The sequence below is a fragment of the Endozoicomonas sp. OPT23 genome (assembly GCF_009653635.1).
Lineage (GTDB): Bacteria > Pseudomonadota > Gammaproteobacteria > Pseudomonadales > Endozoicomonadaceae > Endozoicomonas_A.
In genome coordinates this window covers 519043-634385 of the sequence record NZ_PPFD01000003.1, presented here as the reverse complement: position 1 = coordinate 634385, position 115343 = coordinate 519043, and the positions used below count along the sequence as shown (strand labels likewise).

107 protein-coding genes, 4 tRNA genes and 2 riboswitches (2 of these 113 only partly in view) are annotated in these 115343 nt (G+C 47.1%); of the genes, 69 read left to right on the top strand and 42 right to left on the bottom strand.

The annotated features are described in order from the left end of the window. The 4 genes from EOPP23_RS08700 to EOPP23_RS08685 all read right to left on the bottom strand — a co-directional run. A protein-coding gene (locus tag EOPP23_RS08700; protein ID WP_153765557.1) for a DUF484 family protein crosses the window boundary here: on the bottom strand, positions 1–52 show its beginning. 680 nt of this gene lie to the left of the window's left edge; 52 of the gene's 732 nt are visible here — the first part of the coding sequence; its start codon is at positions 50–52; the stop codon falls past the left edge of the window. After that, the gene (dapF, locus tag EOPP23_RS08695) at positions 49–879 is read right to left on the bottom strand and encodes a diaminopimelate epimerase (RefSeq protein WP_153765556.1); all 831 of its coding nucleotides are present in this window, start codon (positions 877–879) and stop codon (positions 49–51) included. Before dapF ends, EOPP23_RS08700 begins: the two co-directional genes overlap by 4 nt. A gap of 9 nt (positions 880–888) precedes the next feature. After that, positions 889–2154: a diaminopimelate decarboxylase gene (lysA, locus tag EOPP23_RS08690; RefSeq protein ID WP_153765555.1), complete on the bottom strand. Its 1266-nt coding sequence runs from the start codon at positions 2152–2154 to the stop codon at positions 889–891. A 139-nt stretch (positions 2155–2293) separates the two neighbouring features. Then, positions 2294–2464 (bottom strand): lipoprotein, encoded by a 171-nt coding sequence (locus EOPP23_RS08685; RefSeq protein WP_370514720.1) that lies wholly within the window; start codon positions 2462–2464, stop codon positions 2294–2296. A gap of 44 nt (positions 2465–2508) precedes the next feature. On the opposite strand from EOPP23_RS08685, the gene cyaY reads away from it, so the two are divergent. Then, on the top strand, positions 2509–2832 hold the full coding sequence (gene cyaY, locus EOPP23_RS08680) for an iron donor protein CyaY (RefSeq protein ID WP_153765554.1): 324 nt from the start codon (positions 2509–2511) through the stop codon (positions 2830–2832). Positions 2833–2944: 112 nt separating this feature from the next. After that, positions 2945–4291 carry a hypothetical protein gene (locus EOPP23_RS08675; RefSeq protein WP_153765553.1) on the top strand — a complete coding sequence of 449 codons (1347 nt, stop codon included), beginning with the start codon at positions 2945–2947 and terminating at the stop codon, positions 4289–4291. Positions 4292–4338: 47 nt separating this feature from the next. Here the strand turns inward: EOPP23_RS08675 and EOPP23_RS08670 are convergent, their stop codons facing one another. Then, a complete protein-coding gene (locus EOPP23_RS08670) occupies positions 4339–4692 on the bottom strand; it encodes a DUF4870 domain-containing protein (protein ID WP_153765552.1) in 354 nt (117 codons plus the stop codon). A gap of 179 nt (positions 4693–4871) precedes the next feature. Here EOPP23_RS08670 and EOPP23_RS08665 point away from each other — a divergent pair, with 179 nt between their 5' ends. Beyond that, positions 4872–6434: a PP2C family serine/threonine-protein phosphatase gene (locus EOPP23_RS08665; protein ID WP_153765551.1), complete on the top strand. Its 1563-nt coding sequence runs from the start codon at positions 4872–4874 to the stop codon at positions 6432–6434. 47 nt (positions 6435–6481) lie between these two features. Here the strand turns inward: EOPP23_RS08665 and luxS are convergent, their stop codons facing one another. Beyond that, positions 6482–6991 carry an S-ribosylhomocysteine lyase gene (gene luxS / locus EOPP23_RS08660; RefSeq protein ID WP_153765550.1) on the bottom strand — a complete coding sequence of 170 codons (510 nt, stop codon included), beginning with the start codon at positions 6989–6991 and terminating at the stop codon, positions 6482–6484. Between the two features lie 227 nt (positions 6992–7218). Between luxS and mtnN the strand changes: the two genes are divergently transcribed. After that, entirely contained in the window at positions 7219–7971 is a 753-nt protein-coding gene (mtnN, locus tag EOPP23_RS08655; RefSeq protein ID WP_370514719.1) for a 5'-methylthioadenosine/S-adenosylhomocysteine nucleosidase, read from the top strand. 73 nt (positions 7972–8044) lie between these two features. On the opposite strand, the gene EOPP23_RS08650 is transcribed toward mtnN, so the two are convergent. Continuing rightward, entirely contained in the window at positions 8045–9529 is a 1485-nt protein-coding gene (locus EOPP23_RS08650; protein WP_153765549.1) for a hypothetical protein, read from the bottom strand. Positions 9530–9786: 257 nt separating this feature from the next. Here EOPP23_RS08650 and fusA (EOPP23_RS08645) point away from each other — a divergent pair, with 257 nt between their 5' ends. Continuing rightward, on the top strand, positions 9787–11820 hold the full coding sequence (fusA, locus tag EOPP23_RS08645) for an elongation factor G (RefSeq protein ID WP_153765548.1): 2034 nt from the start codon (positions 9787–9789) through the stop codon (positions 11818–11820). 50 nt (positions 11821–11870) lie between these two features. On the opposite strand, the gene tenA is transcribed toward fusA (EOPP23_RS08645), so the two are convergent. Next, positions 11871–12581 (bottom strand): thiaminase II, encoded by a 711-nt coding sequence (tenA, locus tag EOPP23_RS08640; protein ID WP_153765547.1) that lies wholly within the window; start codon positions 12579–12581, stop codon positions 11871–11873. 79 nt (positions 12582–12660) lie between these two features. Continuing rightward, on the bottom strand, positions 12661–14934 hold the full coding sequence (locus EOPP23_RS08635; protein ID WP_153765546.1) for a nitric-oxide reductase large subunit: 2274 nt from the start codon (positions 14932–14934) through the stop codon (positions 12661–12663). Positions 14935–15148: 214 nt separating this feature from the next. On the opposite strand from EOPP23_RS08635, the gene ftnA reads away from it, so the two are divergent. Further along, positions 15149–15667, top strand: a complete 519-nt coding sequence (ftnA, locus tag EOPP23_RS08630) for a non-heme ferritin (protein WP_153765545.1) — start codon at positions 15149–15151, stop codon at positions 15665–15667. A gap of 88 nt (positions 15668–15755) precedes the next feature. Here the strand turns inward: ftnA and elbB are convergent, their stop codons facing one another. Continuing rightward, a complete protein-coding gene (elbB, locus tag EOPP23_RS08625; RefSeq protein WP_153765920.1) occupies positions 15756–16409 on the bottom strand; it encodes an isoprenoid biosynthesis glyoxalase ElbB in 654 nt (217 codons plus the stop codon). 130 nt (positions 16410–16539) lie between these two features. Here elbB and EOPP23_RS08620 point away from each other — a divergent pair, with 130 nt between their 5' ends. The 6 genes from EOPP23_RS08620 (at position 16540) to pgi (ending at position 24277) form a co-directional block, all read left to right on the top strand. Next, positions 16540–17724 (top strand): retropepsin-like aspartic protease, encoded by a 1185-nt coding sequence (locus tag EOPP23_RS08620; protein WP_153765544.1) that lies wholly within the window; start codon positions 16540–16542, stop codon positions 17722–17724. 718 nt (positions 17725–18442) lie between these two features. Then, positions 18443–20020 carry a polynucleotide adenylyltransferase PcnB gene (gene pcnB, locus EOPP23_RS08615; protein ID WP_153765543.1) on the top strand — a complete coding sequence of 526 codons (1578 nt, stop codon included), beginning with the start codon at positions 18443–18445 and terminating at the stop codon, positions 20018–20020. Between the two features lie 3 nt (positions 20021–20023). Further along, entirely contained in the window at positions 20024–20521 is a 498-nt protein-coding gene (gene folK, locus EOPP23_RS08610) for a 2-amino-4-hydroxy-6-hydroxymethyldihydropteridine diphosphokinase (RefSeq protein ID WP_153765542.1), read from the top strand. 172 nt (positions 20522–20693) lie between these two features. Continuing rightward, complete coding sequence (gene panB, locus EOPP23_RS08605) at positions 20694–21488, top strand: 3-methyl-2-oxobutanoate hydroxymethyltransferase (RefSeq protein ID WP_153765541.1); 795 nt, start codon at positions 20694–20696, stop codon at positions 21486–21488. Positions 21489–21644: 156 nt separating this feature from the next. Beyond that, positions 21645–22496, top strand: a complete 852-nt coding sequence (gene panC, locus EOPP23_RS08600; protein WP_153765540.1) for a pantoate--beta-alanine ligase — start codon at positions 21645–21647, stop codon at positions 22494–22496. 137 nt (positions 22497–22633) lie between these two features. Beyond that, on the top strand, positions 22634–24277 hold the full coding sequence (pgi, locus tag EOPP23_RS08595) for a glucose-6-phosphate isomerase (RefSeq protein WP_153765539.1): 1644 nt from the start codon (positions 22634–22636) through the stop codon (positions 24275–24277). Between the two features lie 65 nt (positions 24278–24342). On the opposite strand, the gene EOPP23_RS08590 is transcribed toward pgi, so the two are convergent. Next, positions 24343–28068, bottom strand: coding sequence for a hypothetical protein (locus EOPP23_RS08590; protein ID WP_153765538.1), 3726 nt, complete (start codon positions 28066–28068; stop codon positions 24343–24345). A 164-nt stretch (positions 28069–28232) separates the two neighbouring features. On the opposite strand from EOPP23_RS08590, the gene add reads away from it, so the two are divergent. Then, positions 28233–29237, top strand: a complete 1005-nt coding sequence (gene add / locus EOPP23_RS08585) for an adenosine deaminase (RefSeq protein WP_153765537.1) — start codon at positions 28233–28235, stop codon at positions 29235–29237. Positions 29238–29286: 49 nt separating this feature from the next. On the opposite strand, the gene EOPP23_RS08580 is transcribed toward add, so the two are convergent. Further along, entirely contained in the window at positions 29287–30297 is a 1011-nt protein-coding gene (locus EOPP23_RS08580; RefSeq protein WP_153765536.1) for a 2-hydroxyacid dehydrogenase, read from the bottom strand. A 71-nt stretch (positions 30298–30368) separates the two neighbouring features. Between EOPP23_RS08580 and EOPP23_RS08575 the strand changes: the two genes are divergently transcribed. Both EOPP23_RS08575 and EOPP23_RS08570 read left to right on the top strand, forming a co-directional pair. After that, positions 30369–30743 (top strand): CidA/LrgA family protein, encoded by a 375-nt coding sequence (locus tag EOPP23_RS08575; protein WP_153765535.1) that lies wholly within the window; start codon positions 30369–30371, stop codon positions 30741–30743. Further along, positions 30740–31438 (top strand): LrgB family protein, encoded by a 699-nt coding sequence (locus EOPP23_RS08570; protein WP_194842550.1) that lies wholly within the window; start codon positions 30740–30742, stop codon positions 31436–31438. Before EOPP23_RS08575 ends, EOPP23_RS08570 begins: the two co-directional genes overlap by 4 nt. A gap of 77 nt (positions 31439–31515) precedes the next feature. Here EOPP23_RS08570 and EOPP23_RS08565 read toward each other — a convergent pair whose 3' ends face one another. From EOPP23_RS08565 to EOPP23_RS08530, 8 genes are all read right to left on the bottom strand, one after another. After that, positions 31516–33795, bottom strand: a complete 2280-nt coding sequence (locus EOPP23_RS08565; RefSeq protein WP_153765533.1) for a TonB-dependent receptor — start codon at positions 33793–33795, stop codon at positions 31516–31518. A 115-nt stretch (positions 33796–33910) separates the two neighbouring features. Further along, positions 33911–35872: an iron ABC transporter permease gene (locus EOPP23_RS08560; protein ID WP_228550670.1), complete on the bottom strand. Its 1962-nt coding sequence runs from the start codon at positions 35870–35872 to the stop codon at positions 33911–33913. A gap of 16 nt (positions 35873–35888) precedes the next feature. Continuing rightward, entirely contained in the window at positions 35889–36809 is a 921-nt protein-coding gene (locus EOPP23_RS08555; protein WP_153765531.1) for an iron-siderophore ABC transporter substrate-binding protein, read from the bottom strand. Further along, a complete protein-coding gene (locus EOPP23_RS08550; protein ID WP_153765530.1) occupies positions 36809–37642 on the bottom strand; it encodes an ABC transporter ATP-binding protein in 834 nt (277 codons plus the stop codon). The genes EOPP23_RS08555 and EOPP23_RS08550 overlap by 1 nt, the downstream gene beginning before the upstream one ends. A 92-nt stretch (positions 37643–37734) precedes the next feature. Continuing rightward, positions 37735–38136 carry a hypothetical protein gene (locus tag EOPP23_RS08545; protein ID WP_153765529.1) on the bottom strand — a complete coding sequence of 134 codons (402 nt, stop codon included), beginning with the start codon at positions 38134–38136 and terminating at the stop codon, positions 37735–37737. Then, positions 38123–39403: an MFS transporter gene (locus EOPP23_RS08540; RefSeq protein WP_153765528.1), complete on the bottom strand. Its 1281-nt coding sequence runs from the start codon at positions 39401–39403 to the stop codon at positions 38123–38125. Before EOPP23_RS08540 ends, EOPP23_RS08545 begins: the two co-directional genes overlap by 14 nt. A gap of 284 nt (positions 39404–39687) precedes the next feature. Further along, the gene (locus tag EOPP23_RS08535; RefSeq protein WP_153765527.1) at positions 39688–40203 is read right to left on the bottom strand and encodes a GDYXXLXY domain-containing protein; all 516 of its coding nucleotides are present in this window, start codon (positions 40201–40203) and stop codon (positions 39688–39690) included. Continuing rightward, positions 40196–41512, bottom strand: coding sequence for a DUF2157 domain-containing protein (locus EOPP23_RS08530; RefSeq protein WP_153765526.1), 1317 nt, complete (start codon positions 41510–41512; stop codon positions 40196–40198). Before EOPP23_RS08530 ends, EOPP23_RS08535 begins: the two co-directional genes overlap by 8 nt. 248 nt (positions 41513–41760) lie before the next feature. Here EOPP23_RS08530 and acs point away from each other — a divergent pair, with 248 nt between their 5' ends. After that, on the top strand, positions 41761–43698 hold the full coding sequence (acs, locus tag EOPP23_RS08525) for an acetate--CoA ligase (RefSeq protein WP_153765525.1): 1938 nt from the start codon (positions 41761–41763) through the stop codon (positions 43696–43698). Positions 43699–43704: 6 nt separating this feature from the next. Here acs and EOPP23_RS08520 read toward each other — a convergent pair whose 3' ends face one another. From EOPP23_RS08520 to EOPP23_RS08505, 4 genes are all read right to left on the bottom strand, one after another. After that, complete coding sequence (locus EOPP23_RS08520) at positions 43705–44157, bottom strand: YaiI/YqxD family protein (RefSeq protein WP_153765919.1); 453 nt, start codon at positions 44155–44157, stop codon at positions 43705–43707. Positions 44158–44200: 43 nt separating this feature from the next. Further along, a complete protein-coding gene (gene yciH, locus EOPP23_RS08515; RefSeq protein WP_153765524.1) occupies positions 44201–44518 on the bottom strand; it encodes a stress response translation initiation inhibitor YciH in 318 nt (105 codons plus the stop codon). Positions 44519–44534: 16 nt separating this feature from the next. Further along, complete coding sequence (locus tag EOPP23_RS08510) at positions 44535–45128, bottom strand: HD family hydrolase (protein ID WP_153765523.1); 594 nt, start codon at positions 45126–45128, stop codon at positions 44535–44537. 83 nt (positions 45129–45211) lie between these two features. Continuing rightward, positions 45212–46249, bottom strand: a complete 1038-nt coding sequence (locus tag EOPP23_RS08505; protein ID WP_153765522.1) for a DUF2333 family protein — start codon at positions 46247–46249, stop codon at positions 45212–45214. A gap of 152 nt (positions 46250–46401) precedes the next feature. Between EOPP23_RS08505 and EOPP23_RS08500 the strand changes: the two genes are divergently transcribed. Further along, the gene (locus EOPP23_RS08500) at positions 46402–46869 is read left to right on the top strand and encodes a pyrimidine dimer DNA glycosylase/endonuclease V (RefSeq protein WP_153765521.1); all 468 of its coding nucleotides are present in this window, start codon (positions 46402–46404) and stop codon (positions 46867–46869) included. Between the two features lie 150 nt (positions 46870–47019). Next, positions 47020–48537 (top strand): hypothetical protein, encoded by a 1518-nt coding sequence (locus tag EOPP23_RS08495; protein WP_153765520.1) that lies wholly within the window; start codon positions 47020–47022, stop codon positions 48535–48537. A gap of 7 nt (positions 48538–48544) precedes the next feature. Here EOPP23_RS08495 and EOPP23_RS08490 read toward each other — a convergent pair whose 3' ends face one another. The 7 genes from EOPP23_RS08490 to mutM all read right to left on the bottom strand — a co-directional run bounded on the left by EOPP23_RS08490 (position 48545) and on the right by mutM (position 54076). Continuing rightward, positions 48545–49513: an ABC transporter substrate-binding protein gene (locus EOPP23_RS08490; protein WP_153765519.1), complete on the bottom strand. Its 969-nt coding sequence runs from the start codon at positions 49511–49513 to the stop codon at positions 48545–48547. A 165-nt stretch (positions 49514–49678) separates the two neighbouring features. Continuing rightward, positions 49679–50419 carry an ABC transporter permease gene (locus EOPP23_RS08485; RefSeq protein ID WP_153765518.1) on the bottom strand — a complete coding sequence of 247 codons (741 nt, stop codon included), beginning with the start codon at positions 50417–50419 and terminating at the stop codon, positions 49679–49681. Beyond that, the gene (locus tag EOPP23_RS08480; protein WP_153765517.1) at positions 50416–51180 is read right to left on the bottom strand and encodes an ABC transporter ATP-binding protein; all 765 of its coding nucleotides are present in this window, start codon (positions 51178–51180) and stop codon (positions 50416–50418) included. The genes EOPP23_RS08485 and EOPP23_RS08480 overlap by 4 nt, the downstream gene beginning before the upstream one ends. Positions 51181–51183: 3 nt before the next feature. Next, a complete protein-coding gene (gene thiD, locus EOPP23_RS08475; protein ID WP_153765516.1) occupies positions 51184–52020 on the bottom strand; it encodes a bifunctional hydroxymethylpyrimidine kinase/phosphomethylpyrimidine kinase in 837 nt (278 codons plus the stop codon). A gap of 79 nt (positions 52021–52099) precedes the next feature. Then, positions 52100–52201, bottom strand: a riboswitch (TPP riboswitch). A 28-nt stretch (positions 52202–52229) separates the two neighbouring features. Next, the gene (locus EOPP23_RS08470; RefSeq protein WP_153765515.1) at positions 52230–52556 is read right to left on the bottom strand and encodes a hypothetical protein; all 327 of its coding nucleotides are present in this window, start codon (positions 52554–52556) and stop codon (positions 52230–52232) included. Further along, on the bottom strand, positions 52553–53182 hold the full coding sequence (locus EOPP23_RS08465) for a lysophospholipid acyltransferase family protein (RefSeq protein ID WP_153765514.1): 630 nt from the start codon (positions 53180–53182) through the stop codon (positions 52553–52555). Before EOPP23_RS08465 ends, EOPP23_RS08470 begins: the two co-directional genes overlap by 4 nt. Before the next feature lie 78 nt (positions 53183–53260). Next, positions 53261–54076, bottom strand: coding sequence for a bifunctional DNA-formamidopyrimidine glycosylase/DNA-(apurinic or apyrimidinic site) lyase (gene mutM, locus EOPP23_RS08460; RefSeq protein WP_153765513.1), 816 nt, complete (start codon positions 54074–54076; stop codon positions 53261–53263). Between the two features lie 192 nt (positions 54077–54268). Here mutM and EOPP23_RS08455 point away from each other — a divergent pair, with 192 nt between their 5' ends. Together EOPP23_RS08455 and EOPP23_RS08450 are read left to right on the top strand one after the other, a co-directional pair. After that, on the top strand, positions 54269–55681 hold the full coding sequence (locus EOPP23_RS08455) for an MATE family efflux transporter (protein ID WP_153765512.1): 1413 nt from the start codon (positions 54269–54271) through the stop codon (positions 55679–55681). 151 nt (positions 55682–55832) lie between these two features. Continuing rightward, on the top strand, positions 55833–56843 hold the full coding sequence (locus tag EOPP23_RS08450) for a tryptophan--tRNA ligase (protein ID WP_194842549.1): 1011 nt from the start codon (positions 55833–55835) through the stop codon (positions 56841–56843). A gap of 75 nt (positions 56844–56918) precedes the next feature. Here the strand turns inward: EOPP23_RS08450 and EOPP23_RS08445 are convergent, their stop codons facing one another. Further along, positions 56919–58997 carry an LTA synthase family protein gene (locus EOPP23_RS08445; RefSeq protein ID WP_153765510.1) on the bottom strand — a complete coding sequence of 693 codons (2079 nt, stop codon included), beginning with the start codon at positions 58995–58997 and terminating at the stop codon, positions 56919–56921. Between the two features lie 186 nt (positions 58998–59183). Between EOPP23_RS08445 and EOPP23_RS08440 the strand changes: the two genes are divergently transcribed. The 7 genes from EOPP23_RS08440 (at position 59184) to tal (ending at position 66036) form a co-directional block, all read left to right on the top strand. Continuing rightward, the gene (locus EOPP23_RS08440) at positions 59184–59558 is read left to right on the top strand and encodes a diacylglycerol kinase (protein ID WP_153765509.1); all 375 of its coding nucleotides are present in this window, start codon (positions 59184–59186) and stop codon (positions 59556–59558) included. Positions 59559–59589: 31 nt separating this feature from the next. Next, a complete protein-coding gene (locus EOPP23_RS08435) occupies positions 59590–60000 on the top strand; it encodes a hypothetical protein (protein ID WP_153765508.1) in 411 nt (136 codons plus the stop codon). An 18-nt stretch (positions 60001–60018) separates the two neighbouring features. Further along, complete coding sequence (locus EOPP23_RS08430) at positions 60019–60381, top strand: STAS/SEC14 domain-containing protein (RefSeq protein ID WP_153765507.1); 363 nt, start codon at positions 60019–60021, stop codon at positions 60379–60381. A gap of 119 nt (positions 60382–60500) precedes the next feature. Next, positions 60501–61175, top strand: a complete 675-nt coding sequence (locus EOPP23_RS08425) for a hypothetical protein (RefSeq protein WP_153765506.1) — start codon at positions 60501–60503, stop codon at positions 61173–61175. A gap of 63 nt (positions 61176–61238) precedes the next feature. Beyond that, the gene (locus tag EOPP23_RS21760; RefSeq protein ID WP_194842548.1) at positions 61239–64616 is read left to right on the top strand and encodes a protein-tyrosine phosphatase family protein; all 3378 of its coding nucleotides are present in this window, start codon (positions 61239–61241) and stop codon (positions 64614–64616) included. Positions 64617–64789: 173 nt separating this feature from the next. Continuing rightward, entirely contained in the window at positions 64790–64984 is a 195-nt protein-coding gene (locus EOPP23_RS08415) for a hypothetical protein (protein ID WP_153765504.1), read from the top strand. Positions 64985–65079: 95 nt separating this feature from the next. Beyond that, positions 65080–66036, top strand: coding sequence for a transaldolase (gene tal / locus EOPP23_RS08410; RefSeq protein WP_153765503.1), 957 nt, complete (start codon positions 65080–65082; stop codon positions 66034–66036). A 45-nt stretch (positions 66037–66081) separates the two neighbouring features. Here tal and EOPP23_RS08405 read toward each other — a convergent pair whose 3' ends face one another. After that, positions 66082–66501 carry a hotdog fold thioesterase gene (locus EOPP23_RS08405; protein WP_153765502.1) on the bottom strand — a complete coding sequence of 140 codons (420 nt, stop codon included), beginning with the start codon at positions 66499–66501 and terminating at the stop codon, positions 66082–66084. Positions 66502–66644: 143 nt separating this feature from the next. Beyond that, complete coding sequence (locus tag EOPP23_RS08400) at positions 66645–67976, bottom strand: PhoPQ-activated protein PqaA family protein (protein WP_194842547.1); 1332 nt, start codon at positions 67974–67976, stop codon at positions 66645–66647. 269 nt (positions 67977–68245) lie between these two features. On the opposite strand from EOPP23_RS08400, the gene EOPP23_RS08395 reads away from it, so the two are divergent. From EOPP23_RS08395 to EOPP23_RS21755, 5 genes are all read left to right on the top strand, one after another. Continuing rightward, on the top strand, positions 68246–68743 hold the full coding sequence (locus EOPP23_RS08395; RefSeq protein ID WP_194842546.1) for a GNAT family N-acetyltransferase: 498 nt from the start codon (positions 68246–68248) through the stop codon (positions 68741–68743). 15 nt (positions 68744–68758) lie between these two features. Then, a complete protein-coding gene (locus tag EOPP23_RS08390) occupies positions 68759–69598 on the top strand; it encodes a phosphodiesterase (RefSeq protein WP_153765499.1) in 840 nt (279 codons plus the stop codon). Between the two features lie 9 nt (positions 69599–69607). Continuing rightward, entirely contained in the window at positions 69608–70276 is a 669-nt protein-coding gene (locus EOPP23_RS08385; protein WP_153765498.1) for a phosphohydrolase, read from the top strand. Between the two features lie 56 nt (positions 70277–70332). Continuing rightward, positions 70333–70453: riboswitch (TPP riboswitch) on the top strand. A 78-nt stretch (positions 70454–70531) separates the two neighbouring features. Next, positions 70532–72268 carry a phosphomethylpyrimidine synthase ThiC gene (thiC, locus tag EOPP23_RS08380; protein ID WP_370514718.1) on the top strand — a complete coding sequence of 579 codons (1737 nt, stop codon included), beginning with the start codon at positions 70532–70534 and terminating at the stop codon, positions 72266–72268. A gap of 124 nt (positions 72269–72392) precedes the next feature. Beyond that, the gene (locus EOPP23_RS21755; RefSeq protein ID WP_153765497.1) at positions 72393–77681 is read left to right on the top strand and encodes a hypothetical protein; all 5289 of its coding nucleotides are present in this window, start codon (positions 72393–72395) and stop codon (positions 77679–77681) included. Between the two features lie 48 nt (positions 77682–77729). Here the strand turns inward: EOPP23_RS21755 and EOPP23_RS08370 are convergent, their stop codons facing one another. The 3 genes from EOPP23_RS08370 to EOPP23_RS08360 all read right to left on the bottom strand — a co-directional run bounded on the left by EOPP23_RS08370 (position 77730) and on the right by EOPP23_RS08360 (position 82224). Then, the gene (locus EOPP23_RS08370) at positions 77730–78782 is read right to left on the bottom strand and encodes a histidinol-phosphate transaminase (protein WP_153765496.1); all 1053 of its coding nucleotides are present in this window, start codon (positions 78780–78782) and stop codon (positions 77730–77732) included. Positions 78783–78971: 189 nt separating this feature from the next. Next, on the bottom strand, positions 78972–80369 hold the full coding sequence (locus EOPP23_RS08365) for a Fic family protein (protein ID WP_153765495.1): 1398 nt from the start codon (positions 80367–80369) through the stop codon (positions 78972–78974). Between the two features lie 121 nt (positions 80370–80490). Continuing rightward, positions 80491–82224 (bottom strand): hypothetical protein, encoded by a 1734-nt coding sequence (locus tag EOPP23_RS08360; RefSeq protein WP_153765494.1) that lies wholly within the window; start codon positions 82222–82224, stop codon positions 80491–80493. A 177-nt stretch (positions 82225–82401) separates the two neighbouring features. Here EOPP23_RS08360 and birA point away from each other — a divergent pair, with 177 nt between their 5' ends. The 16 genes from birA to EOPP23_RS08280 all read left to right on the top strand — a co-directional run bounded on the left by birA (position 82402) and on the right by EOPP23_RS08280 (position 98960). After that, positions 82402–83364, top strand: coding sequence for a bifunctional biotin--[acetyl-CoA-carboxylase] ligase/biotin operon repressor BirA (gene birA, locus EOPP23_RS08355; RefSeq protein ID WP_153765493.1), 963 nt, complete (start codon positions 82402–82404; stop codon positions 83362–83364). Further along, complete coding sequence (locus EOPP23_RS08350) at positions 83361–84110, top strand: type III pantothenate kinase (protein WP_153765492.1); 750 nt, start codon at positions 83361–83363, stop codon at positions 84108–84110. Before birA ends, EOPP23_RS08350 begins: the two co-directional genes overlap by 4 nt. A gap of 85 nt (positions 84111–84195) precedes the next feature. Continuing rightward, positions 84196–84912 carry an SPOR domain-containing protein gene (locus EOPP23_RS08345; protein ID WP_153765491.1) on the top strand — a complete coding sequence of 239 codons (717 nt, stop codon included), beginning with the start codon at positions 84196–84198 and terminating at the stop codon, positions 84910–84912. Between the two features lie 129 nt (positions 84913–85041). Next, positions 85042–85125, top strand: a tRNA-Tyr gene (locus EOPP23_RS08340). Positions 85126–85206: 81 nt separating this feature from the next. Beyond that, a tRNA-Gly gene (locus EOPP23_RS08335) sits at positions 85207–85280 on the top strand. Between the two features lie 17 nt (positions 85281–85297). Continuing rightward, positions 85298–85373 (top strand) — tRNA-Thr (locus EOPP23_RS08330). A gap of 153 nt (positions 85374–85526) precedes the next feature. Then, positions 85527–85602, top strand: a tRNA-Trp gene (locus EOPP23_RS08325). 103 nt (positions 85603–85705) lie between these two features. Continuing rightward, positions 85706–86077 (top strand): preprotein translocase subunit SecE, encoded by a 372-nt coding sequence (secE, locus tag EOPP23_RS08320; RefSeq protein ID WP_153765490.1) that lies wholly within the window; start codon positions 85706–85708, stop codon positions 86075–86077. A gap of 10 nt (positions 86078–86087) precedes the next feature. Beyond that, positions 86088–86621 carry a transcription termination/antitermination protein NusG gene (nusG, locus tag EOPP23_RS08315; protein ID WP_153765489.1) on the top strand — a complete coding sequence of 178 codons (534 nt, stop codon included), beginning with the start codon at positions 86088–86090 and terminating at the stop codon, positions 86619–86621. Positions 86622–86815: 194 nt separating this feature from the next. Continuing rightward, entirely contained in the window at positions 86816–87250 is a 435-nt protein-coding gene (rplK, locus tag EOPP23_RS08310) for a 50S ribosomal protein L11 (RefSeq protein WP_153765488.1), read from the top strand. Further along, positions 87250–87945 (top strand): 50S ribosomal protein L1, encoded by a 696-nt coding sequence (gene rplA / locus EOPP23_RS08305; protein ID WP_153765487.1) that lies wholly within the window; start codon positions 87250–87252, stop codon positions 87943–87945. Before rplK ends, rplA begins: the two co-directional genes overlap by 1 nt. A gap of 290 nt (positions 87946–88235) precedes the next feature. Further along, positions 88236–88766 (top strand): 50S ribosomal protein L10, encoded by a 531-nt coding sequence (gene rplJ / locus EOPP23_RS08300; RefSeq protein ID WP_153765486.1) that lies wholly within the window; start codon positions 88236–88238, stop codon positions 88764–88766. A 97-nt stretch (positions 88767–88863) separates the two neighbouring features. Further along, entirely contained in the window at positions 88864–89235 is a 372-nt protein-coding gene (gene rplL / locus EOPP23_RS08295) for a 50S ribosomal protein L7/L12 (RefSeq protein ID WP_153765485.1), read from the top strand. 404 nt (positions 89236–89639) lie between these two features. Further along, positions 89640–93716 carry a DNA-directed RNA polymerase subunit beta gene (gene rpoB, locus EOPP23_RS08290; protein WP_153765484.1) on the top strand — a complete coding sequence of 1359 codons (4077 nt, stop codon included), beginning with the start codon at positions 89640–89642 and terminating at the stop codon, positions 93714–93716. Positions 93717–93772: 56 nt separating this feature from the next. After that, the gene (rpoC, locus tag EOPP23_RS08285; protein ID WP_153765483.1) at positions 93773–97984 is read left to right on the top strand and encodes a DNA-directed RNA polymerase subunit beta'; all 4212 of its coding nucleotides are present in this window, start codon (positions 93773–93775) and stop codon (positions 97982–97984) included. 217 nt (positions 97985–98201) lie between these two features. Next, positions 98202–98960, top strand: coding sequence for a TlyA family RNA methyltransferase (locus EOPP23_RS08280; RefSeq protein ID WP_370514717.1), 759 nt, complete (start codon positions 98202–98204; stop codon positions 98958–98960). On the opposite strand, the gene EOPP23_RS08275 is transcribed toward EOPP23_RS08280, so the two are convergent. From EOPP23_RS08275 to EOPP23_RS08255, 5 genes are all read right to left on the bottom strand, one after another. Continuing rightward, the gene (locus EOPP23_RS08275; RefSeq protein WP_153765481.1) at positions 98961–99329 is read right to left on the bottom strand and encodes a hypothetical protein; all 369 of its coding nucleotides are present in this window, start codon (positions 99327–99329) and stop codon (positions 98961–98963) included. It abuts the gene before it with no gap. A gap of 78 nt (positions 99330–99407) precedes the next feature. Further along, positions 99408–99677: a YihD family protein gene (locus tag EOPP23_RS08270; protein ID WP_153765480.1), complete on the bottom strand. Its 270-nt coding sequence runs from the start codon at positions 99675–99677 to the stop codon at positions 99408–99410. A gap of 68 nt (positions 99678–99745) precedes the next feature. Then, on the bottom strand, positions 99746–100084 hold the full coding sequence (locus EOPP23_RS08265; RefSeq protein ID WP_153765479.1) for a GFA family protein: 339 nt from the start codon (positions 100082–100084) through the stop codon (positions 99746–99748). A 42-nt stretch (positions 100085–100126) separates the two neighbouring features. Continuing rightward, positions 100127–101137: a class II fructose-bisphosphatase gene (glpX, locus tag EOPP23_RS08260; RefSeq protein WP_153765478.1), complete on the bottom strand. Its 1011-nt coding sequence runs from the start codon at positions 101135–101137 to the stop codon at positions 100127–100129. A 120-nt stretch (positions 101138–101257) separates the two neighbouring features. Then, the gene (locus tag EOPP23_RS08255; protein ID WP_153765477.1) at positions 101258–102247 is read right to left on the bottom strand and encodes a hypothetical protein; all 990 of its coding nucleotides are present in this window, start codon (positions 102245–102247) and stop codon (positions 101258–101260) included. A gap of 389 nt (positions 102248–102636) precedes the next feature. On the opposite strand from EOPP23_RS08255, the gene rpsL reads away from it, so the two are divergent. The 21 genes from rpsL to rplF all read left to right on the top strand — a co-directional run. Then, positions 102637–103011, top strand: a complete 375-nt coding sequence (gene rpsL, locus EOPP23_RS08250) for a 30S ribosomal protein S12 (RefSeq protein WP_153765476.1) — start codon at positions 102637–102639, stop codon at positions 103009–103011. Between the two features lie 195 nt (positions 103012–103206). Then, positions 103207–103677, top strand: a complete 471-nt coding sequence (gene rpsG, locus EOPP23_RS08245; protein WP_153765475.1) for a 30S ribosomal protein S7 — start codon at positions 103207–103209, stop codon at positions 103675–103677. Positions 103678–103695: 18 nt separating this feature from the next. Further along, on the top strand, positions 103696–105798 hold the full coding sequence (gene fusA / locus EOPP23_RS08240; protein WP_370514716.1) for an elongation factor G: 2103 nt from the start codon (positions 103696–103698) through the stop codon (positions 105796–105798). Between the two features lie 152 nt (positions 105799–105950). Beyond that, positions 105951–107174, top strand: a complete 1224-nt coding sequence (gene tuf, locus EOPP23_RS08235) for an elongation factor Tu (RefSeq protein ID WP_153765474.1) — start codon at positions 105951–105953, stop codon at positions 107172–107174. Between the two features lie 480 nt (positions 107175–107654). Beyond that, positions 107655–107969, top strand: a complete 315-nt coding sequence (gene rpsJ / locus EOPP23_RS08230) for a 30S ribosomal protein S10 (RefSeq protein WP_135512217.1) — start codon at positions 107655–107657, stop codon at positions 107967–107969. Between the two features lie 102 nt (positions 107970–108071). Then, positions 108072–108710, top strand: a complete 639-nt coding sequence (gene rplC, locus EOPP23_RS08225) for a 50S ribosomal protein L3 (protein WP_153765473.1) — start codon at positions 108072–108074, stop codon at positions 108708–108710. Positions 108711–108722: 12 nt separating this feature from the next. Further along, entirely contained in the window at positions 108723–109325 is a 603-nt protein-coding gene (rplD, locus tag EOPP23_RS08220; RefSeq protein WP_153765472.1) for a 50S ribosomal protein L4, read from the top strand. Continuing rightward, the gene (gene rplW / locus EOPP23_RS08215; RefSeq protein WP_153765471.1) at positions 109322–109618 is read left to right on the top strand and encodes a 50S ribosomal protein L23; all 297 of its coding nucleotides are present in this window, start codon (positions 109322–109324) and stop codon (positions 109616–109618) included. The genes rplD and rplW overlap by 4 nt, the downstream gene beginning before the upstream one ends. Before the next feature lie 11 nt (positions 109619–109629). Continuing rightward, positions 109630–110457, top strand: a complete 828-nt coding sequence (rplB, locus tag EOPP23_RS08210; RefSeq protein ID WP_153765470.1) for a 50S ribosomal protein L2 — start codon at positions 109630–109632, stop codon at positions 110455–110457. Between the two features lie 21 nt (positions 110458–110478). Beyond that, positions 110479–110757: a 30S ribosomal protein S19 gene (rpsS, locus tag EOPP23_RS08205; RefSeq protein WP_370514715.1), complete on the top strand. Its 279-nt coding sequence runs from the start codon at positions 110479–110481 to the stop codon at positions 110755–110757. A gap of 11 nt (positions 110758–110768) precedes the next feature. Next, a complete protein-coding gene (gene rplV / locus EOPP23_RS08200) occupies positions 110769–111104 on the top strand; it encodes a 50S ribosomal protein L22 (RefSeq protein WP_153765469.1) in 336 nt (111 codons plus the stop codon). A gap of 11 nt (positions 111105–111115) precedes the next feature. Next, entirely contained in the window at positions 111116–111814 is a 699-nt protein-coding gene (rpsC, locus tag EOPP23_RS08195) for a 30S ribosomal protein S3 (RefSeq protein WP_153765468.1), read from the top strand. A gap of 11 nt (positions 111815–111825) precedes the next feature. After that, positions 111826–112239 (top strand): 50S ribosomal protein L16, encoded by a 414-nt coding sequence (rplP, locus tag EOPP23_RS08190; RefSeq protein WP_034841748.1) that lies wholly within the window; start codon positions 111826–111828, stop codon positions 112237–112239. Continuing rightward, entirely contained in the window at positions 112239–112430 is a 192-nt protein-coding gene (gene rpmC / locus EOPP23_RS08185) for a 50S ribosomal protein L29 (RefSeq protein WP_153765916.1), read from the top strand. Before rplP ends, rpmC begins: the two co-directional genes overlap by 1 nt. Positions 112431–112432: 2 nt before the next feature. Beyond that, complete coding sequence (gene rpsQ, locus EOPP23_RS08180; protein WP_153765467.1) at positions 112433–112696, top strand: 30S ribosomal protein S17; 264 nt, start codon at positions 112433–112435, stop codon at positions 112694–112696. Positions 112697–112815: 119 nt separating this feature from the next. Next, positions 112816–113184, top strand: coding sequence for a 50S ribosomal protein L14 (rplN, locus tag EOPP23_RS08175; protein WP_153765466.1), 369 nt, complete (start codon positions 112816–112818; stop codon positions 113182–113184). An 11-nt stretch (positions 113185–113195) separates the two neighbouring features. After that, positions 113196–113513, top strand: a complete 318-nt coding sequence (gene rplX / locus EOPP23_RS08170) for a 50S ribosomal protein L24 (protein WP_153765465.1) — start codon at positions 113196–113198, stop codon at positions 113511–113513. A gap of 11 nt (positions 113514–113524) precedes the next feature. Further along, on the top strand, positions 113525–114064 hold the full coding sequence (gene rplE, locus EOPP23_RS08165) for a 50S ribosomal protein L5 (RefSeq protein ID WP_153765464.1): 540 nt from the start codon (positions 113525–113527) through the stop codon (positions 114062–114064). Between the two features lie 16 nt (positions 114065–114080). Beyond that, positions 114081–114386, top strand: coding sequence for a 30S ribosomal protein S14 (gene rpsN, locus EOPP23_RS08160; protein ID WP_153765463.1), 306 nt, complete (start codon positions 114081–114083; stop codon positions 114384–114386). A 29-nt stretch (positions 114387–114415) separates the two neighbouring features. Beyond that, positions 114416–114808, top strand: a complete 393-nt coding sequence (rpsH, locus tag EOPP23_RS08155) for a 30S ribosomal protein S8 (RefSeq protein WP_153765462.1) — start codon at positions 114416–114418, stop codon at positions 114806–114808. A 12-nt stretch (positions 114809–114820) separates the two neighbouring features. Continuing rightward, positions 114821–115343, top strand: partial view of a 50S ribosomal protein L6 gene (gene rplF, locus EOPP23_RS08150; RefSeq protein ID WP_153765461.1) — the 5' portion only. Its footprint extends 11 nt past the window's final position; only the first 523 of its 534 coding nucleotides appear in the window; its start codon is at positions 114821–114823; the stop codon falls past the right edge of the window.

Sequence of the window (115343 nt, the reverse complement as noted above, 5' to 3'; positions counted from 1 at the left end):
AAGCTGGAACTGCTACAGAGGCAGAGGGGGAACCTGTGGCTGAATCGGTCATATACGCGTTTGTCCTTCAAACACTCGAGTAGCACTTCCTGTCATCATAACCGAGTGACCTTCTCCCGGCCAACGAATCTGAAGACTGCCGCCCGGCAGGTTAACTCTCACCTCTTCACTCAGCAGCCCTTCAAGGCGACCGGCTACGACAGCGGCACAGGCTCCTGTACCACAGGCGAGGGTTTCACCAACACCACGCTCGTAGACACGAAGGTTGATCTCTTCGTGATCAAGAATCTGCATAAAGCCGGCATTACAGCGTTTCGGGAAACGATTGTGGTTTTCTACCAGAGGTCCCAGTCGTTCAACAGGTGCACGGTTTACATCATCAACCTGCATCACCGCATGGGGGTTACCCATGGAAACAGCGCCGACGCTGTAGTGTTCACCTTCGATACTCAGGTCGTAGGTCTTCAGGGTTTCAGAAGCCTTGAAAGGAATCTGCTTAGGTTCCAGTACCGGAATACCCATGTCTACGGTGACATCGCCGTTGTCTTCAATGGTCAGTTCGATATTACCGCCAGCAGTCTGAACCCGAATCACTTCACGGCCAATCAGCTTCTTGTCATACACAAACTTGGCAAAACAGCGGGCACCGTTGCCGCACTGTTCTACTTCACTGCCGTCAGCATTGAAGATACGGTATTTGAAATCCATATCCGGATCAGAAGGCGGCTCAACCATTAACAGCTGGTCGAAGCCGATTCCGAAATTTCTGTCTGCCAGACTGCGGATTTTCTCCGGAGTCAGGCGAACGGACTGGGTCACCATATCGACGACCATAAAGTCATTACCCAGTCCGTGCATCTTGGTAAAGTGCAACAACATAATGTCTGCTTATTCCTCTGGGAGCAGTGACTCTGTGGCAAACTGCTCCTGAATGGTTTCCCTTCTGCGAACCTGATGGACCTTGTCGCCGTCCACCATCACTTCCGCAATTCTGTTTCGGCTGTTGTAGTTGGAACTCATGCCAAAGCCGTAGGCGCCGGAAGACATAACAGCCAGCAGGTCGCCTTCAGCAACTTTGATGTCACGATCCTTGCCAAGGAAGTCGCCGGTTTCGCAAATCGGGCCAACCACATCACAGAACAGGCTTTCTTTGCTATCATCCTGCTGAACCGGCTCAATACCGTGATAAGCACTGTAGATGGATGGGCGCAGCAGATCGTTCATGGCAGCATCAACCACCACAAAGTTTTTGTGATCGGACTTCTTGATCAGCTCCACTTCTGTCGCCAGTAAGCCAGCGTTACCGGCAATGGAGCGACCTGGTTCTACGACAATTGCCAGATGCTGATACTTCTCCTGAGCCATCAGATGACCGCGCACTTCAGACAGATATTCCGTTGGTGTCGGAGGTACTTCACCGTCGTAGGAGATACCAAGGCCACCGCCAATATCCAGATGCTTCAGCTTGATACCACGTTCAGCCAGTTGATCAACCAGGATTAACAGACGATCCAGAGCATCAATAAAAGGTTCTTTAGTGGTCAACTGGGAACCGATATGGCAATCAACACCCACGATGTCGATATTAGGCAGCTCGGCAGCACGCTGATACACCTCTGGCGCACGGCTGATATCAATACCGAACTTATTGTCTTTCAAACCAGTAGAGATGTATGGGTGAGTCTGGGCATCCACATCCGGGTTTACGCGCATGGAGATGGAAGCAACCTTGTTCATGGCTGCCGCTTCTTCCTGAATGCGTTCCAGTTCGACTTCGGACTCGACGTTAAAACAGTGAATGCCGACTTCCAGTGCACGACGAATTTCATGTCGTTGTTTGCCTACACCGGAGAACACTACTTTGGCAGGGTCACCGCCTGCAGCCAGAACACGTTCCAGCTCGCCGACAGAAACCAGATCAAAACCGGCACCCAGTTTCGCCAGCACATTGAGCACAGCCAGATTACTGTTGGCTTTGACGGCGTAACAGATCAGATGAGGATGTCCGGACAGGGCTTCTTCATAGGCTTTATAGCCTGCTTCAAAGCCTGCACGGGAATAAATATAGGTAGGTGTGCCGAACTGCTCGGCAATATTGGCTACGGACACCTGCTCTGCAAAGAGCTCTCCGTTACTGCGGGAAAACCACTCCATCTGTCTGTTCTTTCTCTTGTTGGATTCTTATTTGGTGGATCGTTATCAGTGCTTGTTTAACCGTCGCTGGGACGACTCTGTACCAACTGAATAACAGCATTCCCGGATTGAAAAGCCTGCTTAACATCGCAGCCTGCCATCAGGGCTGCTGGGTCAACTGCTGCTGGCTGCCATCCTGAGGCAGGTACAGATCCCCTTTCTGTCCGCATCCAGCGAGCAGAAGAGTGGTAAACATGAGGGCGAACACAGCTCTCATGGCAGGCTCCTTTATTTCGGTAATGGTGAATAGCTGAGTATAATCTGCATCCATTGGCTTCGATAGCCCCAACCGGATTAGAGAGTGCTGGCCCGAACATGAACGAAAGCGAATACAATGAGCAGCTTGATGAGCTGATGTACGCAATTGAAGATGCCATTGAAGACAATGAGCTGGATATTGATTACGAAACGGCCAATGGCATTCTGACCCTGACCTGTGAAAACGGTACCCAGGTGATTCTGAGTCGCCAGACAGCCATGCTGCAGCTTTGGGTAGCAGCTAAAAGCGGTGGCTTCCATCTTGAATACGACGAAGAAGCTGAAAAGTGGATGTGTGAAAGCAATGGCGAAGAGCTGTTTGTCATGCTCAATCGTTGCTTGTCTGAACAGAGCGGTGATGAGATTACTCTGGATATATAAAAATGAACTAATAAGGTACTAGTCCATCTAATAGCCACTGTTAAATTATAAATAGTGGCTTATGAACTCTCTTTTTTCTATAAGGATCAGTTACTTCATAGCTGGGTGGGTGATGATATTACTGGCTATATCTATACCGCAGGCTTCTGCTGAATCTGAGGGTGGATTAGAACTGCCTTTAGCCCTGAATACTGATCAAATTCAACAATTGAAGCACAGGGTGAATGAAATTCTCTCCGATTCAGAGAATCACCGTATACCAAAGCAGTTCGTCAATAAAACGTTTAAAGATTTTTATCTTGAAAACTTGAACAGTCGGTTGCCAAAAACAAGTATGTCGCTTCGGCAATTTATACATTTGGAAAATGAGGCCAGGAAAATAGCATTAATGCCTGAGCCTATTATTGATGAGCTGGGGAAAGCTGGTGTTTCAAATGACCTCATTGAACTTAACAATCAGTTTGATGAAGAGGGAGAAAGCTTTAAATCCAGAGTATTTCATCCTGTTGCGAGTAACATTAGAAGAATTATTAAATTTGATATAGAAAACTATAGTAGTCACTTTCCTTGGTTGAATCATAGTGAGCTTGTTGATTATCTAGCGTGGTTGGATCAAGAAATAGGAAAAGTTGCACCTGAAGAGCAGCCTGTTGAATATATGCCTTTCATGATACTGGTTGCAAAGTTTGTTTTTATTCGCTCTGCGATGGGAGTATACGAACTAGGTCAGGTAAATGAAAAGCAGGGTAATTTAGAAGTGGGCTATTCAGCATTGACTTATGATCAGTTGATACGGCTAGTAAAAGAATATTCAGGCATTACATACGATGCTATCAAAGAAGAAAAGTATTTATTAACTGGTTTGGTGAAAAAAGTACTAGGAAAAAATAGCCGCATATTGTATCAAAATGGATTGTTGGTAGAGGGGTGGACACTTTTATGGCAATTAAGAAATGGTTTTGATTTCTTAGTGATACCAACAACGTACGAGTTGAGTACTGACTTTTTCTTCCACGCTTCCAAATATCCTATTTATATTGGAGGTATTCAAATACCTGTACTGAGTATGCATGACGGAGATCTTATGTCTCGTTGTGACCTATTTGATCATGATATTAATCACGCATCGTTTATAGACCCTGGTTATCCACGAGGTATACCAACTGATGTAGAGGAAATCTATTTAAAAAATGATTTTCTGAATTATATTAGTCAAGTGCTTGATAATGTTGATGCAGAACCTAAATTGAAAGAAGCTGTCAAGCTTCTGGTATTTGCTCTTTATCATGAACACTATGATGGACTGCTGTCTATCTCTAATGGTTTTAATAAGAAAAGAGCTGGAGCATATGGGCTATCAAATATGATTCAAGATGGTTTTTTTTCATCTGATATTCAGTTTGTGCACCTCCTTGCGGCAGAAGAATTTCTGAGCACCATATTTCCCACTAAAAAATAGTCAGTCTAGTGCTTCAGATACAGGAACATATCTGAAGCACTAGTAACTTACTTAATCAATCTAATCGCCCAAGGGACTCTGAAGCTGTCGCCTTTAGAGGCACCAATGGCACCCAGAATACAGAAAATCAAATGGCAGAGGCCAATGATCGGATACAGCAGCAAACCAATACCAACAAAGGTCAGAGCTGATGCAATCAAAAAACCAATGAAGCTGGTTATGGACCAGTTCAGAGCTTCTTTGGACTGATCTCGGATATAAGCATCATCAGTTTTGATCAAATAAAGAACCAGACCGGGTATAAAGCCCAGAAAGAGGGTGCCTACCCAGTTCAGAATGGCGAGGTTTTTCGAATCCTGGCTAACGCCAGAAACCGCTTCAACAGGGGCATCGTTGTTCATACTTTGTCCTTAAAGTCGCTCACATCCGTTTTGCCTCAGATGACACAAATCATTGCCAACTGTAGCCGAAAGGACATCTTGCCATTTCGCAGGCCTATTAACCAGATTGATCAATGTTTATGCACTTTTCAGAGCGCGTCTAGATTGAATGTAAGGGTTATAGAAAGGGAACGAGGAAAATGAGTGGGATTGAGCATACCAGCAGTGCGCAAACACAGCAGGTGAGTAATGAACTGAGTCATTTGAGAGGCGTGAAAGGTTCTCGAGGACGTTCCATCAAGCTGGTAGATGGACATTTTGAACTTGGACCAAGAGGCAAGGAATTTGCCTGGGGCTGGAAGGTTGCAAGAGTGCTGGGGGGATTTATTCCAAAACTCAAAGCGAAAGCAGAGAATCGTTTGTCCTCAATAGCAGCCACAGAAATGCAACAACAAGATGCAGTCAAAAAGTTGAGATCAGTAAGACTGCTAACCAAGGGTGAGGCATCTGCATTATCCAAGTTATCACTTAAAAAAGCGCTGGCTGCTGCTTCAACACACTCATTTGAAGTAGTGCCAAACACTAAAAGGTTAACAGCTCCTTATAAGAGTCCAGACTCACTTTATCAGCAAGACTGGAAGAAAGAGCAGGAAGCCAAGACAAGTGGTAGGAAAGAGCTGCCATCTAAAGAACAGCTGGATTTGATTGAGGACTATGAATACCGGTTGGTATCTAGCCCAAAAGAAGTAAAGAAAAAGCTTGAGCAGGAACTGGAGGCAGCCAAAAAACAACAGGGAGAAGAGGTAAACAGAAAATTCAAAAACAAGGCTCAAGGGTTAGCCACAGTTTCTGTGGATTACAGTCAGTTTGATGAAAATCGTAAGAATGGTAATAGAACCATAGCTATCAAATATGAGCCGAGAAGCACACAAGAAAGCCAATATAATCTTCGCTATGACACACTCGGAGTGGGTAAGTCAGCGGTATGCCACACTCAAGGCAGAGAAACAAAAATGGAAGATGAGCATATCAGTGCAGGTTTTACAATTAAGGCTGGAGGGAAAGAAGTTACCGTTGATGTTTCAGGCATTCTTGATGGACATGGAGGTAACTCTGCTGCGAAGCAAGCGAAGAAGCTTTTGGAAGTGCATTTACAGAAAAGGCTGCAGGAATACTGCAAGGATGGAGTTGAAGGTGAGGAAGGCGATGCAGCCATCTGGAATGCTATCAAAATTGCGTTTGTTGATACCAGTCACGCTATAAAACATTCAAAGGGAGCTTTAGGGGCAGGAACAACAGCTAATATTGCCATTAAAATTGGAAATGACCTATGGGTAGCTAACTCTGGGGATAGCCGAGCCATTCTCTTGAATAAGGATGGCAGTGCAGTCCAGCTCAGTGAGGATGCAAAAGCAAAGAATGATAAATTTCGAGGCTCTGTAGAAAAACGGGGAGGTGAAGTTACCAAGAATGGCCGAGTAAATAACTCGACAGCAGTAGCAAGATCATTAGGAGAGCATGCAGAGCTAGGTGCGGTAAGTGCCAGACCTAAAATCACTAAAGTGCCTATACAGCCAGGTCAGAAACTTATCCAAACCTGTGACGGCGTTCCGGATGTTGGAAGAACTGATGAAATTGCCAAAGTTGTACATGATGGTCTGGAGTCTGGAGATACGTTGGCGATGGCAGCTACACGCTTGGTAGAAAGTGCTATGAAGGGCTACTCCTTTGATAACATCAGCGCAATGGTTACCGAATTTTAACCAGAACAGAAAGTGGCCTTGAATTGTTTCAAGGCCACTTCAAAGACTTACTGTCCTTTCAAAAACTCTTCACTCAAATCCAGTTCTTCATTGGAATTCACACCAATACCAATGGACAGAACCTTGTCAGCAATTTCCTTGGCTTCATTCAAAGAGTGCATTTCATAAGTGCCACACTGGTACTCGTTCAGCTCAGGAATGTCGTTCTCACCAGCAACTTTCAGCACATCTTCCATCGCTGCTTTCCATGCCGAAGCTACACGACCTTCGTCTGGTGTTCCAATCAGGCTCATATAGAAACCGGTGCGGCAGCCCATTGGTGAGATATCGATAATCTCTACACCATTGCCGTTCAGGTGGTCGCGCATAAAGCCAGCGAACAGGTGCTCCAGAGTGTGAATGCCGCGCTCGGAAAGGATGTCTTTGTTTGGAATGGTGAAACGCAGGTCAAAAACAGTGATGGTATCGCCACCCGGTGTCTGCATGGTTTTGGCAACACGAACGGCCGGAGCCTGCATACGGGTGTGATCAACACGGAAACTATCTAGCAACGGCATGTTTTGGCTCCACTTTTGAGTAGTGTTGTACGTTGAAAGGCTGGAATTATACGCAGCCCAACAAGGTGAACAACAGAATCTTCAGAAGCCTTCAGGCAGGCAGGTTTATTTCAATACAGACATAGAACAACTCCTGACATAAATCTGGGTTGTTCGTACTAGGTAGGTGGTAAACACTCTGGTACGATTGCTTCGATTTTTATTCAACATCAGGATGGCCTTTACCAGTGAGCAGTCAGCAGCAACCTATCGGAATTATTGGCGCAATGGATCAGGAAGTGGCCCTGCTGCGCGAACAGTTGAATTGCACAGAATCTCTGACTCTGGGCGGCATTGAATTCTATAAAGGTGAGCTGGACGGCACTCCGGTTGTGCTGCAGAAATGTGGCATTGGTAAAGTAAACGCTGCCATCGGTACAACGATTCTGGTTGATCGCTTTAAGCCTGCAGCCATTATCAACACAGGTTCTGCTGGTGGTTTTGATGCCGCTCTGAATGTGGGTGACGTAGTAATCTCCACTGAAGTTCGTCACCACGATGTAGACGTAACTGCTTTTGGTTACGAATATGGTCAGGTGCCACAGTTGCCAGCCGCTTTCACCCCTTGTGAAACTCTGGCTCAACAGGCGATGAGTGCGCTGGAACAGTTGAGAGCTACATCTGAGAGCGACTACCAGATTGACCGCGGCCTGATTATTACTGGTGACTCCTTCATGCAGTGCGCTGACCGTGTTGCCCAGACCCGTGAACGTTTCCCTACTTCCAAAGCGGTTGAAATGGAAGCGGCGGCTATTGCCCAGGTTTGTCACCAGCTGGATGTTCCTTTCCTGGTTATCCGTTCCCTGTCTGATATTGCCGGTAAAGAATCCAATGTCAGCTTTGACCAGTTCCTGGAAACTGCAGCCACTCACTCAGCAGAAATGGTTCTGGCGATTGTTCGTCAGATCACAGCGGATCAACAGGCTCCTGTTGCTGCTTAAGAGTGGAACTGGGTGAGTCAGCAAGTTTTCTGGCTCACCCATGATTCTATTCTCAGTGAAGAGTCTCTTCTTTTTACTCCTGCAGATATTGTTCATTGCCTTCTGTACAGTTGCTGCTTTCTGGCAGCTTTGGTTGATCAGAGCAGGGTTCCAAAGATTCGGCGTTAGGATCTACATCAGACAAGTCTATATAGTTTGCACTGCTCTCTGATTCAGTTCGTTCCCTATGTAGGATTTTTATTTGAAATTGATTTCTGAGATCTTGCTGTGATGGGAGGCTTAAGTAAGAAATGATTTTTTCTGGATCAAGAGTTACCAGCAGCTTTGGCAGGTATGCTGGCGAAAGAATGTTTTTCGTGGAAAATGCTGCCTGATAGAAACGTATAGTGTGATACAGAGTTGTTTCGTTACAGGCGTTCCAGGGGGAAAGTAATCTGAATATTGGAATAAAATGTCTGGCGAGAAGGTCATTGATATCGATACTGCCTGACTCTTTCTTAGTCAGGTATATTTGATCCAGAAAATAAGCATGAAGAAGGTGATAGAGAAACTCCATATTATTCAGACTGGGGATCATTGGAATCCAATACTTATCTTCCTTTACCACTGCATTGAAAAAACTGAGGTAGTGAGGTGAAAGATTATAGAGATGATTAAGCTGCTCTATTAACGTGATTAAACTAATCTGGTCATCTATGGTTTCCGGGTGGATACTATTGTTACTGTCTAGCTGTTTCAGTAAATAATCAAAAAACTGTTCACTGGCAGTGAAAGCATATTTTTCTTCTCCTTCCTGAATAGTTATTACCCCTTCTTCTGTACGAAAGTCTGAATCAAATCTTCCTGCATAGGCTCCTGCCCTTTTGAAGTGTCCTTCCAGGGCAAACCGAATTTCCATAGAGAACTCAAGTGGTACTGATTTTGATGCATCAGGAAAGTGAGAGAGAGTCAGGTAAACACCTCTTTGTTCTTTGGCTGACTTCTCTGACTGATTTAAGAGAGGGATTTTAGAAGTATAAGCTCTGCCAATCAGGCTGGCTGCCTGATTGAAAGCAACTGAATCCTTAGCTTCATGAAGCGGGAAAAATTCTTTAGATGCGTGTTGAGGGTTCATCAGGGTAGCACCACCGGTAAGGTCATCTGCCAGAGGTTTTGAATCATCTGTCAATACCGCAGAAACCTCGCTGAACCGGCTAAGACGGTCCAGGTATTTCGAGGGGTTCATCCCCAAATCATATTCCTCTGATTCTGGCTGTTTTGGGTCGAGCATATTGAGCAGAGATATGGATATAGGAGGCAAAACAGGAACACCGTTTTGTCTGGTGGACTCTCCTTGTAATGCTTCGCAAATGTTCTGGCTCTGATCAGCTCCTTTACTCGCCTCTGAAGATCGTTTTCTTGTCGATGTTGAGGTAATTTTTGGCTTCATTGAGCTCTTTGTAAGAGCAGTGACAAGTATCAACGGCATTTCGTCAGGTATGCTGACGGCTACGAAACCGGGAGTGATTTGTACCTCGCTATCCAGAGCAAATGTGTCGTTATATTCAATAGTAATCATTTGCTCTTTCAAAAAAAGCGGGTATGGCTCTGATTCTGTATCGAGATACAGTGAACCAAGACATTGGTTGGCTAGAACCAGTAGGTAACAGCAAAGAGGTCTCATAAATAGTTTCCATGGCCACTTTTCTGTACCTAAGGTAGCTCAAAGCTAAAGAAACTCCGGAAGGTTTATTGACCTTCGACAAGATAGCCTCCTTCCAGCCTCCATATACTCGAAGATGAAATAATAAAAATGCTCATCACGGGAGGTGATGTATGGCTGGTTTTGATAGTGACCATATTCGCAATCTGGCACTTATGGGGCACGCCGGTAGCGGCAAGTCTTCACTGGCTGAGGCTTTACTGATAAAAGCCGGAGTCATAGCTGATGGAGATCACCGTGGCAGGGCGAGTAGCAGTGCTGGCGGCAGTGAACAGCAGGCCAGCCATTCAATTGAATCCTCGATTCTCCACCTCGAACATCACTCAACCCGCATCAACCTTCTCGATACTCCCGGATACTCTGACCTCTTTGGTCGGGCGATGGCGGTTTTACCCGCAGTGGAATCTATTGCTCTGGTTATAAATGCCCGTCATGGCATAGAGCCGGTCACCCGAAAAGCCTATGAACAGATGTTGGAACGTAATAAGTGCGGCATGATTGTTATTAATCAGATTGATGCCGCTGACGCTGATCCGGCAAAGATTCTTGCTGAGATACAGCAGACGTTTGGAGGTCACTGTTTGCCAATTAACTTACCGTCGTCTGATAAACAGGGCGTCGTGGATTGTTACTTTCATCCAGATTATGAAGCAGCTACAGATTTGAGTTCTGTAACAGAAGCCCATGATCGTCTGGTAGAACAGGTGATAGAGGTTGATGAGCAGTTAATGGAACTCTATCTGGAGCAGGAGCAAAGTATTGAGCCACCGCAGCTCCATGATCCTTTTGAGCAGGCGCTACGTGACGGCCATTTGATTCCTGTCTGTTTCACTTCAGCAGAAACCGGAGCGGGTCTGGAGCTGCTGCTTGATGTCATTGCTGAACAGATGCCATTGCCGAAAGAGGGTAATCCTCCACTGTTTCTGAAGGGTGAAGGTGAGGCTGTTGTACCTGTACTGGTGACTTCTGATGCCAGTCAGCACGCAATAGCCCATGTGTTTAAAGTGACCATTGACCCTTTCAAAGGCAAGCTTGCAGTGTTCCGTATTCATCAGGGAACAATTAAAACCGGCAGCCAGATGTTTATTGGCGATGGCCGTAAGCCGTTCAAGGTTAACCACCTGTTCAAGTTGCTAGGGGATGAACTACGGGAGGTATCTCACGCTGGTCCGGGAGAAATCTGTGCAGTAGCAAAAGTGGATGAATTGCACTTTGATGCAGTGATTCACGACTCCCATGATGAAGATCATTACCATCTGAAAGCTCTGGCATTTCCGGCTTCTATGGCAAGTGTTGCAATCAGTCCGGCAAAACACGGTGATGAGCAGAAATTGTCTGACATTCTTCATCGAATAGTGGAAGAGGATCCCAGTCTTTTGGTTGAACATCGTGAGCGACAGAATGAAACGGTTCTCTGTGGTCTGGGAGAATTGCACCTGAATGCTGTTCTGGAAAAGATGCAGTCAGTCTATAACCTTGAAATTCATTCTGCGGCACCGAGCATTCCTTATCGGGAAACTATTCAGATAAAAGCAGAAGGGCATCATCGCCATAAAAAGCAGAGTGGCGGCTCAGGCCAGTTCGGTGAAGTGTTTCTGAGAATAGAGCCTTTGGCTCCTGGACAGAGTTTTGAGTTCACCAGTGAAGTGGTGGGTGGTGCTATTCCCGGGCAGTTTATACCTGCGGTAGAGAAGGGTGTCAGGGAAGTAATGGAATCAGGAGCTGTTGCCGGTTACCCCATGCAAGATATACGGGTAGTTGTATACGACGGTAAACATCACAGTGTGGATTCCAAGGAAATCGCTTTTGCGACAGCAGGCAAGAAGGCATTTATTCACGCTGTTCAAGCCGCTAGGCCGGTTATTCTCGAGCCTTATGCGGAAGCAAAAATAACAGCACCTGGTCAATGTACGGGTGATATTACCGGTCAGCTGTCTTCAGAAAGAGCCATGATTACCGGATCTGCAGCACTGGATAATGGGCTGGTGGAAATAACAGCGAAAGTGCCTCTGGTGAGTATGACGGAATACAGTAACCACCTGAAATCCATAACGTCTGGTGAAGGTGAGTACAGTATGAGTTTCAGTCACTATGATGCTGTGCCGTCTGAGATACAGGAACAGCTTATTCAGGCAGCCAAGTCCTGAATCAATATACCTGAGCACTCTGTGTGCTCAGGTAGCCATAAGCCTGATATTCAGAAGCTTTTATTCCAGCCCATATCCCAGAAACCAATCTCCAAACGTGTGGCTTCTTTAAATGTACGACACAGTGAATCCATGCGGCCATCATTGAAACGGCTTTCAGCTAATTGATCGAGCGTTTCTACCTGACGAATAGATCCTGAAACGAACTCTTCACCACCATAGGTTTGAATCCACTGCCAGTATGGATTGCCTTCTCGTTGGGTAGCTGGGTCGTTGATCAGTCGCAAGCCGATTTCTGCATAACCAACGGCACAAGGAGACAGTGCAACGTGTAGGTCAAGAATATCGCCGGCCATTCCGCGCTCAAGAACGTAGCGAGTATAGGCCATGGTAGCCTGCGACTCCGGCTTGCTGACCACTTCTTCTTCGCTTAAACCCCACTCGGCGCAGTAATCCAGATGCAGATTCATTTCGGCCAGAATGCCGGAAACAGAGCCAGAGGCGGTTCTCATATCTGCAATGCTGTCAGACTTGTAAACAGCCAGAGCATAGGCGCGGGCAAAGTGAATCAGGAACAAATAATCCTGCTGTAGGTAGTGTTTGAAACAGTCCAGAGGCAGGGAACCATCCTGAATACCTGTAACAAACTCATGATGGCAGTAGTCATGCCACTCAGAGGAGCAGGCTTGCTTGATTTTGAAGTACAGAGAATCTGGATTATTAAATGCTTTAAAAGCGTCGGATGTTTCTTTTTGGGACATGGTTTGTTCGCTTGAACTTCAGACTGAGGGAGCGCAGAGAATGCCCGAGATTTCCCGGACATTCAAAAGGTATGAAACGTTAAGGTTGTTTACGGTACAGCTTGAACATAAATACCAGTAGTAGCAGTGCTCCCAAGGCAAAAACAACATCTCCGGGGGCCCTTAGCCAGACCAGTGCTTCCATTAATGGAGAGTGAATAAGCTCAGGAGCTCGCGCATGCCAGTAACCATCCTTGAAAGCGACATAGCCTTGAATCATGCCCTGAGGGAACAGTGAGATAAACACCATCAGGGCCAGGCCGCCATTCATAAGCCAGAACACCCAATGTAAAAGCTTATCTGACCAGCCTTTCTCACTTAAGCCGCGCATACAGAACAGCATCATGCCAATGCCAAGCATGCCGTAAACGCCGAACAGAGCCGCGTGACCGTGAGTCGGTGTGGTCTGTAATCCCTGAAGATAATAAAGAGCCAGCGGCGTATTGATCAGAAAGCCGAGTACACCGGCACCAACCAGATTCCAGAACGCCACGGCCATGAAAAACTGCAGGGGCATCTTATATTTTTGTACCCAGGGAGAAACTTGCTTCAGTTGCCAGTGGTCGTGAGCGTCAAAGGCGATTAAAGCCAGAGGTACGACTTCGAGAGCAGAGAATACTGCTCCCAGGGCAAGAACCGACTCTGGTGTTCCAGAGAAATAGAGATGATGAAAAGTGCCGAGCACACCGCCAGCAAGGAAGACCGTTGTAGAAAATATGACGTAGATTGCTGCTGTTTTTGCCCGGATTAAGCCAATCTTAACGAAGATCCAGCTGACCCATGCAGCGGCAAAAACTTCAAACACACCTTCCACCCAGAGATGAACGACCCACCAACGCCAGTACTCTGCAATAGTCAGATGAGTCTGGCGATCATAAAAAAGACCTGTGCCGTATAAAAGGCCAACCGCTGCAGAAGAAAGGAACATCAGAACCAGTAAGTGTTTGTCACTTCTTCCTGCTTTGATGGCGGGTAGCAGGCAGCGAGCCATAAGTCCCAGCCAGATCAAAAGGCCAATAAAGATCAACCACTGCCAGAAACGTCCAAGATCAAGGTATTCATAACCCTGATGACCAAACCAGAAGTTAATGACCGGATCTTTGATATACCCCTGAATGGCCAGCCATTCACCAGCGAAGGAGCCAACAACCGCTATGACCAGTGCGCCGAGCAAGGCATAGACACCCAATGATTGATATTTGGGTTCAAAGCCTGAAATTAACGGTGCTGCGTACAGGCCAGCTCCCAACCATGCGACAGCAATCCATAGAATAGCCAGCTGAGTGTGCCAGGTTCGAGTCAGTGAGTAGGGCAGGATTTCAGATAAGGGAATGCCATAGAAATCCTGACCTTCAACGGCATAATGGGCAGTAATGCCACCCAGTATTATCTGCATGCCAATCAGAAGAACCACAACCCAGAAGTAGCCACTGCAGGCTTTCATTGAAGAGGTGATGCTGGCTGCGGCAAGAGGATCTTTTGTGGCATATCCCTCTTCCGGAACCAGGTCATGCTCCCATATGGTTCTCTGACGATTGAAGAACCAGCAGAGTGCGCCGATGGCGGCAATCAGTAAAACGATGGAAATGAAAGACCATAGAAAAGAGTGAGCACAAGGAACATTGCCAACCAGTGGTTCATGGGGCCAGTTGTTGGTGTAGCTGACACTCTCGTCAAACTCTCCTGGTCGATCGGTAACAGCAGCCCAGGCTGTCCACCACCAGAAAGATGTCAGCAGTCGTATAGCTTCATCGGGATGCAGTCCGAGAGGGTTCTCCTGAATAGCGTAAGCAATACGAAGTTTTTTATATTCGCTTGAGTTTCCTGTGCCTCCGAAGAGCCCTAAATAGTGTTGTTGTACTTGCCTGATTGCTCTGGCTCTTTCATCAGTGATACTGATGACGCCCGTAGCAGGATCATAACGATTCTCGCTCATATCCGTAGAGAGCCGGGCTTTATTGAGCGCTTTTTGAGGTTTACTCAGGTCTTTATATTCGCCTGCACGCTGCTTAATTATGTCTAGAGCCTCGCGGTGCAGAAAGTCAGCTGTCCAGTCTGGAGCAAGGTAGCCACCATGCCCCCATACTGAACCTAGTTGCATTCCCCCCAGAGTGCGCCACACGTCTTGCCCTCGTTCAATATCCTGTTTTGTGAAGATAACCTGCCCGCTGTCTGTTACGACTTTCTCCGGAACAGGTGGAGCGACTTGATACAGATGAGCGCCTACACCCAGAAGTACAATGAAAGAGCCGACAACCAGAACCCCAAGCATGAGCCAGAGCCGAGGGAGAGTGAAGACGCGTTTGTAATCCATGAGGGCACCCAGGATAAAGGCGAGAGAGAAGGAGTAGTAACAACGGAGGGGAATATAGTTTATTTTGAAACTTTTGCTGCGTTAGTGTCTTAAAGTCATTGCCGTACCGATTTATTTCATCAATATTATCAGTCGAATAAAAATTATAAATGAGCCATGTACCATGACTTCCCGCTATAATGAGCCAAATTTTTCTAGACGACAGGGTGATGTCATGCTGACTCAGAAAATGGTCGACAAGCTGAACGAACAGATCAATCTGGAGTTTTACTCTTCCAACCTTTATTTGCAGATGGCTTCCTGGTGTGAATCTCAGGGACTGGACGGCTGTAATGAGTTTCTGCGCCGCCATGCTCAAGAAGAGATGGAGCACATGCAGAAGCTGTTTAACTACGTGAATGAAACAGGCGCAATGGCTGTTCTGGGTGCTATTGAAGCGCCTCCACATAAGTTTGAATCAGTTCGTGATGTGTTCCTTCGTACTTATGAGCACGAATGCGAAATTACTCGCTGCATCAATGAACTGGCTAACACGGCGTTTGAAGAAAAAGATTTCAGTACTTTTAACTTCCTGCAGTGGTACGTTGGTGAGCAGCATGAAGAAGAGAAACTGTTCAAAGGCATCCTGGACAAGATCGATATGATCGGTGTTGATGGTAAAGGCCTGTACTTTATCGATCAGGAAGTAGCGAAAGTGGTTGCGGGTATGCCTGCGGTAACGCCGGAAGCTTGATAGCATCCATCTAAAAGATGGTTATCGAAAGACTGATGCATGCCTATCAAATGCATGACATCAGTCTTATATTCAGCTGCTGAGAGCTCTATGCCATCTCAAGTACTTTCTTAACCAGTTTTTCAATCCCGTCAGCCGCTTCACTGATCTTCTGTGCCGACATATAAGCAGGAGTCGTCACCAGTTTGTGCTCCTCATCCACAACAATGTCACTGACTTCACAGTTCACGTGTCGAACCCCTGTGGCTTCAAGTGTTGAAGCGGTTTCCTGATCAGTTCCTATTGTTGCTCTTACACCTTCGCCGAAAATTCTTCCTGCCAGAGCTGGTGCAATGCACATCAGTCCAATAGGTTTGCCCGCTTGTTTGAAATCTTTGGCGGCATTACTGACACCGATCTGAACACGCAACTCAGCACCGCTGAAGGCAAAGTCTGAGAGGTTTTTGGCTGCACCAAAACCGCCGGGCAGAATAAGAGCATCATAATCAGCGGCTTTCAGTTCTCGGACAGGTTTGATATCACCACGGGCAATACGAGCTGATTCAATCAGCACATTACGACGTTCATTCATTTCTTCTCCCGTGATGTGATTGATGACATGGTGCTGATCCATATCAGGGGCAAAGCATTGATACTCAGCTCCCTGTCTGTCGATGTTGAGCAGTGTGATCACCGCTTCGTGCAGCTCGCTACCATCATAAACTCCGGAACCGGCGAGAATTACTGCAACTTTCTTATTCATCATGGGTCTCCAGTTACTGAAAATCTGTTTTATAACAGATTACTGCCCGAGCAGTGCTCTCGTCGAGCTAGACTTATGCTTTGAATATTAACCTTTGTAATAGAAGAACAAGAAAGGAGCCCCAACCCGCTTGAAAAGGCTAATTATTGCCCGCTGGTTTGTTGTTGCAGCGATGATGTTTTGCAGTGGTTTAATCACTGGCTGGTGGCTACACCATCGTATACCTGTGCCTGTTGAACAGGCTCAGGACGTGCCGGAACTGCTATCAAGCTGGCAACCTGTTCCCTCTTCCCGTGAACTATGGTCTGACAAGTTAGAAGCAGAGCAGCCTCTTTCTGATTTCGAGTCAGCTCTGGTAGAGCAAAGGTTGGATGATGCGCTGGTGCTTTATCAGCAGCAGGAAAGAGCAGGCAGTATTACTGAGTTAAGAAGAGTGTTGATCAGAACGGTAAAAAACTGGGGAGCCAATAGTCAGCAGGATAAGGCTATCAATACTTTGGAACGATTTACCCAACATTATTATCAGGATCAGGAATTATTGTCTGAATTGGCCAGACTCTATCTTAATGAAAAGGAACTCACTAAGAGTCTGGAAACATTGCTGAACGCTCGTTCATTTCTGATTCCAGGAAAGGACTATGAACACTTGTCTGGTGAAATACTGAATCTGGCTAAACGAATCTTTAAAGAAAATGCGGTAAAGCAGAAGCTGGAAGCAAGCCTGTCACTGTTTCAGAAACTCACAATGCTTGAGCCGGAGCAAGGTTTCTATCGATATGCGCTGGTGGAGTCCTATCTGGCAATAAATGACCTGAATAGTGCAATTGCGGAGCTGGAAATTCTTCAGCTGGACCCGGAATACGAAAAGAAAGCTTCAGATATGTTATTGGCATTGTTACCTCCCCCTGTTGAAGCTGCTGAAGAAAAACAGACCGCAGGTATTACGCTGCAACATACGGGTAAGCATTATATTGCTACAGTAACACTTCAAAATAATACTAACGTGCAGCTTCTTCTCGACACCGGAGCCAGCCTGACCACGCTTCCTGATGAGCTATTGCTGGAACTGAAGCGAAGGAAAATGGCTCATAGAGTCAGCCACGCCAATATCAGCACCGCTGGTGGCACTGTATTTGCGCCTATCTATCTAGTGAAGGAAGTTACGCTGGGGCAGTTTGTTCTGAAGAATCTGGAAGTCGCTGGTATGAGTTCCGGTACTGCTCAGGCTGACGGGTTGTTGGGCATGAATGCTCTAAGGCAGTTCCATTTCCAGATTGATCAGGACCGCTCTCAGTTGTTACTCACTCCCAGGTAACAGCTTCTGAATTCGTATGTCGGCCTTAGCACCAAGGTGTTACCTCTGTGTTATTTATACTGTTACCTTTCGGTGTTACCTAATGTGTTACGTAATAGTACTTAAGCGCCAAAAGGTAACAACTCTTCGCAGGTTTCAGCTAGTCCAAACAGACTGAGAAATAATATTGTCTTATATATCAATAAGTTGAAAAAGTTGGCACACGAAGTGCCTTATACAAATCAAACAACAACAATAATAATAAAAAGAAAACTAACCCCGGTGTGTGAAAGCACACAACAATAAAAATAAAAATGGGGTGGTCGTAAGTGGATTATTTTGCTGGAAGTCATGCGTAGAACGTGACAGTCAACAAAATCATACATTTATGTCCTTGGAGTTCTTTATCACCTCAGGGTAATAAAAAACTCTTTTTGCTCAAGGCTGTTTGAGTCAGCGGTGAACAATAAAAATAATAATATTGCTACTGACACATAACCTGACGGGGGAATTTCGATTCCCCCGTTTTCTTTTCTCTGACACACTTTCCCCGTGAAATTCCTTTCAAAGCAGTGTTATCCCTATGGCCCTGAATGCTATGATGTACGCCAAACAGATGTTGTTGGCAGGATACCTATGTTGAGTGCACTGATGTGCAGCCAGAAGATCAATCCAGCCTGACAGCCCATGAGTCCCAGGACTAACCGAGCAACCACCAAGATTTCATGCAGAACACACCATGACAGGCACCATTATTACCGTATTAGTGGTGCTGGCCCTGATTACCCTGGCAGCATTCTTTTTTAAGCGCACTGGCAGCTCTAAACGCTCCAGCACTCTTAAGCACTCAAGTGATTCTCGCAACGCAGAGCATCAAGACAGTGGCGATTCAGCCAGGGAACCAATTCAGCAGAACTTTTTGAATTCTGAGACTGAATCTCAGGACCAGCCTACCGTGAACACACAGACAGAACTGGCAGAAGGCCAGACTGTAATCTCTCGAGAACAGCACCCGGTTTCTCGCCGCGAGATGAGCGAAAACGCCTTGAAGGTATTGCACCGCTTAAACAGTAATGGCTTTGACGCCTATCTGGTCGGTGGCTGTATTCGTGACCTTTACTTTGATCTGCACCCCAAGGATTTCGATGTAGCCACTAATGCTACACCCGAACAGGTTCGCAAACTGTTCCGTAACTCAAGAGTGATAGGTCGACGCTTCAAGCTGGTTCATATCCTCTTTGGCCGTGAAATGATCGAAGTAGCCACCTTCAGAGCCAGTCACGATCAGGAAGAGGCCAACCACAACAGGGACAAATCACAGCACTCCGATTCCGGACGAATCCTCAGGGATAACGTTTACGGAACCATGGAAGACGATGCCATTCGCCGCGACTTTACCGTGAATGCGCTTTACTACGATGTCCGTGATTTCTCCATCATTGATTACTGCGGTGGTGTACGAGACATTCAAAACGAGACTTTGCGTCTGATCGGCGATCCGGTTACTCGCTATCATGAAGACCCGGTTCGAATGATGCGGGCGCTGCGCTTTGTCGCCAAGCTCGACTTCAAGATCGACCCGGCAACAGCAGAACCGATTTATGATCTGGCTTACCTGTTGAAAGATATCCCTTCAGCCAGACTCTTTGATGAAATACTCAAGCTTCTGCAGTCCGGTTATGGCGTCAGAACCTTTGAATTGATGCGTGAGTATGGCCTGTTACAGTATCTGTTGCCCGCTACTCACCATTGTCTTCAAGATCAGGATGAGTTCACTGAACAGCTGATACACCGGGCTCTGAAAAGTACCGATAAACGTGTTTCCCGTGGCAAGCCTGTCACTCCGGCATTTTTATTTGCGGCCATGCTTTGGTCTCCTATGCAACGAATGACCCGAGATCTGCGTGAGCAGGGCGTTCCTCCTGTTCCGGCCATGCAGCAGGCAGCCATGACAGTGCTGGACAACCAGTGCACACATACCGCTATACCCAAGCGTTTCACTCAGGTGGTGCGTGATATCTGGGAAATGCAGTATCGTCTGGAGCGTCGTCAGCCAAAATCCATCGATACGTTGATGGAACACCCGAAGTTCCGTGCAGCCTATGACTTCCTGGTTATTCGTGAAGAATCTGGTGAAGATCTGAATGAAGCAGGCCAGTGGTGGACAGATATTCAGGACACCGCTGGGCAGGATCGTAACGCTATGATCCGCGATTTGCGTTCCAAGCCAGCAAACGGTCAGCGTCGTAGAAAACGTCGCCCTCGCAATAAAAAGCCATCTCAACCGAAGATGAATCAGAACTCAGGACAGAGCTGACCGATGATTACCGCGTATATCGCACTGGGCAGTAATCTTGATAATCCGGGGCTGCAATTGCAGCGGGCCGTGGATGATCTGGATTCTGTTTCAGGCATAGAAGTTACCGGTGTTTCAAAACTCTATATCAGCAAGCCGGTGGGTCCACAGGACCAGCCGGATTACTGCAACGCAGCCGTTGAGATTCAAACCAATCTCGAGCCGCTTGCTCTGCTGGATGCCACACAGACTATTGAGAACCATCATGGCCGTGTCCGAACCATTCGTTGGGGCGCACGAACACTGGATCTGGATATGATCCTATATGGTGATCAGGTCATTAATTCTGAACGGCTGACGGTTCCTCACTATCAAATGCACGTTCGTAACTTCGTAGTTCTTCCGCTCTTCGATATCAATCCCGAGCTTACTTTGCCTTCTGGTAGATTGCTGACCCAGCTTAAAGACGAACTGGGCAATGATGGAATTGATGTGATGGCTGAACAATACCCATGGCTCTAAGCCCAAAGCTGTTAGCCACTAAGTCAGTACGCTGACAGTCAGTGCCGGTTTGCGTATAATCCGCTGCGACGTACTCAAGGACCCACAGTTTTCGTCTTTTGTTATTAGCTCGTATGAAGTCGAGGCTCTATGACGACTGTGCTTCTTTCAATGACTATCAAGGTCTAATTCGATGGCAAAAGTCACCCTGAAAACCCTCGCCGATATGAAACTGTCGGGTGAGAAATTCACCAGCCTGACCGCCTACGATTCCACTTTTTCCAATCTTGCCAGCTCTAATGGCGTTGAAGTGATTCTGGTTGGCGACTCTCTTGGCAATGTCGTTCAGGGGCAGAACAGTACTGTTCCGGTCACCGTTGAAGATATGTGTTACCACACCCGTTGTGTAGCCAGTGCCGCTGGCGATGCCATGGTGATGGCTGATCTCCCCTTTGCCTCCTATGCAACGGAAGAACAGGCTCTGATGAACGCTGCCCAGCTGATGCGTGCTGGTGCCGAGATCATCAAGATTGAGGGTGAAGGCTGGTTGCCCCCTATTGTTACCCGTCTTAAACAACAGGGCATTCCTGTCTGTGTCCACATGGGGCTGACACCACAATTTGTAAACGTACTGGGTGGTTACCGGGTACAGGGTCGCGAAGAAGAAAAAGCCAATAACATGATCCGTGCTGCCATGGATTTGCAGGAAGCCGGAGCCGCCATGCTACTGCTGGAATGTGTACCTGCTGATCTGGCTCGTGAAATCACCAAAGCGGTTTCTATTCCTGTCATAGGTATTGGTGCTGGCGTTGATACCGATGCCCAGGTTCTGGTGGTATACGACATGCTAAACCTGACTGCTGGCCGTAAACCAAAGTTCGTTAAAAACTATATAACGGATGGTGAAACACCTCAGCAGGCAGTGGCTAATTATGTGGCTGAAGTGAAAGCAGGAACCTTCCCTGCAGAAGAACATATTTTCCAGTAGCTACTTTTCCAGTAACTATTTCTCAGTAGCTACTGAGAAATAGTGAGTATTCAGACATGCGAGCTCATGAGTTGGTTGCCCGCCGAAGGCGAGCAAACAACCACTTAATATTCGATAACGTGTGTCTACACAGTTAACAACGAAGCTATTTTGAGCATGAAAACCCTTCATTCTATTGCTGAGATCCAGTCCGTAGTTGCTGCCTGCAAAGCAGAAGGCAAAAAAGTTGGATTCGTTCCGACCATGGGCAACCTCCATGGTGGACACCTGACGCTGGTTGAGAAAGCCAAAGAGCTTTGTGATGTCGTTGTCGTCAGTATTTACGTCAACCCTCTGCAGTTCGGCCCTAACGAAGATTACGACTCCTACCCGAGAACCATGGAACAGGATCAGGAATTGCTGATCGCCCATGGTGTTGATCTGTTGTATACCGCACAAACCACCGAAATCTATCCGGAAGGCAGCGAACATCACACACACGTCAGTGTTGAAGTGCTAGATGGCATGCACTGTGGCAAGAGTCGCCCAGGCTTCTTCACCGGTATTGCGACGGTTGTGACCAAGCTGTTCAACATTGTTCGACCGGATGTCGCTGTCTTTGGTGAGAAAGACTTCCAGCAGATCACCATCATTCGCAAGATGGTTAAAGACATGTGCATGCCGGTTGAAATCATTGGTGCAGCCATTGCCCGTGAAGAGACCGGACTGGCAAAAAGCTCTCGTAATGGCTATCTGACTAATGAAGAGCGAACGGTAATTGCTCCAACCCTTTATCAGTGCCTGACTTCAGCCAGAGAGGCCATCCTTAATGGGGAACGTGATTTTGACCTGCTGCGCCGTGATGCTTTTGCCAAAATGGCTCAGGCTGGTTTCAAACCAGACTATTTCAATATTTGTTCCACCGAAACTCTTCTAACGGCTGCCGCTGATGATCAATCCCTCGTTATTCTGGCGGCAGGCTACCTTGGAAAAGCCCGTCTGATTGATAACATCACCATCGAACTCTAGGCGAGCCAAGCTATGTTTACAGTGACAGAACGCCTTCCCGCGGTTCTTGTAAAGAGACTCTTCACAAGAGACTCTTTACAAGAGAACCTGTCACTGCTTCCCCTCCCTTTTCTTAAATCATGAGGTTTAGAAGCACCATGACTCCTCTCAGTCATCTCTCGTCTTCCAGCAAACTGGTTGAACTGCAAGAACAGATGGCAGGCACACACCTGCGCGATCTTTTTGCAGCCGACGCTGGTCGTTTTGATAAATACACCATGGAAGCCGCTGGTCTGTTTCTGGATTACTCCAAAAACCTGATCAACGACGATGTAATGGCAGCTCTGGTGAAAATAGCAGAAGAAGCCAAGCTGCCGGAAGCCATCAAGTCCATGTTCAGCGGCGACAAAATCAACTACACCGAGAAGCGTGCTGTACTGCACACAGCTCTGCGCAATTTTGACGACAACCCCGTTCTCGTTGACGGCGAAGATGTAATGCCAAAGATTCGTGACACGCACAAACGTATGCGTGAGATCACTGAACAAGTGCACAGCGGCGACTGGAAGGGCTTCACTGGCAAACCTGTAAAGCACATCGTCAACATCGGTATCGGTGGTTCCTACCTGGGCCTGAAGACCGCAATTAACGCTCTGACGCCTTACCATGTGGAAGGTCTTGAGCATCATTACGTGGCCAACATCGATCCGAATGAAATCTGTGAAGTGTTCAAGAAGATTGATCCGGAAACCACTCTGTTTATCGTAGCGTCCAAATCCTTCGGCACACTGGAAACCCTTCAAAATGCTCAGGCTGCTCGTAGCTGGATGCTGGAAAAAGGCTGCGCAGAAACCGATATCCGCAAGCATTTCGTGGCTATCTCTACCAACCTGAAAGCTATTGATCAGTTCGGTATTGCTCAGGAAAACACGCTGCCGTTGTGGGACTGGGTAGGTGGTCGTTACTCGCTCTGGTCAACTATCGGTCTGATGACCAGCCTGGTAGTGGGCTTTGATAACTTTGAGCGTCTGCTTAAAGGTGCTGGCGAGATGGACAAGCACTTTGCTGAAGCGCCTCTGGAAAAGAACATGCCGGTTATTCTTGGCATGCTGGGCATCTGGTATCAGAACTACTTTGGTGCCGAGTCTCAGGCTGTAATCTCTTATGACTACTTCCTCCGTGACTTGCCAAGCCATTTGCAACAAATGGACATGGAATCTAACGGCAAGCGTACCCGTCAGGATGGCAGCACTGTTGAATACCAGACAGGTGCTGTTATCTGGGGGGGTACAGGTACCAACGATCAGCACGCTTATCATCAGCTGATTCATCAGGGTACACGACTGATTCCTGTTGATTTTATTGCCCCGACAACCAGTCATAACCCGCTGGGTGAACAGCACCCATGGTTGTTTGCTAATGCTCTGGCGCAGAGTCAGGCAATGATGCAGGGCAAGACCGAAGAAGAGGTTCGTGCAGAGCTGATTGCTGCTGGCAAGCCTGCAGAAGAAGTGGATGCTCTGGCGCCGCACAAGGTGATTCCGGGTAACCGCCCGAACAACATGATTGTTCCTGAAAAGGTAACCCCAGAAGTGGCTGGTGCGCTGCTGGCCATGTACGAACAGAAAGTGTACGTGCAGGGAACCCTGTGGCAGGTAAACCCTTTTGACCAGTGGGGTGTAGAGCTGGGCAAGGTTCTGGGTAATCAGGTTTATGACCGTCTGAAAGCGGAAGGTCAGACTGTTGATCAGGACAGTTCAACCAATGGACTGGTGAATCGGTTTAAGCAGTTTAATAGCTGATCAATACGAAAAACAGATAGGAGCGGTATGTACCGCTCCTGTTCTAATAAATAACTATTGTTGCTTTAATCGGAGTCAGAAGGTGTTTCTATATACTCTCCATCTTCCTGTCTTCTTCCCATTTGCTGCTGAATAGTTTCAAGCCAGTTGCGATCAATAAACTGGCGAGATTTTGGGTCAGTAATGTTTGCTTTAAGCAGTCCGGTAAAGTTTTCTATAAATGCTTTCAGCTGATTATTCTCTACTGCCAGAGCTACCCTTTCTTCCCTCTCAAGCTGACTTTGAGCTTCTAGCTCTCTGGTTTTACTTTCAGCCCTGGTAGCACGAGTGAGTGTTTCTAAATTTCTATTAGCTGCTTCACTTATCTCACTTTCATGTTCTTCTTTTGCATCTTGTAACTCGGACCTGAATTTCGAAGTTTCTCTTTTTAGCTTTTTGATTTCTGATTCTAGGGCTATTTGTTCGTATTGAGCTTTCTGTAAATCGCTATCAGATGTTGCGGCGTCAGCTTTTATATTTCTAATTTCTCTTTGTAACTCTGTTATTTTCATGTTGGCTTTAGCCAAATTCTCTTCCTGGTCTTCTTGTTTCCATTTAGCGTTGATCATTTTGCTTCGGTCTTCAAAGATCCCATCTCTGTCAGCTTCGACTTCTTGTAGTTTCTCGAGAAGCTCATCATACTTAGCTCGGCTAACAACATCGTTATGAGCAGAAAGTGATGGCATATAGCTTGTGTCTGGCAGGCTTTCATGACTTGGCTCATCTTCTGGGAAATCTCGAACTGCATCTGCAGTTAAACTGAAATCTTCTGCACCATAGTATTGAAATGTGGTCCTTGTTGGGGGTAAGGACGGCATGCCTCCGTCCGGACCATCCATAGCCATCACCTGATCAACAAATTGTTGGTCAAGCTTGTCATATTTCCCCTTAATGTCCTTGAGTTGAATGCGGAGCTGTTGAATTACAAGATCTTTGCCGAGCAGTTCTGTTTTATGTTGATCTTTGATTGGCTCTAATTCTATTTGATTCTCTGCTTGTTTATGTAACTCTTCTTGTACGGCAACTTTCTCTTGTTCCAGCTTATCGCGTTGAACCTGCAGCTTTTCAAGCCGATCTTGAAGCATCTGGTTTTGTGTTGTTGCTACATCTACCTTTAAAGCAGTTTCTTTTAGTTGAAAAACCTCCTCAGTTAGTTTGGAGTTCTCTGTCAGCGTTTTATTATGAGACTTTTGTAGTTCTTCAAGGTGACGCTGATGAGTTTGAAGGTGAACTTCAAGCTCTCTGAGCTTGGTTTCAACTTCAACTTGTGTACTTTCTGAAGATGCCAGTTTTTCTTTTGTTCTTTTGAGTTTACTCGATGCATTATTTTGTTTTTCTTGAAGTTGAGATTTCTCGTTAATCAGGGATGCAAGTTGCTTTTCGAGGAGGTGTTTTTCTGATTGATAAGCTCCGGCTTCTTGTTCAAGTTTGTCATTACTCTGAATGACTTCCTGCCTAAGACCAGCCACTTTTGCCTGTAGGTCTTCTATTTCTTGAGTCTTAGCCGCTACATCAGTCGACGCTTTTGATGTAAGGCTGGTGACTTGACTGCTAAGCCTACTTTCCAGCTCAGCTTTTTCTCGCTCTAATTGATTCAGTCTTGTGTTGGCTGTATGGATTTCTTCATTTGCCACTCTAAGTTTTTCGTTAACATTTTTTTCTTTACTTTCAGTGCCTCTTATTCGTGACATAAGCTCTGATATTCTGTCACGATGTGTCTCTAGCTCTACTTTTTGTTTATCAGATTTTCTCTGTTCTTCCCTTAATTGTCTCTCGGCAGATGATTTCTGTTCAGTAATATCTCTAAGCTGGGCAACAGCATGCAACTTATCTTTAGTGATGTTTTGTATGTCGGTTTTTCTTGCATCAAGCTGTTGTTGTAGCTGATCAGTACCAACTACCCTTCTTTCAAGAGTCGAAATTTCTTGTGTTTTACGATCAAATTCCACTCTTAACTGTGCATTATCTGATTTAAGTTGATCAAATTGTGATTGAACTTCAACTAGTTTTTTATCTGCAAACTGAAATTCCTCTTCAAATTTTCGTGCTTCTCTCTGTAAACGAATATTTCTACTAGCAGCCTTCTTAGAGCAACGTTGGGCTTCAATAACTTCATTTTTTAGCTTTTTAGCTTCCTCAGCCAGCTCTTTAGTAGTCTCCAGTTCGGATTCTATTCTTTCTATATTTTCCTTTTCTTTTTCAAGTTTGCTTCTAAGAAGTATGTTTGCCTCAGATATTTTTATTTTCTCTTGATCATGACCGCGTAAGTTACTGGCTATTTCTAGTTCAAGGCCTTTTAATCGTGCTTCTGATGTTGTTTTTTGTTTTTTAATATCATCCTGGTTTTTTAGAGATTCCGATAGTTTTCTTTCTGCCTCAGTAAGTTTTACTTCTAATTGGACTATTTTTTCAGTATTTGATTTTTGTTCTTTCTTGATGGCTTCTTCTACTGTTTTCTGTCCTTTGATGTAGCTACTTTTGAATCTAATCTTTTTTTCTAATCCAGCTTTTTCTTTCACTAATTCATCAAGTTGAACGTGCAGTTCAGATAGCTTACTTTCTGACATTTGAAGGCTGTACTGCAGTTGTCTTAATTTTTCAGACAGATCATTTTTTTCTTTTTCTGAGTGCGTTTGAAGACTTCGGTAGTCCAAGTCCCATTGTTCGGTGACTCTCGTAAGCTCTTTTGTTTCTGCAGAGCGGTTTTGAAACCAGTCATAATACTTTTTTGCATTGGCTGTTTCTGTAGCAAGTCGATCCTGAAGCTCGCTCTGATCCATTAGTTGTGCTTTTGATTCTTTTATTTGCTTATGTAACTCAGTTCTTTGGAGATTGACTGAACTTAATTCGGTATCCAGCCGTTGGCAAGCGGTATAGTTTTGTGCAGCTAAGTGGCGAGATTCTTCTGCTTCCTGTGAAATTCTACTGATACTGGTTCTGAGCTGATTATTATCGGTTTTAAGACGATCGTGGGCAGTATGCCATGATCCAATATCATGTTTTAATTGTGAGTTATTTTTTCTGAGATGTTCGATTTCTTTTTTTAGTTGATAAGCATCTTCCTGATTTGCACTGTAAGAATTAAGTTGCTGACTTTTATAGCTAAGAGCATTTTTTAGTTGTTCTATCTCGCCTTGTAACAAGGAAATGAAATCTCTTTCTTTTTGTCCTTTGCTAGTAAAACTCACATATAAATCGTGGTTATCTACTTTGAGTGCATTGAGATATTTTTCTCGTGCTTCGTTCAGTTTGGTTTGAATACTCAGAGCAATATCAAGAGCTGCTTGATCAGCTTTTTGCTCATCTTGTAGTTGGTGCATTTCCTTTTCAGAGGCTAAAAGAAGGTTGTTTTTCTCTTCTAAAGCTTGAAAGAGTCTTTCTCTATCCTCTTCAAGTTCAGTAATATCTTCCTGTAAATTCTCTAGATAATCCTTCAACTTCTCAGATTCTTCTTGATAATTTATTGCTGTTGAAAAACCGAGCATGGCTGGTTCAGTACATTGTTTTTCAATTTCCTCAGTATCCTGCCGTCTTACATCGATGTCTTTCCACTCAGGTTGCCTTTCTGTTGCCTCTCTGAAAATTCCAGACCTGATGCTATCGAGCCTCTCTCTATAGGCTTGAACCTTCATATCAGCGAATTGAACGGCAATTAAGGGTCTTTCACTCTCCACCACCTGCTCTCTGGTGTAATAAAGTCGACCATTGGTGACTGCAGCAGAAGTACTTCCATGAAGATTTCCCGGTTCCATTTTGATCTCCTGAGCTAGATACCTGTGTTTGCTCGCTAGCTATGTGTTGGTTTGATTCCATTCATTAACTGCCAGCCTAGCAAGCTGATGATTTTATGATCAGAGTCACGCCGCAGCCCGCGAATTGCTGTAATATTGATGGACGTAAATCAGTGAGCTGAAAGATGATCGATAAATCCCTCCCCCTCACGGATGTTCACCGTCATCTGGATGGCAATATTCGCCCCCAGACCATTCTGGACCTTGGTTTGAGTCATAATCTTGACCTGCCGGCCAGAACCCTTGAAGAACTTATCCCTCATGTAAGAATCACCCAGCTGGAGCCCGATCTGGTCAGCTTTCTGTCCAAACTGGACTGGGGTGTAAAGGTGCTGGCTGACTATGATGCAGTGCGTCGTGTTGCCTATGAAAACGTTGAAGATGCCAAAAACGCATTGATCGATTATGCAGAGCTGCGTTTCAGTCCGGGTTATATGGCCATGACTCACAACCTGAAAATTGAAGGTGTGGTTGAAGCGATTATTGACGGTGTTGCTGCCGGTAGTCGTGATTTTGGTGTCAAAACCAACCTTATCGGAATTATGAGCCGCTCATACGGTCCTGACGCCTGTCAGAAAGAACTGGACGCCTGTCTGGCCTTCAGGGATCAACTGGTTGCGATGGACCTTGCCGGAGATGAACTGGGCAAGCCGGGTGACCTGTTTGTCAGTCATTTCAAGCAAGTTCGTGATGCCGGTTTGAATGTGACCGTTCATGCAGGTGAAGCCGCTGGTGCTGAAAGTATGTGGCAGGCCATTAACGAACTTGGCGCCACTCGCATCGGACATGGTGTAAAAGCCATTCAGGATCCCAAGCTGATGGATTTTCTGGCTGAACATGGTGTCGGCATTGAGTCCTGTCTGACGTCCAATATCCAGACCAGTACAGTTGCTAACCTTGATGTTCACCCGCTGAAAACCTTCCTCGATCACGGCGTTATGGCATCACTTAATACCGATGACCCGGCCGTAGAAGGCATTGAACTTCCCCATGAATATGAAGTGGCTGCGCCAGCTGCAGGTCTTTCTCAGGATGAGATTCGCAAGTGTCAGGAAAATGGTCTGATAATTTCATTCCTGAGTGAGCAGGAGAAAGAGCAGTTAAGAGAGGAAGTGGCTAAACGCTCGTAAGTGTTAGAGTGATGCCAGTTCTCTTTCAAAAGAGAGCTGGCATTGCTTCTTAATGGTGATCAGGTGCTTCTGTCACAATTTCATTGCCAGTAGTTGTGCCTTCATTGAAAGCTCTGGCATTGTTCAGGCTGGTAGTTGCAATGGCAGTCAGAGCTTCTTCGGTCAGAAAAGCCTGATGCCCTGTAAAGATCACGTTATGGCAGGCTGACAGCCTACGAAATACGTCGTCCTGAATCACTTCATCAGACAAGTCTTCAAAGAACAGATCCTGTTCATTTTCATACACATCCAGAGCAAGTCCACCAAGCGTGCCGTTCTTTAGTGCATCTATTGCTGCGGCAGAATCCAGAAGTTGACCCCGGCTGGTGTTTACCAGAACAGTACCTTTCTGCATCCGCTGAAAAGCAGCGGAGTTGATCATATAAACATTGTCTTCTGTCAGTGGGCAATGCAGGGTGATGACCTTACTTTTGCTGAGCAGTTCATCCAGAGAAACGTATGTACCCCCCAGCTTTTCAAACTCGGGATTAGGGTAAGGGTCGTACCCTAGAAGTTCGCAGCCAAACCCTTTCAGAATTCTTGCGGCAGCAACGCCAATCTTCCCTGTACCGACAACGCCAGCAACACGGTTGTGCAGATTAAAACCGGTTAAACCTTCAAGAGAAAAGTTGGCATCGCGGGTTCGCTGATAGGCTTTATGAATACGTCGGTTCAAAGTCATAATCAGAGCAATGGCGTGCTCTGCTACGGCTTCCGGTGAATAGGCCGGAACCCTTGAGACAGTAATTCCAAGGCGATTGGCCGCTTCAAGGTCTACATTGTTAAATCCAGCGCATCGCATTAATAAAAGTTTGATATTATGTTCAGCGAACACCTCCAGTACCGACTGACTGAGCTCATCGTTTACGAAAGCGCAGACAGCATCGGCTCCTCTTGCCAGGTGTGCTGTTTTTTTATCAAGATGTATATCGAAGTACTCCAGTTCAAAACCAAAGTTGGCATTGCACTGGTTGAAGTATTCCCGATCGTATTTTTTGGCACTAAACAAACAAATTTTCATATTACTTTCTTGTTGCAACCTGCTTCATACAGCAACCAAACGACAGTTTTTAGTTTTAACCGGAGTTCAGTTTGAAAATAGCCTTTGTGTGCCAACGGGTGGCCGCCTGGCTCAGTAGCGTTCTTATTTTAATGGCCTGCCTCTGGGCTGGCGAATTTTTCAGCGTTTTATTGAATCATTTATTACCGGGTAGCATTCTGGGCATGCTTTTGCTGGCAGGGTTGCTGGCCAGTGGTGTGATTCGGCTGTCATGGGTTGAAGCCGGAGCAGGTTTTCTGGTGCGCTGGATGTCTCTTTTATTTGTGCCTGTAGGTGTGGGGGTGCTCGATCATCTTGATCTATTGGCCAACAACCTTTTTGCCATTGTGGTTACTTGTGTAGTCGGAACAACCATGATTATGGCTTTAGCCGGATGGCTGTTTCAGTGGTTGGAGAGAAAGTCATGATCTCAATTCAGGCACTTATGTTCATTGCTATGACAGTGGGTGTTTTCGGAGTCAGCCATTTTTTACAGGTGCGTTTCAGACACCCTTTATTGAATCCGGTGCTGATCAGTATTCTGACCATTTGCGGCATCCTGGTATACATGGATATACCGTTTCATGAATACCGTGAAGGTGGGGATTATCTGACGGATTTACTGGGCATTGCTGTAGTCGCACTGGGTGTACCTTTGTATCAGCAAGCGAAAGACATTCGTCGTGAGTTGCCGGGGGTGTTACTTATTATCACTCTTTCCAGCAGTTTTGCTTTGGCAAACACAATATTTCTGGCAACGATGGCTGGAGCCAGTAGTGACGTTGCACTTTCACTGGCACCTAAATCAGTGACCACTCCCATTGCGGTCATGATTACAACAAGCCTCGATGGTATTCCTGCTCTCTCTGCTATTGCCGTTATTTTTACCGGAATCATGGGTGCAGTGTTTGGTATTCCATTGCTGTCATTGATGAGAATCACCAGTCCTAAAGCGCGGGGCATTGCCATGGGGGCAGCTTCTCACGCGATAGGTACAGCGAGGATTACTCAGAGCTCTTTGCAGGAAGGTGCATACAGTGCGCTGGCTTTAGTGTTGTCAGCAAGTATGAGTGCATTACTGGCACCGATAGTGATTCCTGCCGTTCTTGGTTGGCTTGCGTAAATACGGGATAAAAATAAAGCCCCCTCGCTTTATAGGTAAGTGAGTGGGGCTTTATTCTGTCAGGTGCCTTTTGGGGCTTAGTATTCTACGCGGTAGCTCAAGCTGTATGCGCGACCTTCAGAGTTAGAAGATACAATTGCTGTTTTATAAGCCTGTGCAGCCCACTGGCTGTAAACAGATTGATACTTCTCATTAAACAGGTTGGAAACGCCTGCTTTTAACGTGCCGACTGGCAGCTCGTAGCTGGCCATCAAATCAACAGTCGTATAGCCGTCAATCTCCTGCTCGGTGACAGTACCTGTTCTGCTGCTGTAGCTTCTTCCCTTGTTGTAATCAGCAAAGTGAGTGGCCTGCAGTCGAACAGTGTAATCGTCCTGTGCAAAGGTTGTATAAGCCACAATCTTTTGTGGAGAAACTTCCTGCGCTTCCAGGTCAAGCCACTTGCCCAAATCCTTGTAATAGCTTCGACCTTCAGTAAAGGAGTAAACGCCACCAACACTAATACTGTCGTTTACAAAGTATTCTGCGGCGGCTTCCAGGCCATAAACTTTCTTTTTCTGATCCAGCAGGCTGACAATGTTGCCGTCAAAGGCAATGGTTTTGTCAGAAGAGTTGTAGAACAGAGTGATATTGGAGTTCAGGTTTTCAAATTGACCTCTCCAACCCATTTCGTAACTTTGGGTTTTGATCGCATCCAGCTGAGCATCTTCAACGCTGGTGAAGTTGACGATCTTTTTCAGGTTCTCGAACAAGGTCGGGTTGGCATTAGCCAGCAGTTTCAGCTGACTCTCGTTTGATGCAACATTACGCAGAATACGGGCAGCATCAGGTGCTTCAAAGCCTTCCGTATAATTAGCGAATAACTGGTTCTGGTCGTTCAGACTAAATACAACACCTGTATTGAACAGGGTTTCATTGTATTTCTTCTTAACGCCTGCCACCGGTGTGCTGGAAAGGCTAGTTCCAGCCATCTGGCTGACAACTGGCAAGAACCAGGTTTCTGAAACTGAGTTGTAGTCAGCAATATCCTGCTCAATTCTTTCATGACGAAGACCGAAATTCAGAGTAAATGCTTCGTTCAACATATATGAGCTTTGGAAAAAACCACCCAGAGTGTCTGTAGAGACATCAGGGCCGTACTCGTAAGAGTCACCAGTTGGTTTGTAAACAAGACCTTTGGTTGTCAGAGCTGTTGTTGTATCAAAGCGTTGCCCACGCTGTTCACCTTTGTCGTCCTTATAGTCAACACCATAGGACAGACTCAGGTTATTGATGTCTTTACTAAGGTCGAATTTGAAGCCTTTAACCTTGGCCAGAGAAGTCGACTGGTTCAGGAAGACAACTGCGGGGCTTGCAACACCAAGAGTTCTTCTGAAATCGTTAGGGAACGGGAAAAATCTGGCTTCACGCTCACGGTAGTAAGCTTGTGTAGAAAGACGATGGCCAAAGAAAGAGTCATCAGTATAAGTAAAGCCGACACTGTTTCTTTTGGTGAAGGGTTGGGTACTCAGATCCAGGCCTTTGACCGGTTCAAGGATTTCCTGGGTAGCAATGTTACTGAATAATTCACCATAATCAGGGCCGTATTCGGAGTCCATTTCGTCACGGAAAACCTGACCTGATACTTCGAATCTACGCTGCTCATCAAAGTCATACCCAAGCTTGATCAGAGCGTCTTTTGAGTCTGTATCCATACGACGATTCTGAGCAGGATCAGGGCTCATGATGTTACGATCGGCGTCGTAAAAACTGCCACGCGATTCATAGGTTGCACTCAGCAGATAATCGAAATCACCTGTACGGCCTTCGATGCTCTGGTTCAGAGTAGATGCAGAAACTTTTGAATTACCGACTCTGATGCCCGCTTCCGTGGCAAAGTTTACACCCTCATTCTTAGCATTTTTGGTGATAACGTTGATGATGCCACCGATAGCTCCTCCACCATAAATAGCACTTGCACCAGATACAATCTCAATGCGCTCAATATTCTCGGGACGAATAGTATTCATCTGGCGGCTAACCTGACGGTTATCCTGTTGGGAAATACCATCAATCAGAACCAGTACTTTACGACCACGAATAGTTTGAGTGTGGTCAGTAACTGCCTGAGTACTCGGACCCATGCCTGGAACGAGTTTTTCCAGAATATCTGCCAGTTTTTGACCTGGCTGGCTTTGTTCCTTTACCTGGTCGGCATCAATAACCTGAACAGTACCAGAAATAGAAGAAACACTGGCTTCAGAGCGGGTAGCAGTAACAACCACCTTATCCAGCTGAGTAACCTGTTCGGCAATCGCAGAAACAGAGGCAGAAGCGGCGGCAACGGCCAACGCAAGAGGGGCTAATTTAACTCTCATACTACGGAAATTCCTTATGTAGTGCTTGTCATTCTCATTTGGTCCCTGTAATTCGTCAGGGCCTGCTTCCTGCAAGCCTCATTTTTCTTCTTTGAAATTCTTTTTCAGAAGGCGTTCAGCGACGCTGAACGTATTTACCGGTCAGCAATAGAAGGATGAAGTAGATGCCGCCCGCTCCGGATACAGCCAGTCCGGCCGGTAGCTCAAAAGGAGCCATGACGGATCTGGATAACCAGTCACCCAATACCAGTAGCAATGCACCGCTTATTGCTGTGGCCGGAACGAGATGTTTATGACTGGACAGGGCAAATACACGACAAATGTGTGGTGCCATCAGGCCGACAAAAGAAATGCCGCCAACCGTAGCGACACTGGCTGAACTGAGAATGGCAACCAGTGTAAGAAGAATGACGAGGTTTGGAGTTAACCTGATCCCCAACAGCTGTGGCCACTGTTCTCCAAACTGCATAATGTCCAGCTTCTGCCATAGACTTGAGATAACGGGTAGTGACAGCAGGCAAAGTGCACAGAGTATGATGACCAGCTCTTTGCTGACGGCGTAAGTACTGCCGGAAAGCCAGAGCAATACCTCGCTGGATTGGTTACTGCCAAGCACTAGGGCGATATTGACCAGTGTTGCTGCTATTGCAGACAGACAAAGACCACCGAGAGCAAACAGCTGTGGCTGAAAGCCGGTCAAGCGACTGAGAGAAAGCAGTAGAAACAGAGCAAAGCCACTGCCTGCAAAAGAGAGAAAGACAAGCTCGGTTCGTTCCAGTCCTGGAAAAAGAACCAATCCAACAACCACAAAAAGCACGCCGCTGGTGGTCAGGCCGGAAACATCGGGGCTGGCCAGTGGGTTTCTCATCAGACTTTGCAGAACCAGACCTGATACTCCAAGAGCTGCACCGGCGGAAGCTGCGGCCAGAACTCTTGGCCAGCGCAGGGCGAACCACTCAGAACCAAGACTGCCGTAAGCAGCAAGAGCTAGCAGAGAGCCGCTGATTAATAGAAAAACCATCGGGTCGGCACGAAACAGAGCACGTATCCCTGTTTCTCTCGATACTGTGCCAGTAATGCTGCCATTAGCCTGACGTCGTGACAGCAGGTAAATCATAAAAGGAGCACCCACGACAGTGGTCATGGCTCCCGCAGGAATACTGTAATGCCCATCGGTCAAAAGCAGTGGGACCAAGCGTGCTGCAATATCGGCACTAAGCAGCAGTAAAGCGCCAATAATGCTGGCTGCCAGAATACGACTCCAGGTTTTGCGATAGCCCAGACCGGCAGCAATATGCGGTGAGATTAATCCAATAAAGCTGATCATTCCTACCTGACTGACGACAGTGGCAGAGAGCAGCAGAGCTATAAGCAGTGACAGGGTAACGGTTTGCTTTACGTTTACGCCCAGACTGCCTGCCTGCATATCGCCCAGTTCAATCAGGTCCAGTCGGTGTCCTAGAAACAGTGCCAGTAAGGTAAATACACTGATCAGCGGCCAGCTGCTGTTAAAACTACTGAAGTCATGCTGAACCAGATTGCCTGCGCCCCAGACATAAAGGCCATCTAGTTTGTTTTCCCAGAACATCAGCAGTCCGGCACTAAGGGCACCAATAGAGAGGCTGATTGCCATGCCGACCAGAACCAAATTGACCGGTGAATCACTGATACTTTTCGACAGTTTAAAGACAATAACGGTGGTCAGAACGGCACCGGTAAAGGCAACTACTACCGGCCAGCTCTGTGTAAACTCTGGAATCGCGATAGTGCCGGCAACAATGGCCAATAGTGCTCCGGCATTCACACCAAGAGTTGCCGGGCTGGCGAATGAATTTCGGGTTGCCCGCTGAATCAAAACGCCCGCGGCTCCCAGAGCTGCTCCACAAACCAGTGCCATAAGAGTTCTGGGTAGTAGCAGATATTGCACAACATATGTCTGTAACTGCTGACCAGATTCGCTGAACAGTGCAAAGAATAGGCTTGTATTCAGTCCTGCTGATCCGGACGATAGTGATAGTATGAATAGCAGGCTAAGAAGTACTGGAAAAACGACAAGATTAGACTGCTTTAAAGGCATGGAGTACGTCACTTGTTTATCCCTCTGAAACCAGTTGCTCAGTCAGAGCTTTGGTTAAACGAAGTGCCGAGTCCGGGCCACCAAAGCTCCAGAGAGACGGAATGTAATAAATACGGTTTTCCTGAACTGCAGGAAGTGACTGCCAGACGGGTGAAGCGAGCATGGAGCCAGCTTCTTCAGGCGTGTCACCAATAATAATCAGGCTTGCCTGACCGATATCAGACAGTTTCAGAAGATCAACATGGGTAAAATCGCGCCCCGGCAAAGTGGCTGTCCAGCCATTCTCCAACCCAAGCTCATTAACAAGGGCGCCAGCCATAGACAAAGGTCCATAAACCCTCAGACCCAGTCCCATCCCCACAAATTTGCCAACCACTACTTTCTGGCCTGACAGTCCGGTTTTTTTAATCTGCTCTCTTGAGAGCCTCAGTTGTTCGTGAAGGTCGTTGAGTTTTTCTCTGGCCTGTTGCTGCTTTCCAAAGATTCCGGCAACGGACGTATAAATGCCCTGCATACGAGCAAAGTAACTTCTGTCGTCTTCAGTAGAAGGGTACTGACGATAAAGTACCGTCGGTGCAATGCTGTTCAGTTCGTTATAGATTCGATTATGGCGCCATTGGTAACCAAGAATCAGGTCTGGTTTGATAGCTGCTATAGCTTCAAGCCCGGGCTCTGTTCTTTGTCCAAGCTCTGCAACGCCATCTGGCATGGGAGGGTTATTGGACTGCCACTGTTTGTAGCCTTTAATGGAAGTAACGCCCGCTGGCTCAATTCCGAGAGACAGCAGAATTTCTGCCTGTGTCCAGTTCAGGGCAACCACCTTTTCTGGAGTTTTCTCAAAGCTAACAGCCTCATCCTGCTGAGTGAGGTTGGCAAAGACGGTATTTGAGATCACAGCCAGAAAAAGAGTGGCCGTGGTTATAAGGCTCCACTTCACTAGGCCACTTCCTTGATGTTTGAGTGGGCAGATTTGTGTGAAGAGCTGCTCTGGGTATTCGGTATGAAGATAGGTTGAGTTGAACCGGGCAAAGTAACTCTGGCCATTTCTACGCTGAAGACATCTTTAATAATCTGTTCGTCCAGAACATCTTCAGAGCGCCCCTGGGCAACCAATTGTCCCTGATTCATCAGAATAATATTGTCGCTGTATTGCAGAGCCTGATTCAGGTCGTGAAGAATCCAGACGATGGTCGTCTTTTGTTCATGATTGAGGATTTTAACGATATCCAGAAGCCTGAGCTGGTGATTGATATCTAACCAGGAAGTTGGCTCGTCTAATAGCAGAATGCCAGTCTGCTGAGCCAGAACCATAGCCAGCCAGACCCGCTGCATCTCACCACCGGAAAGGTGATCAACAAGACTGTCTGCGTGATGATCCATTTCCACGCGAGCCAGAGCTTCACTGACCGCCTGATGATCTTCAGGTTTTAATCGACCAAAAGGTCCGCTGTATGGGTGACGACCGCAGGCTACCAGATCACTGACCTTCATTCCTAAAGGTACAGGCGAATGCTGCGGCAGCATGGTGAGCTGTCGGGCAAGATCGCTTCTCTTGATCTGTTTCAGCGAACTGTCGTTTAGCAGAATCTGTCCACTGGAAGGTTCAATCAGCCCAGACAGCAGTTTTAGCAGAGTACTCTTTCCTGAACCATTAGGACCCAGAATGGCTGTCACCTTTCCGGGCTCGATATCGATATTGAGTGGTTCAAGAATTTTTTTAGAACCGACAGCAAAGGATGTTTGCTGAAGGCTCAGGGATGGCTGGTCCATAGCTAGGCTCAGGTCTGATTAATTATTTTAACCTGAGTGCATTAGACGACAGGTTTATTTTTAGCGAATGATAATGATTGTTATTAGTGATCTCAAATAATTTCTTTACGAAGTTTATCTTCAGACCATTTGATAGCGTCAGTTCGAGACAGGAAAGCTTTCATTGGAAATGGCATGGCTTTCTGCATATTGTCGCTTACGACACGTTGGCCATGTTCTTCAGACTCGACGATACGCGCTGTTCCCAGACAGTATTCACCGAGCAGCGAACGGTTTCCCTTGAACCAGATACTCATCTCTTTACGTGCTTCGGGTGAAAACTGGCTGTCAGGTTGTGCTTCCATCACCATTACAAAAGGTTCTTTTCGCGCCAGCATCGCAGACATATCAGCGAACCACTGTCTTGCTTCTGCATCACTGGCCGGCGAGTTAAATTTGATGGTGACCAGTGGCCAGCCTTTCATTTCAACAGGCTTGATTTCAATAGATTGCATGTGTCTTGTTCTTTTCAGGTTCAATCAGGAAAAAGGAGATCAGGAGAATCAGAAATGCAACAAACAACGTCACCACAGTCAGTATTGGGCTATCGGGCATGCCGACTAGACCAGCCAGTAGAGCACCGAGGGTATAGCCAGCGGTATGAATCATACTGAGTGAGCCGGTGATTGTTCCCTGACGGTTGGGTAACTGTTTTGCGGCAATACTGGTGTAAACCGGAGTCAGTAAAGTAACTGCTGCAGCACAGAGACTGACACCTGTGGTCAGCAGGGTTATTGTCCCGGCAGTAATCAGAACCAGACAGCCAATCAGAATAAGTACACTGCCAACCTGTAGAGCAACCATTGGGTTATTTTTCAGCAGCTGCAATACCGTTAAGTGAGAAACAACGGTTGCAGCAGCAGCCAGCATCATGAGCAGTGATAAAAGTTCAGATGCATTCTGGGCGGTGAACTCAAAGCGCTGCTGAAGAATCGGTGCTATCAGGTATTGCAGCAGGCCGAAGAGTGTAGTTACAGATACTGCCAAAAGAAGGGCAGGCCATAGATTGTTAAGAGTATTTTTAACAACTGATAAAGACGTCGGTGTGTTGTTAGGTTGGGTAGGTTGAAAAGCCTCTTTGGAAAAGGACATTAAAAACAGCAGTAAAGCTGATAGTGCCGCTATAAAAGCAAGAGGTGTAGTACTGCCAGAAGATAAAAACAGCAGAGGAAGCAGAGGGCCAGCCAGTCTGCCAAGGCTGATAGCTGAAGTAACTTGGCTTAATTTGTTGATACTGTCTTTTGACTGACAGTTACTCAGAGTCCATGCCTGAACTGCCGGGTAAAGTCCGGATACGAGTACGCCATAAATAACTCTTGAAAGGATCAGTCCGGTCATTGCCGTGCCTGTGCTGATTATGTCTGACATCAATGCTTTTATGATCAGAACAACCATGGCGTTACTGATCATGATGCCAGCCAGCCCCGCCAGAACCACCGGCTTTCTACCGTACTTGTCGCTTAGTTTGCCCCAGACAGGCGCAAAGAAAATAAACAGGAAGGTTCCCAGAGCTACCAGCCCCGTAAAAATGTCATACCCCAGTCCGGTATCAGCGACCAGTACAGGCAGGCTGATCAAAAGAGTGACCTGCCCCATACCCAGCAGAGACACTGCTAAAGCTCTCAGCCAGCTGGACAGATTTCCTGCAGGTGCCTCAAAAACATTGTGGTTAGCTACATCATCTGCCGTGAGTTGGATCTCATTTTTCTTCAGAAGAATCATAGTTTTTTGAGCTTCATGCAAATGATAATGATTATTGTTTGTGATTCTAGAAGGAGTGATACAGAAAGGCAATAGCAGGCTTTAAAGGATGAGAGGCAGCAGTAGAGTCGAAGCGTAAAAAGCTTCTGGGAAAAAGTTGTTGAGATAGAAGCCTGTCTCAACAACTGTAAGTACTCGGACATATGAATTCATAAGCTATATTCCCGCCACCGGCGGGAATATAGCCATTTAATATTCGATTACGTGTGTCTACACACTTATGGTCAGAGTAGAGGTGGCGTGAACTAGAGTTTTGGCTCAATTCGAAGAAGTCCTGCCTGACCAGAACGGGTCACTTTAATCACAGCAATAGCTCCATCTCTCAGTTGTCTCTCAAGAGCCAGAGCTTTTTCTTTAGGTGCGAAAAAAGCCTGAATACCGTATTTAATTCGATGATGAGAGCGCGACTTGTCCAGTCTTCCTCTGATAAAAATGCCCTCTTCCGGCTGTTTAAGTACAAGAGAGCCTTTTGTATAAATACCGTCGTCGCCTTTAACCAGCTTTCTATAGACGACTTCGCCTTGTCTGAGTTGATAGGTATTCAGAGACTGTTTGATGTCGTTATCACTGACGTCATTGATGTCATAGGAAAGCCGGGCATAGTTGCCACGGAACAGTGATCGAGGATCAACGGGTTTAGTTTCCAGCCTGATCTCGGAGCCTGTCCAGAGCGGTATTCCAGCTTTAACCCACATGCCAGCGAGAATAGCGACTTGAAAAAGAGTCGCCAGAGCCAGCCATTTCAGAGAGTTTTTAGTCATGACTTACTCCCCTGCTGTTTGCCAGCTGTTGATGATGCTTCCAGTATTTTGCAGCGCCAAGCAGTAGCCCGGCAAAGACCAGAAACAGCAGGGAACCTCCAATGTAATCACCAATCAGATCGATATAGCGCAGGAAGGCGGTCAGAAGAATAGTGGTGATACCAAGATAGAAATAATGGGAAAAGCCCATTTTAATTCCCCGAAGTAACAGCCCTGTCCCGAAAGCAATCAACAGAATGTTGTCAGCGATTTGAAGTCCGACAACCTGAGAATCACTGCCGTATAAAACAGCGACCATTGTCGTTGAAATAAACGCCATTACTGCAATAGTTAAACCGAGTCGTTTTACTTTGATAGCTAAAAGGATGCCCGGCACCATCAATAGGCCGACAAATAACAGAGCTGAAGGAAGGTTCGACCAGTTCTCTTCAGCGAATGACTGCCAGACACCGTCAAAACTGAGCACCAGCAAAGTGAAGAGAGTAAAACGCAGACACCATGCCCCCAGTGCCGCTCCGTAATCTTTAGCTTTAATGGAGTCTTGCAGTGCCAGCCAGTGACCAGATAACCAGAGCAGAAGAAACAGAACGGCTGCTATCAGGAATAGCTCAGGATGCCACTCCATCTGGTATTGATCGCTCCAGAAATAGGCCAACAGAAATTCAATCCAAAGCCCAAAACTGAAAACGGTAGTAATAAAGAGAGAAAGGCTGCTTTTACCTTTATAGAGCACCCAGACTGATGCAAAAGCAAAAGGTGCGAAGCCCAGAGTCAGATAGCCTTCAGAAGCTTCAAGAAACAGCCAAATAAGCGACAAAAGCAGGCTTTGCTCCATCAGCAGGATGCTTCGAGTCAGCAAAGCAAAAGGCAAACAGCCGAGAGCCCACCAATAGACGCCGTCCGGCATATGCTCGCCAAGATGGTAGGTTTGTGCGATAAGAATGATAGCGGCACCAAAAAACAGGTTACCCAGAAAGAAGGTGCCTGTTGCTGATGAGGTGTCATGTTGCCATTTATAAATGCCGTAGGACTGAGTCACGAGTGTCAGTAGAATAAGGCCGGACATTCGGGCGAACCTTGGAATCTCCTCCCAATTGGCGCCGATAAGAACGATCAATGCCAAACCAATAAAAAGAAACCCCAGTCCAGTCAGAACACTGTATCCAAAAGAGCTGGCCTGAGCCTGATGATAATCTACGCCATAATTGTCACAGATTTTCTCAGCCTGTTGTTGTGATATCAGACCTTGCTCAACCCAGTCTGATGATTCTCTGGCGAGATCATTTTTTAGCAGCCTTATTAATCTCATTGTTCTTCCATCTCATCGCCCTTCCATCTCTTCATTGCTTTACTCGATTGACTCTTACCTTTTAAGCACGGCAGTGCTTTTCAGTCAATGAACCCAACGTATTTCTGAGAGCTTCTATACTGGTTCACTCTCCATTTATGGGTAAGAACCCGTAAATGAATTCACAAGATATTTTCCGCCTGCGGCGGAAAAAGGATTAACCATTCAGTTCGTGAGATTACACGCTCACTAAAGGCAGGTTGTAACCTATGTCGAGTCCCGGTCGTTATCCGATACCTGAATCTTTTAAAGATGCCTGGATGACAGAGCAGAAATATCAGGAGCTCTATCGTCATTCACTGGAGAACCCGGAAGTATTCTGGGCAAATAAGGCTGAACGGTATCTGGACTGGTTTCGTAAATGGGACACAGTGTATGAAGGTGACTTCAGTAAAGGCGATGTACGCTGGTTTAAAGGTGGCCAACTTAATGCCAGCTACAACTGCATTGATAGACATCTGCCAGATAAAGCAGATAAGGTAGCGATCTTCTGGGAAGGTGATTCAGCCGAGCAGCAACAGAGCATCACCTATCGACAGCTGCATCATCAAGTTTGTCAGCTGGCCAATGGATTGAAGGAAAGAGGCGTCAACAAAGGTGACCGCGTCTGTATCTATATGCCGATGATTCCCGAAGCGGTAGTTGCGATGCTGGCCTGTGCCCGCATTGGCGCGGTGCATACTGTGGTGTTTGGCGGTTTTGCCCCTCACTCCCTCAGGGATCGTATTCTTGACTGTGACTGCCGAACAGTGATTACGGCGGACCAAGGCATCCGTGGTGGTAAAATCATTCCTCTGAAACAAAATACCGATGCCGCTCTGGCTGAGTGCCCTGACGTAACTTCAGTCATTGTTGTTGAACACATGAATGCAAAGATTCAGTGGAAAGAAGGCAGAGATATCAGCTATAGAGAACTGACTGAAAGTCAGCCTGCAGAATGTGAACCTGAAGTCATGGATGCAGAAGATCCTCTGTTTATTCTTTACACGTCCGGTTCTACAGGAAAACCTAAAGGAGTGCTTCATACCACTGGCGGCTACCTGCTCTACACGACAGTTACTTTCCATTACGTCTTTGATTACCGTGAATCCGATGTTTACTGGTGTGCGGCTGATGTAGGCTGGATTACCGGTCATTCCTATATCGTTTATGGCCCGCTTGCTAACGGTGCAACCCAGTTGATGTATGAAGGCTTGCCCTTCTGGCCGGATGCTTCCCGAATCTGGCAGATAGTGGACAGGCATAAGGTCAATATTCTCTACACCGCCCCCACAGCTATTCGTGCCCTGATGGCCAAAGGCAAAGAGCATGTTGAGAGCTGTTCCAGAAAAAGCCTTCGTATTCTCGGTACCGTAGGCGAACCGATAAACCCTGAAGCCTGGCAGTGGTATCACCAGACAGTGGGAGAAAGTCGTTGCCCTGTTGTTGATACCTGGTGGCAGACTGAAACCGGCGGCATGATGATTACCGCCTGCCCTGGTGCGACAGAATTACACCCTGGTTCTGCAACCAAGCCTTTTCTGGGAATAAGGCCAGCTTTACTGGATAACGAAGGCAACGAAATTATTGGTGAAGGTGCTGGCAATCTGGTAATTACCGGATCATGGCCGAGCCAGATTCGTACGGTCTATGGTGATCATCAGCGTATGATCGATACCTACTTCACTCAATTCCCGGGCTATTACTGCACAGGTGATGGTGCCCGCAGAGATGCACAGGGTAACTACTGGATTACCGGGCGTGTAGACGACGTGCTTAGTGTTTCCGGTCACCGGTTGGGAACTGCCGAGATTGAAAGTGCGCTGGTACTTCACAAAGCTATTGCAGAAGCTGCTGTGGTAGGAGTGCCTCATGACGTTAAGGGTGAGAGTATTTATGCCTTTGTCACACCGATGGACGGTGTTGAGGTGACAGCTGTTCTGGAAGCTGAACTGGCCAGTTTTGTTGCCAGTGAAATAGGACCCATTGCCCGCCCTGAAACCATTCACTTCACCGTAGCACTTCCCAAGACAAGATCAGGGAAAATCATGAGGCGTATTCTGCGTAAATTGGCTCAGGGTGAAACCGAGGATCTGGGTGATATCACCACTCTGGCAGACCCTTCGGTTATTCCGGCGCTATTGGAGAGTCACAGGAAAGCCTCTTAGCAAGGCTTAAGACCTTTTACTCTTTGCCAGCCAGCTGTCGAGCTGGTTGGCAAATTCCTGACGGTCACTCTGACTCAAAGCAGAAGGACCACCGGATTCAATGCCGCTGGCTCTCATCGTATCCATAAAATCACGCATATTCAGCCGGGCTTTAATATTCTCTGCTGTCAGCTTTTCTCCGCGAGTGTTCAGAACCGTACAACCTTTCTCTATGACTTCTGCAGCTAGTGGAATATCTCCGGTGATAACGAGATCACCCTCTTCAGAACGCTGAACAATCTCGTCGTCAGCTACATCAAAGCCGGAAGCGACCTGTATGGAGCGAATGTACTTTGAGCCGGGAACACGAACCAGATGGTTAGCTACCAGAGTCAGTTCGGTTTGAGTTCGCTCTGCTGCTCTGAACAGAATCTCTTTAATCACTCCCGGACAAGCGTCAGCGTCTACCCATATTTTCATTGGCTTTCTTACCTTGAACAGTATTTTTTCGCCCAAGTCCGGTTTACCCGCCTGAACGTTTGGCGTCATAGCCTTCTTTTTTAAGTACATCGACCATGGTGTCTACATGGTCTCCCTGCAGTTCAACGCAGCCATCTTTTACTGCACCGCCACCACCACAACGTTTTTTCAATTTTTTGGCGTAGGCTTTCAGGTCGTTTCCAGCCAGTGGCAGACCGCTGATGACGGTAACTACCTTACCACCACGGCCTTTCTTTTCCGGACGAACACGGACATTGCCATCACCGACCACATCGTCTGTGACTTTCTCTTCTTTTACACGACCAACGTCTGTGGAATAAACCAGTTTACTGTTACTCATACTTATTGCTCGTCGTTTAACCTTTTAACCAGCCATTGGCAGTAGCCAGATCAATCTGTTCAACTGCGAACTCCCAGAGTTTGGGAGCAAGACCTTCGAGATACTGATTGCGATTGATAACCTGAGCGCGGCTGACTGTGTGTTCAGCCCAGCTGCCACCATTGTTTCGCATATTCTGCAACAGCGGCAGAATTCGGTCTATGGCTTTGGCGAAGCGGCCGTCCGTGGTTTCAGCGTCTTCGAACTCCTGCCAGAGAGTACGGTATTCTTTAGCTTGCTCTGCGGGCAGCAAACCAAACAATCGATCAGCGGCTATCTGTTCTTTTTCTTCCTGCTCGGCAAGGCCTTCGTTATCAAAGGCAAAGGTATCGCCAGCGTCGATCTCAACCACATCATGAATCAGCAGCATGGTGGTGACACGCTGAATATCGATGGGCTCTTCTGCGTAATCAGCCAGCAGCTGAGCCGTCAGGGCTATGTGCCAGCTGTGTTCGGCGCTGTTTTCATAGCGATTGTCATCGCACTTGATTCTGGCTTTGCGCTGGATAGCTTTCAGCTTGTCCAGTTCAAGAATGAAGTCCAGCTGTTGATTCAATGAATCCGGAGACATAGGTTTTTACCATGTACGGCAATAAACAAAAAACGGCCTTCGATTGAAGACCGTTATGATACTTTCACTTGCAGGTTAAATGATCAACCCTGTTCGAGCAGGCGACGCAGGTCAATAATTGCAGCGTTAGCTCTGGAAATATAATTAGCCATAACCAGTGAGTGGTTTGCCAGTAGACCGAAGCCACTGCCATTGAGAATAATCGGACTCCAAACGGTGTCCTGAGTCGATTCCAGTTCCCGGATGATCTGTTTCAGGCTAACTCTGGCATTTTTCTTTTCCAGTACATCAGCAAAATCCACTTCCACCGCTTTCATAAGATGAATCAGAGCCCAGGCAGAGCCGCGAGCTTCGTAGAAGACGTCATCAATTTGCATCCATGGTGTTTTAACTTCCACCAGGTTATCGGATTCTGTGGACTGGGTTGCTTCTGAATCACCGGCCAGGTCAGTGTTCAGGCGAGGCTTGCCAACACTGGCGCTTAGACGTTGAGAGAGACTGCCAAGACGAGTTTCTACTTCATTCAGCCAGCGGGTCAGGTTGTCAGCACGGGCATAGAACTGGGCTGGGTCTTCCTTGTTGGGAAGGCGAACCAGGTAGTTCTCAAGCTTATCGATACCACGCTGATATTCTTTTTCACTGGAAGGCAGAATCCAGCTTTTTGAATCAAAGTTAAACTGGGGTTCGGCAATTGCCAGATCACGGTCTTCCTGAGACTGTGATTGGGATCGGCTCATTTCCTTGCGGAGGGAGCGAGCCATATCACGTGTCTGAATCAATACACCCAGTTCCCAGCTTGGCATGTTGTCCATAAACAGTCCGGGAGGTGCAATATCATTTCGGATATAACCACCGGGCTTATGCAGCAGGGTGTCGGCGATGCGATAGAGAGTAGCGGTAGTGGTATAGCCTGTTACCAGCTCCTGACCGTTAGCCTGAGCTACCTTGTCGGCATTGACTCTTACCGAAAAAATATCCGGTTCATTGCTCCAGTACATTCCCAGGGCAGACAGCCCAATCACGACCACTCCGGCCGCTACCGCAATGGTCTTGCCACCAACGGTGTCGGAAATACTGCTCATTATTGATGAAACACGCTCTCTAACCATGTCCAGCGCCATATATTCCTCGTCGCCTGAATCAGCTACTGCCAGTCATTATCCTTTATTCACGTCTGCTTTACTATGATCCGAAATGCCTAGAAACCGTACTGTTTGCAAAGTAGAGCTAAAAGGTCTGTTCTTTAGGTAGGAAGTTAAGGAATAGACTACCTATGAATATCTTCATTCTCGACAGGGATATAGAAAAGTGTGTTCGTTACCACTGTGACAAACATGTGGTGAAAATGATCCTGGAAAGCGTCCAGTTACTTTGCACCGCTCTGAATAAAAAAGGCTTTAAAACACCTTATAAATCCACACATATGAAACACCCTTGTGTGCTTTGGGTCGAAGAGTCCTACGATAATTTTCTTTGGCTGGTGGAATTTACTCGCGCACTGAATAGAGAATATAAATATCGCTATAGGAAAGAGGAAGATCACAAATCGATGGCAGCGTTGGAGCAAATTGTTGATTATTCCTTTGAATCAAAAGGTTTGACCGAGTTTCCGCAAGCTATGCAAGATGAGTACAAAGTTGAAGGGGACGCTGTTGCTGCGTACAGGAACTTCTATCTGGGAGAGAAAATGGCGTTTGCAAAGTGGACTCGAAGGCAACCACCGAAGTGGTTTAATTTATGACTATAAATATATTTTTACTTTAAAGAATATTACTGCTGCGTCATTTTTTCAGAGCCTATACTTTGAGCCCTATAATAAAAGGCTGGCCCTGAAATGCAGGCAAAACAGCGAAAAATAAAGCTGCTCTATCAATGCGCCAGTGTCCGAGTCATGGCTGCTATGCTTTTACTCTTTAGTTGTGCTTCGGTCTGTTACAGCGGAAGTGAAATATCTACAATCAACTCTGATGACAGTATCACTAATATTGATTATATAGAGCAGAGGGCTTTTTCTCGGAGGGTTTCCAGTCAGACAGATCAATTTAATTTACTCTCATCAGTATGTTCAATAACTCTTGGGGTCACTGGACACTTTTTTTCATTACCAAAAGAGCGCTCATGGCTAAGAGTTTTTCTGACCAATTTAATTTGTTCAGCCGTCTCGACTTTGTCTGAACGTAGTTTTTTTTCAGATGGTCAGCCCTACATCCTTGGAAACCTACCGGGAAAATTATCAAAAAAAGTCCACCTTTCCAGTGATGAAAGCTCTGCTTCAACTGAGCCGAACAGTGCTTACTGGCAGCCAGAGCGCCTTGATGAATTTGATAATGTAGATCTGAAACCGTTTCAAGATACGCTCGATAGGCTTGCGGCACAGAGAAGGTCTGAGGGCAGTATTCTCGTACTTTCAGTTGATTTGGATAACACCATTGTTTTGAGGGGAGAGGGGCAAGTAGAAGGGTTTGAACAAAAGCAGAAGTTAATGTTTTCTCTCTTCAACTACTGGCTGCATACAGGTGAAGGAAAAGACCAATTTTTTCTGATTTATAACACAGCTAGGGACTATACCAACTATAGGGAATACAGTGATTTAGCAACAAATTTTGTCGAGCAGGGGCTAGCTCAACCTCATATGCTGATTCATGGCAACGGCAAAAACATGAGGCTTCATCATGATTTTCCTTCTCTGAAAATTCGAGAAATAAGTGACGAATTCCGAAAAAAACAAGACTCATTGATCACTACACTACAAACTCATGATGCAGTCGTAGCAGCTTCTATGGATCAGAATACACAATGGGTAGATGGGTATACAAAGGCTAAGGAAGAACTTGAGAAGAAAAAATGTATTGCTACAACTCTAACTTCAGTCAAGATAAAATGTCCTGTTGATTGGTATGAGAGTATGCAGCAAGCATTCCAGATTTTTAGTTCCAATCCTGACAGCAGGATGAGCTTCGTCGCTTTCGGTGCCCCAGTGTTTACTATTTATTATTTTGATTATTCTGTGAATAAAGGTAGTGCTTTAATACAGGCGTTGTCTGGTATTTCAACAGGCCTTAACCGATCATTTTCAATATACACTGCCGGCGATAGCCTTCTTGATGTGTCACAGCTTAATTTGCACATGATTAATCGAACTCTTGCTTCTCAGGAAGCGAGAGGTAATTCTGAGCTAATTATAGATTTGGCTGAATTGGGCCTCACTAAAGAAAATATTGAAGTAATCCAAAGTCAATGGAATAGCGGTATATTTCCAATAGACACAGGTGCTGTTGAAGTAAAGAAGTTGCTTGAAAGTGGTGACTTATCCAGAACCAATTTGATAGAGATACCAAAGGCTGGCTTGCAGGAAGTTCTACAAGCCATTCTGGATAATGAGCAGGGGCGTAAAGAAAGCCGGCTATAGCATCTTGTTAGAGATCCAGCATATATGTTTTGGCTTCAGGCACTTTTTTCAACTGACCAGTCTCTTTCAAAAACGCTGCATAGCGATTGTAACGACCAGTGTCTTTTGCAGCAGGGCGCAAAGCAAAGCGGGAAACCGTATCAAACCAGGCGCGCTTATTCAGATCGTTATCCAGTTTCTTTGGAGAAGAATCACGGAAAATCTCCCAGGCTTTCTGAGGGTTGTTCACGATAAACTGAGTACCCAGTTCGATAGCACGCAGGAACTTGCGAATCGCCTTCTTGTCATGTTTCTTCTTGTTGGCAATAAAGATCAGCTCATCGTAAGGAGGAATGCCGTTTTCTTCGTAAAAGAACATACGAGCCTTATGATCTTCAATCGCCAGCTGGTTCAGCTCAAAGTTACGATAAGCACCCATGGTGGCATCGACACGGCCACTCATCAGTGAAGATGACATATTCCAGCCAACATTCACCAGTTTCACATCTTCAGATGTAAAACCGTAAGGCTTGAACAGAGTGTCCAGCACAGCGGCTTCAGTACCATTGATATTGGTACCGATGGTTTTACCCTTCATATCTTTCAAGGATTTAATCGGACTTTCATCCAGAACAATAATTCCGTCCAGAGGAGTAGCCACCAGAGTACCGGCCCATGCCAGTGGCAGGCCTGCTGCAACACCGTGAGTCAGACTTGGCTGATAATAAACCGCCAGATCAACATCGCCCGCAGCAACCAGCTTTGGTGGTAGGTTTGGATCAGCCGGTTCCTGAATGGTGACGTCCAGACCCTGATCTTTAAAGTAACCGTTCTCCTGAGCAATGATGATAGGGCCGTGGTCCGGATTAATAAACCACTCCAGCATCAGGCTCAGTTCTTTAGGGCTTTTCTTAACGCTTTCTTTTGCCTGAACTGCACTTGTCATAGACATTAATGGCACACAGACCATTGCCAACAGGCAAATAAATTTCTTCAACAAAACAACCTCCTCCAGTTTGTTTAAGTAATACAAAACTCTTTGTTATTTAAGGAGGACTTCAGGTTTGCCTTTCAAAGGCCATGGATGGCCTGCTAGCGAATCTGACCACGGAGGGTCAGTTGAGCGGAAAGGTAAACCAGAAGTCCGGAAGAAAATGAAAAACTAAGTAGCTGGTTGCCATGGAATCAATTTCTTCAAAGCAACATCAGTTACGAAATACAGCCCCACAGAGCAGAACGCCAAAACGGCCAGAGCAGCAAACATCTGATCAACCCAGAGCCGTGCATTCGCCTGCAACATCATATAACCCAGACCAGCACTGGAGCCGACCCATTCACCGACTACTGCACCAATGGGCGCTACTACCACAGCAACTCTTAATCCAGATGCCAGCGCAGGCAGTGCTGCAGGCCAGCGAATATGACGAAGCACGGTAAAGCGATTACCGCCCATGGTGTGAGCCATATCCAGCCAGTCCTGATGAGTGTGGCGAAGACCGTCATAAGAACAGGTCGCGACAGGGAAAAAGATCACCAGTACGGTCATCACTACCTTGGAAGCCAGACCATAACCGAACCAGAGCATCAGAATAGGCGCCAGAGCAAAGACAGGAATGGCTTGAGTGACTAATAGCAGCGGCAGCAACCATGGGCGAAGGGCAACGAAATAAACCAGCACCATCGCCAGAAAAACACCTGAGATAACTCCAAGCGCCAGGCCCATAAGCATTTCGGCCATGGTCACCAAAGTATTTTCCCAGAGCATATCTGAATATTCATACATACTCTGAAAGACGGCGAGAGGGCCGGGCAATATGTAGTCAGGCATTTCCAGCAGTACGACAATGGCTTCCCAGAACAACAGCAGAGCGATCACTACCAGAAAAGGTTTTAACTGCTTCATGCGCATTCCTCTTCCTGACGCAAGCGCTCAAGAAGCTCGCCCTGTAAAGTCATCAGTTCCCGGTCTTCCAGAGACCGTGGTGTTTTCCCTGGAGGCATGATCGCTTCGGTCAGTGTCGCCGGATTTCCCTGAAGGTGATAAATATGATGCCCCAGTCTTAAAGCTTCCAGCGGGTCGTGAGTAATCAGGAACACGGTTCTGTCTTGTAATAACTCACAGGCCAGGTCCTGAAGATTCAGTCGTGTAATGGCATCCAGTGCACCGAAAGGTTCGTCCATCAATACCAGTGGTTTGTCTTCCATTAACGTGCGAGCCAGAGCCACTCTCTGACGCTGACCTCCGGAAAGGTTTTGAGGAAGTTCGTTCGTTTTTTTCGCCAGACCTACTTTTGCCAGAATATCTTCAGCGCGATCTCTGTCTTCTGGTGACAGTTTGTTTCTTCTGAAAATGCTCTTTCTTAATCGACTGCCCAGCGTCACGTTTTCCAGCACATTGAACCAGGGAAGAAGTGAATCCTGTTGTGCCATCCAGGCAAAGCGATGCTCTAAAACCTTGTGGTTTTCACAGAGAACCGTTCCCGATGTTTTCAACCCTTTGGCTGTGGACAACCCTGCAATAAAGCGCAGCAAGCTGGTTTTACCCACGCCACTGCCGCCCAGCAGACAAGTCCACTGGCCGCCTTCAAGAGTCAGGTTGAGGTTTTGGAAAACGACCCTGTCACCATAGGACAGGGAGGCGTCTTTTAGATTCACATCAAACATGAATCACCAGTTCCTGAAGAAATGGTGAACAGGGCCATTGCCCTGGCCAATGTTAAGTTGGTCAGAATGAGCAATGGCACCGGCAATGTATTTTTTGGCTTCCGGAATGGCTTCAGCCAATGTGAAACCACGAGACAGGAGCGCAGTGATAGCAGACGACAGAGTACAACCAGTGCCATGGGTGTTTCTGGTTTTTACCCATGCAGATTCAAGGCGGTGCAGTGTTTCACCGTCATGATAAAAATCGACGGCTTTATCTCCACTTAAATGACCACCTTTCAGCAGAACACCTTTAGAGCCAAACTGCAGCAGAGGTGTCACCATATCAATCATCTGGCTCATGGATTCAGGCACATCACAGTTCAGCAATACGGCGGCTTCATGGAGGTTGGGAGTAATCAGGCTGGCTTTTGACAGCAGTTCATCTTTAAGCGTTTCAATAGCAGCTTGTTGTAACAGCACATCACCACTGGTAGCGACCATCACCGGATCAACCACCAGATGCTGAACATTGTATTTTTCTACGGCTCGGGCAACCGTACGAATCACCTCAGGCTGCGACAGCATGCCAACCTTAACGGCTTTAATATTGAGATCAGAAAATACAGAATCCAGTTGTTGTTCAATAAAGGCAGGGTCGACATCAAAGATACCTTGCACACCAACGGTATTTTGAGCGGTCAGGGCGGTGATGACACTGCAGCCATAGGCGCCGAGTGCAGAAAAAGCTTTCAGGTCTGCCTGAATACCAGCACCACCGCCACTGTCTGATCCGGCAATGGTCAATGCTATAGGGCTGGAAAGACTGTTAGGTTCCGGGTTGGATTCCATCTGTGTCATGATTCGGTGTACTCCTGCCGAACTGACGTGGAAAAGCCTTCTGGTAAACGGTTCCCGGAATATTAGGAGAGTGAAGATTGCCGTTTCACCGTCGGTTTCCTACGCCAGAATTAACTGGTTCAGGTTCAATGGGTATTTCTCAGTCCAAAAGCCTGTCTTCCGGACACCCCAACCAACGCAGCGAGTCTATGTGGTTTATACGCTTATGTCTATGAGTCCACTTTTCTTATGCCGCCTGCACACCATGAAGCCGCAAGGCTGAACAGCATAACACCGGCCATAATAGCCGCCATTCTTAGCCATGGCTGTCCCGTTGCTATTCTCATCTGACCAATTTCATAGGCCGTGGGTAGCCAGACAAGAAAGACACCGCAAACAAGAACCACCTGCAGAAAACGTATTACCAGGGTTTTAAGAGTTAATGCGAATAGAGGCAAAATGGCCAAAGGCACAGCTGCTGCCCACTCTCCCATTCTGAGAAAGTGTGCGGCCAGAGGCAGGTAAGCAGCGAGTAGAAGACTAAAGCGCCAGATCATGGTTTCACATCACCTTTCTCAAAAGGTCCATTACATCCCAGTTCAGGATGTTTTGGTGTATAGGGAAGAAAGAATTCGTGCATGTCTCGGAAGTCTTTTTCCTGATCGCCGGACATCATCATTGGCTCACCAAAAATAACCTGTCTGTTTTTAAAGTCGAAGGAGCAGGGAACGATAGGGACATCCGCTTTGCGGGCAATATGATAAAAACCGGTTTTCCAGCGGTCGACTTTTGAACGGGTACCTTCAGGAGCGATGACCAGTACGAAGTTATCAGCGTCACGTATGGCTTCAGCTTGCTGCTCAACTCGATTAATAGACTTGTCCCGCTTGATTGAAATGCCTCCAAGCCCTTTCATCAACCACCCAAGCGGTGGAGCAAAGAGTGAATGTTTGGCGAAGAACCGGATTTTCAATCGAAGAATCAGCTTGGTCGCAACACCGACAATAAAGTCCCAGTTGGACGTATGGTGAGCGACGATGATCACGCACTTATTGATTTTGGGAATCTCGCCAACCAGTTTCCAGCCGCCAAGCAGCCAGAAAACGAATCGGCCAAGGGCTTCTTTAAAGCGGTTTTCTGGGACAAAGTTCTTATGAAAGTGTTTTGAGTTTGTTTTTGACATTAATCAGGCGCTATAGGTCTTATGGAAATGTCGTTATTCCGACATCTCCTTTAATCAAAAGTAATTCGCTTATTGTGTCTATCTCTGACACTTTTTGCAGTAGCAGGTACTACGGTTACCAATGCGAGTTTCGACAATCGTTGTGTTGCACTTGATACAAGGTTCGCCTTTACGACCATAAACGGCCAGCTCCTGTTTAAAGTAGCCGGGTTTGCCATCACCACCGACAAAGTCTTTTAGAGTGGTTCCACCCTGCTCAATGGCTTTGGCAAGAGTTTCCTTGATTGCTATGGTCAGTCGTTCGTATCTCTCTTTCGATATCTTTCCACAGGCGCGATCTGGGCGAATACCTGATTTAAACAAAGCTTCGTTGGCGTAGATATTTCCAACACCGACCACCACATGGTTATCCATGATAAAGGTTTTTACCGGCTGCCTTTTGTTCCGTGACAATTGAAACAGCCTTTGTGCCGTAAAACCCTCTGTGAGAGGTTCGGGTCCCAGTTTACTTAACAGGTCGTGCTGGTGGATATCATCGCTGCTCCAGAGAACGGCTCCAAACCGTCTGGGATCTGTGTATCTGAGAGATACACCATTGCTGAAAACGATATCAACATGGTCGTGTTTTTGAGGCGCTTGAGGTTGCTTGAGTACTCGAAGGCTACCTGACATGCCCAGATGAATGATCAGCGTTCCGGAATCCGTTCGAATTAACAGGTATTTAGCTCGGCGCTCAACAGAGCGAACCGTCTGCTGGTCAAGAATCTGTTTCAGGTCATCAGGAACTGGCCAGCGCAGTCTGGCATTTCTAACCACTGTTTCTGAAACAGTCTGACCAATAATATGAGGCTCTATACCACGGCGGGTGGTTTCTACTTCGGGTAATTCAGGCATCGAATAACACTAGCAAATTTGCCAGTAAAAGACATGATCAAATAGAACGCTCTCTAGGTAAAAATACTGTGAACTTTTTCGAATAATAACGACTTTGGTTATATATCAAATCATATGAATGACAGGTTAAAATAATTGCGGCTTTCGGCACCAATTCTGTATGGCAGAAAGCACATTCACCTGTGAGAAAAAATGACAATAACTCCGTCCTTGAACCCTTCTCTGGGTTCGCGCTTTATTAAGGAACTGAAAGAACTTATCTATCTGGCTGGACCCATTCTTGGTGCGCAATTGGCAAGTACTGGTATGGGCTTTATTGATACCAGTATGTCGGGCCAATATTCAGCCATGGATCTTGCAGCTGTAGCTCTTGGAACCAGTATCTGGATTCCCGCTTATCTGCTGGTGAAAGGTGCTTTGATGGCTGTGACACCTACAGTAGCTCAACTGTTTGGTGCTCGAAAAAGCGATCAGATTGCATCACCGGTCAGGCAGGCCATGTGGATGTCGCTTCTGCTAAGTGCAGCCATTGTGCTGTTTATGCTGACCCCCGAACCATTGATGAATTTTTTGCAGCTTGACCCGTCAATGACCGGTATTACTGCAGATTACCTTCAGGCTGTCAGCTGGGGTATACCGGCTTATTGTTTGTATAACGTACTGACCAGTTATTGCGAAGGCAGGTCGATCACCAAACCGGCCATGCTTATCAGCATTGCCGGACTGCTTATTAATATCCCGCTTAATTATGTGCTGATATACGGCAAGTTTGGTTTCCCTGAGTTGGGTGGTGTCGGTTGTGGTTATGCGACAGCTGTCTGCTTTATAGTCATGACGATAATGATGTTCTGTTATGTACATTTTGATGAACGTCATAAGGCCATTGGCATGTTCAGAACACTCGAACTGCCAGACCTGAATGCCATCAAAGACTTACTGAGACTGGGCATTCCAATGGGGTTGGGTATCTTCTTTGAAGCCAGTATCTTCTCTGCAGTAGCTTTGGTGATTGGTAAATTAGGTGCTATCACAGTTGCAGGTCATCAAATCGCTCTGAACTTTGCCAGCATGGCTTTTATGGTGCCGCTTAGTCTCTCAATAGGTATAACCATTCGTGTGGGACAGGCTATTGGTGCAGGTGACATGAAAGCCGCTCGCTTCTCCAGTTTTTCAGGTATTGCTGCAACCCTGATTACAGCGACGGTTTCTGCTGCTGGAATGTTGATGTTTGCTGAACAGATTGCTTCTATTTATACCAGCGATACGGCAGTGCTGACTCTGGCGGCGGAACTCCTGTTTTTTGCGGCTGTGTTCCAGTATGCCGATGGTGTTCAGGTGGCTGCCAATGGCGCTTTGAGAGGTTATAAAGACACCAAGATTCCAATGGTCATTATCTTTATCGCCTGTTGGGGGATTGCGTTGCCTCTGGGCTATACGCTGGGTCTGACAGATTTGATCACTGAGCCTATGGGACCTCATGGTTTGTGGATAGGCCTGGTCATCGCTCTGACAATCTCTGCGGTCTTCCTGACTCTAAGACTTAAAATACTTAGTGAACGAAAAATTGTTCATCAAAACGAAGAGTTAGTGCAGACCACTGCTTAAAACTGCGTGTTAAATGGAGAGTCGATAAACCTTATCGGCTCTTATAACCTCTCTAAGGGTTGTTGAGCTTATGTAACAGGCTCTTCTATAATGCCCGTTTCCAGTTTTTGAGGGCATTTCCAATGAATGCCCGCACGCCCATGAGTTGACCATGACCAAGACCAAAGTTTTAACAGGTATTACCACGACCGGAACGCCTCATCTGGGTAACTATGTAGGGGCTATCAGACCTGCAATTGAAGAAAGTCTCAGTGACAATATTGAGTCCTACCTGTTTCTGGCGGATTACCATGCCCTGATTAAAGGTCGTGACCCTAAACGTATCCATCAGTCCGGACTGGAGATTGCGGCAACCTGGCTGGCTTTGGGTCTTGATACCGACAGAGTGACTTTCTACCGTCAGTCTGACGTTCCTGAAATCATGGAGCTGAACTGGATTGTAGGTTGTATGACCGCCAAAGGTCTGATGAACCGTGCTCATGCCTATAAAGCAGCGGTTCAGGGTAATCTTGATGCCGGTGAAGCGGACCCTGATAAGGGTGTGTTGATGGGATTGTTTAACTACCCAATCCTGATGGCTGCCGACATTTTAATGTTCAATGCCAATCGCGTACCTGTTGGCCGTGATCAGATTCAACACATCGAAATGACCCGTGATATTGCCGGGCGTATGAATCATCACTACAAAACAAAGTTTGTGATGCCGGAAGCGGTTGTGGGTGAGAACACTGCGGTACTCAATGGTCTCGATGGTCGTAAGATGAGCAAGAGCTACGACAACACGATTCCATTGTTCGTGGGTGAAAAGAAACTGCTCAAGCTGATTCGTAAGATTAAGACCAACTCTCTGGAGCCGGGTGAACCTAAAGATCCGGACACCTGTACTTTGTTCCAGATCTTTTCTGCTTTTGCGGGTGAAGCCGAGATTGCTGCCAAACGCCAACAGTACGCTGAAGGTGCAGGTTGGGGGGAACTGAAAAATGAACTGTTTGAATACATCAATAACGTGCTGAAAGAGCCCCGTGAGCGTTACAACGCTCTGATGGAAGACCCGGCCTTTATTGAAGCAGAACTGAGAAAAGGGGCTGAAAAGGCCAGAGCTCAAGCCGCGCCTTTCTTGAAAGACATTCGTAAGAAAGTAGGCATTAGCCCTTTCGCCTGAGTGCTGAAGTTATCTCCACCTGAGTAAATCAGGTAATAAAAAGCCGGTCATGTGAACCGGCTTTTTTAATGGCGTTTATTTATTATCTTCTTCGATTGGTCTTAAGCCTGGCTTATCACCAACAGCCTTGTTATTCAGGCTACGAAGAGCTGTCTGAATATACGCAGACATTCTCTCTTTCATGGATTTATAGGTTTCAGGATCGGCTGATTTCTCAACTCTGGTTACAGAAGGCTGGCTTCCCAGATCAAGGTTTTTGAACAGCTCAGGTTTGAGATTGGGTTCCTTGATCATCACTTTATCGCCTTCAATCATAGCAACCAGCGGGTCGTTACCAGAAGGTTTTACAATCGCGAACCCAGGGTCATTCTCAGGCAGGGCCAGAGTATTCCTACCCCAACAGTGCTGTGGAAAAGATTTACCCAGAAGGCTGATTGCGGTCGGCACAACGTCTACCTGAGACATGGTCTTAGAATTGGTTGTGCCTACGGATTCACGAATTTTCGGTGCAATCATCAGCACAGGCACGTGGTAACGCATCAGGTCCATTGTGGTAACCAGATTATTGGTACCAAAACCATGGTCGCCTAACAAAACAAACAGGGTATCTTTGTACCAGCCTTTCTCTTTAGCCTGTTCAAAGAACTTACCCAGCGCCCAGTCAGAATATTTCATAACCGTCAGACGTTCGTTAACAGAGCCATCCTTGTTCTTAACAGGTTCAACAGGCAGTGGTTCCGGAAGCGTGTAAGGTAAGTGGTTAGACAGTGTTTGCAGCATGGCAAAGAAAGGCTTGCCAGTGTCAGACATTTTGTCCAGCTCGATCAGTGACTGGTCAAACATATCCTGATCAGAAACGCCCCAGGTTGGGTCGATAAACTTGGCATTCTTGATTTGATCTCGACCAAAGAAATTAGTAATGCCCTGCTTGCGGAAGAAACCTTCCTGGTTATCCCAGTTGAATGCGCCGTTGTAGACATAAGCATTCTCGGTATAACCCAGCTTGCTCATCACATCAGGGTAACCACTGAAGTGCGTATCACCTTCTTCCTTCTGCATCAGGTATTCATTCCCCGGTGTATTGGGGAAACAGGCAAAGGTGGCGAACATGCCCTGATGGGTGTGAGTGCCGTTTGAGAAAGCACGGTCGAACAGTAAACCTTCTTCTCTCAACTGATCAAAATAAGGTGTGATGTTATAACTGTTGTCGGTAAAGCCGGTGTAACGAGCGGTGAAGCTCTCCATCAGTACGATAACAACGTTCTTAACGTTTTCCGGAAGCTTACGCTGCTCTGGAGAGGTTTCCCGGAACAGAGCCAGCTCTTTTGAGTTCAGCAGTTTATCTTGCGGCTGAACGATCATCTGGCGAGTGATATCCAGAGCTTTCTGGTTCTCCATGGCTGTGAGCCAATGGGTATTAGCTTCTTTCTTGTCAGCTCGTCTTTCCAGTGCTTTGGTCAGAGTATAAAGACCATTCAATGCCAGATGGTTAGCAAAAATATGCTGACTGTGAATAGCATCACCCCAGCGCAGAGGAGCACCGCTTCTCAGTGTGCCACCACGGAAGGTAACAGTAAGAATGACGGCAACCAGCAGAAATACGGGAATACGAACCAGCCAGCCTTTGAGGTTGCTCTTGCCCTGAGGACTGGTCGCCTTGTTGAGTGCCTTGAATAACCAGACGACAATAACAATGGAAAGTGCCCAGGCGAACAGAAGAGTAAACGCTGGTGTACCGTTCACAATCATACTGACGACAGTGGTTGGGTCTTCGTTCAGATACTCCACAGCGATACTGCTTAAACGACTATGAAACTCATAATAGAACGTTGGTTCAGTAAGAGCGGTAAAAGTGATAACTGAACCCATGATGATCAACCATGCCATCCAGATCTTCCGTTGACGAAGACCGGAAGGCAGGAGTAAACCCAGCACCATGGGTAGCATGATCACCGAACAGATGATCATGTCGAATCGCATGCCTACAATAAAGGCATTCAATGTATCTGCTGTGGGAATATCCTGAGCCAGCTCAAAGTTCCAGGTTAAAAGAATGGCCCTGGCAATAGAGCTGAGAAGCATGACAATAAGGAAGGACCCTGCCAGAAAGGCCAGGTCATACCTTAGAAGGTATTTGTTTGAGGAGTTCTTCATATAATTATTTAAAAAGTTAACGGTTCAGGGGCAAGACCTATAGGGTAGTTGGTTCTTGGCCAGTAAGTAAGAGTGTATTAGCGGTATTTTCGTAGATTGAGTGATGATGCACTAGGGTGCTGTTTTTTCTATTGATATGAACGACTGACGATTACAATAATCTTTCATTTTTATCGAGCTATCGGCATGAAACCAGGCAAGAAAGGTATTCAAAGAGTTATTGATGCTACCGGGTACAGTTGGAAAGGCATTCAGGCGGCCTGGAAAAATGAAGCAGCGTTTCGGCAGGAAATGTTTCTTCTATTGGTTGGTGTTGTTGTTTCCAGTTTCCTTCCTGTGTCTGTTCTGGAACAGGCGGCACTGATCGGGAGCATCATCCTGATCATTATTGTCGAGTTATTGAACTCAGCAGTGGAAGCTGCAGTTGACCGTATTGGCGATGAATACCATGAACTCAGTGGCAGAGCTAAGGACATGGGTTCAGCAGCCGTTTTTTTTGCACTGGTGCTTGCGACAGTAGTCTGGGTAGGTGTTATATATAATGCAGTCGTTGCCAGTTAACTGATTATTTTTCAAACAGCCTCTAAACATAATGAGTGGTGAACCAATGCGGGTGCGTACCGTTCTGCTTCTTTCTCTGGTTATATTGCTTCAAGGGTGTGCTTCAAGTAATTGGCGGGCTGCTCATTGGTTCAGCAACAAATCAGATAAAATACAGTTTGATTTGAATCAGCTGAACAGTGACGGTTTACAAGGACCTTCTGATGGTTTGAGAACGCTTTCCTATGAATTCTGCATCCCGGATGACATTAATGCGGTTGATCAGGTAATGGCAATTGACCCGACTTTAGTCGTGTATAAGCACTCACGTGGGCGGGTACAATGTAGTGAAAAAGAGTATCTGGCCATTGGTCACACTGGTCAGAGAAATTATCAAGATATACTGAATAAGCTGGCTAACCTGAACTATGTGAAAAGTATTCAGGAAGCTCTGTTTGAGTAGATTCCCAAGGGGGCAATAATGATCGAAATACTGAACATGCCTGCAGACCACATTATTGGAATGAAGGTAGAAGGGAAGATCGAAAAGGATGACATTATTCCGGTCATCAGTGCTATTGAGCCCAAGTTTGACCAGCATGAGAAACTGGCGGTTTATGTTGAGATGGCTGCCTGGGAGGGTATCTCGCTCTCAGCGCTTTGGGAAGACCTTAAATTTGGATTGCCACACCTGAAAGCTATTAGCAAAAAAGCAGTTGTGACTGACAAAGCCTGGGTCACACATGCTGTTGAGTGGGCTGATATGCTGTTTCCGGGTATTGAAGCCAGAACATTTGAACTGAATGAAAAAGAAGCCGCTCTGGAATGGCTGGCTGAAAGCTAATAATGTTTTTTTAGCTTTAGCGGACTATTTTACCGACTGGCACACCGAGTTTCCCTGCAATCTATACAATGCTTTCATCTGACTATATTGGGTGAAACGCAGGAAACAGGGAACTCAATATGAAAACGCTCCTCTCACTGGCTGTTGCCATCTTTGCAATGGCTGCCATGACAACTCAGGCAAAACCTATCTATAAGTGCCAGAAAAATGGCACGACTCAATATTCCGAATCTCCCTGTGACTCCAACGCGACCGAAGTCATTCTGAAAGAACTATCGGCACCACTCAAACCTATGGATACAAGTGCTTTGAAAGGTCTGGATGCCAGAGCCAAAGTACGCAAAATCGAACAGCGTCTTTCCCTACGACAAAAAAGAATCAAAACACTCCAGAAGAAAATGGATAAAGAGCTGAGAGCGGTAGAAATCAGAACGGCCCAGATGAAAGCGAGTAAAACCGTTAAGGCGATGGCCTATGGCCACAATGATGACAAAGATGTGGTAGTAGAGACAGGCAAGTATAAAAAGGGTGACCACTGGGTTAAGAAGACAGTAAAAGAAAACAGGCACAAGAAGAAATCTGACCTTGGTGGTCTTACCGATTCTTTCGATAACATTGGCAAAAGCGCGTCTAGCATTGCAGATAACATTGGCAAGGAATCAGTTTCCGAGCAAAAGGCCGTCATCATCAGTCGCTACACAGTGCTGATTCAACAGGAGCAGTTTCAGGTCAATATCCTTCTGCAAGAGTTGTTTGCGGCACAGCAGGAAGAAAAAGTTACTCTTGAACGTTGAGGCTGAATTATGTCATCAGGTGGTGTAAAGGGGTCATCATTTCCAGAGAGGCAGCAGCCAGGTGTGGACTGGTCTACAGGTCAGCTTGGTCACTTTGCAGATAAAACCGTCAAGAGTGAGGATGACTCGACTAGATATCTACCAGAAAAAGATACTGAATTCTTCGAGGTATCTCACCCTATCAGCGACCGAAATGCTGATTTGCTTGATGATAAAAGTGGTATCCAGCAAATAGCTCAGAGATGGGGCGAGTTAAAATCAGGTTTTTTAGAAGAAGCACCTTCTATGGAATGCGGTGATCTTGATCTTGCCTATTTTGAATTAATGGGTAAAGCGGAAAAAATTGTTAATGAGCTTTCAGCTTTCTCAGTTGTTGGCCAGCGATTATCGGAACAAGAGCTGGATTTTTATTCTGAACTCCTGAACACAATGGCGAACGATCTTAAAGTTAGAGTTGGAAATATTGGTAAATTTTCTCCAATAAGCACGTTTGATTCCCTTACCCTTCTTGAAAAAAAACTACGATCGAGACATAAACTAATCTTTTGCATGCAGCACTCCAAAGAAGCTGCTGAAGAAATATCGAACAAGGCTAAAGCTCTGGAATCCGTGCTTATCTCTACCGACCAGAGTATGGAGCAGCATGCAAGAATAAAACCTAGAAAGGGTTCAGAGGCAAAGCCGGTTTCAGAAATACCGACTATTTTTGTAAAAATTAATACAGAGCTTGAAGGTATTAGTGAGCATGTCAAAGAGTTGCAATCAATGGACCCAGGTGCAGATCTATTCTGGCAAGCTTCATATTATAAGCATGCTTTAGAAACGGTTTCAGAAAGAATAGTAATGGATCGCAGATGGCCTGAATCAATCAGCGCAGTGATTGCTGGTATTCAGGAAGAGTTGGACAAACTCAGTAAAACTGGCAGCTATCGCGAATCCGAAAGGTTATACAACGTTGACGTTTCAATCCCTGCGCGCCGAGATACAGTAGAGACTGATGGAGTATCTTCCGAGGGCGTTTTTAAAAGCCTTTCCCAGGAGAATATCTCAAGACTGGATTCTATGCAGGAGCTTGCTCCAGACAGTTTGAGCAGTTCTACGGCATCAGTTCAAAAACCTGCGACAGTTGAACAGTACCATTTCATTAATCAAGAGAAAACGGTTGGCCCCTTCAAACTCAAGCCTGTTCCGGAAGAGAGGGTCGTCAAATTTTTTAAGGACGCTCCTGAATTGAAAGGAATGCCTGCTTTTCTGCTGTATCAGTTTCGAAATTTGTGTGAAGACTGTTTAAAGGAATCCATGGATGAGAGGGAGCTGTCAGGTATATTTGCTAGTGGATTTAACAGCCAGCTAGCTGATGATGTCTATGATATGAGTGCAGCTAAATCTCCGATGATGCCCCTGAAACATTCTCAGGTAACACTGCCCAGAGTAAATGCAGCTCCAGTCGCACTACCCGCTAACCGAATCAGCTACAACGGTCGGGAGATGGGTATCGCTATGAACAGTATGCCGGGTGAATCCTACGATGAGAAACTGGCCAATACTCTGGAAATGGTTTGCAGGGAAAATACTCCGGTCATGGTTGATCTGGTTTCAGATAGTGACCGTAAAGACAACAGTTGGAAAGGAAAACCAGTCTTTGATTGGGGTACTATTTCTGAAAATCTGGGTGACAAGTATGGTGGTTACACGGTATCGAAAAAAAGTGATGAAACGTTCGACCTTAAAACAACTGTTCTATTTCAAGGGAAGTCTGTTTTTGCAAAAGCCACTCTGCGAGAGTTTGAAATAATCCAGCCTGATGGCGAGGTGAAAACAGTACGACAGATTGCGTTCAAAAACTGGCCTGATGGCAGTATGCCGTCACCTGAACTGCTGGATGAGCTGCATGAGCTTATAGATAAAGAGCAGGCTGCTATAGGAGACCCGCAGGCCAAGTTACTGGTGAACTGCCATGCCGGTGTCGGTAGAACAGGATCGTTGTTCGCAACACGCTATCTCAGGGAAAAAGCTCAGGCAGGGCAGCTTGATCCAGAACATCTTGATGCAGAAGTGTTTGATGTCATAGTACAAGGCAAGCTTCACCGGAATCATGATTTTGTTCAATATCCTGAGCAGGCACAAGGGGTTCGTGAGGCGGCTGTACGTTATGTAGCAACTAGTCCGGCAAAGGCAAAGCCAGAAATTAAGAGTCAAAATATAACTATTGGTGGTATAGATCTTAAGCCAGTGACGGTTGCTATGGGCCAAGCTTTTTCGGAAGAGGTCACGGAATACAGAAGTGTATATTCTGGAAAGAAAAAAGAACTAAATGATCTTACTGCAAAGATTAATAGCATGACCTACGGCACATCTGAATATCACTCAGCCTGCCGACAGGAAACAGCTCTTGGTCATGAATTACACGACATAATGGTTCGGTTTAATGAGAACTTTTTTCCTCATATGCAGACGAGAATGTCTGATGTTATGGGAGATAAAACAGCGGAAGCCATAATGTGGACTCCGATGCTGAGAGAAAAGCCAGAGTCACCTGTATCAGGGCGTGGGCCTTATGCTGAAGGTGAGGTGTTTGAACCTTATACTCCTGTATATGGAGGTTATGGAAACTATGGCAGTCTGGATAGTTTTAACAGTCTTGATGTATCTGAGCCGCAATCCATCGAGCTGAAAGATATCGAACACAGAGGGGCAGGTACGACTCCATTGGCTTATAATCAGGTAAAAGTTAAGTTACCAGGTCAAAAGCCCATCAAAATGAGTGCCAGCCATATTCAGATTGCAGGAGTGCATAAGGGTATTGCCATGCAGGCTCCGAGACCTGAAGAACTTGATTGTGTTCTCCAGACTATTATGGAAAACCAGACAGGTGTTGTTGTTGATCTTCTGGGCAGCAATGACAGGCGCAGGTCAGAGGGTGATCCAATGCTGGATTGGAATGATCCTAATATTGCCCGGAACAGCAATTATTTTGAAGTAAGTAGCTCTGAGCCTCAGGAACAAACTATCAGGGATGGAGAAGACTCATACTCATTCACTACCAGAACATTCACCATCAAACCCAAGGTGGGTGGCGATGGTAAAGAAAGGACATTTTCCCAGATCTCATTCCCGGACTGGCCAGATGGTCAAGCCGTGCCTCACCCTGTTTTGAAGCAGCTTCTGGCGCATGTTGACAAAGAACAGTCCAAATATACTACTGACAATGACCAGGGGAATCTTATGATGAATTGCCGTGCAGGACTTGGCAGAACCGGGGTCAGCTTTGTAGGAATGCACATAATGGAACAGGCTGTTAAAAACAAACCTACTGAAGAGACTCTGGGGCAGCTTACCCTGGAAGGCATAATCCATGGTCGGGTTTCCCGCTCTGGTGACTTTGTTCAGTTCATTCAGCAGGCCAGCGAACTGATAGAGCTTGAAAGGTCATACATCTAGCAACTATTTCCATTCTTAATCCCCCCCTCTCATGCGACTATCTTTATCAGGCCGTCCATGGCAATAAACTTTCTACGGTAAATGGCAATAGCGCCCTGGTTGTTTTTCGGGCAATACTCTCTCCGTGTTGCCAGCAGAGCCCTGGTGCATAAGGTGGTTTAGCAAGATGCTGAATGAATATTGAACTATTCTGCGGCAAAAATGATCTTGCTCACCAGAGCAGTCCGGCTACAATGGCGCATTTCTCAGCCACAGCTATAACTGTTTATAGAAAAATCATCAGTAAAGTTGTGATATTGCTGAAATTGACAGTGCTGAAATTAAAAGCGCTGCAAGTGACAGAATTTATGTCGGTGAAGGGTAAGTGATCTTTTCCGTTATCGACTTAGGCTCTGAGTTCAGGGCCATGACGACAGTCGTCGTTAAAATCCCCTTTACGAATCCTTAGAGGAAAGGTAGTTACATGAATCAGTTAGATCAACTGAAAGGCATGACCAAAGTGGTCGCGGATACCGGTGATATCGAAGCTATCCGTCGTTACCAGCCTGTCGACGCTACCACCAACCCATCCCTGATCCTGAAAGCTGCTGAGCTGCCTACCTACAACCAGCTGTTTGAAGATGCGCTGGCTTACGGTCGCAAGAAGTCCGACAACAAGGACGAGCAGGCTGCTCACGCTTGCGATTACCTGGCAGTAGGTATTGGTAAAGAAATTCAGGGCGTGGTTCCAGGCCTGGTTTCTACTGAAGTAGACGCTCGTCTGTCTTTCGACACCGAAGCCACTCTGAAGAAAGCCCGTGAACTGGTTGCTCTGTACAACGAACAGGGTGCTGACACCAGCCGTCTGCTGATCAAGGTTGCTTCCACCTGGGAAGGTATTCAGGCTGCCAAGGTTCTGGAACAGGAAGGTGTTCGCTGCAATCTGACTCTGCTGTTCAACTTTGCTCAGGCTCAGGCGTGTGCAGAAGCAGGTGTTTACCTGATCTCTCCTTTCGTTGGCCGTATTCTGGACTGGTACAAGAAAGCGGAAGGTCGTGACTACACTGCATCTGAAGATCCAGGCGTTGTTTCCGTTACCCGTATCTACAACTACTACAAGCAACACGGTTACAAGACTGTTGTTATGGGCGCAAGCTTCCGTAACACCGGTGAAATCACCGAGTTGGCTGGTTGTGATTGTCTGACCATTGGCCCGGCTCTACTGGACGATCTGGAAAAGGCTGAAGCGACTATCGAACAGAAACTGTCTGCTGAAAATGCAGCGGCTGCGCCTGCTGAAGCGAAAGTTGTTCTGAACGAAACTGCTTTCCGCTGGGATATGAACGAAGACCCAATGGCTAACGAAAAGCTGGCTGAAGGTATTCGTAACTTTGCTATTGACCAGGTGAAGCTGGAAAATATGGTTAAGTCCCGCCTGTAATTTCTCAGGTTTAACTTTACTCCCGCATAGCGGGAGTAAAGTGTATTACTTGCTGACTGCCGCCATGGTCAGTCGTGAAATACACGTCAATTGTCCTTTCTCGTTTTCCAGTCTTATCTCCCACACCTGAGTACTACGACCAACGTGTACGGCTTTTGCTGTGCCTGTTACCAGACCACTGGTTACTGACTTGATATGGTTGGCATTCACTTCCAGCCCAACCCAGTATTTGTCTTCGTCAGAGCAAAGATTCGCAGCAACACTTCCCAGAGTTTCTGCTAAAACTACAGACGAACCACCATGAAGAATACCTGCGGGCTGAATGGTTCGCTGATCCACAGGCATAGTTCCGGTCAGGCTATCTCCACCAACAGCAGTCACTGTGATTCCGATATGATCGCAGATGGTGCCTTCCAGTCTTTGGTTGATGGCATCCAGAGAAGGTTCTTTTTTCCATATAGACATTAAAGCGATTCCTGTTCCGGTACTGATGTATCCGGATTCTAACAGTGAACTATTCAGTGTGTAGACATACGTCATCGATTTTTAGATAGCTATATCCCCGCTATTGGCGGGGATATAGCTTATGAATTCGTATGTCCGGGTACTTAAGGCTGGGGATAAACGTCAGGTAATACTCTGATGCCAGAAGTTAAAACCAGATCGGGGTAACGGCCATTGGCGAAAGTCAGCTCAATGAAAAAGGCTATCCAGCCACTGTCTTGAATATCCGGAGCATACCGATAGACCCACGGAAGACTTGAACTTGCTTCAATATTAAGTTGCTCAAAACAGATGTTTTGCTCAAGAAGAGTAGGGTTTCGAAAATCTCGGGATAACGGATTATGGCACTGCCATACAGAAGCAGATTTGGGTTGTGTATCAGTGAGCAGTTCCAGCCCACCATCATCGAGATAATGCCAGCGCATTTCCGGAATCGAGCTTTCGTTCAGCAAGGCTCCAAAAACAGAAGCCATAACCTCATTGGTGTTTACCTTGTGATCTCGCCCAAGGTAATGGCTGGCATTGGGCAGATACCTTAACCAACAGGGTTCGGAAAGCTGGTGGTAATAGAAACGGGCAGAATCAGCCGGGAAAAACTCATCACAACTGCTGTTGATGATAAACTTGGGCAGAAACAGGTTTTCTCGATAACTGTACGGATCAATATCCGCCATCAATTGCTGCATTTCCGGTGAGTCGAGATGCTTGAGAATATCCTGCTCCGCATAGTCATCAATGGCTGGTGAGTGTTTGCCATAAACATTCAGGTGGTGATGAATACAGGCTTCAACATTCAGGACATCGATAACCATGGGAACAACGGCCATGACTCGATAGTCATGAGCCGCAGTCAGCCAGGCAACCCAACCGCGCTTGGAAGCTCCTGAGAGATAGAAGTCGTCAATACTCCTTTGTTCCTGTGCAGCAAATCCAGTAACAGCATCCATTGCCCGTATTACACTGCGCACCATCGGCCATTGCAGTGGAGTTAGTCGTTGTCCTTCAGGGTCATTAAGGTATTGCTGCCAGCTCCATGCTACAAGATCATCTTCTGACCTTGGCTTTCCATCACCAAATTCCAGCGTCTGATTGGGAATGTCTTTTAAGGTTACGACGGGGGCATGAGTCAGGTTGCACAGTCTGGCTGCATCCACCGAACTGGAGGGGCTGGTTTCCATCGTTTGATTATGGCGAACACCTCCCATCAACATAAGCAGGCAGGTGGCTGTCTGTTGCTGATCTGGCAGGTAAACCGTCAAACGGTGTTTCCACACAGGTTGATTAACACCAAGGGCTTCCCCTTCTCTCCACAGCTGGGAAGTCAGCTCCAGTTCTGCAATAGCGACATCAGGAAGACTGCTGGAACGACTGAAGCTCACACATTTCCAGTGAAAGTGTGAGGTGTCATCAAAATAGCTCTGTAGTTCCTGATTCAAAAGCATCTCTCCTGCCTGTAAGAGGTTTCATCGGCAAATCAGGGGTGGCTCTTCACCCGGAAAGAGCGGTCAGTAATGAAAACAACCCCTGACGAACTTTTGCCCTGATCGAGTGTCGAACCCTGTAGCTATTTATCAAAGAGCTGCCATCAAGTGAACCATTCACAGCGTTCTGGTGAGAGTCGCTTTTTCATCCGGCGATTCTCTTAACGACAAGCTTAACGACAAGTGCGTTACCGGAACCATTTTTCTTTTTACTGGAGTCACCTGTGCTGATTATTGCCGAAACACCCCGTCTGGTTATCAGAACCTGGCAGGAGAGTGACCTGAAGCCATACGCTGACTTGGTGGGCGCTCAACATGCGACCACAGAGTTTGGCAGGCATCGTCCACTGTCCAAAGCTGAAACAGACCTGTGGCGTTATCAGGTAGAGCTGGATCAGCAGGGCTGGTCTCGCTGGGCTGTCGTGTTAAAAGAGTCCAACCAGCTGATTGGTTACTGTGGTTTTTCAAATTATGGCAACTCTGTTGAAATGAGCTGGCGCTTTCGTCAGGAGTTTCGCGGTAAAGGCATGGTGATGGAAGCGGCTGAAGCAGTAACGGATCTGGGCTTTAAACGACTCGGGTTCAATGAAATTATTTCCTTCGCATCCACCGAAAACGAGTTCGCCAAAGATGTGATGGAAGGTTTGGGAATGGACCTTCAAGGTTTTGAAGGCTGGAGTAACAGAACGGTTGCCCGTTATAGTCTTACCCAGAGCCACTGATAAGAACCCATAACAATGCCCACTCGCATTATTCACTTCTCTGATCCCCAGATAGTGCCTGCCGGTGAAATGAATTACGACATTGACCCTCAGGCACGGCTGAAGCTTTGTATTGACGCTATTCTTTCCCACACTTCTGATGTTGACGCCTGTTTTATCACAGGTGATCTCACTCACTGGGGGGAAACGAAAGCCTATACGGTGTTAAAGCAGGAGCTGGACCGCTTACCTTTCCCTGTTTATATGATGATGGGGAACCATGATCATCGTCAGAGTTTTCTCTCTGTATTCAACGATCATCCCGTTTGCGATCAGGGCTTTATTCAATACGCTCTGGATATGCCCTGTGGCCGTTTCATCTGCCTGGATACGTTAGACAAAGGCAAACGTGGTGGCATTCTCTGTGAACAGAGGTTGGTATGGCTTGAGGGAGAACTGAACAGCACCAGTGAACCTGTTTACCTGTTTATGCATCACCCACCATTTGATGTTGGATTACCAAATATGGATAAGGACAAACTGGCCAACAGTGATGAGTTCCTTAAAGTGATTAAGCCTCATAAACATCGTATTCGACATATATTCTTTGGACACCTTCATCGCTCTGTCAGCGGCAGCTGGCAGGGAGTCAGTTATTCCTGCCCGCCATCCCCAGTACATCAGACTCCTCTTGAACTTGAAAATGCCAAACCAGGTTATGTGTCACCAGAACCTCCGGTGTATCAGCTGGTGGACATTCATAATGACAGTGATGGCGACAGAGTTGTTGTTCACTCACATCATTTTCTGCATGATGCGCCAGCCATTAACAGCCGCACCTGTTACCGATATCAGAAGCCGGCCAAGCCTGAGTAATTGCTGACTATGAATTTTAATGACTCTGAACTGCTGAAAGAGTGGGAAGATCGGTTTGATGCTTTTCTTCGAACCCGTGAGTCTGATGATGCTTCTCACGATATTTCTCATTTCCAGCGCGTCTGGAAGACAGCCCGGCAATTGATCGAAAACGGCAGTCTGGAACTCAACAAGCTGGTGGTTCTAACTGCCTGCTATTTTCACGACATTATTGTTCTGCCCAAGAACCATCCCGAGCGTTCCAAAGCATCAACACTGGCCGCTGAAGAAACGGCTGTTTGCCTGAAGCAGCTGGATTTCCCTGAAGAACTGATTGAAGCGGTTTGTCACGCAGTCAAAACACACAGTTACTCTGCCAATATCACGCCGGAAACGCTGGAAGCAGAAGTCGTTCAGGATGCTGACCGTATGGAAGCCATTGGTGCAATTGGTCTGGCTCGTTGTTTTTATACCGGCGGTAAGCTGGGACAGAAACTCTTTGATGCTGAAGACCCAATGGGTGAAAACCGTGAGCTGAATGATCGTCAGTTTTCACTGGATCATTTTGAACTCAAGTTACTGCGTATTCAGGAAACCATGAAGACCGAACCAGGCAGAAAAATGGCTGAAAAGCACAGTCGTTTTCTTGAAGACTTCCGTACGCAGGTTTGCAAGGAATTGGCAGGAGACTATTCATAGTTTCTCAATCTGTCTGATCGACTCTGTTCAGACTGCGTATTTATACATATAATTTCGTCATCTTGTCGGAGCGCCAAGTGCTGAGACCATAAAGCCATCAGTTTTACTGACTGCTTTGTGGAATCCGTCGAACCTGATCAGGCTAATACCTGCGAAGGGAACAAGAAGATGAAAGACTGTTTATACCTCTAATACAACATAACCGTTTTTTATCAGGCCTATCCGGCAAGCCATCTCAATAAAAGGAAAAACCTTGTGGCTTGCGAGAAAAGTAATTCCGAGTTTGACCAGCAGTTACTGCTGGATGCCTGTCGACCTTTTCCCAACTCTAAAAAGATCTATGTCACTGGTAGTCGTGAAGATATCCGCGTGGGGATGCGTGAAATTCACCTTGCCGATACGTCTGAGAAGTTCGGTGGTGGCCAGAATAAACCGGTCAGAATTTATGATACGTCCGGCAGTTATACCGAGACAGGCATTCCCCATGACCTCACTAAAGGTTTGTCTGGTTTAAGGTCTGCATGGATTGAAGAGCGAAGCGATACTGAGCTACTCGCGGGCAGGTCATCAGAGTTTGCCAAGACTCGTGAGCAGGATGTGCGATTGGAAGATGTCCGTTTCAAATCCCTTAAGAAACCGAGAAAAGCCAAAGCAGGTAAAAACGTTACTCAAATTCACTATGCCAGACAGGGCATTATTACTCCTGAAATGGAGTACATAGCGATTCGTGAAAACATGGCCAGAAATGACAATGAAGAGTTGTCGCATATCACGCCTGAGTTTGTGCGCAAGGAAATCGCTGAAGGCCGCGCCATTATTCCAGCCAATATCAACCACCCTGAATCCGAACCTATGATCATAGGCCGAAACTTTCTGGTGAAGATCAACGCCAATATTGGTAACTCACCTATTTCTTCAACCATCGAAGAAGAAGTAGAGAAGATGCTCTGGTCGGCTCGCTGGGGTGGCGACACCATTATGGACTTATCCACAGGCGATAATATTCATGAAACCCGCGAGTGGATTATTCGCAACTCGCCTGTTCCCATCGGTACTGTACCTATTTATCAGGTGCTGGAAAAAGTAAAAGGCAAGGTTGCCGACCTGAACTGGGAGATCTTCAAAGACACGTTGGTTGAGCAGGCAGAACAGGGTGTGGATTACTTTACTATCCATGCTGGCACGCTTAGAGATCATGCTGCTAAAACTAAAGACAGAGTTACCGGTATTGTGTCTCGCGGTGGTGGCATTCTTGCTCAGTGGTGTGAAATTCACGATTCCGAAAACTTTCTTTATGAAAACTTCCGTGACTTGTGTGAGCTTTGTCGTCAGTACGATGTCAGCCTGTCTCTTGGTGATGGCCTGCGTCCGGGTTCTATTGCGGATGCTAACGATGAAGCTCAATTCGGTGAACTGAAAACGCTGGGTGAACTGACAAAGATTGCCTGGGAATACGGTGTTCAGGTGATGATTGAAGGTCCGGGTCATATCCCAATGCACCTCATTAAGGAAAACATGGACATGCAACTGGAGCATTGCCATGAAGCGCCTTTCTACACTCTTGGGCCTTTGACGACCGATGTTGCTCCGGGTTACGACCATATTACCTCCGGTATCGGCGCTGCCATGATCGGTTGGTATGGCTGTGCAATGCTCTGCTATGTCACACCGAAAGAGCACCTTGGCTTGCCTAATCGTGATGACGTTAAGAAAGGGCTGATCACCTACAAGATCGCCGCTCATGCGGCGGATATTGCCAAAGGTCATCCGGGCACTCGAATCAGGGATAACGCTCTATCTAAAGCTCGCTATGAATTCCGCTGGAATGACCAGTTTAATCTGGCGTTGGATCCTGAAACGGCTAAGGCTTACCACGACGAGACTCTGCCTCAGGATGGTGCCAAAGACTCAGAGTTTTGCTCAATGTGTGGCCCTAACTTCTGCCCGATGCGAATGACTCAGGACGTCCGTGAAATGGAAGAAGCTGTCTGATATCGATTCGGGCTCTGACCTTTCTGGTCAGAGCCCCCCTTTGCTGTCGAAAAAGTGACACTCTGTTGCTTGGCTAAGCTTTCGAGTAATTCTCTACAGCTATGCCATCGACAGGGAGGTCGCTGTGCTTACTCCATTTAATCCGATCAGGTTCCAACAGGAAGGTCGCGCATCACGTGCAAATCTTGATAGAAGCTACCCAGTTCTCAATGAGAAGGGAGAGGTGGAAGCCGAGGCATTTGGTTGGGTCAAAGGTCCGACAGCAGAAAAACATGGAGCTTTTCTTCGCTCAGTAAAAGTCTGGCTGAAAAGAGATAAGGAGCTACAACAATCGCCACTGCTTAAAGGTGCCGCACCTGTTGATAAGAAGCTGTCTGAAAGAGACGTTACTCTTGTGGAAGGCAAAGAGAAAAATTTTCAGACATGGATGACCCTCGCTGAAGATTGGAGTGCCAGTCCTTACACTCCTGTCCACAATGCGGAGTCAGCTTTGGTGACAGAGCTACTTTCTATTCCCTCTGATGATGAACTGATTAAGCGCGGAAAAGAGTCGTATAAATTGGTGTGTAACGATGCTGGGCTGAATTATAAGGATGAGGTAAAAAGAATCCCTGATGAAGATTTTATCAAGCAGGGGTTTGAGGAATACTGGAAAGAAAATGAACCGAAAATTCAGGGGCTTATTAATAGCATTGTTGACGAGGTAGCAAAAGCAACGAGTCAGCATGATTTCGAGTGGGAGAAGAGCCTTAAAGTATTTCTGAAAGAAGAAGAGACGACTGTTCGTGAACAGTGTCGAGAGCATCTAGTCGCTAAAACAGAGCTGTTTACTCCGCAGTTCGATGTTCGGGGTGAAGGAGCTCCTGAATATCCTGATTCTCTGAAGATGGCTTTTGACAAGATAGACGAGATGATGACTCAGGCCGTTGTCGACATTGATGCTCGCCCGACAGAAACCGTTAAAAGACTCAGGGATGAGAAGCTTTCTGAGATTCCTGCTGTAGGAAAAAGACTTTACAAAACATTTGATGGGTTTATTGCATCCAAATTTAACTACGGACAGTGGAAAACAGACGATATCCATGGCCTGGAAAACAATAAAACACACTTTTTGACTGAAGATATAGTGCATGCATGGGAGTCAGGTGATGAGGAAAGGGTTCGAATAAAGTTTGAGAAGCTTAATAGAAAACTTGTAGAAAAGCTGGAACATGCCCGACTCAAACCTGTTTATCAAGCTGATACTAAGTTGAAAGTGGCTAAGACCAAAGCATTTCTGGAAGAAAGAGGTAACCAGCGCAGCGGATACGGAAGCCCGAAAGGTGCAATATCAGTCGTAAATAATAAAAGTAAAGAAAGTATTATTAAGCGGGCGATAAAAGCATTTAAAAGTTTTTGTGTCAGTAGATTTAATATTAAAAAATGGAAAGAAAGTCAGGCAAATGATGTAGTCGCGAAAGGGATTATAAATAGTGGTGTTCTTGAGGCTGTTGAAAGTGATGACCCTGACATAAGGAGAGCTGGTTATTTATCCATCCAGGATGGGTTAATGAACCATGGCATAGAAGGTGATTTCAACCCAGTAATACATAGACAGGAGGCAAAGAGAGCTGTTGAAGTCTACACCAAGTCAAAATATAACGTAGCAGGGTGGGAAGCGGATCAGATTTTTGAGCAGGCTTTAAATTGTGAGCTTTGTAGCGATGAATTTATAAATGCTGCAAGGACAGGCAGGGATCAGGAAACTCAATTTAACCACTTCAGTACAATGCTTGGATATATAGCCGCATACCCTCAACAACAAGTGGTGGTTGATGAGGATGCGGACACTGTTCCATTAGTTCCAGCAAGCAAGCATTCTCACCCATTACCGATAGAGCCAATGAGTGCAGTTGTTGATAGTCCAATGGTTAGACCTCTATTGAATGCTGATCAGCAGCGGGCATTTAATACGCTACTGGAATTCCAGATGTCTGAAGTAAAAGAGAATAAGATTCCAGCTAGCCAGAAAGCATATTTGTTCACAGAAAAAGATGCACAGCATGTACTGGCTGTTTTAGGGGGCAACTCTCGTGATGTGGATGCTATTAATGATGACGCCTGGGTTGCTAAAAAAAGGTGCTCGGCCCTAATCAGAAAGAAAATGGCGGCTGCAAGTTCTCCTCAGCAAGCTCATGAGTCGACTAAAAAGAGTAAAGAAGAATCTCAGCTTGAGCGTCAAAAGATTGAAGCATACAAAACTTTGGTTGCCGGAATAGGGTATTTGTATGAACTGGACGACAGTAGAAAGGCTCTGGAGGTGGCATCAAGAGAACTGACCGATGATGACCTCAGGATAATAGATACAAGTACTGACCTTGCTACTGACTACAGGGTGGAGCCTATTCTCTTAAGGTTGCAGAAGGTAATGCCGTCAGGCAGGCAGGGGCCAACAACGCCTCCATTAGAACGCAGGCCTACAGATTCTATATTGACCAGACGAAGAAGTGATCCTGGTAGTATTAGCCTTCAGGAAGTGGAACAAGCCAGGCGGGTGACTCAAGATAAGAAGGCAGGCTCAAAGGATCAGCGAGACGCATTCACTTATTTAGCTAGAAAAAAGGGCTACATCAAGGATACCGAAGAAGATTTTCAATTGGCTATGGATAATGATGTTCTAAATGAAGAAGCGGTAGCGGGTTTATTAGGACGGTCACAAACACTGGGTATATCTTCTGGAGCTTTTGCTGATGCCATAGGTTCTGACTTTAAAAGGTTGAAGGAAAAAGCTGGCTTGAAAATAAGTGAAAAAACGTTTGAAGGCCCTGAGTATGATCCGAACATTCCATATGGTGAGTCAGCTGCAGCCAATCAAGATTTTTATCAATATACAAGAGGGGGTCAACCTCCTCTTGTGGCCAGTGATGAAGAATACTATGCATTATTTTCAAAAATAAAAGCAAACCACTTCCAGCCAGACAAGTTGGCTGAGGCTCTTGGTTTTTTCCGAAATATACAAAGAGACCAGCGGCTCCTGCATGTCCAGTTTCCTCCGGAAGTTTTTAAACATCTACTTTATTCCGGAAGCCTGCAATGGGATAAAACCCAAAGTAGTCCGATAGTAGGCGTTACTGAAGCGTTTAAGGAAATGTCCAAACATATGGATGTTGTTCCCGGAAGAACCCGGCTTGATGACGTCCTTGATGCGAGGTTGCATCCGGTCAGTGACGGCCTTCTCAACTGGTTCAATATGTGTTTTATGAACAGCTCTCTTCAACAACTGGCTTTCTCCGCGGGTAAGTCCGGGGCGCTTGAAGATTTGGAACGAGGAGTTCCGCTGGCAGCAGCCAAGGATATTATCCAGAAGCAGTACCCTTCATGCCCAACTAATGCTGATGCACCAGCGAGCTGTACAACAGTTGACCAAAAAAATGAGTGGGTATCGCAACAAGCAAGAGTACGAGCTGCAAGTATTGAGAGGTTGGCAAAACTGGTAGTGACAGATCCAGCCAGGGCCATCCGGGATGGTCTTGTTGATGCGAAGGGGAGTTATCATGTCGGTCAGCAGCTTAATAACTACTTCAAGCTCAGAAACAGCTTCCTCAATCTTTGCTATGCATTAAACGATAGAAGGCCGGCTGGTTCCAAAACTCTGACTGACTACCAGCGTTCCTTTTTAAGAGATTATCTGGAGTTTGGGCGCACAGTCAAAAGGGCAGCATCTGTTGCTGTGTTGGGTGCCAAAGAAGGACAGCCCCTGCTACCAGCGACTATTCAGCAGCAGGACCCTGAAGAATTTACGCGAGATATAATGGATGTTTTCGGTCTGACAGAGAGGCCTGATAATTGTCTGTTAACGGTAGATCATAAGGAAATGCTGGTTAATGGCATAGCAAGAGATTCTTCCGATGCGGCTGCTCCTGATCCGGTGGCCATTCTTCCGATTCCATTGGAAGGTAATCACAATACAATCCAGGGCTTTGTTCAGCAGTTCACCGAGCCGGGTATTTTAGGTGAAGACAACAAATTCAATTGGGGTGAAAGGGCGAAAGGTCTGGGTGCTCAGGGTCAGATCACAACCAGGAAGCAGTTGTTGCTGCGACCATTGGGTGAAAGAGCACCGGAAACACTCAGAATACAGTTGAAACTTTTTGATAATCAGGCACAAAAACCTCAAATAGATATACCTGATCCTCAGAAGCCTGGCAGTATGAAAAAGTCCGACTCTGGTAATGAGATACTGAAAAACCTTGGTAAGGGGGATGGACTAATTGTAAAGGTCCCAATACTTCCTGCAGAAGGCAATAGAGCGACACTGAATACAGCTGAACCGATAATGCAGGACTACGTTATCGATAGTATTGTCTGTCATAAAGGTGCTACTTCAACATCAGGGCACTATATTACGATTCGATTTGAGAATAATTCCATTACTGTTTGTGATGATGATGTTGTTCTGGGCTGGCAAGAATATGCGAGCTTTAAAGGACTTCCAGGGTATACAAGTTGGGAAGATTTTTGTGAACGTGAAGGTTTGAGTGGATACGTATTTTCGATGCAAAAAATGGAGCAGCCAATTGTTGAGCCTTATCAGGAAGATCAGCAGCAAGAATATATGTCTATTTCTCAGGCCAGCTTACAGGCAGCCTCTTTACAACCTCTCTCTATGGCACAGCCTGTACCAGTTCAATCAGGCAGAACAGAACCTTGCCTGAACCTTGAAGAGATGCTTAATCACATCAAATCAGGGGTAGAAACCACTGTATTTCTAGATTTAGATGAGACTTTGATAACGCTAGGCTCACAATTCAAGAGAGTACAGATCAACCCTGAAACAAAGTCCCTTCTTCAACGCATGCGTGATAAAGCGAAACCGGCAAAAGCAGAAGTTGTATTGTTGAGTAAGAATGGTTCGAGGAGACTTGATGAAAAACTCGAAGAGTCAGGACTTGGCAGAGATCTATTTGATCAGGTAATTATCACTGGTCAGGAAATTAGAGAAGAAAACCTGACGGCTGAAGTGTACCAAAAAGAACTGAAAGCAGCGACTCAAGAGGAAATGAAATCACCGGGCGATAAAGGGCTAGCTGTAAGGCAATATCTGGAAAAAAATCCACAGGTTCAGCACATAATATTTGCTGACGATACTGTTTCTCACCTTAAGCTGGTCGAAGATGTTTGTACTCAAAAAGGAAAGGCGTATACAACTGTTCCATTCACAGGAGCAAGATTAATAGAAAGACAAGCCAGCTATGAGACCTACAGGCAGCAAGGTTTTTCTAGAATGACATTAGCCAGGTTCTGTGAGTTATCTGACGATTGCGAAAAGTATGGCTGGAGCTTACTTGATCTGGAGCGAGTTATGAGAAGAGAGTTTCTTGGTAAAACTGATGAGGCTATACCTGAAACATATACTCCACCTCGCAGGCGATAGATCTGGAAGAGGCTGATGATCAGCCTCTTTCTTGGTTGTACTACTGATTCAGAGGAAAAGCGATATGAGTTTGATAAGGTTTTCAGTCTGATATTTACTGCCAAAATTAATCCGTAGTCCCACCCTGCTACTTTCATCTGTTTTAGGTCTGACTAGTACTCCGTTTCTGCGAAGGTACTGCTCCAGCTCTTCCGGCTTCTCCGGAAACATCCACACAAAATTAGCGACACTGGGCCAATATTCAATCCCCTGCTGATCAAGAAATTCCTCGAACATAGGTTTAGATACTTCCATTACTTCCTTTACATACTGCTCCGTATAACCCGGATTCGCCAGAGCTGCTTCAATAGCAACCACGGCTAGCTGGTTAATATCGTAAGGCCCACGAACATTGAGCAGGGTATTGATGTTTTCTGCGTTACTGATCACATAACCGAAGCGAACCGAAGGCAGGCCCCAGGTTTTTGAAAAAGTTCTTGTAACCAGTAAGTTCGGGTATTGATCAACAACATCAGCGACTGTTTGCTGTGTGTACTCGAAGTAACACTCGTCGACGAGAATCGCGGCTTCAGGCGCCGCTTTGGCTATGGCCAGAATATCTTCTCTAGGAACTTCCGTTCCGCTCGGATTGTTTGGGTTCGCTATAACAATTAAACGAGTCTTGTCGGTTATAGCTGCCAGAACTTCACTTTTCGGGAAGCCTTTATCTTTGCTGTACGACGGCTCAATGATGTTTAGGTTTTCAACTTTAGCCACCTGATGGTACATGGCAAAAGTCGGGCCTGGAATAATAGCTTCATTACCTTCACGGCAGGCAGAACGAATGATCAGGTCAATACCCTGATCAGAGCCATTGGTGATCATTACCTGTGAGGTCTGGACATTACAGTAGTCAGCAATACGGCTGGTAATGTTGCCATAGGACGGGTAGCACTGAAGGCGGTCATCCTGAATGTAGTCAATCATTGCCTGTTTTACCGTAGGGCAGACAGGCAAAGTTCTTTCATTGAAATCCAGCAGCAAATGTTCATGAGGGTCCCGTCCATCAAGAGGTGGTTTATAGGCACCCATTTCGGCGATGTGGGATTTGAATATACTCATGATGGCTACCGCTTTGTTTTCTATTGTTGAGTGGCACTGTGAGTATATGCAGTGGAGCTACTGTCAGCCAAGTGGTTTCTACGCGAAGCTGTTCAGAAGAAATAGGCTTAAGGTGGCTGTTTAACAGTGTTTTCTATGCGGCTGACATTGCCGAGTGTTTATCTATAGGGGATAAATGTCTGGGGTCGTTCAATCTGGAGAGTAAGGCCAGAGACCGCGAGTGGTGTAATTCCAGGCTGATTTCACGGATGAAAGAGGTTGTCTCCACCATGAATTATTGGATTTCTTTATCTCATTCAAAGTATCGAGCAGTGGGTGTATGAACTCTGCGCACTCCTGCTTTTCATAGTCTGAGAGTAAATCAAAGTCGTAATCATGTAGCTTTGTAAACTTCAGGAGAGATAACGTATTTTCGCTGCCTTTAATCAGCTCCTGTTTGATACGTTCACAATCATATAATAAAACGATATTAGGGTCATGCATCATTAATGGAGGTAGTCCAAAATGCATTAAAGTATGATTACAGGCAAGCATGACGGTTCTTAAGTTGCCATCGGTAAAAGGATGAATGTAAAAATAATATTGTAAAAAATAAGCCAGATTTTCGTAAATTTCTTCGTTTGATTTAGCACGCTCTAGTCTGCCATCCAATACCGCACAGCACCTTTCAAGCACTTCTTCTCTATTAAAGTTTTCATGCATTGTCTCGCAGAAAATACCGTTAAGTTTTTCTTTATCGTAGATCAACTTTAAGTCATTCAGAAATTCCTCAGAATATTCAAGAGGGCTGAGGGCTGATATTCTTCTTCCAATTTCTGCTTCAATTTCAGCTTTGTCTAAGTGTGTAAGTTCATCAAAGAGATAAACAGCTAGCTCTTTAGGTAGATAAGCGCTCTTTAGCAGATCATTAGAATGAAGTAGAAAAGGTGGTCTGGTCGACTGTGTGCTTGGAGACAGCCCTGTTAGAACATTCATAACGTCATATAGCTCCACAAGACCTTGTGTTGTATATATTTTCTGAGAGATAAATTTATAAGCAATATGGCGGGCATTGATTAGTCCGGCATCAAGCTCTTTTGTTGAATCGTAATTCATAGCGAATTTGTCACCAAGAGCCTGTTTGTGAAGCTCTTTTAGCCATTCCGCACTGATGGCTTTCCTTCCATTACTAAGGTCTTTAGTAACAGCTGCAAAGCCTTTTGCCATTTTTTGGATACACCCAGGATCTCTCTGCTCAAACTGATAACAACCGTTTTCCTGATCAAGTAACTTGCCTTCTACAATCAGGCGCACCAGATCCAGAGGTGATAGGGAGGCCAGATCTGTTAAAACCCTGATGCTTTTATCGGGGTTTGGTTGGGGGGGAGCAGAGAGATTTATAGAGGAAGAATGCATCTTTACCGTACGTTCTTGATCAGATGCTAAGGTCTTCCCTCTGTTACTCTGTACCAATGCTGAATCGGTTCTGGTTGCTTTTCTTCCTCTGTAACTCCCTTCTTCATTTGATCTGATTAATTTCTCAAGTTTTTTCGATGAAGAGAATGAAGGCTGTGACTCTGCTGGAGGTTTTCGTGGAACCCTGTCCATAAGACTGAAGTTTGGCTGACCTTAGTAATTAAGGTTATCGTTTGGATCAAAAGAAAATGAAGGTCCTCCGAGTAGTAAAGATGCACGCAATTCATGCATCTTTAGGCGCTCATTTTTATTATCACTTAAAGTAGCTGTAGATAAACAGGTTGGCTCTGGACACCCAGGCATTGTGTGGTTCTGATTTGAATACCGGGTAGACAGCTGTCTTTCCTGTTATATACCAGCCTGATGAGGCTTTTAGCCCTACAGGACTTAAAGCCAGCAAGGGAATCCTGTCATCAGTCGTCATGTTTCCATGCTCGATAGCATCCTGCGCAGCTTTTGAGTCCAGAGTATTTAGCTGTTCCCAGGTGATACTCCCGAGGCAGGCTGCATGGCTGCCTGCTCCAAAAGAAGTGAAGTATCCAGGATTGCAGTGATCAACCAGAGCCTGATGGAAGTCATTGAGCTTGTCTTCGATGAGAGTGCTACCTGTTACAAACTTAGTGAAACCATCCAGGGTTCCATAAACAGGGTTAGTCGTAAGTCCTTCAATAATCTGGTCTCCGGAATAGCGCGGGAGATTAATACCAAATTGCAGAAGCACTTTACGAATGAAATTTGAGACATCCTGCCCGTTGTAATTGTCCGGGCCTACAGGTGCTTCACCCCAGGCAAAAGGCTTATTTTCATTCGGCCTTACGTACCAGGGATTATCAAAAGTATTGAGATGCAGCTGTCTCTGATATTCAGCGACAGTGAATGGATGTGATACAGGCCTGATATGATCGGCCAGCTCTTGTTCCGAGTCTTTTACTGCCAGGTGAGTGTTGGTGAGGTAGGCATGATAAAGCTTTAACCCGTGGGGTGTGGTTGGCAGCTGATTATCATAGAGAGAAATCGCTGTAAGGAATTGATCGTTATTTCTCAGTATGGGTGTGCCTGGGCGTAGAAAACGGCGACGGTCAGTAAAATAGGTAGCACTCAACCTGGTTGAAGCAACCAGTTCGACACTGTCTTTTGCCGCCGTTTTATATATCTCAATGTCTTCAGCAGAGAGCAAAGCCACATGTTCTGAGCGAACAAATTTAATGCCAAACTCCGGTCTCCATACGATGAGCCATGAGCTGTCTTCCGGCGTCATCTTTTCATCATCATTCAATTGTCCAAGGACATAAAGTGGGGTGTTAGCTGGAATAAAGGATGATGAGGTTTTCTGATCCGAGCCTGTATTGGCAGTACCGGCAAGGTCATTAGTAATAGCTTCTTTGCTTGGAAGGAATGATGCATGAGCGTCCGTAACGGTTATTGCTCTGGCGTCGTGAGAGAAGGTTGAGAAGGTATCAAGGCTGAGTATCTTCCTGGCAAATTGTAATTGTTTTTCTCGAGTGATTTTAGTACCGGAAAGGAAGTAGCGATCGAGTCTGGCTATCGTCAGAATATTGTCTAGCAAGTGGATGATGAGATTTGGTTCATCATTATCCAAAGCATGAAAAAGGTTCTGAGGTCTGTTTGCGATAAAGGCCTGACTAGAGCTTACGTCGTTAGTGCTGCCAGCTAACTCTTTTTGATAAGTAGTAAAGACATCCTTAATGAGTAACTGAATTTTGGAGCTATCTTTTGGGGCTGGTATGTTCGTCAAAACCTGATTGAGCCAGGTTTCATTCCATGGCGCCAGCAGTTCTTCTTCATAGTTCTTATTTTTAATCTCTCCCAACACTGTATCTGGCTCGAAGCCTTGCAGAGAAAAAATTTGATCGTAGTCCTGCAGTCCTGGATATATATCCAAGGAGTGGTCGTTAGGGGAGTGTGCATAAGCTACAAAAGAAAGCCCTACGGCAAAAGCAGCGGATAGATTCTTATAAACGTTCATTAATTTCTCTCTGCTTTGGTGTAGAAATAATATAGCTACACATTTACTTCTAAGACTCGGCATCTGACAGAAAGTTCGTTACTGATTTGAGGCAGCAGCCAACAGCGCATATCATTTGCCATTCCAATGGAAGAGCACTAACGGTTTTGTACCGGCCAGACTTACTTTAGGCAGAGAATGCAGAAATTATTAGCACTGTTATCCGATGGTCAGTTTCACTCCGGTGAAGAGTTGGGAGAAAAGCTGGGTATCAGTCGTGCAGCTATATGGAAAAAGCTGAAATCGCTCGAAGAACTCGGATTGACGCTGGATTCTGTTCGTGGCAGGGGTTATCGACTCGGCTCAGGGATTGAACTGCTTGATGAACAGCAGATCCTTCCTGTTATTGAACCGGATATAACTGAACGCGTAGAACTTCATACTACTTTGTCTACGGGTTCAACCAACGACTGGGTTCGTGAGTTGGGTAAACTGCCTGGTGACAAAGTGCGCTATTGTCTGGCAGAGCATCAATCGGGTGGTCGCGGACGAAGAGGGCGAGTCTGGCAAAGTCCATTAGGTTCAACCATCAGTCTCTCTGCTCTGTGGAACAGTGGAGAAGGCACTGCTTCTCTGGAAGGTTTGAGTCTGGCCGTTGGCCTGGCGGTCGTAAAAGCACTTGAATCGGTGGGTGTCAGAGATCTGAAACTGAAGTGGCCCAACGATATTCTCTGGCAGGGGAAAAAGCTAAGCGGCATTCTGCTGGAAGTTAGTGGTGATCCAACAGGTGAATGTCAGGTCATTATTGGTATAGGTATAAATATACGATTATCTGATGAACATCTGGTGAGTATCGATCAACCAGCAACGGATCTTCATAGAATCTGCGGTAAAGCGGTAAGCCGTAATCAAGTGGTTGGTGAGCTGGTTAACAGTTTGAGCCATTTATTGAAAGGTTTCAGTCAGGGAGGTTTTGCCCTGTTCCGTGATCAATGGTGTGAGTACGATGCTTTTAAAGGTGATCCGGTGAAACTGGTTGCAGCGACCAGAACGGTGCATGGCCGTTGCATGGGTGTTAATGAGCTGGGTGGCTTGATGCTGGAAACGGATTCAGGCGTTATGGTGTTTAACGGTGGCGAGGTCTCCTTGAGAAAATCATGACAGATGCTCAGAAACACCTGCAGCTGGATGCGGGCAATACCTGCTTGAAATGGCGACTGGTGAGTGGGTCTCAAACCATTGATTCCGGACGTATTGATAATAAAAAGAACTGGCAGGACGAACTTTCTGCCATTGTGACAACGGCTGGTGGTATTTCTGCAGCGGCTATCTCGATGGTTTCCGGTGCTGACCGGCTGGAGCGACTTCAGCAGATACTAAGAGATATTGCAGGTATTGAACCGATTGTTGCCAGAACACAGAAACAGTGTGCAGGTGTAACGGTTATATATAAGAAGGTAGAGATGCTGGGTGTCGATCGCTGGCTCGCTATGCTGGCAGCGCACAACAGTCATCCTGACAATATAAAAGTGGTTGTTGATTGCGGCACGGCTATGACTATTGATGTAGTTGATTCAGAAGGGCTGCATCTGGGTGGTTACATAGTGCCTGGACTGAGACTGATGAAAGAATCTCTGGCCATTAACACTGCTGAGCTGGAGACGGTTGAGCACCCTGCTCATGCAACAGAGTTGGGTGATATAACCATGGATTGCATCAATCATGGTGTTCTTGCCATGAGTGTGGCTATGGTAGATGAAGTATGTGCTCGGTACCGGAACGCGGTACTCTATATTACCGGAGGCGATGCTCCGCAGCTGCTAGACCATTTGAAAAGCCAGCATCAGCGAGTCTATGTTCCTGATCTTGTGATGGACGGTCTGGGTATTATCAGTCAGCATCGTTAATGTTCTTTCCTCTATATGAGAAGAAAGAAACAATAAGTAATAAATTCAGGCCTGAAGGCATCAGGCATTCGAAACAGGCTTGGTTATGCGCTGGATCTTTCTTGTTCTTCTTTTTGCAAACGCCTGCTACTTTGTCTGGGGCTATTATCAGCAGTCTCATCAGAATTATCCTGAAGTTGCGCCTGTAACAAATGCAGTGCCGCTGCAGGGCAAGCGTATCGTCCTTCTCTCTGAAATTGCGGCCAAGCCAAAGAGTATCGTATCTGTTACTGCCTCTAAGAAAGAACAAACAGAAACAAAGGTTCATAATGCCAGACAATGCCTTGTGCTGGGTCCATTCAGGACAGCAAAGAAAGCTGACCAGTTGCAACAACGGCTATTCTCTCTCGGGCTAAGCAGTCGAGAACGTTCTGATAACGAAGCCGCCGGAGAAGATTACTGGGTTCATATTCCACCTCTGGCAAACAGGCAGGCAGCCATTCGATTACTGCGTGAGCTCCAGGGGCAGGGGATCGACAGTTTTGTTATCACTCAGGGAGAGCTGGCCAACGGTATTTCACTGGGACTGTTCACTAAACAGAAATCTGCAAACCAAGTCAGCCGTCGTTTATTAGAAGCAGGGTATGAAACAGCTATTAAGAAACTGAAAAGAAATCCAAAAGTATTCTGGCTGGAAATGGAGGCAGGTAAAGCCGGTGATCTGGGTGGAAAAATATGGGCTGATATCAGTAAAGAATACAAAGGGCTGAAAATGCTGGAAAAAAGCTGCAAAGGGATTGCAACTGACGATTCGTTTCACTAATATACGCCTGCGCTTCGGGGGCAGCCATTCAAAACAAGAGATGGCGGCGAAGCAACAAGCTTTCTACTCAGCCAGTAGAAACAACAGCTTGACTTTGAAAAGCTCCTGAATAAAATAGCGCAGCACTGAGGTGGGGTTCCCGAGTGGCCAAAGGGATCAGACTGTAAATCTGACGCGAAAGCTTCGCTGGTTCGAATCCAGCCCCCACCACCACTTTTCTTTAGTCTTCTTTTTTGAGAAGGTTAATGAAGCGGGATTCGCAAGAAGCGATGCTTGCTTGGCGAATTTAGCTCTGCGGGTATAGTTCAATGGTAGAACCTCAGCCTTCCAAGCTGATGATGCGGGTTCGATCCCCGCTACCCGCTCCAATATTCTGAATTAGAGTGCTCTCGTAGCTCAGTTGGTAGAGCGCACCCTTGGTAAGGGTGAGGTCGGCAGTTCAAATCTGCTCGAGAGCTCCAGAATATATAAGGGAAGCGAAATGCTTCCCTTATTTTTAACCTCAAGGTTTGGGTTGAGGTTTAATAGAATAAGACTTTTCAGTTTGATCGGGGTCGATTATAATTTATCGGTCCTCGTATCAAGAGAAGGTAGTCGATCGACTACTCAGATACAGGCCAGTAGTTCAATTGGTAGAGCACCGGTCTCCAAAACCGGGGGTTGGGGGTTCGATTCCCTCCTGGCCTGCCATATCTTGATTCAAGCCAACTTTGTATTAAGTGCTCTTGATTGTAAAAGTTCTTAGTAATTGAAGTTATTAGGCAAAGCTTTTCCGAATAGAGAAAGTCAACTGATGAGTGGAAAACCTGAAGTAGCGACTGAGGGTCGTCTGGATGGGCTTAAATGGGCCTTGGTAGCGATTCTGGTAGCGGCTGGCGTAGCTGGAAATACATATTTTACTGAAGAGTCTGTTCTGTATAGAGCATTGGCTCTTGTTGCGTTGGCGGTTGCTGCGGGCTTTATTGGTCTGCAGACCGTGAAAGGCGGCGCCTTCTGGAACCTGGTTAAAGAAGCCAAGGTTGAGATTCGAAAGGTTGTCTGGCCGACTCGTCAGGAGACAGTACAAACCACTCTGGTAGTTGTTGCAGTAGTGGTTATTATGGGCCTCATTTTATGGGCGCTCGATTCTCTGCTAGGCTGGATGATCAGTAGCCTGATTGGATAGGGATAGGACAATGGCGAAACGTTGGTATGTAGTTCATGCCTATTCAGGCTATGAAAAGCAGGTGATGCGTTCGCTGACTGAGCGCGTCAAGCTTCACAGTATGGAAGATCACTTTGGTGAGATTTTAGTTCCAACTGAAGAAGTGGTTGAAATTCGTAACGGCCAGAAGCGCAAAAGTGAGCGTAAGTTCTTCCCTGGTTACGTGTTAGTCCAGATGGAAATGAACGAAGATAGCTGGCATCTTATTAAAGATACGCCGCGAGTGATGGGCTTTATTGGTGGCACAGCCTCCAAGCCAGCACCGATCACCGAGAAAGAGGCAGACGCTATTCTTCAGCGTGTTCAGGATGGTGTTGAGAAGCCTCGTCCGAAGACGTTGTTCGAACCTGGTGAAATGGTTCGAGTTATTGATGGTCCATTTGCGGACTTCAATGGTGTGGTAGAAGAAGTTAACTACGAAAAGAGTCGCCTGCATGTGGCGGTTATGATTTTCGGACGCTCTACACCAGTCGAGCTGGAATTTATTCAGGTCGAAAAAGTCTGACAACCATGACCGTTTCATGGTAAAAAGGTCGGCTTAGATTGCAAAACCCTGCATGGTTGCGAACGATGCAGGGTTTTTATATGAAGGACGTAAGTCCAAAAGCGGGTAGCCGGATGTTGGGGCGACTCTTCTATAGTGATTTCGCTATAAAGAGTTCTCTGTATATAAGGCAGTGACCCAATATTGAGGTTATCATGGCTAAGAAAGTCGAAGCTTACATTAAGCTGCAGGTACCTGCGGCTAAAGCTAATCCTTCACCACCAGTTGGTCCAGCTTTGGGTCAGCACGGCGTGAATATCATGGAGTTTTGTAAAGCGTTTAACGCCAAAACTCAGGATATGGATGCTGGTATGCCAATTCCGGTAATCATTACCGTATACGGCGACCGTAGCTTTACCTTCGAAACAAAAACTCCGCCTGCATCTGTTCTGCTGAAGAAAGTTCTGAAGCTGAAGAGTGGTTCTGGTCGTCCTAACACTGAAAAAGTGGGCACTGCTACTCGCGAGCAACTGCTGGAAATCGCCAAGATCAAAGAACCAGACCTGACAGCAGCTGACGAAGATGCGGCTATCCGCACCATCGCTGGTTCCGCTCGTTCCATGGGTATCAACGTGGAGGGCGTAGAATAATGGCTAAGCTGACTAAGCGTGCAAAGATGATTGCTGAGAAGGTTGTAGCTGAAAAAGCTTACTCCTTCGAAGAAGCTGCAAACGTCCTGAAGGAAGTTTCCAGCGTTAAATTTAAAGAATCTGTAGAAGTTGCTATCAATCTGGGTGTGGATCCTCGTAAATCCGACCAGGTTGTTCGTGGCTCTACTGTAATGCCTGCTGGTACTGGTAAAGACGTTCGCGTTGCTGTGTTTACACAGGGCGCTAACGCTGAAGCTGCTAAGGCAGCTGGCGCCGAGATCGTTGGTATGGACGATCTGGCTGCACAAGTTAAAGCTGGCGAGATGAACTTCGACGTAGTTATCGCTTCTCCTGATGCGATGCGTGTTGTTGGTCAGCTGGGTCAGATCCTGGGCCCACGTGGTCTGATGCCTAACCCTAAGGTTGGTACTGTAACTCCTAACGTTGCTGAAGCAGTTAAGAACGCTAAAGCTGGTCAGGTTCGTTTCCGTACTGACAAGAACGGTATCATCCACGCTGGTATCGGCAAGATCGATTTTGAAGCCGCATCGCTGAAGCAAAACGTTGAAGCGCTGATGGCTGAGCTGAAGAAGCTGAAGCCTTCTACCAGCAAAGGTGTTTACGTGAAGAAAGTTACCCTGTCCTCTACTATGGGTCCAGGTCTGACTGTCGACATGAGCACTCTGGAATACTGATTAAAGAGTTATAGATAGTCCGACTTTTGTCTGACTGTCTGTGATTCAAACAGACTTTGGGGTCTCCATTTTTATGGAGACCGTCAAAGATCGCAGGTGTGAAGAGTTGTTCTCGCGAAAGTGGGGTTGGATTTTAGATCTGACAAAAAACTCGACACTTAATGCCCTGCGTAGACGGTGAAGAAAATCCTTTCATTTGAATTGGTTTTTACCCATCACCGTATTGTAAGTGTCTGATGCACTGCTTTGCAGATGTATCGGATTTAACTTCATAAATTGGAGTAAGCCAAATGGCGTTAGGACTCGAAGACAAGAAGGCGATTGTCGCCGAAGTCAGCGAGGCTGCACAAAGCGCTCTGTCGGCTGTTATCGCGGATTACCGTGGTCTCTCTGTTGGTCAAATGACCGAACTGCGTAAGCAGGCTCGTGATGGTGGCGTATACCTGAAGGTTGTACGTAACACACTGGCTCGCCGCGCTGTTGAAGGTACTGATTTTGAGTGCCTGCAGAGTGAACTGGTTGGTCCTACCGTGCTGGCATTCTCTCAGGAAGATCCAGGCGCCGCTGCGCGTCTGATTAAAGACTTCGCTAAAGAGAATGCAGAACTGGAAGTTAAGGCTCTGTCCATCTCTGGGCAGGTTCTGGGTGCAGAACAAATCGATGTTCTGGCCAAGATGCCTACTCTGGATCAAGCTCGCGCGATGCTGATGAGTGTAATGATTGCACCTGTAACCAAGCTGACAAGAACTCTGAACGAGTTCCCACTAAGCATTACACGTGTAATGGCAGCTGTTGCCGACGAGAAGAAAGAAGCCGCTTAATCTCTTTGAAGAGAAAGCCCTTTTGGGTTTGGTTTTTTGATTCTTATTTAAACGAATTTTTGGGGTTCGCCCCACACTAAGATTTTGGAGGCCTACAATGGCTCTGTCTAAAGAAGATATCCTGAATGCAATCGCTGAAATGTCCGTAATGGACGTTGTTGAGCTGGTTGAAGCTATGGAAGAAAAGTTCGGCGTTTCTGCTGCTGCTGCTGTTGCTGCTGCTCCAGCTGCTGCTGAAGCTGCTGCTGTTGAAGAACAGACTGAATTCGACGTAATTCTGACTGGCGCTGGCGACAAGAAAGTAAACGTAATCAAGGTTGTACGTGCTGCAACTGGCCTGGGTCTGAAAGAAGCTAAGGGCGTTGTAGACGGCGCTCCTGCTCCTGTTAAAGAAGGCGCAAGCAAAGAAGAAGCTGAAGAGCTGAAGAAGCAGCTGGAAGAAGCTGGCGCTTCCGTAGAAGTTAAGTAATTCTACACAGCTTTGAAATATCCAGAGTCTATTGCATAATAGTCTCAGGTGGCTGGTGCCTATAGGGTACCGGCCTTTTTCCGTTGTATGAGCTGTATCGTTCCGGACCGTTTCGGTTGAGAACGTTCGCTCCACTGAAATTACTTTCGTTTTAGCGGTTGAAGCTCGGAAGCAAGCTATTCACCGTACATTAAAGCGCAGGTAATAAGCGAAAGTTGCAGTGTGATACAGGTCTGTCACCAAGGGAAACCTTTGACGGACGCTAGAGCTCATGCAACGGTTAACGGTTGAAATCACCGTTTTTTAATTGGGTATCAAAGGGGGCCACCCGCCCTCAATAAACCTAGATGGCCAGACCATGAGGTCTGAACGCCAGAACCAGGTGACCAAGCTGGGGAACGCTGATGGCATACTCGTATACAGAGAAAAAACGCATCCGCAAAGACTTCGGCAAATTGCCGCATGTCATGAATGTGCCCTATCTTCTGGCGATTCAGCTTGATTCTTATCATAAGCTGCTGCAGTCCGGAAAAGAGCCGTCCGCACGTGAAGACATTGGTCTGCACGCTGCATTTAAATCCGTATTTCCTATCGTAAGTTATTCAGGTAATGCGGCGCTGGAATATGTGAGCTACAGGCTCGGCAATCCAGCGTTTGATGTCAAGGAATGTCAACTCCGTGGTGTAACCTACGCAGTACCTCTGCGTGTGAAGGTGCGCCTGATCATTTATGATAAGGAGTCTTCCAACAAAGCGATTAAGGACATCAAGGAACAAGAGGTCTACATGGGCGAAATGCCGCTCATGACCGACAACGGTACCTTTGTTATCAATGGTACTGAGCGAGTAATCGTATCTCAGCTTCACCGTTCTCCGGGTGTATTCTTCGACCACGACCGTGGTAAGACACACTCCTCCGGTAAACTGTTGTACTCCGCTCGTGTAATTCCTTACCGTGGTTCATGGCTCGACTTCGAGTACGATCCGAAGGATCTGCTGTTTGTCCGTATCGACCGTCGCCGCAAGCTGCCTGCGACAATCCTGATGCGTGCGCTGGGCATGAACAACGAAGAAATTCTGGATTACTTCTTTGATAACATTCACTTCACTATTGGTGCCGAGTCAGTAAGTACTGAATTCGCACCTGAGCGTCTGCGCGGTGAAGCGGCAAGTTTTGATATTAAGGATGCTGAAGGCAATGTTCTTGTAGAACAAGGTCGTCGTGTAACTGCGCGTCATATTCGTCAGTTGCAGAAATCCAAGCTTGAACGTCTAGAGGCCCCTATTGAGTACCTCTACGGCAAGAAATTGGCCAAAACTGTAATTCACTCCGCTACTGGCGAAATCATTGTTGACTGCAACACTGAAATTACGCCTGAAGTGTATGAGCAGCTAATGTCTGCTGGTATCAAGCAGATTGAAACCATCTACACGAACGAGCTGGATTGTGGTTCCTATATTTCCGACACCCTGCGTGCGGATTCCACAACCAACCGTCTGGAAGCATTGGTAGAAATCTACCGTATGATGCGCCCGGGCGAGCCACCAACTCAGGATGCGGCAGAGACTCTGTTCGGTAACCTGTTCTTCTCTCCAGAGCGTTATGACCTTTCTGCGGTAGGCCGTATGAAGTTCAACCGTCGTCTGGGTCGTGCAGAAGACACAGGCTCCGGTGTGCTGGATAACTCCGATATTCTGGAAACTCTGAAGACACTGGTAGACATCCGCAACGGTAAAGGTATCTGTGATGATATCGATCACCTGGGTAACCGCCGTGTTCGTTCTGTTGGTGAAATGGCTGAAAACCAGTTCCGCGTAGGTCTGGTTCGTGTTGAACGTGCCGTTAAGGAACGTTTGAGCCTGGCAGAATCCGAAGGCCTGATGCCTCAGGATCTGATTAATGCCAAGCCAGTTGCTGCTGCCGTTAAAGAATTCTTTGGCTCCAGCCAGCTGTCCCAGTTCATGGACCAGAACAACCCGCTGTCTGAGGTAACTCACAAGCGTCGTGTTTCTGCGTTGGGCCCAGGTGGTCTGACCCGTGAACGTGCAGGCTTCGAAGTTCGAGACGTACACCCAACCCACTACGGTCGTGTATGTCCAATCGAGACCCCTGAAGGTCCGAACATCGGTCTGATCAACTCTCTGGCTACTTATGCCCGCACCAACGACTACGGTTTCCTGGAATCTCCATACCGTCGTGTTGTTGATGGCAAGGTAACAGAAGAAATCGATTACCTGTCCGCTATCGAAGAAGGACAGTATGTAATCGCGCAGGCTTCTGCGAAAATGGACGACGCTAAACAGCTGACTGAAGAGCTGGTTAACGTTCGTCACCGCAACGAATTTACCCTGATGGGTCCTGAGAAAGTCCAGTACATGGACGTCTCCACCAAACAGGTAGTATCCGTAGCGGCATCTTTGATTCCATTCCTCGAGCACGACGATGCTAACCGAGCTTTGATGGGATCGAACATGCAGCGTCAGGCTGTACCGACTCTTCGTGCCGACAAGCCTCTGGTAGGTACCGGTATGGAGAAGAACGTAGCTTCTGACTCCGGTGTTTGTGTTGTTGCCCGCCGTGGTGGTGTGGTTGATACCGTAGACGCAGCCAAGATTGTTGTTCGTGTCAACAGTGACGAACTGCAGCCAGGCGAAGCCGGTGTAGACATCTACAACCTGACCAAGTACACCCGTTCTAACCAGAACACCTGTATTAACCAGCGTTCTCTGGTTCGTGCCGGTGAGCAGATTGCTCGCGGCGACATCATGGCTGACGGTCCTTCCGTAGACATGGGTGAGCTGGCTCTGGGTCAGAACATGCGCGTGGCATTCATGCCATGGAACGGTTACAACTTTGAGGATTCTATCCTCATCTCTGAGCGTGTTGTTCAGGAAGACCGTTTCACCACGATTCACATTCAGGAACTGACCTGTGTGGCTCGTGACACCAAACTGGGTTCAGAAGAAATTACTTCTGATATTCCAAACGTTGGTGAATCCGCGCTGAACAAGCTGGACGAAGCCGGTATTGTTTACGTTGGTGCTGAAGTAGGCGCTGGTGACATTCTGGTCGGTAAGGTAACTCCGAAAGGCGAAACCCAGCTGACTCCGGAAGAAAAGCTTCTGCGTGCGATCTTTGGTGAGAAGGCGTCCGATGTTAAGGACACTTCCCTGCGTGTACCTACCTCTGTGAAAGGTACCGTAATCGACGTACAGGTATTCACTCGTGACGGTGTTGAAAAAGACACGCGCGCCCTGGCTATCGAAAAGACAGCTCTGGATGAATACCGCAAAGACTTGAACGAAGAGTTCCGTGTTGTAGAACAGGACACCTTCGAACGTCTGGAAACGGCTCTGGTTGGTCAATCAGTGGATCGTGGACCTGGCCTGGCCAAAGGTAACACCATCACTTCTGAATACCTGGCTGGTCTGGAACACGAACAGTGGTTCCGTCTGTCCATGTCTGACGAATCTCTGAACGAGCAGCTTGATCTGGCTCGCGAACAGCTGAAAGAGCGTCGCGCAATTCTGGACGAGCGTTTCGAAGACAAGAAGAAGAAGCTGCAAACCGGCGACGACATGGCACCTGGCGTGCTGAAGATCGTTAAGGTTTACCTGGCTATCAAGCGTCGTATCCAGCCTGGTGACAAGATGGCGGGTCGTCACGGTAACAAGGGTGTTATCTCTATCATCATGCCTGTCGAAGACATGCCTTATGATGCTGAAGGTAACCCGGTTGACGTGGTGCTGAACCCTCTGGGTGTACCGTCCCGAATGAACGTTGGGCAGGTACTGGAAACTCACCTGGGTGCAGCGGCTCGAGGTCTGGGTCACAAGATCAATCGCATGATTGAGTCTCAGAAGAAGATCGTTGAAATCCGTCAGTTCCTGGACGAGATTTACAACGGTACCGGTGAAGGTCGCTTTGAAGATCTGAACTCCTTCTCTGATGAAGAAATCATGGATCTGGCGAAGAACCTGCGCGGCGGTGTTCCAATGGCGACTTCCGTATTTGACGGTGCCAAGGAATCCGAAGTTAAGGATCTGCTGCGTCTGGCTGATCTGAGCGACACTGGTCAGGTTACCCTGCACGACGGTCGTACCGGTGACTCTTTTGATCGTCCGGTAACCGTTGGTTACATGTACATGCTGAAGCTCAACCACCTGGTTGATGACAAGATGCACGCACGTAGCACCGGTTCTTACTCTCTGGTAACCCAGCAGCCTCTGGGTGGTAAGGCCCAGTTTGGTGGCCAGCGTTTCGGTGAGATGGAAGTATGGGCACTGGAAGCATACGGTGCCGCTTACACTCTGCAGGAAATGCTGACTGTTAAGTCCGATGACGTGGCCGGTCGTACCAAGATGTATAAAAACATCGTTGATGGCGACCACCGTATGGAACCAGGCATGCCTGAATCCTTCAACGTATTGTTGAAAGAGATTCGTTCCCTGGGTATCGACATCGAGCTGGACACCGAATAACGAAAACGTGACGTTGGGGGGCTTTATGCTCCCCGGCATTACGAGGAGATGCGATCTTGAAAGACTTGCTAAATCTGCTCAAGACCCAGGGCCAAACCGAGGAGTTTGACTCGATTCGTATCGGTCTGGCTTCACCAGAGATGGTACGTTCCTGGTCTTACGGCGAAGTTAAAAAGCCGGAAACAATTAACTACCGTACGTTCAAGCCTGAACGTGACGGTCTTTTCTGTGCCAAAATTTTTGGCCCGGTAAAGGATTATGAGTGCCTGTGCGGTAAGTACAAGCGCCTGAAGCACCGTGGTGTAATCTGTGAAAAGTGTGGCGTAGAAGTTGCACTGGCTAAAGTGCGTCGTGACCGTATGGGTCACATCGAACTGGCCAGCCCGGTTGCTCACATCTGGTTCCTGAAGTCCCTGCCGTCCCGTATCGGCCTGCTGCTGGACATGACTCTGCGTGATATCGAACGTGTTCTGTACTTCGAATCATACGTTGTAGTTGATCCGGGCATGACGACTCTGGAAAAGAACCAGCTGCTGTCTGACGAACAATACTACGAAGCCCTGGAAGAATTCGGTGACGACTTCGACGCTCGTATGGGTGCTGAAGCGGTTAAAGCCCTGCTGGCTGACATCGACCTGGGTGAAGAAGTGGAAATTCTGCGTGAAGAGATTCCGCAGACTAATTCCGAAACCAAACTGAAGAAGCTGTCCAAGCGTCTGAAGCTGGTTGAAGCGTTCCATAAATCAGGTAACAACCCTGAGTGGATGATCCTGACCGTTCTGCCGGTTCTGCCGCCAGATCTGCGTCCTCTGGTACCTCTGGATGGTGGCCGTTTTGCAACGTCCGACCTGAACGACCTGTACCGTCGAGTGATCAACCGTAACAACCGTCTGAAGCGTCTGCTTGACCTGAATGCACCAGACATCATTGTCCGCAACGAAAAACGTATGCTGCAGGAATCTGTAGATGCGCTGCTGGACAACGGTCGTCGTGGACGTGCTATCACCGGTTCCAACAAGCGTCCTCTGAAATCCCTGGCTGACATGATCAAGGGTAAGCAGGGTCGTTTCCGTCAGAACCTTCTTGGTAAGCGTGTTGACTACTCCGGTCGTTCCGTAATCACCGTAGGTCCTACCCTGCGTCTGCATCAGTGTGGTCTTCCTAAGAAGATGGCGCTGGAGCTGTTCAAGCCGTTCATCTTCGGCAAGCTGGAAGCACGTGGTCTTGCTACCACTATTAAAGCTGCCAAGAAGATGGTTGAACGCGAAACACCTGAAGTGTGGGACGTTCTGGCTGACGTAATCCGCGAACATCCGGTCATGCTGAACCGTGCACCAACCCTGCACCGTCTTGGTATCCAGGCGTTCGAACCGGTTCTGATCGAAGGTAAGGCAATCCAGCTGCATCCGCTGGTTTGTGCGGCATACAACGCCGACTTCGACGGTGACCAGATGGCGGTACACGTTCCACTGACTATTGAAGCTCAGTTGGAAGCCCGTGCCCTGATGATGTCTACCAACAACATCCTGGCTCCGGCAAACGGCGAACCCATCATCGTACCTTCCCAGGACGTTGTACTGGGTCTGTACTACATCACCCGTGACCGTATTAACGCCAAGGGTGAAGGCATGGCTTTCGTTGATGTCAACGAAGCAATGCGCGCGTACCGTACCGGTAATGCTGAGCTGCACGCTCGCATCAAGGTTCGTGTACACGAAAAATACACAGACGATGAAGGTGTGGAGCACGAGAACAAGTTCCTCGCTGACACTACCATCGGTCGTATTCTGCTGTGGGAAATCGTCCCTATGGGTCTTCCATTCGAACTGGTTAACCAGGCGATGAAGAAGAAAGCGATCTCCAAGCTGCTGAACCAGTGCTACCGTCGTTGTGGTCTGAAAGATACCGTTATCTTTGCTGACCAGATGCTCTACATGGGCTTCAACTACGCAACACTGTCTGGTGCTTCTATCGGTGTGAACGACTTTGTTATCCCGGATAACAAGCCGAGAATCATCAACGACGCCAACGAAGAAGTTCGTGAAATCGAAAACCAGTTTGCTTCCGGTCTGGTAACAGCGGGCGAGAAGTACAACAAGGTTATCGATATCTGGTCTCGTGCCAACGAACTGCTGGCCAAGTCCATGATGGACAACCTGAAATCCGATACCGTCATTAACCGTGAAGGTAAGGAAGAAGAGCAGGAATCTTTCAACAGCGTTTACATGATGGCCGACTCCGGTGCTCGTGGTAGTGCTGCACAGATTCGTCAGCTGGCTGGTATGCGTGGTCTGATGGCTAAGCCGGATGGCTCCATCATCGAGACTCCTATTACCGCGAACTTCCGTGAAGGTCTGAACGTACTGCAGTACTTCATCTCTACTCACGGTGCTCGTAAGGGTCTGGCGGATACCGCTCTGAAGACAGCTAACTCCGGTTACCTGACTCGTCGTCTGGTAGACGTTGCGCAGGATCTGGTTGTTACTGAAGACGACTGTGGCACTCTGCGTGGTCTGGATATGGCTCCACACATCGAAGGCGGTGAAGTGGTTGAGCCTCTGGGCGAACGTATCCTGGGTCGTGTAATTTCCGAAGACGTTTATCAGCCTGGCGCTGCCAACGAAATGGCTGTTACTGCTGGTACCCTGATCGACGAAGCCTGGGTTAAGCGTCTGGAAGACATGAACGTTGACGAAGTCAAGGTTCGTTCTCCAATCACCTGTGACACTCGCCACGGTATTTGTGCGATGTGTTACGGTCGTGACCTCGGTCGCGGACACCTGGTTAACAAGGGTGAGGCTGTCGGCGTAATCGCTGCACAGTCCATCGGTGAGCCGGGCACACAGCTGACCATGCGTACCTTCCACATCGGTGGTGCTGCATCCAGAAACGCTGCACAGGACAACATCTCTGTTAAGAGTAAGGGTACTGCCCGCCTGTTGAATCTGAAGCACGTTGAGCGTAAAGACGGCAACCTGGTTGCTGTAAGCCGTTCCGGTCAGTTGGCTATTGCCGACGAATTCGGTCGTGAGCGTGAGCGTTACAAGCTGCCATACGGTGCTGTTCTGTCCGTTAAGCACGAGAACGAAGTCGAAGCAGGTCAGATTGTTGCGAAGTGGGATCCACACACGCACCCAATCGTTACTGAACTGTCCGGTACTGTTAAGTTCCTGGGCATGGAAGAAAACATCACCGTTAAGACTCAGACTGATGAGTTGACCGGTATGTCCAACATCGAAGTGATGGATCCTAAGGATCGTCCTTCTGCTGGTAAGGACATCCGTCCTGCTATCCAGCTGCTGGATGAAAATGGCAAAGAACTGAAGCTGCCTAACACTGATGTAGCTGCTCAGTACTTCCTGCCTGCTAACGCTCTGGTTAACCTGGCTGATGGCGCGAAAGTAGAAATCGGTGACGTTGTGGCTCGTATTCCACAGCAGTCTGCGGGTAACAAGGACATCACTGGTGGTCTGCCACGAGTGGCCGACCTGTTCGAAGCGCGTAAGCCGAAAGAACACTCTATCCTGGCGGAAATCACCGGTACCATTGGTTTCGGTAAGGAAACCAAGGGTAAGAAGCGTCTGGTTATCACTCCGAACGACGGTACTGATCCGTACGAAGAGCTGATTCCTAAGTGGCGTCACCTGAACGTGTTCGAAGGTGAGCAGGTGACCAAAGGTGAAGTAATCTCCGATGGTCCTACCAACCCACACGACATTCTGCGTCTGTTGGGTGTTGGTGCGCTGGCTGTTTATATCGTTAACGAGATCCAGGACGTATACCGTCTCCAGGGTGTAGGCATTAACGATAAGCACATTGAGACCATTCTGCGTCAGATGCTGCGTAAGGTAGAGGTTGCCGACACCGGTGATTCTGTACTGATCCGCGGTGACCAGATGGAGCTGACTAACGTTCTTGAAGAGAACGAGAAGCTGGTTGCGCAAGACCTGATGCCTGCCAAGTACGATCGCGTACTGCTGGGTATCACCAAGGCGTCTCTGGCGACTGAATCCTTTATCTCTGCGGCTTCCTTCCAGGAAACCACACGAGTGCTGACCGAAGCAGCTGTTACCGGTAAGCGTGACTACCTGCGTGGTCTGAAGGAGAACGTTGTTGTAGGTCGACTGATTCCTGCGGGTACCGGTCTGACTTACCACGAAGAGCGTAAGAAGGGTCGTGAAGAGCCTGAGTTCGACGTACCAAGCAAGGTATCTGCTTCTGAAGTTGAAGCGGCTCTGTCTGAGGCTTTGAACTTTGGTGATATTTAATCTCTAGGGATTAAATAGATCTGACAAAAAAAGGCTGCATCACTTCGGTGATGCGGCCTTTTTTATGGTTAAATTTTCGGATACATGGCTTGTTAAAAATAGTTGCTTATTAAAAATAGTTTGTTGAAAAATGGCTTGCTGAAAATTCGCATATTAGTCAGAGCGAAGTTTTACTGCAGGTTATTTGAGTCGTGGTCTAAAAATGAAAGGTGTTTTAGTGCAGCGAATAGATCGCTTGTTGGTCGATAAAAATCTGGCCGTATCCAGAACCCAGGCGCAGCGATTTATAGCTGAGGGTCGAGTGTTTGTAGATTTTTCAGGTAAGTGGCAGAAGATTAAAAAGCCCAGTGAAAAATTTGAAGCAGATTCAGAATTTAAAGTTGAGAAAGATGAGTCAGACCGTTTTGTTTCCCGGGGTGGGCTAAAGCTGGCCGAAGCTCTGGTTAAGACCGGCCTTGATATAACTGGTATGACTGTCATCGATGTTGGCCAGTCCACGGGTGGATTTACCGACTGTGCTCTTCAGGCCGGTGCTGCAAAAGTGGTCGGCATTGAAGTTGGTCATGATCAGCTTGTGGATAAGTTGAGAAGTGACCCAAGAGTGGTCTGCCTTGAAGGTATGAATGGTCGTGCGTTGTCGACTGATCTATTGAAATATACGGAAGGTCAGAAGGGGTTTGATCTAGCCGTCATGGATGTTTCGTTCATTTCACAAACGAAGATTATTCCAGTTCTGGCATCGCTGATAAAGTCAGGAGGTCGTTTTATTACTTTGGTCAAACCCCAGTTTGAAGTAGGGAAAGAGGGTTTGGGTAAGGGTGGTATCGTGCGTGACGAATCACTTTATCCACAGGTTGAGCGGTTAATAAAACAGTGTTGCGATAAGCATGCTTTGAGTGTTGAGCAATATTTCGACAGTCCGATTAAAGGCGGGGATGGTAATCGGGAATTTTTGCTCTATGCGCAGAAAGGTTGATTACGGGCCTAATCGCCAGGTTCTTATTGGCAGCTTATAATGGCGAACCACGCGCTTTAGTCGTTGCCAGTGTGCCATGTCGGTATCTTTATTCAATATAAGAACGATGCCGGCTTTTTTCCCCGTTAACATCGCATAATCCAGAGACTGGCCAATGGCTTCTTGCCACTTGCTGGCGAAGTCCATTTCAATGGCGTAACTTTTGGTCAGGCAGTCAACACGTCGACCGTCTTTTAATTTATGTTCAACTTTGCCACCTTTTCCCTCACACCAGACTTTTTGGTACCAGATTTCTTTTTCTCCAGCGTGGAGCGTAGAGCTCAGAAGAGTAATGGTAAGAGTGAGAAAAAGTGTGGAGAGCGAAGACATGTTTCAATCCTTTGAAATCATATCTTCACGCTAGCGCTACATTTCTGTAAGAGCAAGAGGCAGGAGTAATAAGAACTCTCAGGAAGATTTGATGCCTCGGGCTTCCAGCATAGCTTTCTTGAAATCCGGAACTGAATCCTTGGCGATTCCCGGAATCATGGCTCCGGTATCTTCATCGCGCATTTTCAGATGGTAGATCAGCATGTCATCGGTCACAGAGTCCAGTGAACCTGTGTGTCCTGCTTCGGCAGCAAGCTTCTTGATGATTTCCACCAGGTTCAGGTGGGCTTCACGATTCCAGACAGGAGCAAGAAGTTCCTGCAGCTCTTCAATTTTATGGCAGCTCATAATTGGTACAACTTCATCCAATTCAAAGGGTGCAATTATACTGTCTCCGACAGTGTCTTGTTACACATCTATAGTAATTCAGCACCATTGAAATACCTTACCGGTACTTCAGCGACCTGTTTTCTCTCCATTCCAAAATTTATGGCAACCTTGGGGTTAGTTTGCCCTGGTTTGGTTTCATAGTGTGTGATGCAGCCACAATGAGAGCAGCGTATAAAATCAAGTTCATTGTCTCCCCATGAATATGAGCTAATGCCTGCAGCTCCGATCTCAATTCTGGGTTCGCCTGGAGGGTAGTAACCCCACAGACTCATATAGCGACTGCAGATGGAGCAATTGCACTCGGTTACCTGGCTGGGTGGTGTTACTGTAATTTTTACGTTTTCACAGTGGCAACTTAATTGCATGTTTCATTCCTTATCGATGCACAACAGAATGCTCAGCAATAGTCAGAGAATAACTTTCTTAATTTCGTCGTCTTTACGATCAAGGTAGTGAATAGACTTAATGCGGCGAATAGTGCGGGATTTGCCACGAACTACCAAAGTTTCTGTCTCTGCAATATTGCCCTTGCGGCTGATGCCTTCCAGGAGGTCGCCCTTGGTGAGACCGGTAGCAGAAAAAACAACATTGTCAGAGCTTGCCATATCAGACAGTTCAAGTAGTTTTCCTGGTTCAACACCCATTTCCTTGCATCGAATCCGCTCAAGGTCGCCAGCGGCCTTGTTTTCTTCGCTGTCACCTTTTGCCTGGTCTCGAGTAAGTAGACGGCCTTGCATATCGCCACCCAGTGCGCGAATAACGGCGGCAGAAATAACGCCTTCTGGTGCTCCGCCTACGCAATACATCATGTCGACTTCACTGTCTGGCATGCAGCACAGGATAGAGGCTGCAACGTCACCATCAGGAATAGCAAAAACCTTAACGCCCATTTCCTGCATCATGGCGATGGTACTGTCGTGTCTTGGTTTGGCCAGTGTGATAACGGTCAGGCTTTCGAGAGGCTTGTGCAGAGCTTTGGCAACATTCTCAATGTTTTCACGAAGACCCAGGTCAAGGTTGATAGCCCCTTTTGCGCCCGGACCTGCAACCAGCTTTTCCATATACATATCAGGCGCTTTCAGAAAGCTGCCTTTCTCGCCAGCGGCCAATACGGCTACAGCATTGTTCTGACCCATGGCGGTCATGCGTGTGCCTTCGATAGGGTCGACAGCGATGTCTACGCTTTCGCCAGTGCCTTTGCCGACCTTCTCACCAATGTAAAGCATGGGGGCTTCATCTATTTCGCCTTCACCGATAACGATTTCACCGGCCATTTCGACCTTGTTAAGCATGGTTCGCATGGCTTCAACGGCTGCGCCGTCGGCAGCATTTTTGTCGCCACGGCCAAGCCACTTGTAGCCAGCAAGGGCGGCTACTTCGGTAACACGGGAAAACTCAATCGCCAGTTCGCGTTTCATAAGCCTGATATTTATAAAGCTGTGAATGATCGGGAAACTGTAACATAGCAGGCCAGAGGATGAATCCAGACGAATCAATAAAGAGAAGGGTATATGGTTGAATGGTTGTGGAGGTAGCGATTACTTCCAGTCATCAAAATTAGTTCTTGGCTGATCGCCGTTGGTTCTACCATTGATGACAGACCAGTCATTTTTTACAAGATCAGAACCTGTAAAATCAAACTGGCCTTGTGTATCAATAATATCCTGAGCTGCCTCGGGGTCTTCAGAAAAATCAGATGCATATTTTTGAAGTTGAGTAGCGACCGAAGAGTACAAGGTGTTTGCTTTGCCAATTTCAAGCGCAGTAACAATTGCTTTCAGCGGAGTGGTTCGATAGTCCAGCCCAACATCAGAAGCTAAAGCAAGATAGAGGTTCTTTGATCGTAATTTACTGGCAATATTGCCGGGGTTATCGAGCAGTACACTAAGCCTTTCCTTCAGCTCTTCACCAGAGCTGCTTTCGTGCGCAAGATGAGACTCAACAATAACTTCTGCGCATCTTGTCGCAACAAGCCCTTGCCTGTGTACTTTCATAGCTCTATTTATCTGGCAGTCAGCAAGCTTCTCGCCTTTAAGGAAATCGCGTATCTCATCCAGTTGCTGAATGCTGGTAGCGCTCTCTTTAAGGTAGGCTTTGAATTCAGTGACTTCTTTCTTTGGGTGTGACGGTGCGCTCAGATGGAGCTTGTAAATAAATTGTCGAACCCGTCCGGGGCGTGTATTGGAAAGGAGTCCATGTAGGAAAGCCTGTTCATGATTGCGAAGAGTGTATTTCTTCGCCTGCATACTGCCCAGAGATTCAGGTTTTTTTTGCAGCTCGATGTGTCTCTTTTCGGATTCCGGAATGGCTGCTGTTTTAAGGATTGAGCGAGTTTTGGGTTGTGTGGCAACTTTCCGCTTCGCTATTGAAGTGTCAGGGAGGTTTTCTGGTTGTGGAGCCTGTTTTACTGAAGCAGATGGGCTCGGTTTTGTTTGAGCGACTGTGCGGCTCGAAAAGCGTCCAAGGACAGGTTGAATAACGTGGGTCTTAAATCTGTGAAAGGCAGAGCTAACGCCTTGAATTGCCATGGAAGTTCTTCCCTGATGGTATGTCCCTATCTATATCAGTATAAACAAGTCGTCCGTCATGAATCCTGAACCTATAAATCGATTAAAATTGAGTTCCTGTCAGGTTCTAAAGTCTACCGATTAGGTAAAAATAGTCAGTAGCTTTTCATGAAAGAATCTTAACTTGCCACTGGTCAATTAAGTCTTTCGTATCATGATGCTTGACCTTGACAATTCAATTCCGTAAAATTTCGGCGCTTTATTTTGCCCTTGAATCAAGTTGGTTTAGGGGGGTGAGAAGCCGGCATTTTGTCGGCTTTTTCCCGTTACGCAAAATATGCCAGGACAACATCGTAGCAATCCTCTGGTGCGATAGTCCTGTTAACTTAGAAACGACTGGAGTTCGCTGAATGGCAACAATTAACCAGCTGGTTCGCAAACCTCGCAAGCGCAAAGTCAAGAAAACTGACGTTCCAGCGCTGCAGGCTTGCCCACAGCGTCGCGGTGTTTGCACACGTGTGTACACCACTACCCCTAAGAAGCCAAACTCCGCGCTGCGTAAAGTATGTCGTGTGCGTTTGACTAACGGCTTCGAAGTGACTTCCTACATCGGTGGTGAAGGTCACAACCTGCAGGAACACTCCGTTGTTCTGATCCGTGGCGGCCGTGTAAAGGATTTGCCAGGTGTTCGTTATCACACAGTACGTGGTAGCTTGGACACCCAGGGTGTTAACGATCGTAAGCAGGGCCGTTCCAAGTACGGTACCAAGCGTCCTAAGTCCTGATTCAGGAATTAGTCGCTTTGCCGGTGTGATTTATTAGCGCCGGAAATTATTTAGAGTGCTATAAGTTAATGATTTTTCAGGCTTATAGGGTAACGCTCACAGAATTCAATCAATAGGTTGATAAGAGTAAGGCCGGGTTGCTTCTCATAGAGAGTGTGTTCCGGATTACCTGAAGGCCGAAGAGAGGGCTTATCAATGCCAAGAAGACGCGTCGTCGCCAAACGTGAAGTACTGCCAGATCCTAAGTTTCATGACAAGACTCTGGCTAAATTCATTAACCACGTAATGATCTCCGGCAAGAAATCTGTTGCCGAGAAGATTGTTTACGGTGCACTGGACAAAGTTCAGGAACGCGGCAGCAAGGAACCTCTGGAAGTCTTTGAAAAGGCTCTGGAATCCATCTCCCCAATGGTAGAGGTTAAGTCTCGCCGTGTTGGTGGTGCTACCTATCAGGTACCTGTTGAAGTTCGTCCTAGCCGTCGTACAGCTCTGGCTATGCGTTGGTTGGTAGATGCAGCTCGTAAGCGTGGTGAGAAATCCATGGACCTGCGTCTGGCGGGTGAGCTGATGGACGCCGCTGAAAACAAGGGTGCTGCTGTTAAGAAGCGTGAAGACGTGCATCGCATGGCTGAAGCGAACAAAGCGTTCTCTCACTACCGTTTCTAAGTACCAGAGGATTAAGTCGTGGCGCGTAAGACCCCGATTAACCGCTATCGTAACATTGGCATTTGTGCTCATGTTGACGCGGGTAAGACAACGACAACAGAGCGTGTACTTTTTTACACCGGTCTGAGCCACAAAATTGGTGAGGTGCACGATGGTGCAGCTACCATGGATTGGATGGAGCAGGAGCAGGAGCGTGGTATCACTATTACCTCCGCTGCAACTACCTGTTTCTGGCGCGGAATGGATGCTCAGTTTGATGAGCACCGCGTAAATATCATCGATACTCCTGGGCACGTTGACTTTACGATCGAGGTTGAACGTTCACTGCGTGTGCTGGACGGTGCAGTTGTTGTACTGTGTGGCTCATCAGGTGTTCAGCCACAGACGGAGACAGTTTGGCGTCAGGCGGACAAGTACGAGGTTCCTCGTATGGTGTTCGTTAACAAGATGGACCGTACCGGTGCTGACTACCAGATGGTGGTTGACCAGTTGCGTGACCGTCTGGGTGCTAACGCTGTCCCAATGCAGATGACCATCGGTTCTGAAGACGAGTTCAAGGGTGTAGTCGACCTCGTCAAGATGAAAGCGATCATCTGGAATGAAGCAGATCAGGGTATGACCTTCAGCTACGAAGAGATTCCTGCGGACATGGCCGATGAGTGTGCAGAAATGCATGAATACATGGTTGAGTGTGCAGCAGAAGCTACTGATGAGTTGATGAATAAATACCTGGAAGAAGGTGATCTGACCGAAGAAGAAATCAAGGCTGGTATTCGCGCCCGTACGCTGGCGAATGAAGTCATCCCTGTCTTCGGTGGTTCTGCATTCAAGAACAAAGGTGTTCAGGCGGTACTGGATGCTGTTGTTGAATACATGCCTTCTCCGAAAGAAGTTAAAGCAATTGAAGGTGTTCTGGACGACGCTGCCGAGACCGTTGAGACTCGTGAAGCTGATGATGACGCGCCTTTCTCTGCTCTGGCATTCAAGATTGCTACCGATCCGTTCGTAGGTACGCTTACCTTCGTGCGGAGCTATTCCGGTACTCTGAATTCAGGCGACAGTGTTTACAATCCTGTAAAAGGGAAACGTGAGCGTGTTGGTCGTATGGTTCAGATGCACTCCAATAATCGTGAAGAGCTGAAAGAGTGCCTGGCGGGTGACATTGTTGCCCTGATTGGTATGAAAGACGTTACAACAGGCGACACCTTGTGTGCACCTGGTAGCGTTATCACGCTTGAGCGTATGGAGTTTCCGGAGCCGGTAATCTCGGTTGCGGTTGAGCCAAGAACCAAGGCTGATCAGGAAAAGATGGGTGTTGCACTGGGCAAGCTTGCTCAGGAAGATCCATCCTTTCGTGTTCATACCGATGAAGAAACGGGTCAAACCATTATTTCCGGTATGGGTGAGCTGCACCTCGATATTCTTGTTGACCGCATGCGTCGCGAGTTTAGCGTTGAGGCTAATATCGGTAAGCCACAAGTGTCTTATCGTGAAAAGCTGAAAGGTACGGTTGTTGCCAACCACAAGTTTGCCAAGCAGTCGGGTGGTCGTGGTCAGTATGGTCACGTAGTTATTGAGTTTGCTCCTGCTGAGGATGGTGAAGAGGGTCTCGAGTTTATTAACGAGATCGTTGGTGGTGCTATTCCGAAGGAATACATCCCTGCTATCCAGAAAGGTGTTGAAGAACAGATGATGAATGGTGTGGTCGCTGGCTACCCGTTATTAGGCCTGAAGGCTCGTCTGTACGATGGATCTTTCCATGATGTTGACTCCAACGAAATGGCGTTTAAAATCGCAGCGTCTCAAGCTTTGAAGAAGTACGCGCCAGAGGCTAATCCTGTGGTAATGGAGCCTGTGATGAAAGTTGAGGTGGTAACGCCGGAAGACTACATGGGTGACGTTATGGGCGATTTGAATCGTCGTCGCGGTATTGTTCAGGGCATGGAAGATACACCTTCTGGCAAAACAATTGACGCTCAGGTACCGCTGGGTGAAATGTTCGGCTACGCCACCGATCTGCGTTCAGCAACTCAGGGGCGTGCAACATACTCTATGGAATTCAATGAGTATGCCGAAGCGCCCGCCAGCATTGCTGAAGCGGTTATTAATTACCAGGGTTAATACGTGTGCCAGCTTTCTAGGAGTTAGCATCTGCGGTTGATGAAAACTTTTGCTATTTTACGAGCAAAAAGTTTCAAACCGGCTGACTGCGCTGTTAGAATGCTGCGTCGGTATCACTACCCCGAAACCATTGATATTAAAGGTCTAGAGAAATGGCTAAGGAAAAATTCGAACGTACTAAGCCGCACGTTAACGTCGGCACCATTGGTCACGTTGACCACGGTAAAACTACCCTGACTGCTGCACTGACTCGCGTTTGTGCTGAAGTTTTCGGTGGCGAAATGAAGGCGTTCGATCAGATCGATAACGCTCCTGAAGAACGTGAGCGTGGTATCACTATCTCTACTGCACACGTAGAGTACGATTCCAAAGAGCGTCACTACGCGCACGTTGACTGCCCAGGACACGCTGACTACGTTAAGAACATGATCACCGGTGCTGCTCAGATGGACGGCGCTATTCTGGTATGTGGCGCGACTGACGGCCCTATGCCTCAGACACGTGAGCACATCCTGCTGTCCCGTCAGGTTGGTGTTCCAAAGATCGTAGTATTCCTGAACAAAGCTGACCTGCTGGCTGAAGATTGCGGCGGCGTTGATTCTGAAGAATACGCTGAGATGCTGGAGCTGGTTGAGATGGAGCTGCGTGAGCTGCTCGATACTTACGACTTCCCAGGCGACGATACTCCAATCATCGCTGGTTCCGCTCTGATGGCTCTGAACGGTCAAGACGACAACGAACTGGGTACATCTGCTGTTAAGAAGCTGGTTGAGACTCTGGATACTTACATTCCAGAGCCAGAGCGTGCTATTGATCAGCCGTTCCTGATGCCTATCGAGGACGTATTCTCCATCGCTGGCCGTGGTACTGTTGTAACTGGTCGTGTTGAGCGTGGTATCGTTAACGTTGGTGAAGAAGTAGAAATTATCGGTATCAAAGAGACCGTTAAGACTACTGTTACCGGTGTTGAAATGTTCCGTAAGCTGCTTGACGAAGGTCGTGCAGGCGAGAACGTTGGTGCGCTGCTGCGTGGTACCAAGCGTGAAGACGTTGAGCGTGGTCAGTGTCTGGTTAAGCCGGGTACTGTTACTCCTCACACTACCTTCGAAGCTGAAGTGTACATCCTGTCTAAAGATGAAGGCGGTCGTCACACTCCTTTCTTCAAGGGCTATCGTCCACAGTTCTACTTCCGTACCACTGACGTAACTGGTGCTGTAGAGCTGCAGGAAGGCGTTGAGATGGTAATGCCGGGCGACAACATCAACTTCGTAGCTACTCTGATTGCTCCAGTAGCAATGGAAGACGGCCTGCGCTTCGCTATCCGCGAAGGTGGTCGTACTGTAGGTGCTGGCGTTGTTGCTAAGATCATCGAGTGATTCTGAATCACGACTGATCTAAGTCACCCTATAAAAACCCCGGGCAAGCCCGGGGTTTTTTCGTTTATGAATAGCCGGAACTATAGTTTTCTTTTCTGAAGATCAGGGTTCGTTTTTCTGAAGAAAAAAACGAGTTTTAAAAGGTTTGAAGAAACTGGGTGAGTTTCGCGAAGGAATGGTGCTATAGTACTGCAGCTTTTTTCTGAGTGGGTGCGAATAACTGCTTCAATTTTGATCAGTGATTGCGTGGAAAATCTTGATGGTCGGAATTAATCCGAATCATTCAAGCAGTTTTCCTTATCTCGATAAGTTGTGTTTGAGGCTATAGTTATGCCTCAGATTTGCGTGCGGTGCTGAAGCCAGCTCTCGTCTAGCACTTGTGTTGACATTAAGTTTTGTGCTTAGTAGAATGCCGCGTCCTTTTTGTCTGGGTGACATTGATCGCCGGACTTAGTTCTTTACAGATATGGTTACAACAAGATGAGTCAAGCTCAGCAAATTCGCATTCGCCTGAAGGCTTTTGACCATCGCCTGATCGATCAGTCCACGCAGGAAATCGTAGATACTGCGAAGCGTACTGGTGCTCAAGTGCGTGGTCCTATCCCTCTGCCAACCCGAAAAGAACGTTTTACGATTCTGGTTTCTCCTCACGTGAACAAAGATGCACGTGATCAGTATGAAATCCGTACTCATAAGCGTCTTCTCGATATTATCGAGCCCACCGAAAAAACCGTTGATGCACTGATGAAGCTGGATTTGGCAGCTGGCGTCGAAGTGCAAATCAGTCTCGGTTAATAGCGGCCCGGGCGGCCATTCAGTGTGCACATTACTTTTGTGTAACGCTCTGGAATGAGCGGCCATAGTGGGTGAAAGCCCCGTACACGAGAGAGGTTGAAAATGACTATTGGATTAGTCGGAAAGAAGTGCGGTATGACCCGCATCTTCACAGAAGACGGTGCTTCTGTACCAGTCACTGTAATTGAAGTTGATCCTAACCGTGTCACTCAGGTTAAAAACCTGGATGTTGACGGTTACAGCGCAGTTCAGGTGACTACCGGTGCTAAGAAAGCAAACCGTGTTCGTAAGCCGGAAGCTGGTCACTTTGCTAAAGCAAAGGTTGAAGCCGGTCGTGGTCTTTGGGAATTCCGTGTTGACGATTCTGCCTCTTACGAGCTGGGTCAGTTGATCGGAGTTGACCTGTTCGAGCAAGGTCAGTCAGTTGACGTTACTGGTCAATCTAAAGGTAAAGGTTTCCAGGGTGGCGTTAAGCGCTGGAACTTTTCCATGCAAGATGCGACACATGGTAACTCTCTGTCTCACCGTGCTCCTGGTTCCATCGGTCAATGTCAGACCCCAGGTCGTGTCTTCAAGGGTAAGAAGATGGCTGGACATATGGGTGCTGAGAAAGTGACTGTTCAGTCCCTGGAAATTGTTCGCGTTGATGCTGAACGTAACCTGCTGCTGGTAAAAGGCGCAGTACCTGGTGCAACTGGTGCTGACGTTGTTGTTAAAGCTGCAGTCAAAGCACGCGCCTGAGGGGATTAAACGATGGAATTGAATGTAACAGGTGCTGGTACGGTTCAAGTCTCTGACGTGACCTTCGGTACTGAATTCAACGAAAGCCTGATTCATCAGACTGTAGTTGCTTTCATGGCCGGTGCTCGTCAAGGTACTCGTGCTCAGAAAACCCGCAGCGAAGTAAGCGGCGGTGGACGCAAGCCATGGCGTCAAAAAGGTACTGGCCGCGCACGTGCCGGTACTATCCGTAGCCCATTGTGGCGCGGGGGCGGCAAATCTTTTGCTGCTAAACCACAGGATCACGCTCAGAAGCTGAACAAGAAGATGTATCGCGGTGCGATGCGTTCTATCCTGTCCGAGCTGGTTCGTCAGGAACGTCTGGTTGTTGTTGAGAGCTTTGCTATCGATACACCTAAGACCAAACTGATGGTTGCCAAGCTGAAAGAGCTGAATGTTGAAAACGGTCTGATCGTTTCCGACGAAGTTGATCAGAATCTGTACCTGGCTACTCGCAACATCCCACACGTGGATGCTCGTGATGTACAGGGTATTGATCCGGTTAGTCTGATTGCTCACGAAAAAATCGTGATGACTGTAGCGGCCATCAAGAAATTCGAGGAGATGCTGGGATGAACCAGGAACGTATCTACAAGGTTCTGCTTGGTCCACACATTTCCGAGAAAGCTACTGTAGTTGCTGAAGAGCACGGTCAGTATGTTTTCCGAGTGGCAACAGACGCAACCAAGCTTGAAATCAAAAAAGCCGTTGAACTGCTGTTCGAAGTTAGCGTTGACGCTGTTCGTACTTCTGTAGTTAAGGGCAAGACCAAGCGCACTAAATTCGGTATGGGCAAGCGCTCTAACTGGAAGAAGGCGTATGTCAGTCTGGCGCAGGGTCAAGAGATTGACTTCGCCGACGCGGAATAAGGAGTTATAGGATGGCCGTAATTAAGTGCAAGCCGACTTCTCCGGGTCGTCGCTTCGTAGTCAAGATTGTAAATCCTGACCTTCACAAAGGACGCCCTTACGCGCCTTTGCTGGAGAAGAAGAGCAAGACTGGTGGTCGTAACAACGCTGGTCGTATCACTACCCGTCATCGTGGTGGTGGTCACAAGCAGCACTATCGTCTCGTAGATTTCCGTCGCAACAAGGATGGCATCCCAGCTGTTGTTGAGCGTCTGGAATACGATCCGAACCGTACTGCTAATATCGCTTTGCTGAAGTACATCGACGGTGAACGTCGTTACATCATCGCACCTAAGGGTGTGAAAGCAGGTGACGAGCTGTACTCTGGTGTTGATGCACCAATCAAGGCAGGCAACACTCTGCCACTGCGTAACATCCCTCAGGGTTCTGTAGTTCACTGTGTTGAACTCAAGCCAGGTAAGGGTGCGCAGATGATGCGTTCTGCTGGTACCTCAGCTCAGGTTGTAGCCCGTGACGGTGCTTACATTACCCTGCGTCTGCGTTCCGGTGAAATGCGTAAAGTTTTGGCTGACTGTCGTGCAACTCTGGGTGAAGTGTCTAACAGTGAGCACAGTTTGCGCTCACTGGGTAAGGCTGGTGCCAAGCGTTGGAGAGGCGTACGCCCAACGGTTCGTGGTGTTGCCATGAACCCGGTTGATCACCCGCATGGTGGTGGTGAAGGTCGTACTTCCGGTGGTCGTCACCCAGTGACACCATGGGGTATGCCGACTAAGGGTCGTAAGACTCGTTCCAACAAGCGTACGGACAAAATGATCGTACGTCGTCGCAGCGCGAAGTAAGCCCAGAGAGAGGATACGACAGTGCCACGTTCTTTGAAAAAAGGCCCATTCATCGATCTTCACCTGCTGAAGAAAGTTGAAGATGCGGCTGATAGCGGCAACAAGCGTCCGATCAAGACCTGGTCTCGCCGCTCTATGATCCTGCCTAATATGGTAGGTCTGACCATCGCCGTTCATAACGGTCGCCAGCATGTACCTGTTTTCGTTAGCGAAGACATGGTAGGTCACAAGCTGGGCGAGTTTGCTGCTACCCGCACATATCGCGGACACGCTGCAGACAAGAAGGCCAAGAAGCGCTAAGAGGGTAAGAAATGAAAGAAGTAGCTGCTATACATAAAGGCGCTCGCATTTCTGCCCAGAAAGCGCGCCTGGTTGCTGATCAGATCCGAGGCAAAGCCGTAGGCGATGCTCTGGAACTGTTGGCATTCAGCCCTAAAAAAGGTGCTGAGCTGGTCAAGAAAGTGTTGGAATCTGCGATTGCTAATGCAGAGCACAACGATGGCATGGATATCGATGAGCTGAAAGTGTCTGCTATCTTCGTTGACGAAGGTATGACCATGAAGCGCATCCGTCCACGTGCCAAGGGCCGTGCCGATCGCATTCTGAAGCGGTCTTGCCATATCACGGTTAAGGTTGCAGAGGTCTAAGGAGCGATCACATGGGTCAGAAAGTTCATCCAAATGGGATCCGACTGGGCATTGTTAAGCCCCACAGATCAGTATGGTTCGCTGAAGGTCGTGCATACGCCGACAAGCTAATCGTTGATCTGGAAGTCCGTGATTTCCTGCAAAAGAAGCTGAAAAATGCTTCTGTAAGCCGCATCGACATTCAACGTCCTGCGCAAAGCGCTCGCGTTACCATTCATACTGCCCGTCCAGGTATCGTGATTGGTAAAAAAGGCGAAGACGTTGAGAAACTGCGTCAAGCAGTAACCAAGATGATGGGCGTACCTGTTCATATCAACATTGAAGAAGTTCGTAAGCCCGAACTGGACGCAATGCTGGTTGCACAGTCTATCGCTGGTCAGCTGGAACGTCGTGTAATGTTCCGTCGCGCCATGAAGCGTTCTGTACAGAATGCTATGCGTCTGGGTGCCAAGGGTATCAAGGTGCAAATCGGCGGTCGTCTCGGCGGTGCTGAGATCGCTCGTTCCGAGTGGTACCGTGAAGGTCGCGTACCTCTGCACACTCTGCGTGCAGACATCGACTACGCGGCTTACGAAGCCCTGACTACCTACGGTATCCTGGGTGTTAAAGTATGGATCTTCAAGGGTGAAGTGATTGGTGGAATGGCTGCTGTTGAAGAGCAGGCTAAAGAACCAGCCAAACGTCCCAAGAAGAGACAGGCTAAGAAGTAAGGAGCGCGGTAATGTTACAGCCAAAGCGTACGAAATTTCGTAAGCAGCAAAAGGGGCGCAATCGCGGCCTGGCACACCGCGGCTCCACAGTTAGCTTCGGTGAATACGCATTGAAAGCAACTGGTCGTGGACGTATAACTGCTCGCCAGATCGAAGCAGCCCGTCGTGCCATGACTCGTCACATCAAGCGTGGTGGTAAAATCTGGATTCGCGTCTTCCCTGACAAGCCGATCTCCAAGAAGCCTCTTGAGGTTCGAATGGGTAAAGGTAAGGGTAGTGTTGAGTACTGGGTAGCGCAGATCCAGCCGGGTCGTGTCCTGTACGAAATGGAAGGTGTGTCCGAGGAACTGGCTCGCGAAGCATTCGCTCTCGCTGCTGCCAAGCTTCCAGTGGAAACTGCCTTCGTTAAGCGGAGCGTGATGTGATGAAAGCTGCTGAATTACGTGAAAAAACTGTTGAACAGCTCAACGAAGAGCTGATCAACCTGCTGCGGGATCAATTTAATTTCCGTATGCAGAAGTCGACTGGTCAGCTGAGTCAGACTCATCTGCTGAAGCAGGCCAAGCGCGACATCGCCCGTGTTAAGACGGCGTTGAATGAGAAGGCAGGTATTTAACGATGGCTGAAGACAAGAAAGTCCGTACTCTGACCGGCAAGGTCGTGAGCGACAAAATGGACAAGACCGTCACCGTTCTTATTGAGCGCCGTGTTAAGCATCCGCTCTATGGTAAGATCGTTAAGCGGTCCACCAAGTTGCACGCGCACGATGAAAACAATGATTGCCGCATGGGTGACACTGTTACCATTAAGGAAACTCGTCCAATGTCTAAGTCCAAGACATTCGAACTGGTTTCAATTGTTGAGCGTGCCACTCAAATATAAGGCCACGGTGCCTGAAGTCTGAGTAGCGGTAAGACGCGGGATGAACCGGTCCTTGTGACCGGTTCATCATACTTTGACTTTGCAGGTACCCGTCTGCAATTTGGGCTTGGAGAATAAGCATGATCCAAACAGAATCTCAACTCGATGTAGCCGATAACTCTGGCGCTCGTCGAGTACAGTGTATCAAGGTGTTGGGTGGATCCCATCGCCGCTACGCACACATCGGTGACATCATTAAAATTACCGTTAAGGAAGCAATTCCACGCGGTAAGGTCAAAAAAGGCCAGGTGATGAACGCTGTTGTTGTTCGTACTAGAAAAGGCGTTCGTCGTCCAGACGGCTCCCTAATCCGCTTCGATGGCAATGCAGCAGTTCTTCTGAACGCTAACAATCAGCCAATCGGTACCCGTATCTTTGGGCCAGTGACTCGTGAACTCCGTGGTGAGCAATTCATGAAGATCATTTCCCTGGCACCAGAAGTACTGTAAGGGAGCAGGAAATGAAAAAGATCCGTCGTGACGACGAAGTTATCGTCATTGCAGGCAAGGACAAAGGTAAGCGCGGCAAAGTGCAAACCGTTCGTGCCGATGGCAAGCTGATTGTTTCTGGCATCAATATGATGAAGAAACATCAAAAGCCTAACCCAATGCTGGGCACCCCTGGTGGCATCGTTGAAAAAGAAGCGGCTATTCAAGCTTCTAACGTTGCAGTCCTGAACACTGAAACCGACAAGGCTGATCGTGTTGGCTTCGCTATCTCTGAAGATGGCAAGAAGCAGCGCGTATTCAAGTCTAACGGTAAGCCGGTTGACGCGTAAGGGGTGGCATAATGGCAAACTTCAAGACTAAATATCGTGAAGAAATCCGCGCACAGCTTAAAGAAGAGCTGGGCCTGGCAAACATTCACGAAGTACCGCAAATCACCAAAATCACTCTGAACATGGGTGTTGGTGAAGCGATTGGTGACAAGAAAGTCATCGAACATGCTGTTTCTGACATGGAAAAAATTGCCGGTCAGAAATCAGTAGTTACCAAGGCACGTAAATCCGTTGCAGGCTTCAAGGTTCGTGAAGACTGGCCAATCGGCGTTAAAGTGACCCTGCGTGACGAACGTATGTACGAATTCCTGGAGCGTCTCATTGACATCGCTCTGCCTCGTGTTCGTGACTTCCGCGGTATTTCCGCTAAGTCATTTGACGGCCGTGGCAACTACAGCATGGGTGTCAAAGAGCAGATCATCTTCCCGGAAATCGATTACGATAAAGTTGACGCTCTGCGTGGTATGGATATTACTCTGACCACCACTGCTAAGACTGACGATGAAGGCCGAGCTCTGCTGAAAGCTTTCAACTTCCCGTTCCGTAACTGATAAAGGTACGAGCCCCATGGCAAAAGTATCCATGAAGCAGCGGGAGTTGAAGCGTCAGCGCACCGTTGCCAAGTTTGCAGAAAAGCGCGCTGCGCTGAAGGCGATCATCAGCAGCCCAGCGACGTCTGAAGACGAGCGTTGGGATGCAGTTGTATCACTGCAGAAGCAGCCACGTAATGCAAGCGCTGCCCGTCTGCGTAACCGCTGCCGCATCACAGGTCGCCCACACGGCTACCTGCGTAAGTTCGGCCTGAGCCGTATCAAGCTGCGTGAAGCAGCGATGCGCGGTGATGTTCCTGGTCTGGTTAAGGCCAGCTGGTAAGCGCGATTGATTTTCTGGAGAGTTAGATAATGAGTATGCAGGACCCGTTAGCAGATATGCTAACTCGTATCCGTAATGCCCAAATGGCAGAACACGCTTCTGTCGAAATGCCTGCGTCCAAGGTGAAGGCTGCTGTAGCCAAAGTACTGAAGGATGAAGGTTTTATTGTTGACGCCCGTGTTGAAGGCGAAATCCAGCAGAAGCTGGTTATCGACCTGAAATACTACGAAGGCAAGCCAGTTATCGAAAACCTGAAGCGCATTAGTCGCCCGGGTCTTCGTACTTACTCCGGTAAGGAAGAACTGCCTAAAGTCAGCGGCGGTCTGGGTATCGCTATTGTTTCTACCAACAAAGGTGTTATGACCGATCGTGCTGCTCGCGCAGCCGGTGTTGGTGGCGAAATTCTGTGCACCGTATTTTAAGGGAGGGGTAATATGTCTCGTGTAGCTAAAAGCCCTGTTGAAATCCCTGCTGGTGTAGAGATTAAACTGGACGGTCAGTTCATTTCCGTCAAGGGCGGCAAGGGACAACTGGAGCTGAATATTCACTCCAACGTTGTCGTAAAGCAGGAAGAAAGTGTCCTGACTTTTGAAGCTCGTGACGGTGCCAAGCACTCTCGTGCTCTGGCTGGTACAACCCGTGCGCTGATTAACAACATGGTTGCCGGTGTAACTGCTGGTTTCGAAAAGAAACTGCAGCTGGTAGGTGTTGGTTATCGTGCGCAGGCGAAGGGCAAGACCCTAAACCTGAACCTGGGCTTCTCCCATCCGGTTGATTACACCATGCCGGAAGGTGTGACTGCTGAAACCCCTAGCCAAACTGAAGTCGTTATCAAAGGTATCGATAAGCAGTTGGTTGGTCAGGTTGCAGCGGAAATCCGCGAATTCCGTCGTCCTGAGCCGTATAAGGGCAAGGGTGTTCGCTACTCCGACGAACATGTTCGTCGTAAAGAAGCCA

What these genes read in the sequence shown, in the direction of transcription:
- elbB (WP_153765920.1), bottom strand. Translation starts at nt 16,409, where the DNA reads ATGAATAAGAAAGTTGCAGTAATTCTCGCCGGTTCCGGAGTTTATGAT.
- EOPP23_RS08675 (WP_153765553.1), top strand. Translation starts at nt 2,945, where the DNA reads ATGATATTACTGGCTATATCTATACCGCAGGCTTCTGCTGAATCTGAG.
- rplJ (WP_153765486.1), top strand. Translation starts at nt 88,236, where the DNA reads ATGGCGTTAGGACTCGAAGACAAGAAGGCGATTGTCGCCGAAGTCAGC.
- EOPP23_RS08405 (WP_153765502.1), bottom strand. Translation starts at nt 66,501, where the DNA reads ATGTCTATATGGAAAAAAGAACCTTCTCTGGATGCCATCAACCAAAGA.
- EOPP23_RS08520 (WP_153765919.1), bottom strand. Translation starts at nt 44,157, where the DNA reads ATGAAAATATGGGTAGACGCTGACGCTTGTCCGGGAGTGATTAAAGAG.
- EOPP23_RS08535 (WP_153765527.1), bottom strand. Translation starts at nt 40,203, where the DNA reads ATGACTAAAAACTCTCTGAAATGGCTGGCTCTGGCGACTCTTTTTCAA.
- rplN (WP_153765466.1), top strand. Translation starts at nt 112,816, where the DNA reads ATGATCCAAACAGAATCTCAACTCGATGTAGCCGATAACTCTGGCGCT.
- tenA (WP_153765547.1), bottom strand. Translation starts at nt 12,581, where the DNA reads ATGTCCCAAAAAGAAACATCCGACGCTTTTAAAGCATTTAATAATCCA.
- EOPP23_RS08360 (WP_153765494.1), bottom strand. Translation starts at nt 82,224, where the DNA reads ATGAACGTTTATAAGAATCTATCCGCTGCTTTTGCCGTAGGGCTTTCT.
- EOPP23_RS08545 (WP_153765529.1), bottom strand. Translation starts at nt 38,136, where the DNA reads ATGCAATCTATTGAAATCAAGCCTGTTGAAATGAAAGGCTGGCCACTG.
- rpsQ (WP_153765467.1), top strand. Translation starts at nt 112,433, where the DNA reads ATGGCTGAAGACAAGAAAGTCCGTACTCTGACCGGCAAGGTCGTGAGC.
- rplK (WP_153765488.1), top strand. Translation starts at nt 86,816, where the DNA reads ATGGCTAAGAAAGTCGAAGCTTACATTAAGCTGCAGGTACCTGCGGCT.
- EOPP23_RS08345 (WP_153765491.1), top strand. Translation starts at nt 84,196, where the DNA reads ATGCGCTGGATCTTTCTTGTTCTTCTTTTTGCAAACGCCTGCTACTTT.
- EOPP23_RS08390 (WP_153765499.1), top strand. Translation starts at nt 68,759, where the DNA reads ATGCCCACTCGCATTATTCACTTCTCTGATCCCCAGATAGTGCCTGCC.
- EOPP23_RS08570 (WP_194842550.1), top strand. Translation starts at nt 30,740, where the DNA reads ATGATCTCAATTCAGGCACTTATGTTCATTGCTATGACAGTGGGTGTT.
- rplL (WP_153765485.1), top strand. Translation starts at nt 88,864, where the DNA reads ATGGCTCTGTCTAAAGAAGATATCCTGAATGCAATCGCTGAAATGTCC.
- rpmC (WP_153765916.1), top strand. Translation starts at nt 112,239, where the DNA reads ATGAAAGCTGCTGAATTACGTGAAAAAACTGTTGAACAGCTCAACGAA.
- rpsG (WP_153765475.1), top strand. Translation starts at nt 103,207, where the DNA reads ATGCCAAGAAGACGCGTCGTCGCCAAACGTGAAGTACTGCCAGATCCT.
- EOPP23_RS08590 (WP_153765538.1), bottom strand. Translation starts at nt 28,068, where the DNA reads ATGGAACCGGGAAATCTTCATGGAAGTACTTCTGCTGCAGTCACCAAT.
- rplW (WP_153765471.1), top strand. Translation starts at nt 109,322, where the DNA reads ATGAACCAGGAACGTATCTACAAGGTTCTGCTTGGTCCACACATTTCC.
- rplC (WP_153765473.1), top strand. Translation starts at nt 108,072, where the DNA reads ATGACTATTGGATTAGTCGGAAAGAAGTGCGGTATGACCCGCATCTTC.
- rplV (WP_153765469.1), top strand. Translation starts at nt 110,769, where the DNA reads ATGAAAGAAGTAGCTGCTATACATAAAGGCGCTCGCATTTCTGCCCAG.
- EOPP23_RS08580 (WP_153765536.1), bottom strand. Translation starts at nt 30,297, where the DNA reads ATGAAAATTTGTTTGTTTAGTGCCAAAAAATACGATCGGGAATACTTC.
- rplX (WP_153765465.1), top strand. Translation starts at nt 113,196, where the DNA reads ATGAAAAAGATCCGTCGTGACGACGAAGTTATCGTCATTGCAGGCAAG.
- ftnA (WP_153765545.1), top strand. Translation starts at nt 15,149, where the DNA reads ATGCTGACTCAGAAAATGGTCGACAAGCTGAACGAACAGATCAATCTG.
- rplA (WP_153765487.1), top strand. Translation starts at nt 87,250, where the DNA reads ATGGCTAAGCTGACTAAGCGTGCAAAGATGATTGCTGAGAAGGTTGTA.
- EOPP23_RS08415 (WP_153765504.1), top strand. Translation starts at nt 64,790, where the DNA reads ATGAATATTGAACTATTCTGCGGCAAAAATGATCTTGCTCACCAGAGC.
- EOPP23_RS08265 (WP_153765479.1), bottom strand. Translation starts at nt 100,084, where the DNA reads ATGCAATTAAGTTGCCACTGTGAAAACGTAAAAATTACAGTAACACCA.
- EOPP23_RS08480 (WP_153765517.1), bottom strand. Translation starts at nt 51,180, where the DNA reads ATGTTTGATGTGAATCTAAAAGACGCCTCCCTGTCCTATGGTGACAGG.
- EOPP23_RS08650 (WP_153765549.1), bottom strand. Translation starts at nt 9,529, where the DNA reads ATGATTACTATTGAATATAACGACACATTTGCTCTGGATAGCGAGGTA.
- EOPP23_RS08500 (WP_153765521.1), top strand. Translation starts at nt 46,402, where the DNA reads ATGAATATCTTCATTCTCGACAGGGATATAGAAAAGTGTGTTCGTTAC.
- EOPP23_RS08440 (WP_153765509.1), top strand. Translation starts at nt 59,184, where the DNA reads ATGAAACCAGGCAAGAAAGGTATTCAAAGAGTTATTGATGCTACCGGG.
- birA (WP_153765493.1), top strand. Translation starts at nt 82,402, where the DNA reads ATGCAGAAATTATTAGCACTGTTATCCGATGGTCAGTTTCACTCCGGT.
- rplP (WP_034841748.1), top strand. Translation starts at nt 111,826, where the DNA reads ATGTTACAGCCAAAGCGTACGAAATTTCGTAAGCAGCAAAAGGGGCGC.
- EOPP23_RS08350 (WP_153765492.1), top strand. Translation starts at nt 83,361, where the DNA reads ATGACAGATGCTCAGAAACACCTGCAGCTGGATGCGGGCAATACCTGC.
- EOPP23_RS08450 (WP_194842549.1), top strand. Translation starts at nt 55,833, where the DNA reads ATGACCAAGACCAAAGTTTTAACAGGTATTACCACGACCGGAACGCCT.
- cyaY (WP_153765554.1), top strand. Translation starts at nt 2,509, where the DNA reads ATGAACGAAAGCGAATACAATGAGCAGCTTGATGAGCTGATGTACGCA.
- rpsL (WP_153765476.1), top strand. Translation starts at nt 102,637, where the DNA reads ATGGCAACAATTAACCAGCTGGTTCGCAAACCTCGCAAGCGCAAAGTC.
- panC (WP_153765540.1), top strand. Translation starts at nt 21,645, where the DNA reads ATGAAAACCCTTCATTCTATTGCTGAGATCCAGTCCGTAGTTGCTGCC.
- EOPP23_RS08550 (WP_153765530.1), bottom strand. Translation starts at nt 37,642, where the DNA reads ATGGACCAGCCATCCCTGAGCCTTCAGCAAACATCCTTTGCTGTCGGT.
- EOPP23_RS08430 (WP_153765507.1), top strand. Translation starts at nt 60,019, where the DNA reads ATGATCGAAATACTGAACATGCCTGCAGACCACATTATTGGAATGAAG.
- EOPP23_RS08510 (WP_153765523.1), bottom strand. Translation starts at nt 45,128, where the DNA reads ATGTCTCCGGATTCATTGAATCAACAGCTGGACTTCATTCTTGAACTG.
- EOPP23_RS08270 (WP_153765480.1), bottom strand. Translation starts at nt 99,677, where the DNA reads ATGAGCTGCCATAAAATTGAAGAGCTGCAGGAACTTCTTGCTCCTGTC.
- rpsN (WP_153765463.1), top strand. Translation starts at nt 114,081, where the DNA reads ATGGCAAAAGTATCCATGAAGCAGCGGGAGTTGAAGCGTCAGCGCACC.
- nusG (WP_153765489.1), top strand. Translation starts at nt 86,088, where the DNA reads ATGGCGAAACGTTGGTATGTAGTTCATGCCTATTCAGGCTATGAAAAG.
- rplD (WP_153765472.1), top strand. Translation starts at nt 108,723, where the DNA reads ATGGAATTGAATGTAACAGGTGCTGGTACGGTTCAAGTCTCTGACGTG.
- EOPP23_RS08685 (WP_370514720.1), bottom strand. Translation starts at nt 2,464, where the DNA reads ATGGATGCAGATTATACTCAGCTATTCACCATTACCGAAATAAAGGAG.
- EOPP23_RS08465 (WP_153765514.1), bottom strand. Translation starts at nt 53,182, where the DNA reads ATGTCAAAAACAAACTCAAAACACTTTCATAAGAACTTTGTCCCAGAA.
- rpoB (WP_153765484.1), top strand. Translation starts at nt 89,640, where the DNA reads ATGGCATACTCGTATACAGAGAAAAAACGCATCCGCAAAGACTTCGGC.
- EOPP23_RS08505 (WP_153765522.1), bottom strand. Translation starts at nt 46,249, where the DNA reads ATGGCGCTGGACATGGTTAGAGAGCGTGTTTCATCAATAATGAGCAGT.
- tal (WP_153765503.1), top strand. Translation starts at nt 65,080, where the DNA reads ATGAATCAGTTAGATCAACTGAAAGGCATGACCAAAGTGGTCGCGGAT.
- acs (WP_153765525.1), top strand. Translation starts at nt 41,761, where the DNA reads ATGTCGAGTCCCGGTCGTTATCCGATACCTGAATCTTTTAAAGATGCC.
- secE (WP_153765490.1), top strand. Translation starts at nt 85,706, where the DNA reads ATGAGTGGAAAACCTGAAGTAGCGACTGAGGGTCGTCTGGATGGGCTT.
- EOPP23_RS08255 (WP_153765477.1), bottom strand. Translation starts at nt 102,247, where the DNA reads ATGGCAATTCAAGGCGTTAGCTCTGCCTTTCACAGATTTAAGACCCAC.
- EOPP23_RS08565 (WP_153765533.1), bottom strand. Translation starts at nt 33,795, where the DNA reads ATGAGAGTTAAATTAGCCCCTCTTGCGTTGGCCGTTGCCGCCGCTTCT.
- EOPP23_RS08435 (WP_153765508.1), top strand. Translation starts at nt 59,590, where the DNA reads ATGAGTGGTGAACCAATGCGGGTGCGTACCGTTCTGCTTCTTTCTCTG.
- EOPP23_RS08445 (WP_153765510.1), bottom strand. Translation starts at nt 58,997, where the DNA reads ATGAAGAACTCCTCAAACAAATACCTTCTAAGGTATGACCTGGCCTTT.
- panB (WP_153765541.1), top strand. Translation starts at nt 20,694, where the DNA reads ATGGCAAAAGTCACCCTGAAAACCCTCGCCGATATGAAACTGTCGGGT.
- lysA (WP_153765555.1), bottom strand. Translation starts at nt 2,154, where the DNA reads ATGGAGTGGTTTTCCCGCAGTAACGGAGAGCTCTTTGCAGAGCAGGTG.
- add (WP_153765537.1), top strand. Translation starts at nt 28,233, where the DNA reads ATGATCGATAAATCCCTCCCCCTCACGGATGTTCACCGTCATCTGGAT.
- EOPP23_RS08530 (WP_153765526.1), bottom strand. Translation starts at nt 41,512, where the DNA reads ATGAGATTAATAAGGCTGCTAAAAAATGATCTCGCCAGAGAATCATCA.
- pcnB (WP_153765543.1), top strand. Translation starts at nt 18,443, where the DNA reads ATGACAGGCACCATTATTACCGTATTAGTGGTGCTGGCCCTGATTACC.
- fusA (WP_153765548.1), top strand. Translation starts at nt 9,787, where the DNA reads ATGGCTGGTTTTGATAGTGACCATATTCGCAATCTGGCACTTATGGGG.
- rpsC (WP_153765468.1), top strand. Translation starts at nt 111,116, where the DNA reads ATGGGTCAGAAAGTTCATCCAAATGGGATCCGACTGGGCATTGTTAAG.
- luxS (WP_153765550.1), bottom strand. Translation starts at nt 6,991, where the DNA reads ATGCCGTTGCTAGATAGTTTCCGTGTTGATCACACCCGTATGCAGGCT.
- yciH (WP_153765524.1), bottom strand. Translation starts at nt 44,518, where the DNA reads ATGAGTAACAGTAAACTGGTTTATTCCACAGACGTTGGTCGTGTAAAA.
- glpX (WP_153765478.1), bottom strand. Translation starts at nt 101,137, where the DNA reads ATGAAACGCGAACTGGCGATTGAGTTTTCCCGTGTTACCGAAGTAGCC.
- EOPP23_RS08365 (WP_153765495.1), bottom strand. Translation starts at nt 80,369, where the DNA reads ATGGACAGGGTTCCACGAAAACCTCCAGCAGAGTCACAGCCTTCATTC.
- EOPP23_RS08470 (WP_153765515.1), bottom strand. Translation starts at nt 52,556, where the DNA reads ATGATCTGGCGCTTTAGTCTTCTACTCGCTGCTTACCTGCCTCTGGCC.
- EOPP23_RS08455 (WP_153765512.1), top strand. Translation starts at nt 54,269, where the DNA reads ATGACAATAACTCCGTCCTTGAACCCTTCTCTGGGTTCGCGCTTTATT.
- EOPP23_RS08560 (WP_228550670.1), bottom strand. Translation starts at nt 35,872, where the DNA reads ATGCCTTTAAAGCAGTCTAATCTTGTCGTTTTTCCAGTACTTCTTAGC.
- EOPP23_RS08275 (WP_153765481.1), bottom strand. Translation starts at nt 99,329, where the DNA reads ATGTCTTCGCTCTCCACACTTTTTCTCACTCTTACCATTACTCTTCTG.
- tuf (WP_153765474.1), top strand. Translation starts at nt 105,951, where the DNA reads ATGGCTAAGGAAAAATTCGAACGTACTAAGCCGCACGTTAACGTCGGC.
- EOPP23_RS08670 (WP_153765552.1), bottom strand. Translation starts at nt 4,692, where the DNA reads ATGAACAACGATGCCCCTGTTGAAGCGGTTTCTGGCGTTAGCCAGGAT.
- EOPP23_RS08635 (WP_153765546.1), bottom strand. Translation starts at nt 14,934, where the DNA reads ATGGATTACAAACGCGTCTTCACTCTCCCTCGGCTCTGGCTCATGCTT.
- EOPP23_RS08370 (WP_153765496.1), bottom strand. Translation starts at nt 78,782, where the DNA reads ATGAGTATATTCAAATCCCACATCGCCGAAATGGGTGCCTATAAACCA.
- EOPP23_RS08485 (WP_153765518.1), bottom strand. Translation starts at nt 50,419, where the DNA reads ATGAAGCAGTTAAAACCTTTTCTGGTAGTGATCGCTCTGCTGTTGTTC.
- EOPP23_RS08425 (WP_153765506.1), top strand. Translation starts at nt 60,501, where the DNA reads ATGAAAACGCTCCTCTCACTGGCTGTTGCCATCTTTGCAATGGCTGCC.
- rplB (WP_153765470.1), top strand. Translation starts at nt 109,630, where the DNA reads ATGGCCGTAATTAAGTGCAAGCCGACTTCTCCGGGTCGTCGCTTCGTA.
- EOPP23_RS08495 (WP_153765520.1), top strand. Translation starts at nt 47,020, where the DNA reads ATGGCTGCTATGCTTTTACTCTTTAGTTGTGCTTCGGTCTGTTACAGC.
- EOPP23_RS08385 (WP_153765498.1), top strand. Translation starts at nt 69,608, where the DNA reads ATGAATTTTAATGACTCTGAACTGCTGAAAGAGTGGGAAGATCGGTTT.
- rplE (WP_153765464.1), top strand. Translation starts at nt 113,525, where the DNA reads ATGGCAAACTTCAAGACTAAATATCGTGAAGAAATCCGCGCACAGCTT.
- rpsH (WP_153765462.1), top strand. Translation starts at nt 114,416, where the DNA reads ATGAGTATGCAGGACCCGTTAGCAGATATGCTAACTCGTATCCGTAAT.
- pgi (WP_153765539.1), top strand. Translation starts at nt 22,634, where the DNA reads ATGACTCCTCTCAGTCATCTCTCGTCTTCCAGCAAACTGGTTGAACTG.
- folK (WP_153765542.1), top strand. Translation starts at nt 20,024, where the DNA reads ATGATTACCGCGTATATCGCACTGGGCAGTAATCTTGATAATCCGGGG.
- rpsJ (WP_135512217.1), top strand. Translation starts at nt 107,655, where the DNA reads ATGAGTCAAGCTCAGCAAATTCGCATTCGCCTGAAGGCTTTTGACCAT.
- EOPP23_RS08665 (WP_153765551.1), top strand. Translation starts at nt 4,872, where the DNA reads ATGAGTGGGATTGAGCATACCAGCAGTGCGCAAACACAGCAGGTGAGT.
- EOPP23_RS08540 (WP_153765528.1), bottom strand. Translation starts at nt 39,403, where the DNA reads ATGATTCTTCTGAAGAAAAATGAGATCCAACTCACGGCAGATGATGTA.
- mutM (WP_153765513.1), bottom strand. Translation starts at nt 54,076, where the DNA reads ATGCCTGAATTACCCGAAGTAGAAACCACCCGCCGTGGTATAGAGCCT.
- dapF (WP_153765556.1), bottom strand. Translation starts at nt 879, where the DNA reads ATGTTGTTGCACTTTACCAAGATGCACGGACTGGGTAATGACTTTATG.
- thiD (WP_153765516.1), bottom strand. Translation starts at nt 52,020, where the DNA reads ATGACACAGATGGAATCCAACCCGGAACCTAACAGTCTTTCCAGCCCT.